Origin of the sequence: Thermoanaerobacterium xylanolyticum LX-11 (genome assembly GCF_000189775.2) — a bacterium.
Classification (GTDB): Bacteria; Bacillota; Thermoanaerobacteria; order Thermoanaerobacterales; family Thermoanaerobacteraceae; genus Thermoanaerobacterium; species Thermoanaerobacterium thermosulfurigenes.
The window spans coordinates 906373-1021715 of sequence record NC_015555.1 but is presented as its reverse complement, the minus strand read 5'-3'; the positions used below and the strand labels follow the sequence as shown (position 1 = coordinate 1021715).

The window sequence follows — 115343 nt, the reverse complement described above, 5'->3', positions numbered from 1 at the left end:
AACATAAAATGCTTCTTTATTGCGTTCTTCATAATAGTTTACCCCTAAATCACTGAAGATAACGACATTTTCCCTGAATTCCAAAGGAAAGCTTGCTTACCTACATCATTGTTTTCGATTCGCCAATTATGCAGTTTTCTCCAGATGCTGAAGTACAAAAATGAGTTGTCCTTCCTCTACCATCTGATTTACTTTTATACAAATTTCCACAATCTGAGCATCAAAAGGTGCAATGATAAGATTTTCCATCTTCATGGCTTCAATATTGGCAATCTCCTCTCCTTTATGTACTATATCTCCTACCTCTAAAGTTCCTCTCTGAGGATTGCCAATTCTCCAAACTGTTCCATTAATTAGGAGAAGCTATTTCATTGGGTTTAGTACCTTTTTTAATTTCGATTTTCTTAATTCTTGGGGGTTCTACCTTAAAAACATAGGTCTTATTGTTTACCTTCAAAACTACATGGATTACACCGTCTATCTCATTGCCAATAGACGCAAGCTCAATGGTATAGGGTTTTGTCATCAAGTCAAAATTCACCTTATCACTTGGTTTTTCTTAACCTTATCTCCACACCTTAGTTGGAAGAACTAAAGGTACATCTCCGTATTCTTCACGAAATTTAATAAAATCTATGGCATCTTTGGGATGCATAAGATAAAGAATTCCCCTTCTTTTGCAGGTCTTCCCAGTTCTCCTCCTAATTGTTTTCTAAAAGCAGATAAATCCTCATCAGGAACTCTCTCTAGAAGTGAAATTACTTTTCTTCCCTTTATTTTCTCCTTCCATTCATCTCCAAAAGTACTCCGATAGACCCAGTCTGCTGGACAATTCACAGGAAGCTTTCCATAATGCCCTAAAATGAAATTTTTAAAATCACCATGTACACCTGTAAAAATTGTAAGAAGTTCTGACTGCTGTTCAGACTCCATGTGATTCTTTTCTTTCACAAATTTTCTTAAAAGCGTTATCACACGTTTAACCCCAGCTTCTCCCCTTTCTTTGGATGTTTATTAACAATTCCACTACAGATAGCCCAAGTAATCTGTGAATCAGGAGTCATATCAAAATATTTCACAATCTGATTGTAAAGGGACATAACTTCAAGGATATATAAGGCTTTAAATTAAGGAAAACTCCATTTTCTGCCTGTTAAAAAGAACTTGAAAAAGTTCCGTCCGGCATTTTATGCCTTGTTACCATGTGATCAAAACCTTTAAATGGAGGCTCCGCTCAGTCAAAATCCCTCCTCTATCCTCTTACTTTCTGAACAGCTTTCTCTGCAGCAGATCTATTTAAGTGAACAGGAGTACCTTTCTCTCTTAGCACAGATTCTAGGGTCAAAACAGATGGATATCCATAAAATCTGACAAGAATATCTTCTTCGACATCAAAGATTTTGCACCAACCCTGGCTGCAGATAGAAAAACCTGCATAGCAAGTCCATCTGTAATATCCCTGTGATAGTTTATGGCAAGTTCAGGATACTTCTGCTTTATTGTATCAATAAGTTCAGTGATATTTTTAAACAGTCTCTACTCCTGCCATGTATTTTATGCTGAAAAGATCTGATCAACACATCCACAAAAAGCCATAACTTCTTCTACCACTTTTAGGTGATATTGAGTATCAAACCAAGGAGCAACTGTGTGGGAGATAACAGGCTCAAAAATGCGCCCTATTTTCATCACTTCCTCAGCTACAGTCCGCATATTCTTTACATCATTTAAAAAGGAAAAGCACTATCAAACATCTATATCTATTTCACACTTACCACATAAGCCATGAAAGACTTGATGTCACTACTTTTCATGGAGCGGCATCCAGATTCGAAATGGAAATAAAGGTTTAAAGGTTCTATATTGTCATGCACTGAGTTTATTAGATCTTGAGACTTTTATTAAACTACAATTAAATATAACAATTATCGTGAAATAACTATTCTACTTTTGTTCTTAAGATTTTATCGTCCTATTTTATTCAAATATGCTATTTATCTTTATCTAAAAAAATTAATATCCGTATATTTTACTAACCCATTTTCATTAAAAGGATTAATCTCTCCTAGAATAAGTGGCTGTATATAATCTATCATTGCATCTTTCACACTATTTTTCTGTTCATTTATCCAATTTAAAGGAACGTTTTTTACCCTTTTGCATACATCTTGAAGTTTTACTAATTTTGTTACACAGTTATACTTATCATTACTTGATCTTTCTAAAGCTGTCATATATCCACTATACCCCGCAAGAACATACTTTACCGAATCTCTACCAACTATTTCAGACTCTTCTATATCAGTTTTAGATGCACAATGTATGGCACATCTTTGTGTTACTCCTAATTCAATTAATTTTACATTCTTTGTAATATTTTCTTTTATTAAATTCTGTAGATGTCTACCCGCTCCACCAAGTTGTTTATGCCCAAAAGAATCTATTTCGTTTTTATTTGCATTAATGTATTCACCATTTTCATCCTTTATGCCTTCCGAAACTACAATTAAAAGTTTGTTATTTTTTTTAATTGCTTTTTCTACATCAATTAAAAATTTATCTTTATCAAAACTTATTTCTGGTAAATAAATAAGTTGATTTATATCTGGTATTACGCTTTTTAAAATGCCTGTTGAGGCAGCTATCCATCCAGCATCTCTTCCCATTACTTCCATTATCATAATTGACTCTTTTTTATATGCATTTATATCAGACCATATTTCAATACCTATATTAGTAACATACTTTGCAGCACTACCAAAACCAGGACAGTGATCAGTTTCAACAAGATCATTGTCAATGGTTTTTGGCACTCCGATTATATTAGCATCGTAGCCTATTTTATTCATATAAATACTTAATTTATTAGCTGTATCCATAGAGTCATTTCCACCAATATAAAGAAAATATGTTATATTAAATTTCTTAAAAATATTTATTATTTTTTCATATTCTTCTTCATTTTCATCATAGTCTTTTAACTTATATCTACAAGAACCAAAAGCAGACGATGGCATATATTTAAGAGTTTCTATTGTATTTTTATTCAAAGTATCAATATCAATAATGCGTTTTTCTAATATACCTTGTATACCGTATACACCAGCATAAACTTTATGACCACTTCCCAATGATAAAAATTCTTTAATTGCTCCATATGCTGATGCATTTATAACGCTTGTTGGTCCTCCAGACTGTGCTATTAATAAATTGCCTTTAACTGACTTCATTAAATAACCCTCCTCGTGATGCGAAAATAATTGGTTTTCATAAGACCTAGAAATTATATAACATTTGATTTTTAATTTGTATTTATCTAGAATTTTTCCAATAGTTCGAATTAATATATTTAATAATGGTTTTAAGCTATAGCATATCAATAAATTCTATTGAATTATTGAAACCATGACCGTTTCTCTCAAAGCAAAGATATATTTTTCTTACATGTTGACTACCCCAGAGGCTAATTTTATCAATCTTAGTATTACTGTTTTTATTCTTCGTCTAAGTCCCTTGCCTTTGATTAACGATTTACACTACTATGCTTATACCGGACTTTCATTCCCTAGTTATCACTCATAACGTGCATACTCAAAAAATCAGCAAATAGTGACACACTTTTTGAAAGTCTACTTCGCCAAATTATAGATATTTATAATATCTTCTTTTATAACATTTTCTTTTCCTAACTCACAAAATTGCCAAGTTTTTTGTTATCATTGTCTGTACATTTGTTGGCCATCTCTTCAAATTTGTCATCAGAAATACCCGCTTCTTTTAATGTAACACGAAGACCAATTTCTTCGAAAAATTCTGTCATTCGCTTTATGCCCTATAATGCTATGTCTTCGAGATTTTCATAAGCTAAATCCATAAGGCACACCAATTGCAATAGCCTTTGCAGTGCCAATGACACTTCAACCTCCAACAGCGCTATCTGCTTTGCTTATTTATTTGTATCTTAAGAGTCAAGAAATCTAGATCATCAAGTTATCTTCACGAATTCCTGAATAATTTATAGTGAAAAACGTAAAAAATGTCTTAAATTGCCTAAATAGAACATAAAAACTCTCTACTAGAGAAATAGAGAGTTTTTATTAATATAGATTATTTATTTTTTACTTCTTTAAAAGCATTTACAAATGCTGCGGCTCTCCTTGTTATTTCATCAAACTTCCCCTCTTCAACAAGTTTTTTATTTACAAGCTCACCACCTATGCCTGCAGAACATGCTCCCGCTTTTATAAAATCACCAAAATTGTCAATGCTTACTGCTCCGACAGCCATCATATCAATCTGAGATAGAGGACCTTTTAACTGTTTTATATAGTTAGGACCAAAGACTCCGGCAGGGAACACTTTAACAATTTTTGCGCCATTTTCCCATGCGACAACCGCTTCTGTAGGTGTTGAAATACCTGGAACAGGTAGTACACTGTACCTCTGGCTCATCCTTATCATCTCCAAGTTTAAAGAAGGCGATAATATGAATGATGCTCCTGACAGTATTGCAATCCTTGCAGTTTCTGCGTCCAACACAGTACCAGCGCCAATTAACATCTGGTCGCTGTACTTCTTTACAAGTTCTTCTATCATTCCTGCAGCACCAGGTGTGTTAAATGTAACCTCAATTGCATTCACTCCTCCTTCAATCAGCGCATCTGTAATTCTACATAACGAATCAGCAGATGTACCCCTTACTATGGCACAAATACCTAATTCTTTAATCTTATTTAATACCTCGTAATCCTTCATTTCAATCCCTCCATATAAAATTATTTAGCATTAACTATATATGCACCTTGCTTGTTGTTTAACGTCAGTACTACATTGTTTGCGGCCACAATTCCCATATTGTTTACAGCCTCGGCTGTGTATCCTCCAATATGGGACGTTATTATAACATTGTCAAGCTTAAGAAGCGGGCTACCCACAGGTGGTTCTTTTTCTGTGGCATCCAATGCTGCCCCTGCTATTATCTTATTTGATAATGCGTTGTATAATGCACGCTCATCCACAATACCACCTCTTGCTGCATTTATTAGGAATGCAGTTGGTTTCATCATGTTAAGTTCCTTTTCTCCAATAAGGCCTTTTGTTGCAGGCATCAATGGGACATGGATGCTTACAATATCAGAATTCTTTAGAAGTTCTTCAAGAGAGCAATAAGTGATGTTATATTCTTCTGCAAATTCTTGGTCAGGATAAACATCATAACAAAGTATTTTCATGCTAAAGCCCTTTGCCCTCTTTGCAACGCCTTTACCTATTCTCCCCAGTCCTATAATGCCCAGAGTCTTGCCATAAATTTCTGTACCCATTATTCTCTTCCACTCGCCGCCTTTTACAATTCTATCAACAGCAAGTAAATTTCTTGCGAGTACAAGCATAAGTCCAATTGTTAAATCAGCTACAGAATTATCATTTGTATTTGGAGTGTTGGTCACAACAACGCCCTTTCTCTTCGCAGCATCCAAATCGACATTATCATACCCCACCCCGTATCTAGAAATAATTTTTAATTTTGTACCGGCATTAATTACATCTTCAGTTACTTTATCATTACCTACTATCAGTGCATCAACATCTTTCACTAAAGGTATAAGTTCATCTGCACTTAAAGGCCGATCAACAGGAATCTTAACCACTTCACAGTCATTTTCTTTTAATATATTGAATGGCTCATCGCTGCTCTGGCCAAACGACCTGGCAGTAATTACAACTTTATATTTAGACATTGAATCACCTCTTGATAATCAGATTTTATTTACTATTTGGATTGTTTTTTAATTATCCGCCATATGCCTCATTTACTGTTTAATAATATTACCACTCGGCTATCGTTCCGTCGTAATTTCTCCATCTTGGGTTAGTCCAATGTAATCCTTCTGTATCAACTTTTTTAACTAATTCTTCATCAATTTCAATACCAAGTCCTACTCCTTTTGGTATATCTACAAAACCATCCTTATATGTGAAGATTTCTTTATTTTTTACAAAATCAAGCAAATCAAAACCTTGGTTATAGTGTATTCCTAAGCTTTGTTCCTGAATAAACACATTAGGTGTGCAAACATCTAATTGCAAAGTAGCAGCAAGTGCAATTGGACCATATGGAGCATGTGGAGCTACAGCTACATCAAATGCTTCTGCCATGGCAGATATTTTTTTAGCTTCAAGAATACCCCCTGTTAATGCTAAATCAGGTTGAATTATATCTACAACACCACTTTTTAAGACATCTTTGAATCCCCATCTAGTGTATAATCTTTCACCTGTTGCAATAGGTATCGATGTGTGTGACGCAATTTCAATTAAAGCATCATTATTCTCCGGTAATACAGGTTCCTCAATAAACATAGGCCTATATTTTTCCAGTTCTTTAGCTAAAACTTTAGCCATTGCTTTATGAACACGACCATGAAAATCTATCCCAATTTCTAAATCATATCCTACAGCATTTCTTATTGAATCTACTCTTTCAAGTACCGCATCAATCTTTTTAAATGAATCTATATAATGGAGTTCTTCAGTCGCATTCATTTTAATTGCTTTAAAACCTTTATTTTTCCTATCTAAAGCAGCATTTGCAACATCTGATGGTCTATCCCCTCCTATCCAGGAATATACCATTATATTGTCCCTTGCTTTACCACCTATAAACTCGTAAATAGGCATGCTATAATATTTCCCCTTTATATCCCATAAAGCCATTTCTATGCCTGATAAAATTGTCATATTTATAGGCCCGCCTCTAAAAAAGGATCGATAAAGTACTTGCCATATATCTTCAATTTGCCTGGGATCTTTACCAATAAGGTATTCTCCAATTTCATACGCACCTGCTACGACTGTTTCTGTCTTAGTGCCAGAAATTAATTCGCCCCATCCACAAATTCCTTCATCTGTATTCACTTTTAAAAATATCCATCTTGGCTTTACCTTAAATAATTCAAGTGATGTAACTTTCATCTTGCTGCATCTACCTCCTTTAGTTTTGTAGTAATATAGACTTATCATTTACAATGTCTAATGAGCAATTACTTAATTATTGTCTTTAATTATCTTAAAAGTTTTTTAGTATATGAAAAAATTAGATTATTATAGGGTTTAAGTGTAAATATTTAACTAATTTATAGATAACACCAAATCTCTTGATTTCTATATATACATATATCTGAAAATCCATATATCTCTGCTTTTGTATATTTACCATTACATACATCTACTATCTCCTGCAAAATCATTTCTCCACATTGGCTAATGCTCTTTGTACCATTAATTATATCTGATACATCCAAATCTATATTATCCGACATGTTTTCATATGTTTGTTTATTACCTGTTATTTTAATTACAGGAGCAATAGGATTGCCAATAGGTGTACCTCTTCCAGTTGTAAATACACATATTTGTGCCCCTCCAGCTACCATCCCTGTTACTGATTCAATATCATAACCTGGTGTATCCATTATAATTAGCCCTTTGTTTTCAGGTATTTCACCATAGCGCACTACTTCATTAATACTACTGGTTCCACCCTTCCTAATTCCTCCTAAAGCTTTTTCCTCTAAAGTACTTAATCCACCTTTAATATTTCCAGTAGAAGGATTCGCTCCTCTAATATCAATTCCCAACCTAATAAACTCATTTTCTAAACTTTTAACTATTTTTAATATATCATTTTTTACCTTCTCATTTTTTGCTCTATTTATCAATATATGCTCGGCTCCAATAAGTTCGGTAGTTTCCCCTAAAAATACTGTACCGCCTTCTTTTACTAAAATATCACTACAATATCCTAAAGCGGGATTAGCCGAAATCCCAGACGTCGCATCAGAACCACCGCAATTAGTTGCTAAAACGATATTAGATATATCTGCTTCTTCTCTTTTTATACTTGACATATCCTCAACCATTTTTCTCGCTAATTTAATACCTTTTTCTATGGTATTTAATGTGCCACCCTCGTCTTGTATCGTTATAACTTCTGTTGGTTTACTACTTCTTTTCTTTATCTCTTCGTATAATTTATAAGGTTGAGTCGTCTCACATCCCAATCCCACAATTATAGTTCCATAAATATTCGGATTTAGAGATAATCCAATGAGTGTTCTACGCATAATTTCAACACTAATTCCAATTTGCCCGCAACCTTTTGGATTAGCTATATATATAGTACCATTTACCTGTTCAGAAATTAACCTGGCTGTTTCATTTGCACACCCTACAGTTGGTAAAATTAGAACTTTATTCCTTATTCCATATTTACCATCTGGCCTTTTGTATGCATTAATTTTCACTTGTTACCATCACACTTTCAATATTATTTATATGGACATGTTGACCGACTTTTATAAAATTTGTAGCCCTTCCTATGACTTCTCCATATTTATAAACTTTATCTCCATTCTGGATAGGCTTTATTGCAATTTTGTGGTATATTTCAATATCATCCAATGCTAATACTTTAGTAACAATTTCATTATTATAAATAATTACAACACTGTCATTCTTTTTAATTGGTAATAATGCTGTTGCAACATTATCCTTCTTATCTAAAATGATAGCTTTTTTTAATTCAGACATAAGAATTCTCCTTGTTTTTCTCTCGATTCAGCTTACTTTGATGTAACAATGTTAGGAGGGGTTTGTCCCTTTAAAACAGCTATTACATTATCAACAGCAGTATCACCCATACGCCTATTTGATTCAATGGTTGTTCCTCCAATGTGAGGTGTTAATATAACATTGGGTAAGTCGAAAAGTGGTAAATGCGCCGGTGGTTCAAAATCATATACATCTGTAGCATAACCTTTTAAAGTACCATCCACCAAAGACTTATAGAGAGCATCATAATCAATAAGTTGGCTTCTAGCAGTATTGACCAGAATAGCACCTTTCTTTATTATTTTAAGTCTATCTGCATTAAGAATATTTAAAGTATTGTTTGTTAACGGCAAATGTAAAGTTACAAAATCTGACTTTGATAAAAGTTCTTCTAATGCAACATACTTTACTCCAATTTCTAATGCTGATGGGTTTTCTTTAATATCATATCCTAAAATATTCATATCAAATCCTTTAGCTCTTTTTGCAGCTGCAGTACCTATAGCTCCAAGTCCAACAATTCCAATAATCTTTTTATATAAACTTATACCGGTCGGTTTTATCCATCTACCTGCTTTAGTATCATAATTTGCTTGATAAAGGCCGCGTGCTAACATAATTAAAAGCCCAAAAGCCAAATCAGCTACTTCTTGATTATTTGAAGCAGGAGCATTTGTAACAATTATACCCAACCTATTTGCTGTTTTAATATCTATTCCATCTACTCCTACCCCATGTTTTGCAATAACTTTAAGGTTCTTACAATTTTCTATTACATTGCTAGTAACCTTATCATTACCAACAATCAGTGCATCTGCATCAGAAGCATATTCTATCATTTCCTCATTTGTAAGTGGCCTCCCAAATGGATTAAGAATAACTTCGCATCCAAATTCCTCAAGACGTTTTAAGGGTTCTTTATTAATTTTCCCAAATGTAACCGCTGTAGCAACAACTTTCCATTTTTTCAATTTCAAACAACTCCTTTCCCGTATAATTCGCTAGTCTCCATTATTAAATTCAATAGGAAGCCACCTACGAAACAGGTGGCTTCGTTATATAAGAATATATTACAAGCATCACCAGTTTCTTGCTTTATTATCCCTTATATATTTTCCCATTTTCTTCTATAAAACTTGCTATATCTCATAATATTCTTTTTTCTTACGCGCTTAGCGCATGGTTTTTAAAGCATTAAAAGATAAATCACCAAACAAATTATAGTATTCGTTTAATTATTTTTGCTTAATTGTTTGGAATTATCATCAGTATAGCCAAATGCTTTATGCCATGCTTGAGGATTCCTTTTGAAGAAAAACAGCATTATAAAAATACCTGCAAACGCGATTATAAGTCCTATAGGTGATTTACCTAATAAATAGAACAAACCATGTACAGGCCTCATATCTGCGCCAACAACTGCTGAGCCTGTATTAGGTAATGCAATTCCTATCGTCTTTACTGTCTTTGCAAAAAGTGGTGCAACTGCACTGGAAGTATATAATGTTATAGTTACACCAATAACATCAGTAATATAAGAAGCAATAATATTCCCCCCCATAATTGCCGTCGCAGCTGAAGCCAGGAAGAAAGGTGTAACTCCTAAGTCTGCTAGCATGATAAACCTATTGCCGGGTAAGAAAAATATAAGCGGAACAGTGGTTAGCATAGTTAAAAGGCCTGTTGTAAGTACATCCGGATGTCCTATGGTAAGAGCTGAATCCATTCCAAAATTTAATTGTCTATTAACACCTCTCTTAGAAAGTATTTCTCTTACCTTGTCACTGAGAGTTGCAAATCCTTCCAAAAGAGCTGCAGTTGCTTTAGGATACAAGTATATAAAAGCACCTGTACCTATACCCAACGATAATATTTCAGCCCAAGTGTCCATACTGCCTAATTTATTCTTCCAAGCAATAATACCTATAACAAAAGAAATTATAAATCCTATAACAACGGCGTCTCCTAAAATTCCAAATCTCTTTCTTATAGTCTTTGAACTAACTTGTATCTTGGTTAATCCGATTTTGTCAAAGAACCATTTTAAAGGAACTGCTATCAATGTTATACCTTGACCGCTCGCATGTGGAAAAGCAAGTCCTGGTAAATTAAAGAATTTTTGCATTGTGGGTGCTGTTATATCTGCAATTATAAGGAGGAACATTTCAACTGCTATTGTGGTCAAAATCCCGTATAATAAACTATTCGTAGCATAATAAGCCAGGCTACCTATAAAAGCCCAATGCCAGAAATTCCATAAATCTAAATCTAAAGTATCCGTCCAGTGTAATAAAAGCATTATAATATTAATGAGTATGCCTATCGGAATAACTAATGCGCCAATCGTCGTCGAATAGCCTACTGCCGCTAAAAGAGCCCAACCAGTATCAACATATGGTAAATGAACCCCGGTGGAATTAATCATGTCAGAAACTGCTTTCCCAATTAATCCCATAAAATAGGGATTAAGAATTGATACCAGACCATTGAGACCTATTCCTATATAAAGCGCAGATCTTAAGGCTTTTGTAGGCTTTACACGAAGAATCAATTCAAAAATCAGTATTATAATGGGAAGTAGAACAGCAGCTCCAAAGGTTTTCATAATCGTAGTAAACATTTTTATTTACCTCCTTTATATTTATTGTCAACAATATTTTGAATTTGATTAAAAATTTGATCTTTTCCAATTCCAGTTAGTAACGGAACTCCACTAATAACAGGAATATCTACATCTAAATCTGTTCCAGCAGTGGAAATTATAAAATCAAAATTTCCATTTTTAACCATTCTCTCAGCATCTATTACTCTTCCTTGTATAAATTCTGCATGTATACCTTCCTCTTCTAACGCTTCTCTTAATGATACCAACACAATTGTAGAAGTAGCAACACCATCTGCGCATACAACAAGCGCACGGACATTTTTGTTATCTTTTCCTGTCTCCATATTTAAACCTCCTTAGATATGATTTGCGATCACTCAAAAACACCAATTTTTAACAATATCAACAAAGAACCTAGATATTTGAGCATTGCTTCACTAAATTATGCCAAGATTATGTAAACCAAGTATCTCTTGACATTTAACTTTACATCACATAACTGCTATCAATGTTTGGAAAGATAGGTTATTAAGATAGAACGCAGTGAATTAATTTTATATCTGGCTGTATATCAACCAAACATATAGCCCATCTCGCGATGTATTGTTCGATTGCTACATTTTGTATTGTAGTACACGTATCTAACTCTTTTTTTGGAAGGTTATTTCTATTAAACTATCTAATGTGGTTAAGTTTCAGGTCCGCTCTATCCACACCTGAAACCATTTTTACGGTTATTTACCACTGGAATTACTTAAGTTCTTGCTCACTTTCTGTACTATAAATACCGTCAATGTTATTGACCGAAGACTTTTTGCCAAGATTGGCAATATTAAGCAGTTGAAAAATTACGTGTTATGACTAAAATTATTAACCTAGTGTGTAATAAATATCAATCTACCAACTTTAATGCTGTGACATGCCTTTGTATAAACATGGTAATCAAATTTTTTATTTACAAAACTTATTAATTTCTACTTGATATTGCCACGTTTGTCTTAATAATACTGAGCTTAAATTTATAAAGTTTACTATTTTACCTCCCTCTATAATCTTTGATTTTCTTTTAATATCTCACTCATTCTCAGATTCTCACAATCTTCAAAGAAGCCCTCATGTATATCAATGCTATTTATTCATGAATTTTACATGTGGTAGGTAACCTAAATAAGCTTCTATTGTTTTTCCATATTTTGGCCTATGGTTTCCACTTAAGCTCATGTGGCATACCCTCCCATGTCTCACAGGATCTTTGTCCTTAATTCCTTCGTTCTGCCTTACATGAGGTGGATGTCAGTTATGCTCCATTGCTGGGTCTTATGCCCTTATGGTGAAATTACCAACCTGACAATTCCGGCTCTCTTTGTCAATCTTCGAATTTTTAAATTGAGTTTTTAACTTTATTTGTCTTATTTTTGGCACCGCTTAATTATTCAAACCATCGCAGGAGCGAGGCTGTCAAGGGTTAGCTTTGTGAAGTGAAACGCAGCAAAGCTGAGACGTGGTCCTTGCCCTTGACTGACGAGTGACTGCGGTGTATCATCACCACGGCGGTGCAATTTATGCAGCATTCCTAATCTCTGGTCTTTTTATGTCTCTTAACATCTTATTTCCGTCGTATTTTACTCCTTTTTTCAGTATGGCAAAAAATACTCTGATTAACTTGCAGCATAAAACTATTATGGACTGTTTCTTTTTTAGCGGGTTTTCTTTTCTTGTGGTGTAGTATTTGTGTAATTCCTGAAATTCTTTGTTGTTTGCAAGTATGGGCATCATCATTTTGTATAAAGCACTTCTTAGTCTCCTTCTTCCTCTTTTGCTTATGGTGGTTTGCCCTTTATGCTGCCCTGAACTATTCTCAACCAGATTGTAACCCGCAAACTTCTGGATTTGCTTTGGATGCTCATATCTTGTTATATCGCCAACTTCAGCAATAAATGTTGCTGCTGTTATTACTCCTACACCTCTTATACCTAGCATTTCACTAGAATCAGGTACTTGCATAAAAAGCTCTTCTATTTTGCTTTCTATTTCTTTAATCTGCTTTACTATCATTTCGTACTGTTCAAGTATAATTTTTATCTCTATCTCTGCCATTTCAATGCCATCTCTTTTACCAACACTTTGACTCGCAGCTTCTATAAGCTTTAAAGCCCTCTTTATACCTACAGCACGATTAACTTCTTTCTTCCAAGCTGCAAGTATTTCCTCAGCTCTAATACCTATTATCTTTGCAGGCGTTGGAAATTCTTTTAATGTTATCAGTGCCGCTTTCCCTTCCCAATCTGCAAAAACTTTATTAAACTCAGGGAAATATATATCAAGCCATCTTGCAACCCGGTTTTTTATCTTGTTTAAGTCCTTTGTAAGCATTTCTCTTATGTCTACTGCAATTCTAAGCTCGCTGTATATACCATCAGGTATATTAGGTTCAACATATCTTCCATCTTTAACTAGCATTGCAATTGTCTTAGGGTCTTTCCTGTCATTTTTAGTTGGCGAGTTGTCATCAAATTCTTTACTTCTTTTTACGTGGAATGGATTTACCAATACCACCTTATGGTTCTTATCTCTAAGAAACTGTGCAAAGCAAAGCCAATAATGTCCCGTTGGTTCCATACCAACCATCAAATGCTCTTTGTTGCTTTTATTCATAATTTCTACAGCCCATTTAAAGAATTTTTCCATTCCATCAATGTCATTGCTAAATTCAATACGCTTACCGTATTCTATTCCTCTAAAATCAAAAGCTCTAGCGTGGTGTGTCTCTTTAGCAATGTCTACACCTACAATTAATGTCTTTTCTGTTATTTGCAATATCTTTAAATTTTGGTTATACTTCATATTAGGTACCTCCTTGTTATTTTGAGAGTCGTGTTCATGAACAATCGACATCTTGTATTTTATCAGGAGGTACTTTTTATTTCAAATCTTATATTTTTTTATTACAGGAATGCTCATTTATTAAAATTTAATTTAATATAAATGAAGCATTTTTTACTATATCAATAATTTCACCACCACCCTTCGCATTAATTATTTTTTCAAGCACTGAATCATTCTGTATCAGTTGTACCATTTGCTGAAGCATCTCAACCTGACTGTGTGCTTCATTTAAAGCCATCATAAACACAATACTAACCTTTACATCTTCCACCGGATTTGCCATATTTTTAAATGTTACTGGGTTTAATAATGTTGCAACTGCAATAGCCGGTTTATTAACATGTTCTGGATCTGTATGCGGTATCGCAACATTATATTTATTTAATTGCAAACCTGTTGGAAAACTTTTTTCACGTTTAATAATTGCATCTAAAAAGCTCTCTTTTACAAAACCGTTATCATATAGTTTTTTAAATAATACTTTAAATATTTCTTCTTTACTTTCAACATCTAAATTTGTTACATTTAATTCATTTTGAAAAAACTCCGTTATTTTCATCAGTTCTACCTCCTCATAGTTTACACCCATATATAATGCAAATACCGTGCCAATTAATTGGACGGTATTGTATATTTCAAAATTATATCTTTTATTTGAGCTGAGTCTTTAGCTGTTTTCAATTCATTCACAATTTTTTCGTCTGTCATTACTTTATATAAATCAAGCATATAGTCTTTTGAATCTTCTTTTAATGCTATCATAAAAATTAAATCTGTTTCTAAATCTCCTTCCCAACAAATAGTTTTTTTTAACTTTGCAATGGCTATAGCAGGTTTTGTGACATATTTTGTGTCGCCGTGTGGTATTGCTATACCGCCCTTCATCCAGGTCGCTCCCATTGATTCTCTTTTGTATACACTTAACATAAATCTATCGTCAACATATCCTTTATCTTCAAGCAGCTCTACCATCTCATCGATTACATCACTTTTCACAGTTGCATCAAAGTTATACAAAATCAAATCCTCCTTAATAATGTCTTTTAACCTGCTATTTAATTTAATGTCCATACCCGTCATTTTCTTAAGCCTCTCTAATCCTATACCATTCATTATTTCTTCAACCGGTATAAATGGTATATCATCGATTTTGGGATCTATCGTTCCTACAAAAGCAACCACATTGTTTTTACTTCTAATCTTACTAATTTCCTCATCAATTTCACGTTTACTAAAAATTCCAACGGGAATAATCTTTATAATTTTTTCTACACCTGGTATTTCATCTTCAATGTATTTTTTTATTTTAAGGGCTGTTCCTTCACCGGTTATACATATTGTAACAATTGCTTTCGGTAGCTTATTTGAGTCTTTTACACCCTCTACATGGCCAACATATGTTTTATTTTCGTCAAGTGCGTCGGCTATTTCATCAATAGTCGCATCCGGAATAATAGCTCTTCTTACAGCTTCTAATACCATAACTGTATCTACTCTACCTATAACTCTCGTTTGAATCCCCGTTCTTTTTGTGATTATTTCACCAAATGTTATTAATGAACCCATATCCACAAGTATTAAACACCCTTTGCCTTCATCCACTTTTTTGACCACTTCAATTGTCCGCTCAAGGGCATTTTCCGGACTTTCATCAAGAGACATTTCAATTCCTACAGCTATATTAACACCAAGAAGTTTATTTGCAACATCAACCATGCCACCTGCCACATGTCCATGTGTCAATACAATAACACCCACTCTTCCTTTCTCTTTATCTACATTGGTTGAAAATGTTCTTAAATACATTGCAATAAATCCAATTTCATCTTCAGTCAGTTCTATACCAAGATCTTTATTAATTCTATCTACCATTTTTCTTGCAACTATAAATTCATTGGTGTATTCTCTTTTAACGTTTTCAAGTTGTGGGTTAATTATTGTCTTTCCGCTTTTTAGTCTTTCATAAGCGGCACCTAAGTGTATAGCAAGTGAATAAAAAAGATTGTCCTGAACGTTTTTATAATTTTGTTTTGCAATCTTTACCGCATTTTCGACAGCGTATAAGATTTTTTCACCAACTATTTCCTTTAATTCTCTTTTTGAAACAACAACATTCGATTTTATGTTGTTTGCAAATCGTTTTAGCTCCATTTCTACCTGGCGTCCAACTATCTTATATATATCGTCATTCGCCAATCCTTGGTTTTTTAATTCATTAAACCTTTCCTCGATAAATTGATATATTTCATCAGGCAATATATATCTATCTTCTTTTGGTAGCATTTTATTTCTTTCATCTGAATTTATTATCATGTCATTGTTAAGATATTTCTCTATTTCGGGTTCTCTTTTATTAACTTTAAGCAATCCCATTCTAACATGATTTGGCAAGTCAGATAAATTTAGCACAATCTCGTCGCTTTTGCTGTCAAGTGAATTTAAAAATCCTCTCGCACATGCAACCTGTATATCGCTTCTCAACTGTCCAATATTACCCGGGCAATCATACAGCATAAGTGCTCGTATAACATCCTTTTTTACTATTATAGGCCTGTTAACTCTAAAAGCTTCTTTTGAAAAAAAGTGGCGAACTATTTCATACCTCTCATAAAAAGGCCTGTCTTTAAGCGGTGGCAGTTCTATTACCATTGGAATTCGTCTTCTAAACGTGAGTAATAGCGATGATTCTGGATTTTCTGTCGTTGCTGCAATAAGCATTATATTAGCTTGACGCTCGCTGTCGGTCTCTCCAAGTCTTCTAAATTTTCCTTTGTCAAGTAAAAAAAACAAGATCTCTTGACCTTCACTGGGAAGTCTGTGAACCTCGTCAAGAAACAGTATTCCACCGTCGGCCTTTTCCACGAGACCAGCTTTTGACGACTCTGCACCTGTGTACGCTCCTTTTACATATCCAAAAAGCTGTGACATTAAAAGTTGTGGGTTATCTGCATAGTCTGCACAGTTAAAGACAACAAAAGGGCTACCATCCTTTAACATGCCTGATTCTATCGCAAATTCGTACATGGCTTCTGCCAGTTGGCTTTTTCCAACACCAGATGGGCCCAGTATTAATGTGTGAAGACCATGTGGCGGATATAGAATGGCGGCTTTGGCTTGGCTTATCTGCGTCTTTAAACTTCCATCGTGTCCTATTATCTCTTTAAAAGACATAAAATCACTTTCTCGACCTATCCCATCATCTTTACCATCATCATTGTATTTTACATTATCAGCCACTATAAGTTCTGAACTTAATATTTCTTTCTTTACCTGTGACGCCGCAAATCTTGATATGTCATAGCCTAAATCGTTTAATCTCTTTGTAAACTTCCTATCAGAGATCTCTTTATCTTCGCTTAGAATCTTTTTTGCATCTTCATAAAGGTATGGCTTTCTCCGCTCTCTAGAATCTGGTATTCCATTTTCAAGCCTATATTGTGTCACTTCTTCTCTATTTATCTTTAACATAGAAGCTATTTTTTCATCTGTCAGAGGATTTTTCTTGTCTTCATTCTTTATTATCTTTACGATTTCATCCACATTATCATCCTCCCACAACAAAATAATGCAAAAAATATGCCATAATGGATGGCATAAAATGTACGTGTTATATTATATCATATATTGCATATATAATATACGCATGATAAAATCAAGTTAATGAGGGAAAATTTTGATTAATCCATAAATAGTTTCTATCTTGATAAAGATATAATAAAGAGGTGTCAATTATGGGATTACCTAATAAAAAAGAAGTATACACTTATGATGATTACTTAAATTGGACAGATGATCAAAGAATTGAGTTAATAGATGGACAGATTTATTTGATGGCTCCTCCATCACGAATACATCAAGAAATTTCAGGTGCAATATATATACAATTTGCCAATTATTTAAAAGACAAGAAGTGCGATGTTTATTATGCACCTTTTGGAGTAAAATTTACTGAAAAAAACGAAAAAGATATTAAAACTGTTGTAGAACCTGATATCGTAGTAGTATGTGATAAATCGAAGCTTGATAATGAAGGATGCAAAGGTGCTCCTGATTTGATTGTTGAGATAACATCTCCTTCAACTGTTAGAAGAGATAGGGTAGAAAAGTTTAATTTGTATGAGAAATATGGAGTAAAAGAATACTGGATAATAGAACCCGATCTTAAAATAGTTAATGTATTTGTATTGCAGGAAAATAATAGATATGGCAGGCCTGAAATTTATACTGAAGAAGATAAGATTAGAGTTTCTATCTTTGATGATCTCTCTATAGATTTGAAAGATGTTTTTAGTTGATATTACAATAAAAGCCATGGTTTTAAACCATATAATTAAGGTTTAAGACCATGGCTAAAAAGTTTATTTTATCTTTCCAGATTTAAGTTCTTTGTACTTTTTTACTATCTTATCTATAAGGATTGTTTCATCAAGCCCTGTCACTTTCTTCACTGTTTCCTCAAGTCCTAAAGTGCTTATGCTTTCTTGTATTTCCATAGCTTTTGGATCGTCTTTGTAGTCAAATGCAAATCCTGCAGCTATGCCATAAAGTATGTTTTCAGGCATCAAACCTGTCTCAAAGCTTAACTTGGCAGGCGATACAAGCCTATCACCATTTGAAAGCTTTCTCACTGGGTCTCTGCCTACTCTTACAACCTCATCTTTCAAATGAGGATTTTTAAATCTCTCTATGACTTTATCTGAGTATTCTTTTAGCTTATCTATGCCTATCTTGTGCTTATTGTTAAGCCCGAAAGAAGCTTCTAACTGAAGGTTTTTCACTATTTTATCTATGGTTTCGTCCAATATTGCTTCGTGAATGTACTTATACCCTTTTAAGTAACCAAGATATGCTGTCGTGGCATGTGAACCGTTTAGAAGAAAAAGCTTCCTTTCTATATAAGGTTCTAAGTCATCAACAAGTTCACAGCCTTTTATATCAAAGTCGCCTTTTACAGCATCTTTCTCAATGTCCCACTCAAAAAATTCCTCGACTGCCACGTCTATAGGAGTTTCTTTCTCTATGTCTACATTTGGCACTATTCTATCTACAGCAGTATTTGGAAAACCGATTTTTTCATCTAAATATGCTTTTAAAGTTTCACTGGAATTTTTGTAAATGCTATCTCTTAAAATATTTGTCGCAAACAAGGCATTTTCACAGGCCATTATGTCTAGTGGCAAATCATTTTTCTCAAATCTTCTTTCTAGATAATACGCCAATTTTTCACCAATGCCGTAAAGATTGTTGACACCTACAGATGTTGTTATTACGTCTGCATCTTCAATGGCTTTTAAAAGATTTTTTTCATCGTCTATGTGAATTGCTTTGACGCCATCTACAACTTCTTTCTTAATGTCATTCCCTAATATGAAGATATTGTAGCTTTTAAATTTGTTGATGTTGTCCACCAATTCTTTAAATACATCCACAAAGTATATGTCATAGCCTGATTTATATAGTAAACTGCCTATAAATCCTCTGCCTATATTGCCTGCTCCAAAGTGTACAGCTTTCTTCATTATTCTCCACCTTCTTTAAGTATTTGGATTATTTCCTGTGGCGATTTTGCATCTCTCAATCTTTTTACATTTTCTTCATACTGGCATGTTAAGGCGATGCTTGACAGTATCTCTAAGTGCTCATCGTCTTTGCCTGCAATGCCTATAACCACGTATGCAATATTGCCATCGCCAAAATCCACTCCATCTGGATACTGTATCACAACTATTCCCGATTTCTTTATATATTTCACATATTCGGATACACCGTGTGGAATTGCTATGCCATTGCCAATGTATGTGGTGACGTCATTTTCTCTCTCTATCATGCCTTCAATATATTCTTTTTCAACATATCCTCTATCAACTAATAGTCTTCCAGCTCTTTTGATAGAATCAAATTTAGACTCTGAAGCTTCATTCAATACGATGTTATTTTCATTTAAGATTTCACTATTCATTGTAATAATCCTCCTAATACTTTTTTAATACGTTAATAATAATATTTTTTACATCATCAATATTACCATATTTTAAGGCATCTTTGAAATCATCGTTTTCTACAAGTGCAATGCTTATCTCACCCAGCATTTCCAGTACGGTGTTATCCTCTTTCTTCCTTGCCAACATCACAAGAATCGTATCAACTTCTTCATACGTAAACCCTATGCTTCTCATTTTGATAGGACTACTTAGTCTGTATATTCCGATGTACGGTATGATCATCTTGTCGCTTCTTGTGTGTAAAAGAGCGATCCTTGTGCCTGGTATGACCGTATTGCCCATCATCTCCCGCTTTTTTATAAGCTCTTTTATTTCATCTTTATCTGACATGACGTCTATATTTGATATTTCATCTACAATTACATCTATAAGCTCATTTAAGCCATTTGCGCTTATCTTGCTTATATTCAAATTTTTTAAAGTTTCACCAAAATACTTAGTTATGCTGCTTTCGCTTTCTGATCTGCTTATGTCATTTAACTTAAGTGGCAAAAGGTAATTGTCATCTTCATTAAAGCCTATCTTGTCGATTAAATTTCTTATTTTTCGTATATCGTCAGAAGTTAAAAAAGGTGATACCGTTATTACATTGTCTAAAGAATCTTCATCTTCATACAGCTTTACTGTAGAGATAATGATATCATAATCTTTACCATCGTCTTTATTGCGTATTGAACCAATTTCTATAGAATCTATCTCAGGAAAAGCGCTTTTTAATTTCTCTGACAATATCTTTGCCGTTCCTATGCCGTTAGGACATATTACTAAAGCCCTCAACCTTTTTTCTGACTTTTGCCTTTCAATAGCAGCACCTACGTGCATCGTTATATAACCTATTTCCTCTGCAGGCACTGTTATGTTGTACTTTGAAAATATAAGCCTGCAAGCTTTATTTACCGCTTCAAACAATTCCCCATAATACTTTTTTATTTGATCTATTAAAGTATTTCTGGACTGAAGGCCCATACTAAGCCTGTAAATAAGTGTCTCTATGTGCTGCGACAAGCCGTATATAAGTTTATCATCGCACTTTATCTCCGTCTTCAATATCTTTGCGACTTCTTCGATAAGCTCTTTCGAAAGGTCATCTAATGTGATTCCAAGCTCAATGAAACCTTCTTTCTTGTAAATATACTTTTTGCCATTTAAGTGTATTGCCAGGTATGCCAGCTCATCATCTGTTAGATTTATGCCGTGTTCTTTCATTATTTCATCTACTTTATAGATAAAGCTAAACTGTTCTGACGACAGTATGTCATCCACAATATCTTTATTTAACTTTATGCTTTCATCTTGCATGTACCTATATATAGCCGTTGCCAAATGCAAAAATAAAGCGAAATAATTGTTGTCGTCATTTATCTTTACGACTGTCTCATTAATAAGCTTCACCAATTTTTTAGCGGTATTTATAATTTCACTGCTAAATATATTATTAAAAAACTCCGTAATGAACTTATCCTGTTTGTCGCCGTACACGTACATAAGCATTTCATCCAATGGCAAATAACTATACATTAGCTCTATTACCGCTTTTCTCTTGTCTATCTCTGTCCCCTCAACTTTTATGCCTATGCCTCTTTTCCTTATAAGCTCTAAGTTTCTCACCTTAAGCCATATCTCTATCTTATCGAGGTACATGCTTATTGTGCCTTCTGATACATTGAAAAGATAGCTGAAATAAGTTGATTTTAATGGCTCTTTTGACAAAAGCATGCTTAAAGTCATATATATCTGCCTCTGCTCTTGGCTTAATATGCTGCCATACGATATAGGGCCAATTTCTTTGCTTATTTCTTCTAAGCTTTCATTTCCACCGTGTATTTCATACTTTGACTCATTTTCAGTTATAACACAACGGTAGCTTTTCAAAATCTTATTCGCTTCATGGACTTCTCTATCAATAGTCCTCTTGCTGATATTCATTAATTTGGAAAGGTCCTCTATACTTAAAGGACCTTTCTCTATTAAAGATTTAATTATGAATTTTTGACGATCGCTTAAATCCTTCATATCATCATTCACCGTTTTTATTATTTCTTCTTAATCGTCGAAATAAACTCGTCATATACTTTGCCATCAAGGAAATTATTCACTTTCACTATTTGTGCTGATGGTGCCACCTGTGACGCTCTTTCTGCCAAGCTTTCCTGCGTAAATACTATGTCAGCCTCTTTTGGTATCTGGTTTACTGCAGAATGTTTGACGGTTATATCAAGTCCAGCATCTTTAAGTTTCTTTTTGAGTATTGATTCACCCATCGCAGATGAGCCCATGCCTGCATCACAAGCAAATACTATTAATTTAGGTTCTGCTTTTGCAATATTTGATACAGGAGCTTGTCCTTTGCTTTGCGCTTTTAGATTGCTTACCATTGACTTAGCAAATGCCATGTTTTCTTCGCTCATTGTATCCTCGCTGGCTCTTCTTACAAATACAGAAGCTATTAAGAATGATACAACAGCACCTACTGTTATACCTGTCAATACTGGTAAAAGTCCGCCTTTTGGTGTCATGGCAATTTCAGCTATGATGCTTCCTGGTGATGGTGTTGCAACAAGGCCTGCGTGTGTTAGAACGAATGTAGCATCTGCAGCCATTCCACCACCTATTACAGCTAATATCAGTATAGGATTCATTAAAACATATGGAAAGTATATTTCATGTATACCACCAAAGAAGTGGATGATCACAGCGCCTGGTGCTGATTGCTTTGCTGTGCCTTTGCCAAAAATCCAGTATGCCATGAGTATACCAAGTCCTGGGCCAGGATCTGTCTCTAACAAGAAGAATATGGACTTGCCAACTTCTTTAGCCTGCTGTATTCCAAGTGGTGACAATATACCGTGGTTTATTGCATTGTTTAAGAATAATACTTTACCTGGTTCAATGAATATTGCTATCAAAGGAAGTATTCCCTTTGCAGTTACCCATTGTGCTGCTGCACCTAAACCTGTCGATATACCTGTAACGACCGGATCGATGAAAAGAAATGCTAAGATTGCTAATATTGCGCCTAATATACCTGCCGAGAAATTGTTTACCAACATTTCGAAGCCTGTCGGTATCTTTCCATCTACTGCTTCATCAAACTTTTTGATAAGATACCCTCCAAGTGGTCCCATTATCATCGCACCTAAAAACATCGGTATGGATGAACCTATTACAATACCTGCTGTAGCAATAGCACCTACGACGCCACCTCTTACATCGTATATAAGTTTACCGCCTGTATAACCGATAAGGATAGGCAGCAAGTATGTTATCATAGGTCCTACCAATTTAGCTAAGTTGGCATTTGGTGTCCAACCAGTAGGAATGAAAAATGCTGTTATAAGACCCCATGCTATAAATGCGCCGATGTTAGGAAGAACCATTCCAGCTAAAAATCCGCCAAGCTTTTGAAGTTTTGCTTTTGCAGTTCCACCTTTATTTGTCAAAGCCATGTTTCTGTCCATGATTTTTACCCTCCTTAAATTTATTATTTTTTCTAATTCTATTGTATGACACCATTTACACCTTTTCAATTTAAACAATTTCATTTCTGTCATCTGTTTTCCGTGACAAATTTTAAGAAGGGTAAAATTATGGCATTGTGAAGGCATATACGCTACATGATCATGACAAAAGTACCTGCCGTTATCAAAATTCCTGCTATTATGGTCTTTAAATCAAAATGCTCACCTAAAATTATGTATGACAAGACAAGTGTTATGACTATACTGGACTTATCAATAGGAGCAACTTTTGAAACATCTCCTAAAACTATGGCTTTGTAATAAAAAAGCCATGAAAGACCTGTAGCAAGACCTGATAGAATCAAAAAAAGCCAGTTTTGCCGCGTCAATACTTTCATGCCGCTCTGTACACCTGTAGCAAAAACAATGCCCCATGATAAAAATATGATGACGCTTGTGCGTATGGCTGTTGCAAGGTTTGAATCTACACCTTTTATACCGATTTTTGCTAAGATAGATGTCAGTGCCGCAAATAAAGCAGACAATATTGCATAAAGCTTCCACACGATTAATGCCTCCTAATTAATTAACTATTTTTAAGCAGATTCTCTTTCAACCAATGTAATGGGCAGAACATTTTCTATGCTTACTTCCTTGCCATCAATTTGATCCAAAATTATCTCAATAGTTTTTTTCGCCATTTCTTCTATAGGCTGTCTTATGGTAGTCAACGGTGGGACAATCGTCTTTGCAATGCTGATATCATCATAACCCACAATCTTTAAGTCCTTTGGGACTTCTTTGCCTATTTCTCTAGCTGCATTTATAATCGTAGCTGCAATCAAGTCACTGCTGGCAAATACACCGTCAATATCAGGATGGTCTGTAAAAAGCTTAATAATCAATTTTTTATACTCGTCGGTATCAAATACGTTTAACTTTGTCTCCACTACGACATTTTCAATGTTATGCTCTTTTACCACATCCATAAAAGCTTTATAACGATTATTCGCAGGTGTATTTAAAACTAACGGACCACTAATATGGGCAATTTTTCTGCACCCCTTTTGTATCAATAGCCTTGTTGCTAATACACCTCCATTGTAATTGTCTGACGCAACATATGGTATTTTTTCAGAGAAGTACCTATCAATAGCAACTATAGGCAAATTTACATTAAGGTATTGTTCAGTTTTCAAAGTATGACTTCCGATTATTATACCATCAACTTGATGTCTTTTAAGCATATCAATGTAGCCTTTCTCTTTCTCTACATCTTGCAGGGAATTGCACAACAATATCTTATAATCATTTTGATATGCATAATATTCAATATAGTTTGTAAGTTCTGCAAAAAAAGGGTGTGAAACGCTAGGAATCAAAAGCCCTATTAAATAAGATTTCCTTCTATAAAGTGAACGAGCTAATTCATTTGGCTGATAATTTAGCTCTTTCATTGCCTCATATACTTTTTTTCTCGTCTTTTCGCTTATATATCCTCTATTATTTAAAACTCTCGAAACTGTCGTGACAGTCACACCAGCTTTTTCTGCAACATCTTTTATTGTAGCCATCGCATCCACCTTCTACTTATAAAACCATCTTTTGTTTAATATAAACCTACTATATTATATTACTTTTAAAAAAGCTTGTCTATAAAAGGGCATAGAAGTACAATCTAAAATGCAATAGCAATCAAAAAGCAAGTCTACAATATCGCTTGTAAACTTGCTTTAACAACAAAAATATTTACACTATATATTCCACATCTTTTCCATTTTCATCTACATAATTAACGATTGTCCTGTATGACCCCAAATCTATGAATAAACTACAATGTTTATCATCTTTTTCCCAAGTAAGCCTAATTTCATCATCTTTACAGTCTTCTACTAAAAATTCTCCATTAAAAGCTTCATATCTATTTCTAAATCTGATCAACTTTAGTAATCTCTGAACGACGTCTTTCTGAACTGATTCCTCTATTTCATTTAAACCATAATTGTGTCTATTTATCTCTCGCCCTTCTTTTGTCCTTTTTACTGCTTCAAAGTCATTTACTCCAGCTAAAAGACCTACGTAATAGACTTGTGGTATACCTGGTGTAAAAAATTGAATAGCTCTGGCTGCTAAATATGCATCATCATCACAATTTAATGCTGAATAATATGTGCACCCAATTTGATGTACATCAAAACCATCTTCTGATTTATATTTATCTCCGTATATAAGGCTTAGATTCGCACCTCTTTGCACACATATATCGACCACTTCTTTAGCTTTCTTCGTATCAATAAGTCCATCCAAATCAGGTTTTACAGGAATTCCATCATGGCAATCCAACATTGTAAATTGATTCATAGGACGGTTTTTTAGATAATCATACAACATTTCATTTGATCTGTTTATTAAAGTATAAAGAACAGTAAACGGCAAAATAAAATCATAAATCCAAAATCCACGCTCTGCCAATTTGTATTGTACTTCAAATTGCGAATGTACCTCCAAAAGCAGTTCTATTCCATAAGATGCTGCTTGTCCTTTTATCCAGTTTAAAAATTCGTATATATCCGGTTCCACAAAGAAACAGCTAGTTCCCATTTTTTTTATTACATATCCTACTGCATCAAGTCGGACTATATTAACACCAAAATTGCTAAATGTTTTAAAGACTTCTAATAAAAATTCTCTTACTAAATGTGAGTTGACATCCAAATCGATTTGTTCTGATGGATCTGTCTTTCCAAAAGTCGTCCAAACTCTTTCTTCTTCTCCTGTTTCTTCTATTTTAAATGTTGAATATGGCAAAGTCCTTCGCAAAAACATTTTTTCTATATCGGTTTTGACAGGTTTGCCATCCTTCCAAAGTTTATCCAATGTAATAAACATATCAGCGTATTCTGACATTCTTCCTTTTTTTAAGAAATCCTGAAAATAAATAGATCTTCTTGATACATGATTAACCATTAAGTCTAAAAGAATATCAAAATTATCAGCCATTTTCTTAATGTCGTACCATGATCCAAATTTAGGGTCTATCTCGCTGTATGTTATTGGTGCAAACCCTCTATCACCAGATGATGGAAAAGGCGGCAAAATGTGAATACCGCCAAATACATCAGAAAAATATTTTTCTAATACATCATTTAAAGTTTTTAGATCACCGCCCAATGAATCTGGATAAGTTATTAGCTGTACTTTATTATTAAGCGCCATTTAATACCACCTCAGTTTTTTTTAAATCATAAATAGACTTTATTGTATCAATGTCTGGCAAATCAACTATTGCTCCTACATACCTTAGTTTATATGCGCTGACTGCAAATCCTAATTCCAATGATTCTTTTAAAGTATATCCTTTTATCAAACCACTATAGAACCCTGACCAAAATGCATCACCTGCACCAGTAGTATCAACAACTTCATCTGCTAACGTATTAAATCTAATTGTTTCTTTTCCGTTTGAAACTATTGCCCCATCCTTCCCCAATGTAAGAATCACTAATTTAGCACCAAGGTCCAAAAATTTTTTAAGCTGATCTTCTGGTGCATCTTTGCCAAAAATCCTTTCTGCATCATCTTCAGATGGCTTTATAATATCAACTTTTGCTATTAAAGATTTTATATATTCTATTCCATCGTGACCTCTTTCCCAGATCATGGAATGATAATTAGGATCATAACATACTAAAACATCGTGTTTTTTACATTCATCAATCAAAATCTCCACTGTACTCCTTGACGGATTTCTCGATATAGGCCAGCTAGAAAAATGAACTATTTTTGTGTTCTCAATTAAGTATTTTAGCTCATCTGAATATTCAATATGATAATCTGCATCTCTGTAAAATATTGGTGTGGGACTGCTTTTGCTTTTTGTAACCAGAACCATGCTTGTGGAATAGTCGACTTGTCTTACATATTTAATTTCAATATGGTGTTCTTGCAATTTTTTTAATAAAAACTTTCCAAGTCCGTCATTGCCAACCGATGAAACAATAATTGAATTTATACCTAACATTTTAGAATTTATAGCAATATTTGCAGGTGAGCCTCCAAAATATTTTTTATAAGTATCACACTCAAAATCATCATCATAATCTGTAGAAATCATATCTACCAACATTTCTCCAACTGTCAATACATCATACTTTTTATCGTCAAACACAATCTTGTCATTAAAATTAAACATGATTATCCTCCATCATTTAGATTTATAAATTAAGATAACAATTTTTTTACTTCGTCCATAGAAGGCATAGCGGGAATAGCTCCTTTTTTTGTAGTGCATAGCCCGCCAACTGCATTAGAAAACCTGATTATTTCTTCCATATCGCTACGGCTAATTTTTTCTATTGGACATCCGATTTTCGATATGTTATAAAGAATTCCTCCCAAAAATCCATCACCTGCTCCTGTAGTGTCAACTACATCTACAAAAAATGCAGGTATTTGTCCTGAACCTGATGAATATATATAATAGCAACCATCCTTTCCCAATGTCACCAATACAAGCTTTATTCCCATGTCGTACAGCTTGCTGCTGGCCACTTGAATATCTGATTCATCAGTCAAAAAATACAATTCTTCCAATGACAGCTTTGCTATATCTACATATTTAAGTGGAGAAAATATCACTTCTTTTGCTGATATTTCGTCTTTCCACAACGTCGGTCTCCAATTCGGATCATAAGATATTATTTTTCCAGTTTGTTTTGCATACATTAAAGCATTTAAAGTTGCAGTCTTTGAAGGTTCATCTGTTAATGATAATGAGCCAAAATGAAATATTTTACTTTCGTCTATTAGTGTTCTATCGATATCTTCACTGCTAAGCATCACATCAGCACCTGGATTTCTGTAAAATGTAAAACTCCTATCACCTAATTCATCCAGATGAACAAATGCCAATGTTGTATTTGCATGAACAGTATTTTTTAAACCTCTTGTTTCAATCATATTTTTATCAAGGACCTGCTTTAAAAAATGCCCAAATTGATCATCGCCAACCATCCCAATAAAAGCACATTTGCCGCCTAATTTCGTTACTGCAGTCAAAACATTAGCAGGTGCTCCACCAGGATTCATTTCGAACAGTGTATTCCCATTTTCTGATTTTCCAGCAGGCGTAAAATCAATCAGCAACTCTCCTAACGCCACTACATCATACACATAAACCACCTCGAATAGTTTATAACTTACTCTATATCCCATTTTTTAAAATTCACAACTTTGCAAAGTCCATTAGAAAACAATGAAATATTTACAGACTGACTGTCAGGGTAAACTCTCCCAGTCATTACTTTTTTCCCACCGTTTATAAAAACTTCAACAGACGATACATCCACAAAAATACTAAGCCTTAATCTACCATCTATTAGATCAACTTCTGCCTTTCTCTCTCCTTTAGGACCAATGCCGGATCTTTCTCGATTAAATGTAAATAATCTTTCACGGCAATTATATGACAAAACAGTCTCTTCGCACTTTCCCTTAAATACCTTAACTCCAAATTCATATGCATCTTGTGGTTCAAATTCAGCATCAATCTCATAACATATTCCATTCGTTTCAAGATCAACTTCACCATTTAATTCTATGTCTTGCAAACTGTATTCATTTTTCCTGTACTTAACTATCTCTGATATTGGCTTAAAGTATATCTCCTCACCTATTTTTATAACTTCTCTAGGAAGCGTCATAGCACCAGCCCAATTATGGCCCAGACGATTCGTGACCAAATCTGTCTCCCACATGTTCATCCAAGCTATCATTATAACTCTACCATGCTTATCCACAGTCGTCTGTGGTGCATAAAAGTCAAATCCATAATCAACCAAGTAGTAATCTGTATATGCGAATTTCCCTTCATCTACATTTAACTTGCCAATAAAATAGATAGAAGAATGAGTATTTTTGAAATAAATACCATTAGGTCTCATGTACTGTGCTGATACAAATAAAATGTCTCTATCATCAAATCTGACTATGTCAGGACATTCCCAATTAATGCCTGTACTTTCATTGCCATTTAAAAGAATGTTTACAAATTCCCATTTTACTAAATCAGTTGACTTATACATTAGAGCCTGCCCAATTCCATGTTCATCATTAGAGCCAATTAAAAGATAATAGGTATTATCTATTTTAAAGACTCTTGGATCTCTAAAATCTTTCTTGCTGGCTTTATCTGGAATCTGTGCTACATCTATTATCGGATTTCTTTCATACTTTTCAAAGGTAATGCCATCTACTGATATGGCCATATTTTGAACTTGTTTGTAATCATCATTTTTTTCTTTCTTAGTATATATATGTCCTGTGTAAATAAGATATAAATTCCCATCTTTTTCGATAGCGCTTCCAGAAAAGCATCCATCTTTGTCATAGTCTTTATCAGGTGCTAAAGCTACAGGTAAATAAGTCCATTTAATCAAATCTTTGCTTACAGCATGACCCCAATGCATTGGTCCCCAAGCAGCATCATATGGGTAGTGTTGATAAAATAAATGGTAATTATCTTTAAAATGAACAAATCCGTTTGGATCATTTATCCACCCATATTCACCCATTAAATGATATTTCAATCTGTACATTTGCTTTAACTTTTCTTTACTACGTCTTATAAACTCATTCGCATTGTTAATTTTGCTCATTCAATTCATCCTTTATTATTTAATTGAACCCTGTAAAACACCTTTTATAATCTGTTTTTGCATTATCAGATATACAACTATTACAGGAATAGTCGCAATCATTAATGCTGCCATTGCAGGACCATATTCAATTGTGTATGTCCCGTAAAAGTAGAAAACAGATAATGGCAATGTTCTCTGGTCAGGTGATATTAAAACTAAATACGGTAGTAAAAAATCATTCCAAATCCATAAAATATCCAATATAGCGATAGTTACTGTCGTCGGTTTTAGAAGTGGAAAGACAATTTTAAAAAATGTCTGAAGTTGGCTACACCCATCGATCGTCGCTGCTTCTTCTAACTCTACAGGTATGCTTTTTATAAAGCCATGGTACATGAAAACAGCTAATGATGCACCAAAACCAATATACATATAGATTAAAGACCATTTATTGTCCATCATCCCTATCGAACCATATATTTTTACAAGTGGTATCATTATGCCTTGAAACGGAATAATCATAGATGCAACCATAAAGAAAAACATAAATTGGTTGAACTTCCACTTCCTCCTCACGAATATATAAGCTGTCATTGATGACAACAATGTTATCAGCGCAACGCTAAACACTGTAATGATTAGCGAGTTTGCGAATGCATGCAGATAATCCATCTTTGTATATGCATCAACATAGTTGCTTAAATTTAGCTTATTTGGTATCATCATAGGATTTAATAATATGTCTTTTCTTTCTTTAAATGAATTAATTAATACAATAAAAAATGGAAAAATATATAGTACAAATACTATGCTTAAAAATATCAGTTTTATGCCATTTAATATATATTCTTTTCTTTTCATCAGCTTTCCACCTCCATCTTCTTGCTAAAATACACTTGCAATAAAGTGACAATTGCAACTACAGCAAATAGGAAAAACGCTTCTGCTTGGCCAATACCATACTGCTGACTCAAAAAGGCAGTATTATAAACATGCATTGAAATCAACTCTGTACTCTTATACGGCCCACCGTTTGTTAATGACAAGTTTATATCATATACCATAAAACCTCTCTGTAATGTTAGAAAAACACTTATCGTAAATGACGGTACCATTAATGGAAGAATTATATTTTTAAGCCTGTGATATGAATTTGCACCATCGATACTTGCGGCTTCTAATAGATCTCTGGGAATATTCATAAAACCCGAAATATATATTACCATCATGTATCCAGAGTATTGCCATACAGTTACAATAACCAACGCCCAAAAAGCTTTATTGGGATCAGTAAGCCAAGATGCACTAAATATAGGCAAATTAAAATGTTGACCAATGTAGACAAGGATATTTGAAAATACAAACTGCCAAATAAAGCCAAGCAATATACCTCCAATTAAGTTAGGAGTAAAAAATCCCGCTCTAAAAAAGTTTTGTCCTTTTATACCACTTGTCAACAAATACGCTAAAAAGAAAGCAATAGCGTTAATTAGTATTACAGAAAAAAATACGTACTTTAAAGTAAGCAAAAAAGATGTCCAAAATACTTTGTCTTTAAACACTTGTAAATAGTTTTGAAATCCAACAAATGAATGTGTGGCCGAAATACCGTTCCAGTCAGTAAAAGTAAGATATATTCCATATATAAACGGCAATATTACTACTGTAAAAAAAGCAATAGTCACAGGCCCAGCAAATATCAAGTATGTCTTTAGTCTACTCAAGAAATTTTTCTCCATATTCATATTAAATCCTCCATAACATTGAATAATGCTGAATAACGGATAGAACATTCCATCCGTTATTCAGTAAAATTATTTATTGTACACTTTTCCAGTAGCTTTCAATATCATTGATTAAGCCTTTTCTATCTGTAACTCCAGATAAATATTTCTGCATTGAAGCACCTAATTTTGACCAATGATCAGATGGTAATGTTGTCATAAATTCTAATGTGTTTCCTTCAGTTATATATTGCTCAATTGACTTTGCTAATGGATCATTTGGCACAAGCTTGATATTTTTGAATGCTGGAATTACACTACATTGATTCACAAGCGCATCTTGTCCTGACTGACTGTATACTAACCAATTCAAGAACTTTTTCGCTGCATCCTGCTGTGCTTGGTTGTTTTGTGTTTTGTCTATTCCTATAAATTTAGTAACACCAACTGGTATTCCAGAATTGCCATAGTCATTTGGATCATTACTTATTGGCACAGGTACAAATCCATATTGACCATTTGCTGTATCAAATGTCTTTATCTGAGGCCATGCCCAGTTGCCCATAAACCAAAAGCCAACTTGTCCTTGTCCAATAACTTGAGGACCTTTATCGTATGTTGGTGCCATAGGATTATTTTTATCTAAATTATACTTTTTCATCATGTCAAACGTATCCATTAAACCGTTAAATACTTTATTATTTGCTAGATCAGCTTTACCAGCTTTTAAATCAGATATAAATTTATCTACTTGAGCAGGATCTTTTGATTGATCAGCGTAAGCAATAGGTAAAAAATGTCCTGCTAATGACCAATCCATTGGAGAAATTTCCAGTGCTTTCACACCACTCGCTTCAACTTTCTTAAAGGCATTTTCCAAGTCATTCCTTGTTTTTATTGATTTCGGATCAAAATTACCTCCAAAAGCTTTATCTAAAACTGCTTTATTGTATATAAAACCATATCCTTCTATTGCAAAAGGAAAAGCCATAACTTTACCATCTATAGTCGCAACATTTAATGCACCTGATACTGCATCAGATACCCACTTTTCATTGCTTAAATCTAAAAATTTGTCTTTAAATTTCGCAACATCACCAGGATCAAGCATAGCCAAAGTAGGAGCATTACCAGAAGCGTACATGGAAGTGACTTTTTCAAAAGGAGATTGTCCTGCAGGCACTGGAATTACATCTACTGTAATATTTGAATTTTCTTTTGTAAATTGCTTAGCAGCAGCTTCTAACTGTGATTCTATTTCGCCTTTTGAATTTAAAAAAGTAATTTTAACGGTTTCAGAGCTCTTAGATGATGTATTACTTTTAGCTGATGTGTTGTTGTTCGTCGTGCCACAACCTGCAACAAGTGAAAGTATCAAAGCCGACGATACAATCATTGATAATAATTTTTTTCTCTTCATGATGATCTCCTCTCCATAATTATTTTAAAGCTTTTTGTAAAGCTTTTTATTATGGTTTTATTATATCATGCATTTCTAAATATGTCAACCGTTTGATATATTCAAGATAATTCTGTATTTTCTTAATTGAATTAATCACTGTAATAAAACTAACCCCCTCACATCACATATACTCTTGATGTGAGGGGGTTAGTTTTAATCAAATTTTATATCATTCATATTTATATACGCTACACCTATTACAGTGTCTGCGCCACCATAATAGACAAATATATCATCGCCTCTTACCGCATTGCCACAGCTAAAGACCACATTTGATATAAAGCCGTTCTTTTCCCATTCAAGTTCAGGTTCCAAAATTGGCTCTTTTTGCCTCGCTAAAACTATCGATGGATCATTTATGTCGAGAAGTGCTGCACCTAATCTATAGACATTGTCGTCATCTGCAGCATGGTAAATGAGAAACCATCCATCTTTAGTCCTTATAGGTGGTCCAGCCACACCTACCCTTGAGCTTTCCCAAGTTCCTTTGATAGGTTTTATTATTGATTTATGGCCAAACCATGTTTTTAAATCGCTGGAGTATGCTATCCATATATCCGGATACCTTCTGTGAAACATTACATAATTGCCATTTATCTTTTCTGGAAAAAGCGCAGCATCTTTGTTTGGCTCATCTAAAACAACACCTTTTCTCTCCCAATTTATTAAATTTTTTGAAGTCGCAAGGCATATTCTGTAGTCATCATCTGTCCTATCTCCAAAGCCTGTATACATCATGTAGTACGTATCGTCAATCTTAACTATCCTTGGGTCTTCGCACCCTCTTAGCTCTTGTTCTACGTCATTACTTAAAACAGGTTTATCAAGCCTCATAAAGTTAATTCCATCTTTGCTTACAGCGTAGCCTAACCTTGATATATATTTTCCGTATTTTTTGTGTGGTCCTAAGTCCGTCGCTCTGTAGATAAGGTGAAACAATCCATTGTCGTATATTGCAGAACAGTTAAATACAGCTTTTCTCTCCCATTCATGCTCTGTCACTGGTTCTAAAATTGGTTTGTCGCTTAGCCTTTTTAGCTTTATCAATTTATCCACTCCTTAAAATGATATTTTATTTTTTTCTACTACTGCGACACCTATATGTGTATCTGCACCACCGTAATAAACGTAGTACATTCCATTTGCTTCAACTGCACCACAGCTAAAAACTACATTTGGCACAAGACCTTCTCTTTCCCAATCAAGTTCAGGCTCTAAAATAGGCTCTTTCTGCCTTGCTACCACTTTTGAAGGATCTTTTAAATCTAAAAGTGCTGCACCTAACCTGTATACATTGTTTTTGTCGACTCCGTGGTAGATAAGAAGCCATCCATCATCTCTTTTTATAGGAGGCCCTGCTATGCCAATCTTCTTAGACTTCCATGTGTCTTCAATAGGCTTCATTATTATCTTATGATTAGTCCAGTTTATCAAATCATCTGAATATGCTATCCAAATATCGTGTTCTCTTCTGTGAAACATGACATACTTCCCGTTTATTTTTTCAGGCAAAAGTGCTGCATCTTTGTTTGGTTCGTCAAGAACTACTCTATGTCCTTCCCAATTTTTCAAGTGATAAGATGCAGCCATACATATCCTGAAATCATCCCAACTTTTTCCGCCAAAACCTGTATAAAGCATGTAATATTTATTATCAATTTTTGTCACTCTGGGATCTTCAACACCCCATGCTTCCTGCTCTGTCTCACCTACTATAATAGGCTTGTCAAATCTTTCAAAATTGATGCCATCATTGCTTATCGCATAGCCTATTGATGACACAAATTTATGCTTTTCTTCTGGCTTCTCTGTGTTTAATACGAATCCATTGTTAGAAGCTCTGTAAAAAAGGTGAAACTTATGATCTTCATATATAACTGCGGCATTGAATACAGCTTTTCTTTCCCATTCATGTTCTTTTATAGGCGACAATATTGGTTTGTCTGTAAGCCTCCTTAGCCTAAACATTATAATACCCCCTTCTACATCAAAAATGCAACTGCTTCATCGGCTTTTATCACGAAATTTTCCAAATCAAATTCTTTATTGCTTATTATATCTTTCACTCTTCCAGAAATGTTCGCATCAATCTTCACATCAACATCTTCATGATTAATAAATATAATTATATAATTCCTTTTGCAACTCATCAATATCTAAGAATCTAAGATTTACACTGCCAAGATTGTTTATGGCTCTATGTAGAGAACTTGCCCCATATCAAAAAAAGCAAGCTTTGCACGAGCATCAGATGGTTTCCCACTAAATTCTGCGTGTGACTTCTCGTAACCATCTGTCCAATTCCACTTAGGCTTTAAAACTCCAAAAAAGTCTGCAAAAGTCTTTGATGCTTCATCAATGTCCTTTACTATTATGCCTATCTGTGTGACGATGTTGGTACCTAACAAATTCTTGTCCATAAAAATCCCCCTAATAAATTTTTAATTGAACTTCCTGTAACTCATCTAATAAAATTATACATCTTCCATAATTTTTCCCAAAAAAAAGAGGAGAAAATCTCCTCTTTTTTACCTTATCAATATCTCATCTACCTTGTCTTTTAATATCTCTTTTATCCCATTCAAAAATTCAATATCACATGGTTGTTTACCGCACAAGTCTTTATCTAAGACACCGTCAGAATATTTGTAGGCTTGAAGCACATATCTTCTGCTGCCAGAAATCAAATCACCAATTGACGAAAAATCTTCTAAACTAATTATTTTGTCATTTACAGTCGTCCTGAATTCATAATCTATCCCAGAGTTTTTAATTAAATCAATGCTTTTTACAATTCTCTCTATATCTTCATTGTTTTTTACAAATAACCCATATTTATTTTTAGGTGCCTTTACATCCATGGCAATGTAGTCTACCAAATCATCGTTTAAAAGCCTTTCTATTACATCCGGGCGGGATCCGTTGGTATCAAGCTTAGCGCTAAACCCTAAATCCTTTATATCCTTAATAAAGTCATATAAGCCATCCCACAGCGTAGGTTCACCACCTGTTATACAAACGCCATCTATTAGATTTTTTCTTTTATCCAGATATTCTAAAAACTCAGCTTCACTCTTAACAGGTTTTTTAGATTTAATAAGCTGGCTATTGTGACAGTATGGGCAAACAAAGTTACATCCACTTACAAATACCGTCGCAGCTACTTTGCCTGGATAATCCACCATAGACACAGGCAAATAATCATACATCATATTACGAATTCCTTCCTGTCAGAAAACTCCTCTCTTTTGCCTTCATTCCAGTTTTGAAGCGGCCTGTAGTATCCCACAACTCTACTGTATACTTCGCATTCATTGCCACAATATGGACAGTTAAAATGCTCTCCTGATATGTAGCCGTGGTTGTCACATATTGAAAATGTCGGCGTTATTGTGTAATAAGGAAGCCTATAATTGTAGGCTATCTTTTTTACCAATGCTTTGCATGTATCAGGATCGCTTATGTTTTCACCTAAAAAACCGTGAAATACTGTCCCGCCTGTGTATTTTGTCTGAAGTTCGTCCTGCAAATCAAGGGCTGTAAATATGTCATCTGTAAAGTCGACAGGAAGCTGCGTAGAATTAGTGTAATACGGCACATCTCCTCCTGCAGTGATGATGTCTTTGTATAACTCTTTGTCTTTTTTTGCCAATCTGTACGACGCACCTTCAGCAGGCGATGCTTCAAGGTTGTAAAGGTAATTTGATTCTATCTGATAGTCTTCCAATCTATTTCTCATGAAGTCCAAAACTTCCAATGCGAAATTTCTGCCTTTTTCACTCGTAATGTCGCATCCCATGAAATTCAAAAGCGCCTCATTCATTCCTATTAAACCAATGGTATTAAAGTGATTCTGCCAATATGAGCCAAATCTCATCTTTATATCTCTTAGGTAAAATTTAGAATATGGATAAAGACCCATTTCAGTCATATTCTCCAGCACTTTTCTCTTTATCTCAAGGCTCTTTCTTGCTACATCCATTTGCTTTCCTAATCTCTCAAAAAACTCTTCTTTTGAATCGGATAAATACCCAATCCTTGGCATATTTATCGTTACAACGCCAATCGATCCTGTCAGTGGATTTGCTCCAAAAAGACCGCCTCCACGCTTTCTAAGCTCTCTATTATCAAGCCTTAACCTACAACACATTGACCTTGCATCCTCTGGGTTTAGATCGCTATTTACAAAGTTGCTGAAATACGGCAATCCGTATTTTGCAGTCATCTCCATTATTTTATCGATGACGGGGCTTTCCCAATCAAAATCCTTCGTTATATTGTAAGTTGGTATTGGAAATGTGAATATCCTTCCATTTGCGTCCCCTTCCATCATAACCTCAGCAAAAGCCATATTAAGCATGTCCATTTCCTTCTGAAATTCTTTATACGATCTATTCATGGCTTTACCGCCTATTATGACAGGTTCGTCAGCCAGTATATCTGGCACCACCAGATCCATCGTTATATTTGTAAATGGAGTCTGAAAACCTACTCTTGTTGGGACATTTATGTTAAATATAAATTCTTGCAAAGATTGTTTTACTTCTTTATACGAAAGCTTGTCATAATATATAAACGGTGCCAAATAAGTATCAAAATTAGAAAATGCCTGTGCACCTGCGGCTTCTCCTTGAAGTGTATAGAAGAAGTTCACTATCTGTCCTAAAGCAGATCTAAAATGCTTTGGAGGTCTACTTTGCACCTTTCCCTCTACACCGGTAAATCCAGATACGAGGAGGTCTTTCAAATCCCATCCACAGCAATACACAGATAAAAGGCTTAAGTCATGAATGTGCAAATCGCCATTCACATGGGCATCTCTTACTTCTTTTGGGTATATTTTATTCAGCCAGTAATTGGCCGTTATCGTACTTGCTATGTGATTGTTTAAGCCTTGGAGAGAATAGCTCATATTGCTGTTTTCATTTACTCTCCAGTCTAACTTGCCTATATACTCGTCCACCATTTTTTCAATGTCCATAAACATATTTTTAAATTCTCTTATGTCTTGGTGTTGTTTTCTGTACAATATGTAAGCTTTCGCTGCCTTTGCAAATCCATGTTTTATCAAAAATTGTTCTACAATGTCTTGAATCTCCTCTACACTTGCGCACCCTTCAAAATTATTTCCTATGTACTCTGTAACTTCTTCAGCTACCTTTAAAGCATCATTGTATTCCCCTTCGCCGACAGCTTCAAACGCCTTATTAACAGCATTTGCAATCTTCGCTCTGTCAAATTCTTCTTCTTTGCCATTTCTTTTAATTACTTTCATATTTTTATCCAATTTCAAACCCTCCATTAATTATCATCTGTAAAAATGATCCACTAAAATCCCACTTAAAAGTTAACCAAATAAGCAAACATATCTGAAATTTTCTAATATTAGCTCTATATATTGTGTTTGATTGTATTGATATATCAATATATAGTATATCATTAATACACCCTTCGGTCAATAAAATTTTTCAGAGCTCAAGACAATTAAAAAAGGTGGAGCATTAAACTCCACCTTAGCATAGATCTTTTTATCTAAACAAGGATGCAAACACAAGCGTGATAGTGCTTATAAGCTTTATCAAAACGTGTAATGATGGACCTGCAGTGTCTTTAAATGGATCACCGACTGTATCGCCTACAACACCTGCTTTATGGGCTTCAGACTTTTTGCCACCGTAATTACCTAATTCAATATATTTTTTAGCGTTATCCCAAGCACCACCACCGTTATTCAAGAACAAAGCCATTATTACACCAGATATAGTGCCAACCATCAAAAACGCTGCTGCAGATTCTTTGCCAAGCAAAATACCAACTAAGATAGGCGCCACAACGACTATAAGACCGGGGATAACCATCTCTTTCAATGCACCTTTTGTAACTATATCAACTGTTTTCGCGTAGTCTGGCTTTGATGTGCCTTCCATAATACCTGGGTTTTCTTTAAATTGCCTTCTGACTTCCAGTATGACGTATTGTGCCGCTTTACCAACAGCTCTTATAGCTGTTGAGCTAAAGAGAAATACTATCATAGCACCTATAAATGCTCCTATGAAAACCTCTGGTTTGCCTATGTCTACAGCAAACCAAGAATCGATAGGTTTGCCAAGTATTTTCTTAACTTCATCAAGATATGCAGAGAAAAGGAGGAATGTAGCCAGCGCTGCAGATCCTACTGCATAGCCTTTTGTCAACGCCTTTGTCGTATTTCCACATGCATCAAGCCTATCTGTTACAAGCCTTACTGACTCAGGTGCTTCGGACATTTCAGTGATTCCACCTGCGTTGTCAGTAATAGGGCCAAAAGTATCCATTGCTAATATATAAGCAGTTGTAGACAGCATTCCCATTGTAGCTATAGCAGTACCGTAGAAGCCTGCTGTTGCTATATTAGGAAGTGCAAGCTGACCAAGCCTATATGCAATAACTATTGCTGCTGAAATAAACAGTACAGGAAGTGCCGGAGACTCCATACCTACAGAAATACCTGTAATTATATTTGTCGCAGCACCGGTTGTTGAAGCCTTTGCGATCTCTTGAACTGGTCTTTTACTCATAGATGTGTAGTAATTTGTCAAAAATACAAATACGTAGCTTAAAAGTATACCTGCAACTGCTGCACCATATAGAAGCAGATAATTTACGCTATTTCCATTTGAAAGATGACCTGATAACATAATTTTAACAGCGAAGAAAAGCACAATTATATTTATTATCGTTGTCACAAAATATCCTTTGTTTAAAGCAATCATAGGATCTTTTGATTCGTCTTTTGTGTTTACGAATACAATGCCGATAATTGAAGCGATTATTCCTATTGCACGTGCTACAAGTGGGAACAATATTCCCTTTAATCCAAAGACAGGATACAAGCCTACACCCAAAATCATAGCGCCTATATTTTCAGCGGCTGTTGATTCAAACAGGTCGGCTCCCCTACCAGCACAATCTCCGACGTTATCGCCAACCAAATCAGCGATTACTGCAGGATTTCTTGGATCATCCTCTGGAATGCCTGCTTCTACCTTGCCGACAAGGTCAGCCCCTACGTCAGCAGCTTTTGTGTATATACCACCACCTAACTGTGCGAAAAGCGCAACAAAAGAAGCGCCAAAGCCAAAGCCTACTATCAATGATGGAGCATTTTTAACTAATTCCTGCTGACCAGATGCCCCACCGTAAGCGAAAAACAAAGTTGCCACGCCAAAAAGTGATAATGCTGTAACTGCAAGGCCTGTAACAGCCCCACCTCTTAAAGCGATCTGTAAAGCCTTATTAAGACCTTTTCTTGCGCCACTGGCTGCTCTTACATTTGAATTTACTGCCATGTACATGCCTATGTAGCCGGATATAGCAGAGCACAAAGCTCCAGATATAAATGCCAATCCAACATGCCATGCATAGCTTATGGCAGAGCCAACACCTTCTGCCTGATGTCCATAGTAATTGGCAATTATAATTAAGACAGCAACTATCAGTGCAAGGACTGTTATCGTTTTATACTGCCTGTTTAGAAAAGCCATTGCACCTTCTTTTATGGAGTCTGAGATCTGCTGCATCTTCTCGTCACCTTTGTCTTGACTGAAAATAAACCTAATAAAACCAATGATGGCAAGAGCTGCAATAATAACAACTCCATAGATGATAAGTAGATAGGAATTCAATTAGACCATCTCCTTTAATAATTTATTTAATTAATATGTTTACTAAAGTATTATTTCTACACTGAATAAAAAATTCCTTCATGTTTTTAAAAAATATTTTATATTTTTTATTGACCAGTTAGTATTAATCATAGCTGATCGTAAAAAGCAGTTAAAGCCTCAAATTGTTTTTTGTATAAAAAAAAGACTTTGCACTATGACATATTCAGTCATTTGTGCAAAAGTCTTTCTTACTCTGCATCAAAAATATTTTTTAATGCTTCCTTGCTCTCATCGCTTACGACGCTTAAGACCTCATCACCCGGTAAGATGTATGTGCTACCGTTTGGAAGCAAAACTTTGTTGTTTCTTACTACCGACATGATAACGCAGTTATTCGGCAACATTAAGTCTTTTATCATTTTATTGGCAGCATTGGAGCCTCTTTCAATGATGCTCCTTACGATAGAGATTTTCCCTTCTGAAAGATTGATTATGGTTGTAAGCCCGCTTATTTCAGCTTCTTCTTCTATTAACCTTGCAATTATCCTGGCACTGCTTACAGCCGCATCTACTCCCATATCTTTAGTAAAAAGCCAGTCATTTTTTGGATTGTTTATCCTGGATACTACTCTCGATACGCCAAACTCGTATTTTGCCAGTTGACAAATTATAAGATTGTCCTCATCATGCCCTGTGGCAGCGACAACAATATCCGTTCCTATTATTCCAGCTTTTTTTAAAACATCCGAATTACAGCCATCTCCAATCACTATGTCACACTTTAATTCTTTCCTTAGTTTATCAATCTTTGATTCATCTTTTTCAATCACGACAACTTTTTCTTGCCTTTCATTCATCAATTGAGCAAGATATAAGCCCAATCTACCAGCACCAACGATCATTATTGACATGATTATAACCTGCAATTTGGAAACATATTTATTGTTTCCGTCAGGTTTTTTCACCTCCTTACCAATATTTACATAAACATCTGTTTCATCTTTGTCTTTCCAAAAGCTGTAACGGCTATAAATATCTTATCTCCTTTTTTCACAACTGTGCTTTGTGTTGGAATTATAGCGATGCCATCTCTTACTATGCTGACTACATTCACTTCTGACGGAATTACTAAATCTTTTACGTAACGCCCATCCAAATAAGCTGAAGCTTCTGTCTCTACTATTTCCACTTCGCCACTGCCAAATGACGAAATCCTAAAAAGATCAGGATGACAAATCAAATCCTTCATCTTATTTGCACCCCATAATGTAGGAGATACAGTATTTATGCCCATTTTTCTGTATATTTCAGCTCTTATGGGGTCATATATCCTTGCCACAATAGTAGGAACATTAAATTTCTTTTTTGCAATCAAAGCCGTAACGATATTAGTGTTATCACCGTTTGTAGTTGATGCAACAGCATCTGCATGTTCAATACCTGCTTTTATTAAAGTAGCCTTGTCAAAAGCAACGCCTTCAATGAACTTTCCTTTAAAAGAAGGCTTCAATCTTTTAAAGGCATTTACGTCTTTGTCTATGACTACGACACTATAGCCATCTGAATCTAACATCTGTGCCAACTCAGCTCCAAGCCTGCCGCATCCAGCAACAATTATATTCATAAATCAGGCTCATATAGAGCCTTTCACCTCCTTTTGATTTGATGCAATTTTCCTGCGAAGTATATACTTCCTTATCTCTTCAGCACCTATGAGTAATGGCATAAACGCCACGTAAAACAGCCAATTCTTAAATGGCACAGGATACGTATCAAATATCTTCTGCAAAAACGGAACATATATAAGCAGCGCAGTTAAAACCAGCTCAAAGACCACACCAATGTTTAGCAATCTATTTTTGAAGAAACTTACACTGAACATTGAAGCAACCTCTGTACGGCATGCAAATACATTTGCCACCTGCATAATGACTATCCCCAAAAAGCTCATTGTAGCAGCCTTTCTTGCCAATGGGTCAGACAGAGGAAGCGTCATTCCCCAATGCCATCCACCGCTGTACAGAACCCAGAAATATCCAGATAGAACAGCTATTGAGCTTATTATGCCCAATAACACGTAGCCTCTTAAAAACAACGACAAATTCAGAAGCTTTTCTTTTGGCGATCTAGGTGGTCTATCCATGACACCGGGCTCAGGCGGCTCCACGCCAAGAGCAAGAGCTGGCAACGTCTCAGTACCTAAATCTATAGCCAATATCTGCATTACCGTTATAGGTACAGGAATATTAAACAGTGAAAACAAGATATATGGTATTGCCTCTGGTGTCAAGTGTGCAAAGATGTACGTTATAAACTTCCTGACGTTGTCGTAAACTGCTCTGCCTTCTTCTATGGCATTTACAATGCTGGCAAAATTATCATCTGTCAGGACCATCGTAGCCACTTCTCTTGCCACATCTGTTCCTGATTTTCCCATTGCAATGCCTATATCGGCTTTCTTTAATGCAGGCGAATCGTTGACACCATCACCTGTAACAGCCACCACTTCACCCATATCTTTCAAAGCAGCCACAACTTTCATCTTGTGTTCTGGAGCAACTCTGGCAAATATTATCTCCTTATTCTTCAATTCTTTCTTCAGATCTTCGTCAGACATCTTGTCCAATTCATTGCCTGTTATTATCCTTGGCCTTGGTCCTTTCACTATGCCTATCCTTCTTGCGATTGACTCAGCCGTCAATCCATAGTCACCTGTTATCATGATGATCTTTATGCCAGCTTTGTGTGCCTGTTTGACAGCCAATTCGACTTCAGGCCTTGGCGGATCCATCATTGCAACTAAGCCTACAAAAATCAAGTCGTTTTCCACATTTTCGATGCTATATTCTTTAATCTCATTATCTATTTTTTTGTATGCCATTGCAAGCACTCTAAGGCCCGATTCAGCAAATTTATCATTTTGTTTAACTATATCATCTATATCCGACTGCTCCAATTTTTTGATGCCGTCATCGCTTAAAATGTAATTGCAAACTGATAGGGTTTCTTTTGGTGCACCTTTAGTAAATACGTAAATTTCTTTTCCATACTTATGTATGGAAGTCATCCTTTTCCGCCTTGAATCAAATGGCAGTTGAGATATTCTCGGATATTCCCTCAACATCTCTTCTAATGTAAATCCAGCTTTCTCTGCCAGCACCACCAGCGAGCCTTCTGTAGGGTCGCCTATTATTCCCCAGGAGGGGTTCTCATCTGTAGGCCTAACTAATCGGCTGTTGTTGCACAATAAACCTATTTTTAACAGCAATGAAAGTTCATTAGGAAGATTTTTGACATCTACCTTTTGGTCATCAACATAAAAGTCGCCTTTTGGTTCATATCCCACACCACTTACATTGTAATATGCCACTTTAGTCCAGATTTCCCTTACAGTCATCTCATTTTGCGTCAGTGTCCCCGTCTTGTCTGTGCAAATAACCGTTGCACCGCCTAATGTCTCAACGCTGGAAAGTTTCTTCACTAAAGCATGTCTTTTTGCCATTCGCTGTACACCCATTGCAAGCGCTAATGTCACAGTCGGCAATAATCCCTCAGGTACATTGGCTGTGATTATACCTATTGCAAACATAAACGTATCAACCAAAGATCTTCCCATCAAAAGGCCTAAAAGGAAGAAAAATACTCCCATCACAAGAGACAAATACGCTATCACCTTTGCAACTCTCGTAAGCTGCTTTTGCAGCGGGCTTTGCTCTGCGCTTATAGTCTGTGTCAATGAAGCTATCTTGCCAAATTGGGTATTCATGCCTGTAGCGTAGACAACTGCAGTTCCAGAACCAGACGCAACATTTGTCCCCATAAAAACCAGATTTGGCGCTTGTATAAGCGATACATCATCGTCTAAGACAACGTCAGATGTCCTTCTTACAGGCTCTGATTCCCCTGTCAATGCAGCATTAATAGTCCTCATCTCAAAAGCTTCGATGAGCCTTGCATCTGCAGGCACATGATCGCCTTCTTCAAGGTATATAACATCTCCTGGAACTAATTCACGTGCTAATATTTGTTCTTGTTGACCGTCTCTTATGACTTTCACATACGATGGCAACATCTTCTTAAGGCTTTCTGTCGCTTGTTCTGCCTTAAACTCCTGCCAGAAGCTAAACAAAGCATTTACAATTATTACAAGTATTATTGCCCATCCAAGTTGTGGCATGCCACCTACAAAAGAAAGTATGCTGGCTATCCAAAGAAGAATTGCCAATAGATGTGTAAAATTTGCTATGAATCTTGAAAACATGGATGTCTTTTTGACTTCTTTTATTTCGTTGTATCCATATTTTTCTAACCTTTTTTTGGCCTCTTCTTTTGAAATGCCTTTTATAGATGTGTCTAATTCTTTAAACAATTGATCTTCTGTCATTCTAAATATATCATCTGTTTTCAAAGCAGCAAACCTGTATCAAACAGGTTTCACACCTCCTTCTTAATCATAGTCTATATAGTAATACTTTATAGAAGTGAAAACACTTCATAAAGGCATAACTATCACCTCATACATTTTTCTCCAGTATAGCATTATTCTGCTGCATAGTTAAGCGCGAATTTAGCCTTATTATCCTCAATTAAAGCTATACAATCTTCTTCTTATCAATCTTATAGCTTATTTTGTCTTGCAATCTTCATTTATTGCATAAAATCATGGTTTTACAAAATAAAAAACCATAGCAAAATCAAGCAATACAAAATTTGCTACAGTAATTTTTATATTATTTATTGATTTTGCAAAATCTCATGCAATTCTTTTTCACATCTTGTATCATCAGCAATCTCTGCGGTTTGTTCTTTATATGATTTAATTACAACAATAGGCGTCTGCTGTTCTGAATTTCCCGACGGATTGTCTAAAAAAAGCTTCTCAACGTACGATTTTGAGACACCTTTAGACGCGCCAATGCAATCAGCACAATGCAAGTCATTTGCATCGATTATAGCAGTATCGATACCTGTTTTCTGTTTTATCATATCGCATACCAAATCAGGTTCAGCAGGTCCTAATACTATGTACTCGTGATAAGGTGCCATGGTTCCTGCCACGTCATCTATAAGCGCAACTTTTCTCCCCGCTATCTTGAAAAAAAGTCCTCTTTTCTTAAATATTTTACCTATAGCACTTACAAGCGCAGCCACAAAAATCCTAAGCCAACCTACCTCGTTTATAGCACACTGCATGGCTTGTGGCGAAGTTAGGCTTCCATTTCTCCCCGTAAACCTGCATAAGACTTTAGCCAAAAATCCCACTTTTATCTCATCAGGCATATAAGCCCTTCCCTGGGTAATAGCCACAACGCTTTCCGCAATGGCTATGAGATCCCCTTCTTCTGCAATGTCTTTTGTGTATTTTGATACCACATCAACTATATCGTCATCTTTTGTTATAACATGGGTCCTTATAGGAATTTTCCCGTATGTCAATTAATATAACCCCCAATAAAACTTATTTCCATTTTCTTGATGTTGTGATATATTAAGGTTGTACATAAATAATTATATCACAAATGTATCAAATTTATGTCAACAATATAAGAAAGAAGGAGGTCTTTTATTTGAAAAGTATATTGACAAACATCAGGCTTGATACAAAAGCCGCAAATAACTGTATAAAGGAAAATAAAAGTCTGATAGGCTTTGACTTTTACACAGATATTCCGGAATACAGCGTAGAAAAATCGGATGGTGATTATATAATTGTATTTAAAGATGCTTCCATGAATATGCCAGTCGGAACATATACAGTCGATGATGGTATCATCGATAAGATCATATTGAAGCAGGATGAAAAAAAAGTAGAGGCGACGATCAAACTGTCCATGGAATCAGATAGCGACATTAAAGTGTCAAATGGAGTACCCGCTAAGATAGATTTCTACGTTGACAGAACACCACTTAAAAAGATTTTATCAGGCAAAAAAATCGCACTAAATCCTGTACATAAAAAAACTACTAAAAGCCCTACAAATCTTTTACCTCAAGTGCCAATGAACGATATCGCAAAAAAGGTAAGTGAATTGTTGAATTCGCTAAATGCAAAGCCACATATAATAGAAAGCAATTACAGCGACTCAATTGCCATAAATGATGATGTAAAATACGATATTGCAATAAGTTTTGCAACCGAAGCATCTTTAAAAGATGAAAGCGGATTTAAGATATACTACGACGAACAAAATAACAAATCCAAAAGGCTTGCTGAAATCCTCAATAAAGCTGTAGAGCGAAAATCTCCATTGAACAATTTAGGAATACATGCAAAAAAATACAGCGATGAACCTTTTGAAATACCTATTGTGACAATTGTACCTGCCATAGAAAACAGCAGATTAGACGATGCACATTTAAGAGACATAGACTACAGAAGCAAAATTGCATTAGCAGTATTTAATGGAATACTGGAGTATTTTAAATCTAATTCTTCTTCTCCTATATTGAATTAATAAATTTGCTGCACTATAATTATAGTAGCATTATGAGTTTAATAAAATCCAGATGAGAATAGCGAGAGACACCTTTTAAGGTGGCCGAAGGAGCAATATGAAGTGGGTCACGGCTTCATAAAATCTCTCAGGCAAATTAATCGCTATTTGATGGGACTCTGGAAAGCCATATGGCACCGATGGGGCAATACCTTTTGGTAGAAACTCTCAGGTCATGATACAGAGGAATATGATGACATTTGTCTTCATATTCCTTTTTTATTGACAAATTTAGTTAGGAAGGGATGATCCGATTGGACAGCTTAAAAAGAACCCCACTTTACGACATCCACAAAAAGTATGGTGCAAAGATGATAGATTTTGCAGGATTTGAAATGCCTGTACAGTACGAAAGTATACTTAAAGAACACGAAGCAGTAAGAAAAAATGCAGGTCTTTTTGACGTGTCACACATGGGTGAAATAATTGTGGAAGGCAAGGACTCTGAAAAATTCATAAACTACATGGTTACAAACGACATCACAAAAATTACTGAAAATCAAGCAATGTATTCTCCTATGTGCTATCATAATGGCACAACAGTAGACGATTTATTAGTGTACAAATTTTCTTATGAAAAATACATGTTAGTAGTTAATGCCAGCAATATAGATAAGGATTACAAATGGCTATGGGAAAACAAAAATGGCTTTGATGTAGAAATAAAAGATGAATCAGGGGAGATCTCAGAACTTGCTTTGCAAGGGCCAAAATCTCAAGAAATACTTGAGAAAATTACAAATTACGATTTAGACAGTTTAAAATACTACCATTTTGATTATATGGATTTAGACGGAATAAATTGCCTTGTTTCAAGGTCTGGTTATACTGGTGAAGACGGCTTCGAAATATTTTTAAAAAACGAATATGTAGCAAATATGTGGGAAAAAATCTTATCTGTCGGAGAAAATCTTGGCATAAAGCCTGCAGGCTTAGGCGCCAGAGATACGCTGAGATTCGAAGCAGGACTTCCACTATACGGCAATGAACTTTCTGATGACATAACACCATTAGAAGCTGGATTAGGTTCATTTGTTAAACTTGATAAATCATTCATAGGGAAAGAAGCTCTTTTAAATCAAAAAGAAGAAGGACTTAAGAGGAAAATAGTAGGATTTGAAATGGCGGATAATGCTATACCGCGCCATGGTTATGATGTTTATGCAGAAGGCGAAAAGATCGGATATGTGACAACAGGATATTTATCGCCTACGCTAAAGAAAAACATAGGTATGGCGTTAATAAAAAGTCAATTTGCCACCATTGGCAATGAAATAAACATAATAATACGCAACAAGCCATATAAGGCTTTTGTGACAAGCAAAAATTTTTACAAGAAAAATTACAAAAAATAGGAGGTTGTTTTTATGAAAATTTTAGAAGGTCTTTATTACTCAAAAAATCACGAATGGGTAAAAGTTGAAGGCGACAAGGCATACGTTGGAATAACTGATTTTGCTCAGCATTCATTAGGCGACATAGTCTACGCAGAACTTCCTGAAATTGATACAGCATTAAATGCAGGTGATACATTAGGCACTGTTGAATCAGTAAAAGCAGCATCCGATGTCTACTGCCCTATAAGCGGCAAAGTAGTTGAAGTAAACCAAGCCGTCGCAGACGATCCATCACTTTTAAACAGCGATCCATACGAAAACTGGATGATTTGCGTCGAAATGAATGACAAGGGTGAATTAGATCAACTTATGTCACCAGAAGAATATAGAGATTTTTGCAATTAATCAAAATTTTTCTAAAAGGAGTGGGTATAGTGCACAAATACATCCCAGCATCCAAAGCCCAACAAAGCGAAATGCTTAAATCTGTGAATGTAAAATCAATCGAAGATTTATTTGTGGACATTCCAGAGAACATAAGGTTAAATCAGAAACTTAATATATCAGAACCGTTGTCAGAGGCAGAGCTTATAAAAAGCATGAAAGAATTGGCTAAAGATATTAAGACGACAGATGATCTTATTTGTTTCTTAGGTGCAGGCGTATACGATCATTTTATACCATCTGTTGTAAAGCACATAGTATCAAAGCCTGAATTTTATACAGCTTATACGCCGTACCAACCTGAGATAAGTCAAGGTACATTGCAAGCCATATATGAGTATCAGACGATGATATGCAACTTGACTGATATGGATGTTTCAAACGCATCTATGTACGATGGTGCTACAGCTTTAAGCGAAGCTGCAAAAATGGCCTCCGTTGTTACAAACAGAAAAAAAGTGCTTGTATCATCGTCAGTTAATCCTGAAGCAAAGAAAGTACTTCGTACTTACATGAGATTTAGCGATATAGAAATTGTTGAGATAGATGATAAAGAAGGCACGATAGATGTAGATCTTTTAAAATCTTCTATTGATAGCAATACTGCAGCATTCATAGCACAAAATCCGAATTTTTTCGGCATAATAGAAGACCTCGATGATGTAGAAAGACTTGTTCATAAAAATGGTTCACTTCTCATCATGTACGTTGAACCAATATCATTGTCTATATTAAAAACACCTGGAGAAATAGGTGCAGACATAGCAGTAGGTGATGGCCAGCCTCTTGGAAATAACCTTAACTTTGGAGGCCCTCACCTGGGATTCTTTGCAACTACACAAAAATTAATGAGAAAATTGCCAGGTAGGATCATAGGAGAAACAAACGATGTAGATGGAAAAAGAGGGTTTGTATTGACGCTGCAAGCAAGAGAACAGCACATAAGGAGAGAAAAAGCCACATCAAATATTTGCACAAATCACTCACTGAACGCATTGACTGCCGCCGTATATATGGCAACACTTGGAAAAAGCGGCATTAAAGATGTTGCTTCACAGTGCTACAAAAAGGCTCATTATGCATACAATAAGCTACTAAAAACAGGAAAATTTAAGCCTATATTTGAAAAGCCATTTTTTATGGAGTTTGCAATTAATTGTGAAAATAACGTAGATGACTTAAATGATCTTCTTTTGTCAAATGGCATAATTGGTGGTTACAACCTTGAAAAAGAGTACAAAAAGTACAAGAATTCAATGCTTGTCTGCGTCACTGAAAAAAGGACTAAGGAAGAAATTGATAAGCTTGTAAGTGTCATGGGAGGTGCAATTGATGAGCTACGATAAACTTATATTTGAAGTATCAAAACCAGGCCATACAGCGTACAGCCTTCCACCATTAGATGTAGATGATTTTGAATTAGAAAAATCCATTCCAGACGAGCTTTTAAGACATACAGACTTAATCCTTCCTGAAGTCAGCGAAGTAGATCTTGTAAGGCATTATACAAATTTGTCATATAAAAACTACAGTGTCGACAAGGGATTTTATCCATTAGGGTCTTGTACTATGAAGTACAATCCAAAAGTAAATGAAGATATTGCCAGCTTTGAAGCATTTACTGATATACATCCACTGCAAAATGAAAATACTGTACAAGGTGCATTAAAGCTTATGTACAATTTACAAGAAATGCTAAAAGAAATAACAGGCATGGATGGGATAACGCTTCAGCCTGCTGCAGGAGCTCATGGAGAGCTTACTGGAATGGTGATAATTAAATCATACTTTGAAAGCATCGGTGAATACAAAAGGAAAAAGATCTTAGTACCTGATTCTGCCCACGGCACAAATCCAGCCAGCGCCGCAACAGCTGGTTTTGAAGTTGTAGAGATAAAATCCGGAAATGATGGCCTTATAGACATAGATTCATTGAAATTGATGCTTAACGATGATGTGGCAGGGTTGATGCTTACAAATCCAAATACTCTCGGCCTTTTTGAAAAAAACATCATAGAAATAGCTAAGCTAGTTCATGATGCTGGAGGCCTTCTCTACTACGATGGAGCAAACATGAATGCCAACATGGGTATAACAAGACCAGGCGACATGGGATTTGACGTGGTCCACATAAATCTCCATAAGACTTTTGCAACACCACACGGTGGAGGCGGACCTGGAAGCGGACCAGTTGGCGTAAAAGGCGATCTTGTAGATTTTCTGCCTGTACCTGTTGTTGAAAAAAACAATGATAAATATTATTTTAAGTATGATTTACCGCATACAATAGGCAAAATAAGAAGTTTTTACGGAAATTTCAACGTGCTTGTCAAAGCGTACGCATATATATTGACTATGGGTGCTGAAGGACTTAAGTTTGCCAGTGAAATGGCTGTTTTAAATGCAAACTATCTTAAAGAAAAGCTTAAAAGCCACTATGATCTTCCATATGATACAATATGCAAACATGAATTTGTCTTAAGTGGCCTCAAGAATAAAGAAACTGGCATAACAACGCTCGATGTAGCAAAAAGATTGATAGATTATGGGTTCCATCCTCCTACTATCTACTTCCCTCTCATAGTAGATAGTGCACTGATGATTGAACCAACTGAGACTGAAAGCAAAGAAACTTTGGATGAATTCATAGAAGCAATGAAATCAATTGCTAAAGAAGCAGAAGAAAATCCAGAAATATTAAAGACAGCACCTCACAATACGCCTGTAAGAAGGCTTGATGAAGTAAAAGCAGCAAGAAACCCAATAGTAAAAGCCAGTGTCTAATGACACCGGCTTTTCTAATATCATTCTACAACAACGTCTGACAAAACTAATTTTACAGGATTCGCTATAGAATCGCCTACTGGGCATGTTTTTTCTATAAATTTTGCAAACTCCTCTGCTTTTTCTTTTGGAGCATCTGTCTTCATGTGCATCTTAAATCTTATCTCTTGGAAACCTGGTCTTACGTCGGATTTACCCATAAAGCCATCCAAATCAATATCGCCTTCTAGTTCTACCCAGAACTCTTGAAGATTTATGCCTTTAGCCTTTGCAAAAGCTGATGCTACAATGGTTTGGCAAGAGCCCAAAGCACAAAGCAATGCCTCTACAGGATTCATTCCTTTATTTGTACCGCCCATTTCTTTCGGCTCGTCTAAAACCATCTTAAAGCCTCTTACTTCGCTTTCCACTGCCAATCCTTCCGGCAACTTTTTAGAAACCGCCTTAAAAGTTTCCACTGCCATTTTAATTACCTCCTTTTAGCTATATTTTTATTTACCTGCATCTTCTAATACCTGGACAGCTTCTGTAGCATAAGCTGCAGCAGGACCTCCACCCATAAGTATTGCAACACCTAATACTTCCATTATCTCATCTCGAGTTGCTCCAGCTTTTAAACATGAATTTACATGATCGGCTATACAGTATGAGCAGTGAACAGCAACGCCTATGCCTAATGCAATTAGTTCCTTTTCTTTAGCTGAAAGTGCTCCGTTGCCAACAGCTGAAACATGAAGCTCCTCAAATGCCTTCATAACTGATGGAATGCTTTGACCTATCTTGCTTAAATTTGCATACATTTGATTTAAATCAACCTTTGCCATAATACCTTTCCTTTCTAAATTTAATTTATTTTAAAGCATTATCGCTTTAAAATCTTTATTATACTTTATGTATCGATTCTTTAAAAATATCTTTTACTGCCTCCATTATAGTCTCACTTCTGGTAGGATGAGTGTATATGGCTTTTTTAAGATCATCTGCCTTTGCACCACTTTGACATGAAGTAGATATTATCTGAGCAATTTCAGATGCATCGCTCCCCACAACCCATGCTCCTAAGACATCTCCATCTTCGGAGGATATGATCTTAGCAAAACCTTTTGTTTCACCGTACGTTTTTGCTCGGCCATTACCTGCAAAGTAAAATTTACCTACTTTTACATTTCCAAATTTGCTCTTAGCCTCTTCTTCTGTATAGCCGAAATAACCTATCTCCGGCTCTGTAAATACAGCAGCAGGTATTTTCATATAATCGAGAGCAACATTGCCTCCAAAAATATTGTCAACTGCTGCTTCTCCTTGCGCTGATGCCACATGTGCCAGCATCATTTTATTTGTAACATCGCCAATGGCGTATACATTGTCAATATTCGTCCTTAAGTATTCGTCGACTTTTATAGCTTTTCCATCGAATTCTAAAAGCTCTGAAATTGGCCCTACGTCCGTATTTAGTTTTCTGCCAATGGAAATAAACACTTTGTCAGCATATATACATTTTGTCTCACCATCTTTTTCTATCGTTACAATGCTTCCACCATTTTCTTCTTCTAAAATCTTTTCAACCTTAGAAGATGTGTAAATCTTCATGCCACGCTTCTGCGCCTCAGACTTTATTAAATTGCTTACTTCTTTATCAAGTTGAGGAAGAAGTCTTGGCATCATCTCAACGATAGATACTTTTACTCCAAATTGGTTCATTATAAAGGCAAACTCCATGCCAATTACTCCACCGCCTATTATGCACAAACTTTCAGGCAATGATGTAATCTCCAAAATATCGTTGCTATTTATGACATTCTTTGATTTTATGCCTTCAATAGGCAATTCTTGAGGCTCAGAACCAGTTGCTATTATTATGTTTTTTGCCTTTATCTTATTTTCTCCAAATAGTATATTTTTATCTTTGTCTATTTTTGCTTCTTCAGAATACAAATCAACACCATTAGCTTTAAGCAATGTATTTATACCGTATACAAGCTCGTTTACTATGCTATCCTTTCTTTCAACCACTTTTTTGTAATCAAATGATTTTACATCTACACTTAGGCCAAATTCATCTGCCCTTTTTATAATGTCATAAACTTCTGCAACTCTTGCATAAGCTTTTGTGGGTATGCAGCCTCTATTAAGACAAGTACCGCCCACTTTATCTTTTTCGAAAAGTGCCACTTTTGCACCTTTTTTTGCAGCTTTTATAGCAGCCACATAACCTCCAGGGCCGCCACCTATGACAGCCAAATCGTAATCCTTCACTTCATCATAAATTGTATCTGCATTGTTTAAAATTGACTTTTGAGGAACTTCTTCAGATTCTGATATCAACGAAATGACATCTCCTGATTTTACTGTACTACCGGCAGGAAAAATAATCTTAGAAATTATGCCATCATATTCTGAATACACTTCAAAATTCATTTTACCAACCGATATATCGCATAAACAAGTTCCTTTTTTAACAAATTGCCCTTCACTAATATACCATTTAGTTATTTTGCCCTCATTAATAGTATCAGACAAAACAGGTACCTTAACTTCTAATTCCACAAGGTACACCTCCAATTTTAATTGCTATTCACTAAATTATTATTGCTTAAATCAGAATTCTTAATCAGGTTAATTATTTGACAACTCACTCTAACCATATTTTAGCACCATCTAAGCGATAGTTCAATATTTTAAAGATAATTTTCTATTAAAACATAACATCAAGTAAATTTTCTAATGTTATGTTTGAAAAATATTCTCCAATGTCTATTGATGAAAGCGCATTTTTAACATCATTTTCAGAATGCTTTACACCTTTTAGAATTTCCTCTATATCTTTTACATCTTTCTTTCCAAAGAAATCTCCGTAGATCTTTATGTCTCTTATTATCCCATCAGACACGTTTAAATCCACTTCTACCGTGCCGCCTGAAAATTTCTTTTCATTTTTTAAATTATAGTCTGGAGACATGCCAAAATTCCATTCCCAAGTATTGTACTTCTCATCTCTCAGCTTTTCTATATTTCGTATATTTTCGTCTGTAAATTCGTAAAGGCCACTTCCGCCTGTAGTTAGCCTTATATCGTCCATTATAAGGTTAATAAATTCCTCTATATCTATAGGCTTTTCCAAATGTTCATTTATGTTGGTCACTCTCTTAGATACAGACTTCACGCCTTTGTCTTCAAATTTTATAGGTCTCACCTTTAATGCCGCTGATAAATCCGCCATATTTGACGACACCAACAGTGTTCCATGGTGGAGTATCCTGTTTTTATAATAGTACTGCGCATTGCCTGATATTTTCTTGCCATCGATCGTTATGTCATTTCTACCAGAAAACTCCGCATTTAAAGATAGCTTTCTTAGAACATCAATAATAGGCTGTGTAAATCTTCTAAAGTCGCTAAACCCATTCAAATCATCGTTTACAATAAAGGTAAAATTCACATTGCCTAAATCGTGAAATACCGCTCCACCTCCAGACAACCTTCTCACAACTGGTATATTGTGCTCTTTAACGTAGTCAAGGTTGATCTCAGCCAAAGCATTTTGATTTTTCCCTATTATTATGCTTGGCCTATTTCTCCAAAGCATGAAACATTCATCGTTAAATTGCTTTAGCACATATTCCTCTGCCGCTAAATTGAAATAAGGATCTGTGCTCTTGTTGTAGATATAAATCATAGTGTACACCCTTTCTCAAAACAAACTACTTCATACATTAAGTATAACACAAATCTGAAAACTATAAAAAAAATAAAAAAGTGGCTTGAAAGCCACATCAAACTCATTATTGTCCATTTGAACCTGATAGTTTCACATTGACTGTAAGTGTTTGACCGTTTCTCCAAATTGTCACGCTTATCACATCGCCAACATTGTGTTTATTTAAAATATTTTCAAGTTGATTAAATGTGGTTACATTAGTTCTATCTACAGCGGTTATTATATCACCTGCTTGAAGACCTGCAGCATCAGCACCGCTTCCTTGCTGCACTTGTGCAATATAAAGTCCTACCGGTATATTGTATTGATTTGCTTGCTGCCTCGTTATTTGTTGCACGCTTATACCTATAACAGGCCTTTCAACATATCCCTTTTGAATAAGCTCTTCAATTATAGGTTTTGCCTCGTTTATAGGTATCGCAAAACCCATTCCTTCAAGCGGCACACTTTGACTTTGAAATAGACCAAAAGGATCCCCAGAACTTGAATCGCCAGTTGATGTAAGCTTTATGCTTGTTATTCCTATCACTTCACCGATGCTATTTACAAGAGGTCCTCCACTGTTTCCCGGATTTATTGCAGCATCTGTCTGGATAAGATTTACCGGGCCATAATCACTTTGCAAATTTCGATTTAAACCACTTATGATGCCTGCTGTCGCCGTTCCAGCAAAACTGTCACCCAATGAATTTCCTATAGCTACTGCTAATTCTCCTACTTCAAGCTTTGATGAATCTCCTAATTTTGCAGGTGTCAAATTTGTAGCATTTATCTTTAAAACCGCAAGATCAGTTCTTGAATCTTTACCTATCAATTGTGCAGGAAATTTCCTTCCGTCAGATAAGTTTACGGTTATCTTTGATGCACCTTCTACAACATGATCATTTGTGACAATGTGGCCTTCCGAATCTATGATTATTCCAGAGCCGCTTCCTTCCTCAACATAAGAATTGCCACCGTATCCATAAGCCCCATAACCATTAATATATGTATCTATGCCGACAACAGATGGGCTTACAGCCTTCACAATGTTTGTAATCAAATTAAAATTGTTGTTGTCAGATGAAAGCGGTAAATATCTATTCACAACTTGAGTATTGCCTGTATCAACGTATTTGACAATTCCTGCTCCTAAAGCACCACCAGCCAATGCCGCAACAAGTGCTATAGCTACAAATGACATAAACATTTTTCTTCTATATCTTTTAACCATCTTGCCTAAACTTTTCTTATCATTTTTTGGATTGACATCAGAAAGCCTGTAATTTTCAAAACCATTGTTGAACTCCATTTACACCAACCTCCTTACAATTTTTTTCTTTTCATGATTATATTATAAATAACATTTTTTAAGAATTTGTGAATACTTTGTAAATATTTTTTTACGTTTAAAAAAATAATACCATCCTTATATAGGATAGCTTAATTTTATGTACTACGAGCACGTTAAAAGTTAAATATAGATATCTGTCATCATGCCTGACAACTGCACAATTCCAAGCGTTTTCATGCTGTCTATGGTAGGCATCATTCCTGTTTTAATAGCTATTTTTAATATTTTTTGTGATGCTTGTCTTGAATTGGCTCCCAAAGCAAGATATGTCTCAATTTCGTGTCTTCTATTCTTTACCTCATCTTTAAGCCTTGACACTGTCAAGCCTGATGAAACCATTGCATTGCCTATTATCATACCAGATACAGGAATCACCTCCTGCGGTCTAAAATGAATGCTACCAAATAATATAAGTGCTGTAAGTGTGATAGCAGCACCAAATGCAATAGATATCGTGTTGGATCGATAAGCCTATTTATTAATTTTATAAAGGTAGACTTGCCAGCGCCAGACGGCCCTATTATTGTATATATATAACCTAAAGAAATTTCCATTTTTAAAAAATACTCTCTCTTACATTACTGATTCTTTATTTTCCTGAAATCGACTTAAACTTAATATAGCTGCAATTAAAGCTGCAGATGTAAGCCCAAGAACACCACCAAACCAAAATGGCGCATCTGGACTTATATGTACCCACATAGCTCCTGCTATAATAGATGCCAGCAATAATCCTATGCCTTGCATCATACCATAAATACCCAATACTGTACCTTTATACTCATCAGGGGATACTTCAGCTACAAATGCCCGCTCAGCACCGCTTATAAATGCTGTATAAGCTCCATAAAATATAAATAAAAGAAAAATTACGATTTTTGAATTAGACAACGCAAATCCCAAATAGACAAGTCCATAAATGGCATAACCAGAAACCAAAATCAACCTTCTGCCAAATTTATCTGACAACTTTCCAGAGGGAATGGCAATTAATGATGTGGAAACATTAAATACGAGATAAAGAAGCATGACGTATGATAAAGAAAAGCCCAAGTTCTGTGCTTTCAAAAGAAGAAAAGTATTTGATGAATTTCCAAGGTTGAAAATGAACATAACAGCCAAATAGAGCTTTAATTTTAAGCTCAAATTTAAATTTTTGAATGTCAATTTTTCATTTTTTTGTTTCTTATTTTTATCCTCTTTTATAAAAGGAATAATCATAATACCAAGAATAGCAGGTATAATCGACCATATAAATGCAAATCTATAGTTTAGCCCAATTGTTACTATGATAAAAGCAATAAAAGCTCCTAAAGATGATCCAGCCATATCAAGCATTTTGTGAAGTCCATAAGATCCGCCAAGTTTATCCTTTTCGCTGGATTGCGCAATAAGAGCATCTCGCGGCGCAGTGCGTATGCCTTTCCCTGTGCGATCTAGAATTCGAGCTATCAAGACGCCTATCCATGATCCTGCTAAAAGGAGAAGTATTTTATAGATAGCGGAAGCTGAATATCCTATAAAAGTCAGGACTTTTTTATTTTTATATTTGTCACCTATGTAACCGCTAAAAACCTTTAAAATCGATGCTATACTTTCAGCAATACCTTCAATAATTCCTACAATTGCGGGCGAAGCCCCAAGTGTTGCAGTTAGGAAAAGCGGAACTATCGGATATACCATTTCTGTACTCATATCAATTAACATGCTTACCATGCCTATCAGTACAATATTTGATATAACAACTTCCTTTTTTGAATTTGTCATAATCAATTGACTCCTCCTAAAAAATTTTTATCTGTTCCGTATTAACTGATAACAAATACATGTGAACTTGTTAATATAATTTTAATTTAACTTAAAGTATTTTTGCAAATAATTTGTAGAAAAAATAAAAATTTTAATAAAAAAGCTATCCTTATATCATGGATAGCTTCTTTTTTTATTCCTCAAGTGCTTTTACAGGGCAATGACTGTACTTCCTGTCCTTAGCGACTAAAGTTGTTACATATGCTTTAGAATTTTTATTAAACAATATATCGTGTCCAACGCAAAGCCCAACAACCACATTTAATTCTGTATTTTCTTTGTTCATAATTTCGGCTTGTGTAATAGGATTGCATGTTGCAATGAATTTATCCCTCTTTTTCTCTATCCCAATTTCTTTTACATCGACTGATCCTACTTTACAACACACAGGTACTACAGTTACATCGTATTTATTAAGCATCTTGACAAATTTCTTTGCCTCTTTTTCCAGTGAATAGCAAAAAGCAACACCTATTTTCTTCATACCCATTTTCATAATTAAATTGATTATTTCTTCTGCTCTGCTCCTTAATTCGCCATTTTCGTCAACAGGAAGTGTATTTGCTATTTTCATAATCTTATTTACATTTTCGTCATTATTGTATTTTTCAATTGAATCATTGATAATATCTTTTTCCATAACTGTAGGACAATTCTTAGGAAAATTATCATCACCTTTTGCGCAAGGCTTATTAGGACATACTGCACAAGAAAATATCGAATCCATAAAATCACTCCTTGTATACTGTATTCAATATTATTATATCACATACCTCTCCCATTGTATAGGGGATACTACAATTATATAGCTACTTTATCTAAAGTAAAATAAAACGAAGTACCTTTATCTATCTCGCTCTCTATATAATATTCACTGCCATGCAAATCCAATATTTCTTTTACTATTGCAAGCCCTAAACCTGTACCTTTATTATCAACTTTATAAAACTTCTCAAAAACATTTTGCAGCTTTTCTTTCTCTATTCCTTTACCCGTATCTGATACAATAACTTTCACATGATTATTTTCTAATATCGAAGAAATAGTAATTAAACCCCCTTTATTAATACTTTTTATCGAATTGCTCAAAAGATTCATTATAACCCTTCTAATTAGTTCAGCATCTCCATTTACAATTACATCAAGATTCTCCGTGACAATATTTATATTTTTACCTTGCAGCAATGGTTCAAAGCTTAAAACCACATCATCAACTAAATTTTTTAAATTAAAAGACGATATCTTTAGTTTCACTAAACCTGATTGAAGCTTTGATAATGATAAAACATCATCTATCATTTTTGACATTCGATCGACTTCATTTAATGCAGCATTTAAATATCTGTTTCTTTTTTCTTTATCATCACCATAAAAGTCCAATAGCATCTCACAGTATCCTTTTATAAGCCCTAAAGGCGTCTTAAGGTCATGAGTTATATTGGCAATTAAATCTCTTTTAAATTTCTCTGCTTTACTGAGATTTTCTGCCATGCTATTCATAGACATAGCGAGATCTTCTAATTCATCATTTGTCTTTACATCTAATTTCACGTCAAGATTCCCAGATGCTATATTTTGCGCTGCATATTTTAAATCATCAATTGGCTTTGTCAGCCTTTTTGACATGATAATTGACATAATGATTATTACAATAATACATATTAGTAGCATCAAAAAAAATTCACTTTTAAATATCATGGCAGTATCATCAATAGTCGATAGAGGAATAGTCAATACCAGTTTTGCGTTTTGCTTATTGTATGAAAATGATCTTATAACCGCAAGAGACTCTACACCAATTGATGGATGCGTAAATTCTACCACACTTAATTTTTCATCAGTATTAAGAAAAGTTTTTGGCAACCCTATTCCATAGCCTTGTCCGTTTCCACGAGTTCCAAAAATCAATATACCTGTATCAGTTACTGCAATTACTTTTGAATTGGATTCTTCAATAAGCTCATTAGCAGTCTTATCATCATTTTTAGATAACGCATTGGCAATTTCTAAGCTGTAGTTTTTTAGCTGGTTAATCTTATAATAAGTGTATATCTTACCTATAAAGACGACTTGAGATAAATAAAACAATAAAAAGATTATTCCTGTTATAATCAGATACGTAATAAAAAGCTTTTTTCTTATGCCTCTCACTTTAATCACCACCTAATTTATATCCATAACCCCATACTGTTTTTATAATGTCCCTTTTATCGCCAAGTTTTTCTCTCAATTGCTTTATATGTGTATCGACTGTCCTTAAATCGCCAAAAAATTCATATCCCCAAACAATATTAAGGCATTTCTCACGGCTTAATGCCTTACCCATGTTTTGTGCAAGCAAACTTAAAAGATCAAATTCTTTTGGAGTAAGGTCTATTTTCTTTCCATCAACTTTAACAACTCTTGAATCAGTATCAATAGTAATGCCTGAAAAAGATATTGAATTATCCGATTCAGCCCATTTAGATCTCGATAAAATAGCTTTTATCCTTGCTATGACTTCTCTAGGACTAAATGGTTTAACTACGTAATCATCAGCGCCAAGCTCAAATCCTAAAAGTCTGTCGTATTCTTCACTTCGGGCGGTTATCATCATCACAGGTATTTTAGATGATTCTCTTATTGTCTTTAAAACATTCCAACCACTCATATCTGGCAACATTACATCCAACAAAACTATATCAAAAGAGTTATTTTTAAACATATTTATTCCTGTACTGCCATCTTCAGCAAATAAAGCATCAAAATTATTTTTCTCTAAGTAAGTTTTTAAAATGTCCCTCATTCCTTCCTCGTCTTCAATGACTAAAACCTTTGCCATCAATGAAACACCTCCAATTTTAGTTTACATATTTTAAAAACCATTTACAACACAATCAAAAAATCTTCACAAAAACATCACAATTTCATTAAAGATGTATCAAATATAATGGGTAAAATAAAAGTGTAAGATAAATAAATTTTGAAAGGAGATGTTTTTATGAACATCAAAAAATTAGTAGCATCAATCATGGTAGGAGGTTTACTTTTAACAGGCATTGCTGCATATGCAGAAACAGCAAATAACAATTCGCCTCAAACAAACACATCGTATACTGCACCAAGGTATGGCAGAGCTCAAATGGTAGATTTTATGGCAAATCTTTTAGGAAAGTCTACAGACGAAACATTGAAACTTTTAAATTCCGGTAAGACACTGGAACAAATAGCGGTTGAAAATGGCGTAAAATTAGAAGACTTCAAAAATGCTTTGTTAAAACAAAAAACCGACTATATAGACCAAATGGTTAAAAATGGTGTAATTACAGAAGAAAGAGCAACAGAGCTAAAATCACTACTTAAAGAAAGAATAAATGCATGTGATGGTACTGGCAATGGTGGTACAGGACTTGGAATAGGCTTTGGAAGAAATGGAATGTCAGGTAATGGATATGGCAAAGGACATGGAGCAGGTTTCGGTAAAAATATACATTTTCAATCAGAAAATAACTGATTCCTAATGATTGGCACTAAACAATTTATCGATTCAATATAATATGGTCGTAGGAATTTATCCCACGACCATATTTTTTATATTTTTACAAAATTATAGATGAACTGGTAGTCAAATAAGATACCCTGTCTCCTAAAATTTGCTTCATGATTCCGTACTCATCTATACCTGTACAATGACCTGTATAAATATATTGTATATCATAATCTTTCATTGTTTCTGAAATGTTCACAATGTCTTCTTCAGTCATCCCCTTTAAATGAAATCCACCAATAAGTGATTTTATTTTATAGCCCTTAAATTTACTTTCTGCTGTATACAGTATATTTAAAATACCTAAATGCGAGCATCCTGTAATTATGTTTATACAGTCATTCTCTTTAACAACAACAAATATTTCATCCAAAAAACTATCTTTTATTTTTGTATTATCTTTTTCAACTAAAAAATTTTTAGTCGTAAAATCGTTGTTGTATTTCTCATCAATATTGTTAACTACGAAAAAATCTTTTTCCACTTCTGCATCTTCATGAATTAGCACAAAATTTCCTTTGTTTTTTTCGTATAATGACAAATCAAAACCTATTTCATCAATTGTGCCATTTTTACGTACAGCATATTTTCTATTAAGTATCTTATGATTTGCATAAATGCGCACGTCTTTATTTTCCTCCAAAAGATTTTTAAGTCCACCAACATGATCATAATGACCATGTGTCAGTATTACCTTGTTTACATCCTTTAGGTTTATACCCATCAATCCAGAATTTATAATAAAATTGCCACTCTGCCCCGTATCTACCAAAACTGATTTGTCTTCTTTTTTTAAAAGCATTGATAAACCGTGTTCAGCTAAGAAACCTTTTTTATAAACTACATTTTCAATTAACACTTGTAATTCCATCAAAACACCTCTTTTCCATAAAAATGAGGACTATCTACAAGAGAGTAGACAGTCCTCATTTTTTAGTCTTCACAGTGTCCTTCATGCTCATGTTTTTCACATGCACTACCTGTAGATATCAACGTTCCATCTATATATCTCTTTACAACATCTTCAGCATCGCCAGATGCTCCTGTAATAACATCAATGCCGTAAGAATTGAACAAATCTATTGCACTGGAACCCATTCCACCTGAAATGATGCATTCAACACCTTTGTCTTTCAAAAATGCCGGCAAATATCCTGGCCTATGTCCAGGATTTTCAATAAAATTGGCATTTACTATTTTATCTCCTTCAACATTAAAAATCGTAAATCCTTCACAATGTCCAAAATGCATTGAAACATTTCTTCCATCAGTAGCAACAGCTATCTTCATTTAAACATCAATCCTTTCATCTAAATATTTTTTTATTTTTCTCCACATATCTAAAATCTGTCTGTATGCAATGCTGTCAGGATATTTATTAATGCTTTGAAATCTTTTCAAAGCTTTAATTACTGTTTCATCAAAATTTATTTTTCCTACAATATCTATATTGTTTTCATTGCAATATGTCTCTATATTATTAGAAATATCCTTATTAATATCCCACTTATTTATGCAAACAAGAGATTTTATTTTAAAGCTTTCAATTGCTTTAAGCACTCTTTTCATATCTTCAAAACCTGAAACAGTCGGCTCAGTAACAATAAGAGCAACATCTGCACCTGTTGCAGAAGATAAAACGGGACATCCTATTCCAGGCGTACCATCAATTATAATATAGTCACAGTCACCTTTATTCTCAGTAGCTTTTTTTCTCACCTCTGTTACTAACTTTCCAGAACCATCAGCACCTGGAAACAACTCGGCATATATTATTTTTTCACCTTTCTTATTCTCTCCTACTATAATTTCACCTGTGTTTTCTTCAATCATCTTAATTGCGCCGTTGGGGCACTTATAAGAGCAAAGTCCACAGCCTTCACAATAATATGGATTCACCTTATAATCAGAAATCGCGTCAAATCTGCACAATGTCTCACACAAACCACATTTTATGCACTTCTCTTCATCTATTAATGCTACTTCTTTACCATAGAAATTATCAACTTTTTGTATTTCTCCGTTGAAAAGTATATTTAGGTTAGGAGCTTCAACATCGCAATCCGCCATTACTTTATTTTCTATAATTTCACTTAACGTCGTTGCAACTGTTGTCTTTCCAGTCCCGCCTTTACCACTTAATATAACCAACTGTTTCATCTTTCAATCAGCTCCATTAATCTCTGTGATAAATTTTCAAATATATGTCTTATTTCATCATCTTCTTCAATTAGCAGATTCCCTTTAGAATATAGTTCAGCATATTCTTTTTTAAATGGAATTTTTGCAAGCACATTTATACTTTCTTCTTTGCAATAATTCTCTATAATGCTATCTTCTTCTCCTGATTTATTGATGATGACTGCAAATGGCAAATTCATCTCTTTTACAAGTTCAACAGCCAGTTTCAGATCATGTAGTCCATAAGGAGTAGGTTCAGTAACTAAAAGGCAATAGTCACTTCCTTCAATAGAATGGATGACAGAACAAGATGTCCCAGGTGGACTATCAATGATCACGTTTTTATCTGTATCTTTTATCAAATCTTTAATTTCTTTTATTATAGGAACCCCTGAAGCTTCACCTATATTTAACTTGCCATCTATAAAGTCTATATCATCTGAATGTCCAACCCTTATAGTACCAATTTTCTTTGGTATTTCTTTTATAGCATTATATGGGCATATTTCATAACACGCTCCACATGAATGGCATAAATGGTCAAAAATAAGTATTTTCTTTATCAACTTTGTTAGTGCACCAAATCTGCACGCTCTTGTACATTCACCGCAAAGGGTACATTTATCATAATCTATGTCAGGAATCATTACATTTACATCTTTTACTTTCTCTATTTCAGGTTTTAAAAACAAATATCCATTAGGTTCTTCTATATCGCAATCTACATAAATGCTTTTTTGAATCTTAGCCAAATTGGAAGAAACTGTAGTTTTTCCAGTTCCACCCTTGCCACTCAAAACAGCTATCTTGTAACCTCTCATTTTTAATGCTCTCCATGATGACCATTATTAGTAGGCAATTCAATTTTCTCTAACGTACCCTTTTTTAACTCTTCTACATTTTTCTCAATAGTATCATTGATCGATTTATAAATATTTATCCCAGCCGCCTGAAATACTTCTAATGCATTTGGTCCAACATTACTTGATATAATTGAGTCAACTCCCTCATCTAATAGAAGTTGTGCTGCCTTTGTGCCAGCACCACCTGCAGATGATGCTGCAGTATTATCAATAGCTTTGTAATTCATTGATTCAGTATCAATAACGATAAAATACCTTGCTCTGCCGAATCTTGAATCCACAATTGAATTTAAATTATCACCTTCTGAAGAAATCGCAACTTTCATAAACAACCCTCCAACATTTTAAACATACGTTATATACAATTATAAATATATAATTATTTTAGGCATATGTCAACAAAAATATTAAAATTTTTATTTTTTGTATGATATAATGTTAATTATAAAAAATGAGAGGCTGATTTTTGAAATGAGTAGAATTGATTATCAAATTAATCATGATCACATAAAATATTTAATTTCATATGTTGAAAATGAGCACACATTAAGCAAGGAAGATCTTATTACTCTACTAAATTCTGAATACACTGATGAAATCTGCAAAGCCGCAGATAGAGTAAGGAAAAAATTTGTTGGTGATGTGGTTCATTTACGAGGCTTGATTGAAATAAGCAATTATTGCTGCAGAACATGCTATTATTGTGGCCTTAGAGTCTACAATAAGTCAATAAAAAGGTATAGGATGAACGAAAATGAAATTTTGCAATGCGCAAAAGCTACAAAAGATGCTGGATTAAAAACTGTAGTACTACAAGGTGGTGAAGATAAATATTTTAAAATTAAAGATTTATGCAACATCGTAGAGAAGATAAAGGATCTTGATTTGTCTATTACACTAAGCATTGGTGAATTGACAACAAAGGAATATGCAGATCTAAAAAAAGCTGGCGCAGATAGATACTTGCTTCGAATAGAAACAACAAATAGAGATCTTTACAAAAAATTTCATCCAAATATGAGTTTTGATAATCGCGTTAGATGTTTAATGGATTTGAAAGAACTGGGTTATGAAGTAGGTACTGGATGCCTTATAGGATTACCTGGACAAACTTTAGATATGCTGGCTGAAGATATTCTTTTCTTTAAAGAAATTGATGCTGACATGATAGGAATGGGTCCATTTATACCAACTCCAAATACTCCATTAGAAAACAAAAAAGGTGGTAATGTAGATCTTGTATTAAAAATGATAGCCTTGACTCGACTTTTGCTTCCAGACATTAATATGCCAGCTACCACCGCTTTAGGTGTCAAAGCTGAAAATGGATATTTGCAAGGATTACGAGCAGGTGCAAATGTCATAATGCCAAATATGGGGCTTAATGAATATAAAAAATTGTATGCTCTGTATCCAGGAAAAACTTCTGATGATGGTTCTAAAGTAGTTAATGATATAGAAAATATCAAGAAATTGATTATTTCAGAAAATAGAATAATTGGGCACGACAAAGGTGACCGCAAAAAGATATGGAAAAATCCGGGATAACCCGGATTTTCTTAAAAATACAGATCTCTTTCACCATTTTCTAACCGTTTGAGTCTATTTTTCGTTTCTTCTCTTACCTTCTCAGAAGGAATATTTTCTATGTTTGCAGCAATCGTTTCTTCACCTATAGCCTTTGTAGCTTCATCGCCATAATCTAAGAGGAACTCCTTAAATGTAAGTATCGCATTTGGCAAGCAGAAGTTGTGAATCTGCCCTGTTTTAGCAAAGCTCATAAATCTGTCACCAGTGCGCCCCATCCTATAACATGCCGTACAATAGCTTGGCAGATAATGCTGCTCACATAGTGTCCTCAATATCTCATTTGGCGTCCTATGATCTCCTACTTCAAATTGTGGCTTCGTTTCAGCCTTTTTCGATATTTCTTCGTAATAGCCACCCACACCTGTGCAAGAACCTGCACTTATCTGAGATATACCTACGCTTATAACTTCTTCTCTAAATTCAGGAAGCTCTCTCGTAGATAAAATCATACCTGTGTATGGCACAGCCAGACGTATTACTGCTACAAGTTTTTTAAAATCCTTATCAGACACCAGATATGGATACTCATCAAGAGTAATATTTAAAGCAGGTCTAAGCCTTGGAACAGATATAGTATGTGGCCCAACACCGAATTTTTCGTCAAGATGATTTGCGTGGTACAAAAGTGCTATTGTCTCGTACTTGTAGTCATAAAGTCCATACAAGACTCCCATGCCTACATCATCAATACCAGCTTCCATGGCTCTATCCATAGCAGTTGTGTGATAATCGTAGTCATGTTTTGGCCCTGTCGGATGCATGTATTCGTATGTGGGCCTGTGGTAAGTCTCTTGAAATAATATATATGTCCCTATTCCTACATCTTTTAACTTTTTATAATCTTCAACAGTCGTAGCAGCTATATTTACATTGACTCTTCTTATGCTGCCATTTTTCAACTTTGTATCGTAAATAGTCTTGATAACATCCAATACATAATCAATAGGACAATTTACAGGATCCTCACCTGCCTCGACTGCAAGCCTTTTGTGCCCCATTTCCTCTAATATTTCTATCTCACGCCTTACCTCATCCATAGTAAGTCTTTTTCGTTCTTGCTCGTTAGAATGTTTATAGCCACAATATCTACAATTATTGACACAGTAATTGCTTATATAAAGCGGTGCAAATATAACTATTCTGTTGCCATAAATCTGCTCTTTAATGTATCTCGCAACTTTGTACATTTCTTCAAGAATCTCATCATCTTCCAAGTTTAGAAGAACTGCTGCTTCTTCAGGCGTAATGCCCTTTAAATTTTTAGCTTTTTCAATGATTTTTAAAGCTTCATCCTTTGATGCACTTTCACCATATCTTAAAGCCGCTTTTATCTTCTCGTCGTCAATAAAATCTGCAATCTGCCTATCCATATATTAATTTCTCCTTCCCTTGCCCTCAGTAATTCCCTTGGGCTTAGTATTTTTATAATAAAATTATATACCTATTTTGTTAAATATTCAACAATAAAATTTTGCTAAAATAAATCGTCCATAAATCCTTTCCCTCTTACCTCAGAAACGTCCAATATTGATATAAATGCATTGCTGTCAATGCTGTAAACTAAGTGTTTAATATATGGAATTTGTGAAAGTGATACAACACAATACAGTATTCTGCGATTAGTCTTTGTATATGCGCCTTCAGCTTGAATAAACGTAACACCTCTTTTTAAATCATTCATGATTGCATTGCTAATCTTTTCCTCATCATTTGTAATTATAAAAAGCATCTTTCGCCTGTTAAATCCATTTATCGTTTTGTCTAATACAAACGAATTTATAGACATTGAAACAAGTGTGTATAAAGCACTTTTAAGTCCTATAAATATTGCTCCAGCCAAGACTATGAAAAAATTAATATATAGGTTTGTCTTACCCAATTCAAAATTCTCATATTTTTTCTTTACCAGTACAGATATGATATCAAGTCCACCAGTTGAACCATGATTAGCAAAGACTATTCCCATGCCTGCACCTGTAAGTACACCACCGTAAAGGCATAACAATATGGGATCGTCAAAATTGATTAATTTATCTAAAAACTGAGTTAATATCAAAAAAACAGATAGAGAAGCTGTACCTAATATCGTATAGAAAGTAAATCGAGAACCTATTTTTTTGTAGCTTAAAATAAGCAATGGTATATTCAGCATGAAAATCGTGTATCCGGCAGGAAGTCCTGTCAAATACTGTACAATTAGAGAAATCCCAGATACACCACCACTTAAAAGTCTTGCATGTACGATAAATGTATTAATTCCAATTGAATAAATAAAAGTGCCAAAGAGGATTCCCAGTATATTTTTTACGCTTAATCTGCTTCTTAATTTATTATTGCCAACAAACATTATTATAATTGCCTCCCACAGTCTTATATAAAGCACCAAATATATCAAATGGAGTTTCTTCCAAAATTAAGTTTAAACTATATCAGCTAATTATGCAATAAATTATTCAAAATAATTTTTTAAAAAACAAAAATTTCATTTATGCTATTCTGATACATTTATATTCATAAAAATTAAAATAATTATGCATAAATTTTTATATGTACTTTCAAAAAAAATAAAGCCAGTAGCAATAATTGCCACCAGCTTTTCATAATATTTACTTGTTATTTTTGTCTTCGTCGTTATCGTCTAAATCCTTCAATCTGTCTTCTATATATTTAAGTTGATCCTTGAGGTATTGGGCTTGTGCATTAAGGTAAGATTTCTCGTCCACAGCACTGCCATATCTTGCCCAAAACGGTGCTTTAGTTGCGTAATACATGTTTCTATATCCTCTGTGTATACCATGTCCACTCATATATCCTGGAGCACCATGACCACAACAAAATCCCATACCTCTTCCAGACATTGGACCATATCCCATTGGGCCTGTGCCATCTCCTCTTGGCATGTAAACCACTCCTTTAAAATATTTTGGTCTTATGACCGTTTCACAATTATATAGTATCACTATTTTTGTCATATGTCAATAATAAAATAAAAAATTTTGACATTTTTTATCTCTATCGTCGTAAGACTCTAACTTGACATTGTATATAAATAGTTATAAAATCCTAAATAGTAATTTTTACTTATTTAATATTACGATTTATAACTATTGTCTAGGAGGAATTTTGTATGACCATTGTAAAAACAAACAAAACAAAATTATTTATTCTTTCTCTTTCTCACATGGTAAATGATTATTACATGAATTTCATTCAAACACTTATGCCGTTTTTAATTGCTGCAGGACTTAGTGCAGGCAAAGCAGGATTTTTAGTATCTGTCTTTACAATAACATCATCATTAATACAACCAATCATTGGATATATTGTTGATGTTAAAAATCAAAAATGGTTTGTCTATATTGGGACATTGTTTATGGCTGTTTTGCTTAGCCTATTAGGGATAATGAAAAGTTACCCACTGCTTTTAATAATCTCTGGAATTGCTGGTATTGGTACTGCTGCTTTTCATCCACAAGCATCTGCTATGACAACTGAATTTAGCTCCGTTGAAAAAAGAAACACAAATCAAGCTTTTTTCGTGACATTAGGCAACATAGGATGGGCTCTCACTCCATTAACGGTTGTTCCGTTTGTGGAAAAGTACGGTTTATCAATAACGCCTATTTTTGTAATCCCAGGCTTGATTGCTTTTATTTTATTGTTTTTATCTCTTAGTAAAAATAATGCATCATCTTCAAATGTAAAAAAAGAATATTCACCCTTGCTTATAACTCTACGCACATCATGGAAAGAACTTACTAAAATCATGATTGTCGTTGCATTGCGTTCATTAACATATTATGGTATGTTGTCGTATTTAGCCCTTTATTTAAAACATAAAAATGTATCTGTCCTTTTATCAAGCAAATTGCTTTTCTTTATGCTATTTGCAGGTGCTCTTGGTGGCCTTATTGGAGGAATGTTAGCTGATAAGTACGGTAAAAAGTTGATTTTAACTACTTCATTAATACTCTCCAGCTTTTTCTTTCTTATTTTTATTTTAACAACCGGTATGTTAAGTTATATAATGCTTATTATTGCAGGTACAATGCTTTTAGCATCATTCTCAATTACTACCGTGCTTGCTCAAAGTTTGCTGAGCAAAAATGCTGCAATGGCTTCTGGCTTGGCACTTGGATTTGGGACAGGAATAGGTGGTCTTGGCGTAGGATTATTTGGAATACTCATTGATTTTAATGGTATTACATCAGCAATTTTATTAATGGCAATCATACCAATTTTAGCAGGTTTAATAAGCTTAAGTATAAAAGCCCAAAACTAAATCAATTTTATTAATAGTAGCTCTTATATTTTATAAAGATGCTACTATTAATTTTCTATTCTTTGAGTTTTTCTCTACATTTTTTACATATACCATATACATTAATGCTGCCATAATTTATATCAAATCCATACTTATCTTTAATTAAATTTAAAAATTGTATGACTTCATATCCTGAATACTCTTCCACATTGTTACAATATTTACAAATCAAATGTGTATGAATATTGCCTTTTTGAGGTGTAATAATCTCATAATATTTTACATTATTGATTGTATTGACAGAAATGATATTTTTTTTAATCAACATGTCCAAATTTCTATAAAGAGTAGCTACACCATAATTAGGATCTTCTTTTTTGACAATTTTCAGCAAACTATTGAAATCAAAATGAACATCAGGATTGTCTGTAAATGTCTTTAGAAGTATCAATCTGGTTAATGTGATTTTTACACCTATCTTTTCTAAAAAATCTATTAAATTTTGTAAATATACATTTTCCAATTCTATCACCGCTTAGATCGTAATTAACATATGTTCATTATATATGATATAATTAATTTCTTCATATGTCAATAATCATAAAAAAATTACCCCTATTTACTTAAACAGAGGTAATTTCTATGATTAATTTTACTTTGTAATCATAAAAGTTAATTACATTTTTATTATTACATTTTAGATAAAGCGTCAAGAGCTGCTGAGTTAATAGGATATGACACTGGAGATGCTGTCAACAATGGATGTGTTGCCGTTTGGAATGTATTTAACTCTGAAGCTGTAAGCCCTTTTTGTATAGCAAGACTCAAAATATTTATCATTTCGCCAACGCTTTCACCACCAGATATCTGAGCACCTATTATGACACCAGAATACCTTGAAAATATTAGCTTCATCTTTATACTTTTAGCATTTGGTAACGATCCTGGATGTTTATCCATTGTTGAAAATTCACCAATAACTATATCAAAACCTTCCTTTTTAGCTTGGACTTCTGTTAAACCTGCAGCAGCAAAAGCAGTATCATATATTTTTGTAGAAAAAGCACTTATCGTTCCTTTATTTTCTTTAACCAATCTTAGATTAAACACATTTACTCCTGCAATTTTCGCTTCATTTGCAGCTGTTGAAGCCAATAAAATAGGAACATTTTTTCTGGTAAAGAAACATTTTTTCTCTGCACAATCTCCAACAGCAAATATATTAGCAGCACTTGTCCTCATATATTCATCAACTACAATAGCTCCTTTTTCATTAAGCTTTATTCCAGTTTCTTTTGCTAATTTTGTATTTGGTACAACGCCCATTCCTAATATTACAATATCTGCTTTTACTATTTCTCCATTTTCAAGTTCTACACCTTCTACTTTTGTTTCACCTAAAATCTTCGTAACTTTAGTATTTGTTTTTATCACTACACCTTTTTGCTTAATTATTGCTTCAACCATATCGCTATACTCAGCGTCAAATGCTTGCCACAAAAGTTTATCAGCAATTTCAATCAATGTCACATTCTTATCTAATGCTTTTATTTGTTCTGCCATCTCAACGCCAATAAAACCTCCACCAATAACAACAATATCATTAGCATTGTTAATGCTCTCTTGAACGATCTTTAAGTAATCTTCATCTTTTTTTATTGGATACACATTTTCTATATCATATCCAGGAATAAAAGTTGGCATAAGTGGCAATGAACCAGTGGCCATGATCATCTTGTCATACTTTATTTCACCATTTTCTCTTGTAACTGCTAAATTGTTGTCTTTATCTATTTTTAAAACTTCATCTATTATTATATCTATACCTGCATTTGTAAGCATTGAATCAGGTATAACATTTTTTGCTGTGTCTTTCAGCGTACCAAATATATATGGTATACCGCAAGGCACCATCACTTTTTTAGTCATACGAACAACTGTTACTTTCTTGTCTTTATAAGTTTTTTTTGCCGACAATGCTGCAAGAATTCCTCCTGCGCTTCCTCCTACAACCAAAACATCTGTTTCTATCAATCTAATTACCTCCTATTTTTTAAATGTTTATTTCATATCATTAACTCAATTATAAAATTATAATAAACTTATGTCAATAAAATATCAAAATTTGTTAAGAAAATAGTTTAACAATTTGCAATTGTACTTTTATCTATAAAAAAAACAATATTAAAAAAGCATTTTTATGTTATAATAAACATAAGTAAAATAATTTTTAAAAACGAAAGAAGGTAAACTATGGAGCCTATGAGGAAATTTAAATGTTATGACTGTGGATATCTTTGGGAAGTACCATATGGTACAGGAAGACAAATAGTATGCCCTAAATGTTTTTCTCGTAATATTAAAAGGATAAATCCTATGTGTCAAAATAATTTTTGGAGATGTAGGTATGGAAAATAAAAATTTAAGCAACAAAATCATATACTTAGTAACTACATATTCCATAATTCTTAATACAGCATTAGCTATAACAAAATATTTCTTAGGAAAATATTCTGGTAGTACTGCTCTCACAGCAGATGCTGTACATTCAGGCTTAGACGTATTTTCATCTTTTATAGTGTTATCAGGAATATATTTATCTTCAAGAAAAGTAAAAAACTACCCATACGGGCTTTATAAAATAGAAAATTTTACATCTGCATTTGTATCAATTTTAATTATACTAACTGCTTTTGAAATAGGTAAAGGTATTTTTGAAAATTCAAAATCTTTAAATTCCTCATTTGAAAGCAAAATTATAACTATAGCTATACTTTGTTTAATAACATTTGTCATATTTTTATACAGCAGATTTGAAAGAAAAATTGGAATCAAGTATAGTGCGCCTGGAATTATTGCTGATTCTGAACATATAAAATCAGATATGCTTTCAATGTTAGTTTTGGCAGTAAATATTTTATTGAATATATTCAAAATAAATATTGATAAGTACATAACAATGGCGATTGTTGTTCTTATTGCTTATTCAGGATGGAAATTGCTTAAAGAATCCATAATGGTATTGCTAGATGTAAGCATAGATTATAATACTATTGAAGAAATAAGAAGTATAATTATGTCATTCCCACAAGTAAGCGAAATAACAAAAATTAAAGGTAGAAAAGCTGGAAGATACATATTTATAGAAATTGATGTGAAATTCGATATAGTAACTTTAGAGGAAGCTCATAAATTATCAAATATGATAGAAGAAGAAATATATGATAATTTGCCTAATATTGATAGCATAACATTGCACTATGAACCTTACGAAAAGCAGCAAATTAAAATAGCTATTCCTCTGCAAAAGCCTGAGATTAAAGAAATTTCTAAAAAATTTGGTGAATCTCCATATTTCGCTTTTATAACATACGATTTAAAAGACAAAAAAATATTAAATCAAGAAATATGTAGCAATGAAAAAATAAATCTTTCGGAAAAAAGAGGAATTAATGTAGCATTATGGATATTAGAAAACAAAAAAGCAGATATAATTGTAGCATCACCAGATATATTTAATTCAGCACCATACTTTGTATTTAAAGCTAATAACAAAAAAATATATACAAGCGATGCTACAAATATAATAAATATTAAAGATTTTATAGACTGTGCCGTAGAAAGTATGTGAACCATCTCCATCCTATAGAGGATGGAGCTTTCTATTTCATTGACAGTTGTCTGCTGTTATTCACAACAGGTCTTACACAATCTGCAACCATAGGAGTGGAACAAATGAAAGCAAGTTTGAAGACATCAACTTCTTGCCACGATGCTATTATGTAGTAAAGTAGTATTGCCTTACTACGTTGAACACCATGAAAAAGGTGGTAAAAGCAAAATCAACAGAGGATACCATCTCATAAAAGCATCAAAAACCAATTTTATTATTTTCCCAATAATTTCTTATATTCCTCGGCTGTCATCAAATTCTCAAGTTGCAATTTGTTTTTAAGTTCCACTAGTACAAGCCAGCTATCATAAGGATCACTGCTTATTAAAGAGGGATCATCAATAATTTTATTGTTTATTTCAACCACTTTTCCGTCTACTGGTATATAAACTTCAGAAGCTGTTTTTGCTGATTCTAAAACTCCAAGTACATCGCCAACAGTGAATTCCGTACCCACTTCTGGTAATTCAATGTATTCTATATCACCTATAGAATCCTGTGCATAATCAGTTATTCCTATATATACATTATTCCCTTCCAATTTAAGCCATACATGATTCTTAGAATAGTATAGTCCTTCCAAAACTATCACTTAAAAAACCTCCTCGTATAATTATTATTAAAGACAATAAATTTGTCTCACATCTTAAAACTTAATAAAACACATTGATAATTGGAAATTACCTCTTCTTTAAAACCTTATTTAGAAATTACATCTATTGCCATGTATCTAAAATATCAAATGATTAAGTACATGGCACAGGCCGCCACATCTTTTATTTTACGGCCTTTATGTTTACTTTTGAGATAACTTGTAGCATTATTATACTGTAAAGTTAATATGGGACAGGCTTTTGTCCTCCTTGCGGTTTTTCCACTCTTTTAAGTATAGTCCCTACACCAGATTTGCCTTTTCTAACGCGAAATCTGCTTTGTCGTATATAAACCCCTGGCAGCAGAGGATTAAGGTTTATATACTAATAGCTAATTGCGAGGTTGCTACATAATCTGGCCTACAGTTATCTCAAATTAACTTTCATCTACACCATTACCTTTGAAAGGAGGTGCTATAGCTTTGAATAAACTTTTTGTAGGCATGGATATAAGCTTGGATGATGTCAAGGTTCATATTCTCGACCAAGACGGCATTGATGCTTGCTCTCGTTTTTCTATAGATAATAATCCTTCTGGTTGCAATATTTTAGTGTCTCATATATTGGATTGTTGTAATAAATACAACATTCAGAAGGTTTTTATTGGCCTAGAATCTACTTCAGTCTATGGTTGGCATATTCAGTATTATTTAGCTGACCATGCTTCTTTGAAGCCTTTTAATCCTTCTGTAACTACTTTTAATGCTAATACTGTCAAGGCTTTTAAAAAGTCTCTTGGCAATTTGCCTAAGAATGACTGGGTTGATGCTTTTGTCATTGCTGAAAAATTAAGGTTTGGAAGGCTTCCTAAATCTTGTCCTGTAGATTTTAGATACCTTGCTCTCCAAAGGCTTACCCGCCATCGCTTTCACATTGTTGATAGTATTGTCAGGGAGAAAAATTATTTCCTAAGCAATCTGTTTCTTAAATTCAGTGGCTTATGTCAAACTAAAGTTTTTAGCAATAATTTTGGTACGACTGCTACTGAAATATTTAATGAGTTTTTAACTCTTGATGATATTGCGGCTCGACCGCTTGAAGATCTTGTTGCCTTTTTAGTTGATAAAGGTAGAGACCACTTTAATGACCCTAATGCTACAGCTAAATTACTCCAAGAGGCTGTACGCAAATCTTATAGAATCAACGCTAATGTAAATGATTCTTTGAATTTTGTTATCAAGTCTTGTCTTGATAATATACAGTATCTTGAAAAGCAGAAGAAAGCTTCTGAAAAGACCATTGTCAATGAAGTCAAAGGATTTAAGAATCAATTTCTTTGTCTTACTTCAGTAAATGGCATTGGTCCAACTATAGCAGCTGTCCTAATATCTGAGATAGGCGGAATATCAAGGTTTGATAATGATAATGCTCTTGCAAAGTTTTCCGGCATATATTGGTCAGAATACCAGTCTGCGGATTTTAAAGCGGAGGACACTTATTTAAAACGCACTGGTAATGAGTATCTCAGATATTACTTTATTCAAGCAGTCGACCAACTTAGGAAATATTGTCCTGAGTTTTCACAATACTATGCTCGCAAATTTAATGAAAGTAAAACTCATAAACACAAACGTGCTTTAGTTTTAACAGCACGCAAAGCTGTAAGGTTAGTCTTTGCTCTATATTTCCATTGCTGTTTTTGGTAATGGTTAGCTTTGCTATACTCTTTTTTAGCTATTTTTTAAAAAAATTTTTTTGATTTTTTTAATCACCCCTTGACATATTACCGAAATACTTTTTTAGAAAATATTTTCTTCACTCAAAAAGCTATCAAACTTTGCTTTTGACAACTATTGTATTAAAAAATTACACTTTTCTTGCAATGAATTTAATAGATAAGCTTATCCTTTTAAGCATATCTACAAAATAATAGCCAATCATATTTCTAAGAAATTATTTTTTCATTCATTTCTATAAAATCAGCCCATCTTTCGTAATCTATCAAAGGAATTTGGCTTTCACTCTCTTCAAATCCTCTTGCAATAAAATCTTCCTTAAGCGCGAAAAGTTCAATCCCTTCTTTTATAAAGTTTTTTAGATTTTTTTCAATTGCAAAAATGACACCATCCTGTATAAAAATAACTTTATCCTGAGGCAATGCAAGCTTCAACAAAAATTCTGAAATTTTAGCATCTGGACTTTTCTTGACAATTATTAATGCCATATTTTTCCCCTCCTAAAAGAATACTACCTTATCGAAAGAATGTACGAACTCTGGAAGTTCTTCTTTTATCATGGTCTTTAAATTCCAATGAGGTTCAATTTCATTTTCTTCTATGCTATATTTTTCAAGTTCTTCTTTTACTGCATATACTTGGGTATTGTATTTCTCCAAATATTTAAATGTAATAGAGAGTGGCAAACATTCAATTATTTCTGGTTTACATTGTTTACGAACTGCCAAAACTGCCTCATTTAAAAAAAGTATAACAGGTTCAAGATCTTCTCCATACATTCCAAAAGCACTTCTCAATGCTTCATTAATCCATATACTTCCTGCAGGTGCATTGTATACTGCAAACAACACTTTTTTCATTCTATACCCCCCTATGGCAATAAATTAATATATCTATCTGATTTGTAAATAAGTGCGGCCATCTCTGGTACACCTGAAAAATCCGCGCCTTCAATTTTCATATCTTCTGTAACTCCTCTATACTGTGCACAAAGGCCGCAAATGTGAATCTCTACTTCCTTATCTGAAAGTTCTTGAAGTTTTGATGGAATCTTCCTATCAATTTTCATAGGTTTTATTAGTTTATTTGTAGCAATAACAGAATCAGCAAACAAAAATATTGAAATTTTATGCCCCCTATTCATTAGTACTTGTGCTAAATGAATCGCTGTATCAATATCCTCATTTGTATAAGGTGATACATTTACTTGTATTGTTATATGCATACTTGTTCACTCCTTTTAAGATTTCGTAGGAAGGGCAAAGCCCTTCCCCCATTTATCTTCTTTCAAAAAGAAACCATGCCATAAGCCAGTTGCCCAATACAACAAATATAGTGAACACTATTGAACTTATAGCCAGATGTGGAAGTCCAGAAAGAATATGCCCTATATTACATCCTCCTGCACTTCCGGCACCAAGCCCCATCAAAATACCTCCTAATGCCACCTGCACAAATGTTTTAGGATCTTTTGGAATCCTTAATTTAAATTCTTTAGAATAAAGTGCTGCTAAATATGCTCCGATTATAATTCCGACTATTTCCATACCGATCCAATTATACGGAATAGGCTGAGTTGGATCCAAATTAGCAGTAGTTGTTCTAAAAAGGTTTACCCAACCTCCTGTTATACCTAGAGGATAGCTTTTTTGTGATAGATATGCTATAATTCCAACAAGTCCCAATGCTATACCCGCTGTAATCCAATTAAAACCAGAAACATCTCTTTTTGTAGTTTTCCAAAATATTAGTATAATAAAAAGTAAAATTGTGAAAATTATTGCTACAATCCAAGGATTTATATTTAAAAGATTCGCCAAAGTTAAATTAACAATTCCGTCTTTCGCTGCATAAAATCCGCCTGGATTATTTGTAGTAGTTATGGCTTTACCCATCCAATTATTAACAAATGTTAAAGGTCCACCTCTTACTGCTGAAGCCGTAACTCCAAAAAACACCGCAGCAACAAAAGCAGTTATATATCCTTCGCCTATCCTGTAAGTAATACCACTAGCACATCCTCCTGCCAATACCATTCCCGCTCCAAACAAAAATCCTCCAACTATCTGAGCAAGTGGCACAAATGCTATTGGGCTTAATTTAATCCAGCCCATTTGTGCTGCAAATTGAAATCCTATTGTTTCTACCAATATTGCAAGCAAAGCTATTTTCATTAGATAATTGTCTTTTGTCATTTTGACATCCCTAATAGCAGAGTTAAAACAAATCCTACCTCTTTGCAAAACTATACCAAAAAGTATGCCTACAAAAAATCCTTGGAGCCTTGAATCCATAAGATCTCCCCCATTTTTTTATTTTTATAGCTTCTTAATTAAAATTCGCCATTCACTGGATCCAATTTCATCAATAGAGATAACCTCACCTCCTACTTCTTTAACCCCAGCCGGAATTCTCTCTTTTGAAAGTGCATAATCAATAAGTACTTCAAGAATTTCTCCTGATCTCATTTCCTTAAGTTTTCTTCTCGTGTCTACATCTGGAATTGGACATACTTCACCTCTCTCATCTAAAGTATATGTGGGTTTAACATCATTTCCCATTTTAATACCTCCTCATCATGTTATTATTTTAACATTTCAATTTTATTATACACTATATTTTTATTCTTTATGTTATTTAAAATTCTTATATAATATTAATTTTATTTATAACAAACTTTATAGTATAATAAAACTTAGCAAAATAAAACGTTGTACTGTGATAACTTTTTGTTAAAAAAGGTGGGATTACTGTGAATATTGAAAATTTGAGAGCATTTTATAAAACCGTATATCATAAGAACATTTCATTAGCAGCAAAAGAATTATATCTCTCCCAGCCGGCTATAAGTCAACAAATAAAAGCATTAGAGAAAGACTTAAAGGTTATTCTTTTAATGCGTAGCAACAAAGGAGTCATAACTACCCCACCTGGAGAATTAGTATATCAATATGCAGAAAGAATATTAAATTTATACGATAATATGATTAAAGATTTGGAATGCTTCGAAAATGACTGTACAAATAGACTCACAATTTCTTCCTGCCTGAATGTTGGTCAATATGCTTTACCTTGCTTAATTCACGAATTTAATCGAAGACATGAAAATGTTATAGTTAATGTAGATTACAATTTAACAGCAGAAGTAATCTATAACATTAAAGAAAAAGGTATAGATATTGGCTTTATAGAAGGTTGTTACACAGATGATGATATTTCATGCATTCCACTGGGAGAATTTAAAATGTACTTTGTTGCCAATGGTAATTGGAAAGAAAAAAGTTTGTCAAAAAACAAGTTATTTCGTTATAATTTTTTTATGCTGGACAAGAAGTGTACTCTAAGAAAAATAATTGAAAAAACACTTATAGACAATGGAATAGAAATTAAAAAACTAAAATTTGAATTGGAAACTCCGTCTATTGAATCGTTAAAATCAGCTGTAGCAGCAGGATACGGTCTATCTATTTTGCCATACATAGCAATAAAAAAAGAATTATATACTAAGATCTTATCTATAGTCCAGGTTGAAGACATAGAATTTAAATATATTTATTCAATCATATACAATAAAAAGATTTACAAAAAATCCAAATCTGATTTCATCGACTTTATAAAAACCAGCGGTAAAAACTTTTTCTGCTAAAAATGATTATATTTATAAAATGATTCAATTACAATAAATTCATTTTTAAAATTGCTAACTCAAACTTCGCACTTATAAAAGTAGCTCTGTACCTTGATAATTCAATATTATTTGGCTATAAAATAGCATGAGACCTCCATTTTTGGTATAATTGAATTATCAAAAAATAAACCAATTGGAGGCTCATGCTATGAATAGTATAACACAAAATTACCAAATTGATAATAAGGTTTCTACTTCGATTAAAAGTTTCTTCAAAAAATATAGAATTTCGGCTGCTTTAAGGTTATCGAATGCTTACAAAAGCAAGGGTATTCCCGTTATTTCTATTTTCGAGTACTTATTCTGTATGATCTTTACCAATAGATCTATGTATATGAATATGCTAATGGGTACAAATCAGGTTGGTTTTAAGAAAGACACGGTTTACAGATTCTTAAACTCTATTCATATTAATTGGATTCGGTTTACCACTTGGCTTAGTGCACAGATTATAAATGAGACAATTACTGGGTTAACAAGTGACAAACGCGTAAATGTTCTTATTGTTGATGACTCTTTATTCGAACGCTCTAGCTCTAAAAAAGTAGAACTACTAGCAAAAGTATATGACCATGCTAAGAAAACATACAAATATGGCTTTCGCCTACTTACACTCGGATGGTCAGATGGAAATACTTTTATCCCAGTCAATGGATGTCTTTTATCTACTGAGAATCAAAAGAATCGTATCAATGAAGCTATACCTGTGGACAAGCGTTCCGCCGGGTATTTAAGAAGGAATCTATCCCAAACTAAAGCAACAGCCGTAGCTCTGGAATTAATAAAGACCGCTAAAAAAGCAATGATTCCAGCATCTTATGTATTGTTTGACACTTGGTTCTGTTCTCCCTCTTCTTTGATTGCTATTAAAGAAATAGGCTATGATGTTATTGCAATGGCAAAGAAAACATCAAAGATGCATTACCTATATAATGGAATAATGCAGCCGTTAACAGAAATATACAAGCAGAACAGAAAAAGAAGAGGCAGGTCTAGATACCTGTTATCCGTGGAAGTTTCCATTGAAAAAGACGGAAAATCTATTCCTGCTCGAATTGTATTTGTCAGAAACAGGAATAATCGAAAAGACTATCTGGCACTTATTACCACGGATATGAACCTTAACGAGGACGAAATCATTCGTATATACGGGAAGCGCTGGGATATAGAAGTCTTTTTCAAAGTGTGTAAATCATACTTGAAGCTCAGCAAGGAATGCAATTCATTATCTTACGATGCGATGACAGCACATACAGCAATCGTATTTACCAGATACATGATGCTTGCACTAGAGAACCGTCGATCATCAGATTTACGAACAATGGGAGAGATATTTTACTACATACAGGATGAAATGTCCGATATTACGCTGATTCAGGCTTTTCATCTACTTATGCAAGTATTCATAGATACAATAACAGATAAACTATCGTTATCTTCAGAACAGCTGGACCAATTACTTGATGCTTTTATGGCTGCGATTCCCAAAGAACTTAAGGAAAGACTTCCGAAGTGTGCATAATTGTGTAAATTACTATTACTTTTTTCTGGCAAAGCATTAAGTTTTCAAGGAACAGAGTAATTATTTATGTGCGAAGTTTTAGATTGCTAATAATAAACTTACCTAATATTTGCTTGCTGGTGCAAGTAAATATTAGGTAAAACAAGCTGAGAACAATAAGAAGCCATATTTAAAACTAATTATCTAAAACACATAATACAATATAAGGTATAATCCGGTACCACATAAAATAACCCATTTAGCATCCAATTTTGTAAAACGTAGAGCAAGAAAAGACAATATAAACAATGCAACGGTATAAAAATCTATAAGAGAATGTCTGCCGGAATTTATTACTACTAATGTCATAAGACCTACAAATGATGATAATAAGCCTTCTAATGCTGAATTAACATATTTATTTGTTTTAATTTTCGTATATATACCAAAAGTTACTACTACTAATAGAAAAGATGGAGCAAAAATAGCTAAAGTAGCAACTAACGCACCTAATAAACCCATCACTTTATATCCAATGAAAGTTGCTGTAATAACTATTGGGCCAGGAGTCATTTGTCCTAAAGCAACACCAACCATAAATTGATCAATATTTAACCAATGATGTATATTAACAACTTCTTGTTGAATCAAAGGTAGCATTGTAAAGCCATTTCCAAATACTAAAGCACCAATCTTAAAAAAAACTTCAAACATACTTGATAATTCTTTAGAAAAAACAGTTGACAGAAAAAATAATAAAATTAATCCAGAAATAATTATAAAATCAACCCAATTTACTTCAGTTTTTGACTTCACAAAATTATTCGCTTTTTCAAGATCACTATTATTTCTTAACAATATTATTCCTAATAATGCAGAAATAAATAAAATTAAAAATATATTATTATAAAATATAGAAATTATAAAGGATATTAAAGCTATAGTAATTGTTCGAATATTGTTTGTAGCAGTTTTAGCTAAATCAAATACAGCATTTAATATTAGCGCAACAACTATAGCACCAAGGCCTTTAAATATAATACTTACAAATGTTAAGGTTTGATATTTAAAATAGACCCAAGATAATATTACCATAATAAAAAACGGAGGCAATATAAAGCCGATAAAACTTGCTATTGCACCTAGTAATCCTTTTAATTTATATCCAATATATATAGTGAGTGAAACAAATGTAGCTCCTGGTATCAATTGTGCTAATGCAAGACCTTCAAGAAATTCTCTTTCACTAAGCCAATTAGATTTTTTTACAATGTTCTTTTTCGCTTCCACCATCATAGCTGGTCCAAAAGCTGTAAAACCCATTTTAAAAAAAGATATGAATATTTGCCATAATGTTATGCTTTTACTATTTTTTATGAGATTTTCATTATTCATATTTATCATTCCCTTTCTTTTATTCTCGTTTTTGGTATGGTATTATCCATCTTTATTGGTTAATAGTTATATACTCAAACTTCGCACTTGTAAAAGTAGCTCTGTACCTTGATAATTCAATATTATTTAGCTATAAAAAGCATGAGACCTTCACTTTGGTATAATTAAATTATACCAAAAATAAACCAATTGGAGGCTCATGCTATAAATAGTTAGTGTGCATAATTGTATGAATTTCTATATTTTTTCTGGCAAGGTATTAAGCTCTAAGGGAACAGAATAATTATTTATGCACAAAATTTTAGCCATTCAATAATTCCAAAATCCTGTATCCTAATCTTTCTGCTGCTCCCACTGCTTCTACATCCAATTCTATATCGCCTTTTTCATAGCCAATTCCTGAAACTCCTCTATTTGCTACAATCATTTCATGTTTCAAAAAGAAAGCATTAATTGCTGTTATTGCACTTTCTGCTCCATATTTGCGTCCAACAACAATAGTCCCGCCTATTTTATTTCTTAGGTCACCCTTTATACACCATGTACGATCTATAAATGTCTTAAGCTGGGCCGATACATTATTGAAGTAAACTGGAGTACCTAAAACTATCCCATCACTTTCTAACATTTTTGGAATCAATTTTTCATTCATGTCATCTTTAACTGGACATATGCCCGTCTTTTGGCAAACCCAACATGAATTACAATATTTTATATTATAATCTGAAAGCCTAATAAGTTCTCCTCCTGTTATTTCTAACGAAATGTTTAAAAGATATTCTGTATTTCCATCCTTTCTCGGACTTCCTGAAATATATAAAATGTTCATTGGCAATCTCCTTTCAAACAACTATACTTTAGTTTAGATGTTATATTTTATCACTGCATCCATTACTTCTACGTTGAGATCTTTTGATATAACAGGGCACTTTGATATTAGCATAAAAAATATATTTTTATTTTCACTTAATCCTTCATAATTAGCTTGACCTTTTGAAATTACAATGTCATAATTTTTAATCCAACCTTTTACTTCTTTATCTTTTCTATTCGGTCCTGTATCTTTCATGCCATTTCCAATTTTATAAAAAGTTATATTTGGAAATTTATCTATCCCTACTTCATATACATCATCTATCATTGCATCATTAATTATTGGTCCACCTTTTATTACAAATGCAATTTCTTTAAAAGGTTTGTTCCTTATATTTATCATCTCTTCAATAAATATTTTGTCAAAAACTATTTCACCAGAATTGTCAGCAAAAAAAAGAAGATTGTCATATATTAATATTTTGTTAAGTAGTATATCAAAATCATCAATTGCTAATTTTTTATTTAACACATCATTTATAGTTTTATCTAAATCGAATTCAGATGATGGTCCAAAATCAATAATATTCCCTGCTATTGAAAGTTTTGCAGCAGTATAAAGTCGCTTTTCCATATTGTCAATTTTATTTAACTGACTCTTTAACGAAGGATATAATTTTAGCGCCATGTTATTACTTTCTTTTTTTATATCTTTGTACGGATCTAATATTCTGGTTTCTTCCCTAATTAAATTATAAATTTGATTTACTATCTCATCATGTGAAGTATCCCAGTTTTTATCATATAAAAACTTTATAACCTTTTTTAATATGATAATGCGTTTTTCTTCTTCCTGATCTTTTGTTGCAAATAATGTCTGCTTCAGAAAACACGGTATACATTCTAAATAAAGCTTCATTTTGATACCCTCTTTACTTGCATTCCATTAAAGTGATTCTAACGCTTTTATGCCAATTTCCAAATAGCTTCCACTAACTTTTTCAATCTCTCCTCTATCGCACAACTCCGCAATATGTTGATCAATAGGTATTCTTCCTAAAAACGGTATGTTCATTTCTTTTGCAATTTCTTCCGTTTTGCTTTCACCAAAAACATTTATTCGCTCACCGCATTTGGAACATACAATATAGCTCATATTTTCCACAATACCTAAAATTGGTATATTCATTGTTTTTGCCATATTAAATGATTTTTTAACTTAACTCTAACTTTTGCAGGTCTTATTACTTCTCCTGTTACATTAGGTACACTTAGACATCCTTCTACACCTATTTGTTCACCTTCTTCTAAAATGATTTCTGGATTTATTAGCTCAATAAGACCTTCCCCAACATCTACAACAACCAACCTTCTTAAAATCCCAATTTGGTTTGCAGCTAAGCCAACTCCATCTGCATTGTACATTGTTTCAGCCATGTCCTCTAAAATCATTAATATGTGTTCATCTATTTTTTCAACCTGTTTTGCTTTTTTATACAATATTGGATCTCCAATTTCCCTTATATATCTTAATGCCATAAAAAACCCCCATTATAATTGTATATTATTAAGAGCAGCTTGTACCATTATAGCACACTCTATTCTTTTCTTTTGCAATATGCAAGCAATCTCATTTGGTTTTGAAATATCTTTATTTGTAAAGTATGCGTTAGCGTGACATCCACCCGAGCAAAACAACTTAGCCCAACAATTTTTGCACTCTTCTTTAGCAAAAATATTGTTGTTCTTAAATTTATCTTTTAATTCTATATTTGTAATACCATCATCTATATTACCAATAACAAATTCTTCTTGCCCCACAAATTGATGGCATGGATAAATATTTCCTTCTGGCGATACAGCTAAATATTCATATCCAGCTCCACATGCAGTAATTCTTTTTAAAAGACACGGCCCATTGTACAAATTTAGATTGAAATGATAAAAGCGAAACGACTTTCCACTTTTTAATCTTTTTATATATAATTTTGCAAGATTTTCATATTCATCTAATATTTCTGGCAAATCACTTTCATCAAAATAAATTTCATCCCCTGTTCCAACAACAGGTTCAACAGATATTTCTTTAAATCCTAAATCAGCTAAATGAAATACGTCCTTTGAAAAATCTTTATTCTTTTTTGTAAATGTACCACGTATAAAATAACTTTTACCATTTCTTTCTTCAACAAGCTTTTTAGCTAAAGGAACTATTTTATCATAGCTTCCATTTCCAGATGCATAATGTCGAATTTCGTCATGTATTTCTTTTCTCCCATCAATACTTATTACTACATTATCCATATTTTTATTTAAAAATTTTATTTTTTCATCATCCAGCAATGTTCCATTAGTAGTAATTGTAAAATAAAATTTCTTGTTAAATTTATCTTCCAGAGAGCGACCATAATCTACAGTTGCTTTTACAACATCAAAATTCAAAAGCGGTTCTCCACCGAAAAAGTCGATCTCGATATTGCGCCTTCCTGAAGAATTTTTCACCAAGTAGTCAACCGCTTTAAACGCAACTTCTTTGCTCATTAATTTTCGGCCAGTATTGTAATCTCCTTTTTGAGCAAAGCAATACTCACATCTTAAGTTACAATCATGAGAAACATGTAAGCACAACGCTTTAACACTATCCTTAGCAGTAAAATGTGAAGCAGCTTCTTCAAGATTTATTAATGGAGCAAAAAGCAAACCTTCATTTTCTAATTCTTTTAATTCATTATACGCTTCTTTGATTTCATCTATTGAATACTTGCTTTTCAAATCATCAACTATTTCTTCGTATGAAGGAAGTTTACTTCTTCCTTTCAAGATACCATAGCCTATATCATCAAGCATATGTATAGCTCCACTGTTTTCATCAACAGCAAAATTATATCCATTTAATGAAAAAGTATGTACCAATTTAAGACCTTCTTCCTGTTTTTATTAACATATGTCTATATCTACATTTAATATATTATTTTTTTAATCATATGTCAATATAAAAAGGGTATGCATGTTCATACCCTTTTTATATTACGTACTGTACTTTTTTAATGCGTCCTTCTTGATCATACAATTTTATTATGAATTTATCGCCCTTTACTTTTATTTCACAAAAACACTCTCTGCAGAAAAATAAATTACCTCCAATTTTACCGACATTTTTACTTTTACAATTAGGACACCTCATTTTGATTACCTCTTTTTACAATGATTCTCTATTTTAAAAATGCAGCCTAACCTAATGTTAGGCTGCTTTATAGGGAGGTTATATTAATTATGTTATGTCCTTTGTAATCATTATTAATATCATAATGTGTTAGAAGCATCTGAATTTACTGTCGTGGTGCTTGTAGGAGTATTTTTTTTGCTTCCTTTTAAGTCATTAAGTATTTGTTGCTCTTGCGTCGATGTTATTTGATTCTTCTTAACTGCTTCATCAAGCACTTTTTTAAATCTTCCCATAAAACTAAATTTTTCGTGTACCACACCCATGTACTTCTTCAAATAACGTGTGACAAATTGTGGATAGCCATTTCCATCCCATTTATTGACTTTATCGGTAAAATTCTTAATAAGAGTATTAGCTTTGTCTTGTGTAATCTTGCCATTCTTTACTTTATTATTAACGATATTTGTAAAATCATCAATAAGCGTTTGCTTTTTTTGATCTAAAGTCATATTGTTAAAATCTTCTATCTTCTGCTCATCAGTATTTATTTTAGCCAAAATTTTGTTTTCCTCATCTTGACTAATCTTGCCTTGACTATACTTCTCTTCAATTTTTGTCTTAAGATTTTCTAAAGTTTGTATTGGGTCAAACTTTTTGTTAATCTTAACTGTTTGACTTGTTGAAGAACTTGAATTAACCTGTGAAGATGATGTCGATGTATCCGCAAAGGCTATTGATGTCAAAAGAACCGTGCCTATAACAGCAGTCGCTATGATTTTTTTGCTTTTCCCTGTCATAAAAAATCCTCCTTATTTTTTATTTTAAACTCATTATAGCCCAAAATTTTTAACAAACTGTTAAATAAATGTATATTTTTTGTTAATGTTTATTTCCATTGCCATTCTTTACTCGTATCGCAAAGCCTCAATCGGTTTAAGCCCTGCTGCTTTATTAGCAGGATATATCCCAAAGAATAAGCCTATTAAGAGGGAAAACGAGAATGATATTAATATCGTATTTACAGATGGTCTTACTGTCATGTTCATAAAGTGTCCCATCAGATATGATGCTATAAATCCAAAGACTACTCCTACTATCCCTCCTACTCCGCTTATGGTCAGGGATTCTATCATAAACTGCAGCAGTATGTCCCTTTTCTTAGCTCCTAATGCTTTTCTTATACCTATTTCTCTCGTCCTTTCTGTGACTGATACTAACATTATGTTCATTATGCCTATACCACCTACTATTAATGCTATACCTGCTATTCCACCTAACATCATGGACAGCGTGTTGCTGACGCTGTTTACTGTTGATAATAGGTCTGATTGGTTTAATATTCTATATGCGTTTGTGTCACCTTTGAATATGGTGTTTAGCATGTTTTCTACGTGGTACTGTGCTATGTTTACGTATTGTTCTGATGATGCGCTTAGGTATATCTGAGTTATTCCTCTGTTTCGCTGAAATACGAACATCGTCTTTATCGGGATGAATATTGAGTCATCATAGGAGTTTGATATTGATGATCCTCCTGATGCTAATACTCCTACTACTGTGAAGTTGTTTCCATCCAATTGTATTGTTTTGCCTAATGGGTCTGTGAATCCAAATAGGTCACTGGCTACGTTGCTGCCTATTACTGCTACTTTTTGCCTCATGTCATTGTCTATTGATAGTATGAACCTGCCTTCAGCAAGTTTTAAATTTCTCAGTGTCGCATAGTTTTCATTTACTCCGCTTATGTTTTCTTCGTATGATTGGTCACCGTACTTGGCATATGCATTGGCACTCATTATTGGGGATATTTGCGATATGTACGGTGAGTCTCCTATTGACATGGCTTGGCTGTAGGACAACGATGTGTCCATACCCCTGCCCATTATTGATACCATTATCAGGTTTGAACCCATGCTTTTTATTTGTGATGTTACTCCTTCTGTGGCTCCTTGTCCTAAACTTACCAGTCCTATTACTGACATTACGCCTATTACTATTCCAAGCATGGTTAGAAATGATCTAAGTTTGTTGTCTATTATGCTTTTTAAGGACATTTTTATTGCCTGCATCAATGCCATTCTACGCACTTCCTTTTATTCATATATTTTGCCGTCCATTATTTTTACAGTCCTTTTTGCTTGGTTTGCTACGTTTATGTCGTGGGTTATGAGTATTATGGTGTTGCCTCTTTCGTTTAATTCTTTTATTATCTTCATGACTTCTTTTCCACTTTGGGAGTCTAAATTTCCTGTCGGTTCGTCTGCCAGTATAAGATGCGGATTGTTAGCTAAAGCTCTTGCTATTGCTACTCTCTGCTGCTGTCCTCCTGATAGCTCTGTAGGTTTATGGTGTATTCTTTTTTCCAGACCTACCATGGTAAGGAGCTCTACTGCTCTATTGTACCTTTCTTTTGCAGGTATGCCTTTGTATATCATTGGAAGTTCTACATTTTCTAATGCTGTAAGTTTTTGAAGTAGATTGAAACTTTGGAATATAAATCCTATTTCACTGGATCTTAGTTCAGCCAGTTTGTTTTCATTTAACTTGCTTGTGTCGTTTCCGTTTAGGTAGTATTCTCCTTCTGTCATTACGTCTAAACACCCTATTATATTCATCAATGTGGATTTTCCTGAGCCTGATGGTCCTACTATTGACACAAATTCTCCTTCGTCTACGGTTAAGTTTATATTGTCCAAAGCTTTTACTTCGTTGTCTCCCATCTTGTATATCTTGGATAGGTTTCTCATGGTTATGACATTTTTGCTTAATTTGCCGTTATTCTCCATAGCTAATTTCTACCCCTATTCCCACCAGATTGTTGTCTCACTGTAAAACCGGCTCCTCCTGCTCCACCGCCAAAGCTTCTACTGCCAAAATTGCCGCCACCACCAAATCCGCCAAAACCACTGTAATTGCTACTGCCATTTGATGAAGTTGCTGCAGCACCAAATATCAATACTTTATCGCCTTCGTTTAATCCACTTACTATCTCTATATATTTATCGTTGTAAAGACCTGTTTGAACTTGTCTTATATTTCTTCTTCTGCTACTATTATTCGAATTATTTTCATTATATAATATCACGTATTTGTTATTTCCATTAGTCTGAACTGCTTCAATTGGCAATAGAAGCGCATTGTCCTTCTCTGCCACGATTATCGAAGCATTCATTGTTTGTCCTAACTTCAACTTATCTGTATACGGCAATGATACAGTCACATCATAAGAAGCCACATTATTTTGTATAGTTGGAATAGACGATATTTCCGTAACCGTTCCATCAAAAGTTTCTCCAGGTAAATCGTCTGTTGTCAAAGTAACTTTTTGCCCAACTTTAATCTTGCTAATATCGGTTTCGTCTATAGGTACATCTACAGAATAATTACTGTCATTGATTATCACGGCCGTTTCCGCTTGGCTTGTCAGCGATGATAAACTGCTTACAGCAACATTGCCACTGCTGTTGGAGCTACTACTGTTGTTATTGCTTGAACTTGTGCTGCTACTTGCAGATGCACTGTAAGAATTTGAACCAAGCTCATCTCCTTCATTTATATTTTGTGAAATGATGACACCATCAATAGGTGCATATATGCTTAAATTATTTAGCTGACTCTGCAGATTACTGTAATTGTTTTGAGCCTGCTGCAGATTCAACTGATCTCTTTTTATTGCCGTATCATCTACATTAGTTGTCAATGTTGCTAATATCGTACCAGCATTTATTTTTTGTCCTTGCTTTACATTGACGCTTGCTACAGTTCCTTGTATTTGTGATGAAACTATATTAGTTGTTTTGACGCTAAGTGTGCCATCTTGAATCGCTCTTTCATCACCAGCACTTGTATGTACTGTAACTTGCACTTTACTTCCATCTGTCAATGCACCTGGGTTTGGCAATGTTACTGTTACATAGTAATACGGTGCACCATTGACAGGTATGGCTTGCGTTGAAACATCTGTCACAGTACCAGTTACTGTTGCAAAAGAGTCATATAAATATATATCTGCGCTTTGTCCAACCTTTATGTCGTTTATCTGGGAACCATTAAAGGGCACTCTCACAGTCGCATTGGAATAATCAGCAATTGTAGCTATAGTTGTTCCGGGATTGACGTTTTGCCCTGTTGAAACATTTACACTATCAACAATTCCTGAATATGGCGATACAATATTCTGATTTGACACAGTATTATTATATGTTTTAGTATCATTATCAAGCTGCTGTTGAGCAAGCTGTACACTTATAAGAGCATTTTGTACCTGCTGATTTAAATTGTCGTCTTCTATTTGATAAAGTAACTCACCAGCTTTTACCTTATCGCCAACTTTGTGATAAACTTTTGCCACTGTACCATTGCCTTTTAACGTTATCACCCTTTTATCAACATCAAGATTTCCTGAACCGTCTATATGCATAACTATATTTCCTCTTGTTACTGTGGCGTATGGAGCTCCTGATGTTTTCTGAGTGTTTTTTACCTTTGCAAAATAATAAGCTGTGCTGCCAACAATAAGGACTAAAGCAACAATGATGGCAATGTATTTCTTTTTCATCCTATCCTTCCTTTCCGGTAAAAAATATTAATCAGTACTTAACTATTAATTATACACGTTAGTTTTAAAAAATTGTTGAATAATTTGTTAACTTTTTGTAAGAAAATAATATTAAAAAGCAAAATGCAGCCCACAAAAATTTGGGCTGCTATTATTAATAAGGGAGGTCAAGGAGAGGCTTTAACTTTCGAATATAATTATATAGTCTATTTGTGAAAAAATTATGAACAATGTGTAAAAATTTATTTAAAATAATTTATTCAAAAGTTAATTTTATTTTTTCTCATGCCAATATTTATCAACAATCCTATTGACATCATGTTAACAATCAGCGAAGTTCCTCCATAGCTAACAAATGGTAAAGGTATCCCTGCTATCGGCATTATGCCTAATGCCATCCCAATATTTTCAAAGACATGAAACGCAAACATTGATAGTATTCCAATCGAAATTAGTCTTCCAAACTTATCCTTAGCATTGTATGCGATCTTCCAAGCTCTATATAGCAACAAGCTATATAGTAAAATCAAAGTTGCTGAACCAATAAATCCTAATTCTTCGCTTAACGCTGAAAAAATAAAATCTGTTTGTGACTCTGGTAAAAAAAACAATTGTGTCTCTGTTCCATGAAATAATCCCTCACCCCAAAACATACCTGATCCAACAGATATAATCGACTGTATAACATGATATCCAGCACCTAAAGGATCAAGGTTTGGATTTATAAATGATAAAAGCCTTTTCCGCTGATATGGTTTTAATAGCTTATACACTATTGGCATAACTGCTATACTAGAGCCAATTAATTCTGAAAACACTCTTAACCTTATTCCTGATATAAAAATCATACCTATAAAAATCACAATAAATACCAGCGCCGATCCAAGGCTATGTTGCAATATAACAATGATTGAAGGTATAATTACCAAAATAAGCGGATAAATCAATTCTTTAAAATTTGTAATTTCATCTTTATCTTTTAAATAACTGGCCAACGTAATTATTAAAAAAACTTTTGATATTTCGACAGGTTCTAAAGATATTGGACCAATTACAATCCACGTCTTAGCACCATTGATCTCTTTGCCTATCAAAAAAACAGAAACTAATAATAAAATGTTTAATATATAAAGCTGTAAAGAATAATTCGATAATAAGTTGTAGTCAAAAAGTGTGATTACCAAAAGAGCAATAACACCTATTACTATTGAAACTGACTGGGTTATGGTCTGTTTTAAAGAGCCTGTTGCCGCAACATGAGATGCGCTTGTAATTACAATTACTCCTATAATCGATATTAGAATAGCTAATGTAAATAAAACAAAATCAAAATTTTTTATAAGTTTTCTATCAAGCATGATAAATCTCCTCAGTTACCTAAAACATTTGTTTTTTTACAATCAGTATTTCATTTCAAGTATAACAACGGATTAACTGGAATACCATTAACGTAAACACCAAAATGACAATGAGGACCCGTAGCCCATCCTGTATGCCCGGAATACGCAATAATCTCTCCTTTTGACACTCGTTGACCAACGACAACAAGCAATTTTTCATTATGGGCATAAAGTGTAGATATTCCATTTCCATTATTAATTATTACTACATTGCCATAACCTTCCATTAAACCTGAATAACTGACAATTCCGTCTGCAGCAGCACGAATTGGTGTTCCATCAGGAACTCCAATATCTATTCCTGGATGAAAATCATTTGGCTTCCCAGTATATGGATTTATACCTCTATAGCCAAATGGAGAAGTTATTGGACCGATACAAGGCCAAGCTAACTTACCATTTGAATTTGCATTTATTTTTCCATCTAAAGATTTTTCCTGCTCACTTCTTATTATATTCTCTATTTGTTGTGATTCTCTCTCAAGTTCTTTTTCCCGCTCTTGTATATATTGGCTTTGCTTATCCAAACTTCTCATTATTCCCTCTCGAGATACTAATGCATACTGTAAATCTCTATTTCTATCTTGCAAAAAATTTTCCTGTTTTTTTATTGTTTGCTGTAAAGAAACCATCTGATTTTCTTTCTGTTTAATTACTAAAGTTTGTTTATGATAGTCAATAAGCAAATTATTATCAAAACTTAGAAGGCTTTTTATCAATTCTAATCTGTTCAAAAAATCATCTATATTTTTCGAATTAAACAATATATCTAAATAACCTACTTGTCCACATGTATAAATTGCATGTACTTGTTCTTTCAATAACTCTTTTTGCTTATTTTCGGTATCTTTTGCATTATTAAGTTCTGCTTGTATAGAATTTAATTTTAAATTCAAATCATAAAGACTTAATTCTGTGCTGTTTAATTGTTTTTGAGTATCACTAATTTTTTTATCTAAATCTTGTAATTCATTTGAAACTTCCTTTTTTTGACCGTTTATTTGAGATTGTTCTGTTTTATACTCATTCAAAGATTTTTGAATATTGTTTAATTGACTTTGCTGATCAGCCATAGGAAATGTAACAATCTGCATCACTTCTACTATAATTAATAAAAATACAATCTTCCTAAGCGACAAATTACTTCTCCTCCATAAAAACTTTAATTTAATCATAACCATAAAAGTATCATTTCTTAGTGTAATGTTTTAATATTTAATTCTGTATATTTTGACATTATTTATATTTATTCTACATTTTCGCTTAAATTCCTTCTTTTCTGACAAAAAGAAAAGTACATAATCTGCTTTTCAAAGTTTTTATGTATAACTATGGCTTAATAAGTATTAGATCACTTATTAAGCCATAGTTTAATGGTATATGCTTTTGCTAAAATTTGTACAAATTCCAAGGAATCTTATCGATAAATCTTCCTTTGTATATTGAGTCAGAGCCCATGAATATATAGCGCAAGTCCTGTTTTTGTGGGATATTCAATTTTATCCACAATATATTTTTGTCTATTATTGGTCTTGATGCTATAGACTTAAGAAGTGAATTATTGGCTTTTCTGTACTGATAAAGCTTGTCATTTACTAATCCTAAATCGATCCTCTTTATGCTGTTATTGTAAAACAACCTCATTTCGATGTTGTATTTTACATCTTTTGATATAGGTGATAGTGTTTGAACACCTATATACAAGTGGTTGTCGTAGTAGAAGGAAGCAAGCTTTGTAAGATCAGCGCTTTTATAGATTTCTTGTTCGAGAATTCCACCTGCTGGTATGCTTAAAAGCGAGAAAGGCATGTTTTTGTCGTATAAGTTTGGCTTCGTTTCAACTTCTGGAATCGTAATGACAGGCTTTGTTCCGAAAAGCTCATTTTTCCTTACAAATGCCATTAAAAATGGCTCCATCACTTTTATCTGGGATGTATACTGCTTAATGGCTTCTTCCTTTTTAGCTTCTTCTTGCTTCGAAAGAGGAATACTTTGCCATACAGTGTTGCTGTCTTTCATGTCTGTTGGTGGTAAAAGAGAGTCATTTGGCATCAATAACCATGGAACAGGCCATTGTGGATGGTGAACTAAAAACATGTGCTCTCTTACGTTTAGATTAAGTGCGATTATTGCGTATCTTGTGAAGTTGCTTACAGCCCAGTGATCGGGATGTACGTCATCTGCTAAAGGATAGTAAATATCTGTAGGCTTAAATGACTTTATAATGTCTTGCAGCTCATTTTCTAAATTTTCACCTGTATATGCAACACCAGGTTTGTACACATCTTTATATGGAGAATATGCTACATTTGTTCCACCGCTAATCCTGGGCTTTCCGTTATCCCAAAAATCGCTCCACAAAAATCTTGTACTGCCATCAGCAAAACCTAAAAATATTACATCATCTTTTGGAAGGCCAAGTACAGACATTGCAGCTAAACTTTCACTGTGCCTTTGAAGTCCAAGTTTATAATAGTCTGCTGGTGTTGGATTGATGTCACCTGTAAAGACTTGAGCAGCTTTTTTGTAACTTTCACCATCTGTTACAATTACTACTTTTATAGGTCTTTTCAATTCGATAGCTTTTTGTATGACACCTGCCATTCCCAACGATTCATCATCAGGGTGTGGTACGACAACAAGTATTCTTTGTCCCGGATCGTCGTTATTGGGAACAGGCTTTTTTTCTGTGAGATTGGCAAAAGTAGTTTTTAAATTCATGACGGATGCGATAATAATGGCACTGATTAGCGTAAAAGTTATAAATATATACTTCCATTTGAATAGTTTCTTGTTCAATTTTAATTCCCCCTCGTATTTGTGTCATAATTGTGGCAAATTTATAATAAAATATTATCATGAATATATGTACAAATTGTTAATAAGATGTAAACAAATTATAAAAATTCATGATTTCAATACAATAAATTGTTTTTGATTTAGAAGGTGAATAAATTGCTTAATATAATGAGAAATTTTGCAAATTTAATAATGACTGTAATTTTCTACATAATCATTATAACTACTATATTATTTATTGCATTTGTAATATTAAAAGTTTCTTCAAATAATAGAAATAATTCCAACACTACGAATGCTGGAGAAATATATGGAAAAATTATAAAAATAAGTTCTAAAGTTGAAAATAATAATTCTCAATATTGTAATGTGGATATAGAACTTTTATCAGGAAAATACAAAGGTAAAATAATAACAGTTCCTAACCTTGTTGCGGGATTTACAAGCACTTCACAATACAATAATCAGGAGTATGCAAAAATTGGAGATGAAGTTATTGTATATTTAAATCTTGATTCTAATGGAAACATAAAAAGTGCATATATTTATGAAATTGTGAGAGATAAATATTTATTCAAGTTGTCTTTGGTTTTTATAATTTTGTTAATTCTTTTAGGTGGCATAAAAGGTTTAAAGTCAATCATTACATTATTTTTAACTGGATATACAATAATTAAAATTCTCATACCTTTAATACTATATGGTTACAATTCAATTATAGTAACTTCTATAATTTGTATTATACTGGTAATAATAAATTTACTTGTAATAAGTGGATATAACAGAAAAACATTATCTGCTATTATTGGTACTTCAAGTGGAGTGTTAGTAGCCGGTGCAATAGTTATTTTTCTAAATTCCATGATAAGAGTTAATGGCTTTACAGATGAAGAGATACAATCAATGATTAATATAACTCAAAACAACAACATTAATCTAACAGGAATTTATTTTGCAAGTGTTATTATGGGTGCTTTGGGTGCAGTAATGGATGTAAGTATGTCAATAGCTTCAGCTATATTTGAAATAAAAGAGGCAAGACATAAAATAACTGCAATAGAATTAATAAAATCTGGTTTAAATGTAGGAAAAGACATAATGGGAACTATGGCTAACACTTTAATCCTTGCTTATGTTGGTGGCTCAATGTATATAATAATTATGATTATGCCATACATAAATTCAATTTCAACTGTTCTTAACCAAGATATTATTGCAGCAGAAATATTAAAAACATTAGCTGGAAGCATAGGATTAATGATTGCTATTCCTATTACAATTCTTGCATCAACATTCTTAATTTTATAATAGTAGCTATTGAAGAGTATTCAAGTAACTGCTATCATAAAAAGTTACTTGCAAAAAACAGGTTTAAAAAAAACTAAAAGCTATCCTAAAAAGGATAGCTCTTTACCCTCATTCGGATCGATTTAGCAGCATTAACCATATTGATAAGGCTCAATTTTGCTTCTTCATCTTCTCTTGTTTTTAAACCACAATCCGGGTTTATCCATAATTTGTTTATATCCAATTTTCTAATCATAATTTCAATCAATTCTTCCAGCTCTCTTTGCGATGGAACTCGTGGTGAATGAATATCATATATCCCTGGTCCTACCTCTGGTTTAAAATTATTTTCCTTAAATAAGTCTAATATTGAAAAATCTGAACGTGCCGCCTCAATAGAAATCACATCTACATCCATAGATTCAATTTCTTTTATAATATCTGAAAACTCACTATAACACATGTGTGTGTGAATTTGAGTTTCAGTTTTTACTTTTGCATGAGTTAAACGAAATGCACGAATAGCCCAAAATAAATAGTCGTTCCACTCCTTTTTTCTCAAAGGTAATTTCTCTCTTAAAGCTGCTTCATCAATTTGTATAATTCTAATTCCTGCCGCTTCTAAGTCTAACACCTCATCTCTAATAGCTAAAGCAATTTGATATGCTATTTCTCTTAATTCTAAATCTTCTCTCGGAAATGACCAATTTAAAATAGTAATTGGCCCAGTTAAAATTCCTTTTACAATTTTATCAGTTTGTTTTTGAGCAAACTTAATCCATTTGACTGTCATCGGTTCCTTTCGTTTTACATCTCCAAATATTATTGGAGGTTTTACACATCTTGTTCCATATGATTGTACCCACCCATTTTGTGTAAACAAAAATCCTTCTAATAATTGTCCGAAATACTCAACCATGTCGTTTCGTTCATATTCTCCATGAACAAGCACGTCAAGCCCTATTTTTTCTTGAAAATCAATTATTTCTTTTATTTTTTTCTGCAATTGTTGCTCATATTCAGTCTCCGTTATTTCTCCTTTCCTCCATAGCTGACGAATTCTTCTCACCTCAGATGTTTGAGGAAAAGAACCTATAGTAGTCGTTGGCAAAATAGGAAGCTTAAATTTTTCCTTTTGGACTAAAATGCGATTTTCAAATTTATCTTTTCGAATAAAATCTTCTTCATTTAAATTTTTAACATTTGAACGAATCTCAGCATCAAAACTTAATGAATCTGTTATTTTCCTCTTCAAAACCTGTTGATTAAATATATAAAGGTCATTCTTCTCAAAGTCATAATCAATACATAAACTCTTTAAATCCTTAAGTTCTTCCAGTTTTTCTTCTGCAAATGCCAAAAATTCTTTTATATTTTCTTCAATACTTTCTTCATTAAGAAGCGTATACGGAACATGCAGAAGTGAACAAGATGTACTGAGCCATATATTTTCCGGCATAACAAATTGTTCTAATATTCTTATCAATTCCATGCTTTTTTTATAATCATTTCGCCATATATTTTTCCCATTTACAATACCTGCTGATAAAATTTTATTGGAGGGGAAACCAGATCTTTTTATTAAATCAACATTTTTTATTCCTTCTACTAAATCTAAACCTAATCCATCAAAATCCAATTCTATCAACGTTTCATAAATATCTCTTACATCTCCAAAATACGTCTGAATTAATATTTTTGTATTTCTTTTTTTGGCCAATAACTTCTTGTAAGCTATTTTAAATAAATTAATGTCTTCTTGCGTTAAATCTGTTACCAATATAGGTTCATCTATTTGAATCCATTCAGTTCCTAATTCCTCAAATTTTTTTAAAATTTCTATATATGTATTTGTTAATTCAAATAAAATTTCTTCAAAAGTTCTCTTAGTGTTAAATCTTGCTAACTTTAAAAATGTAAACATACCTATTATAATAGGTCTTGTATTTATTCCCAATTCCTTTGCTTCTCTATATAAATCAAAAGGTTTTGTATCATTTAAAAAAAATTCAGTATCATCGTCTATTTCAGGAACTATATAATGATAATTTGTATTAAACCATTTTTTCATAGGTAAAGCTTTTACATCTTCTTCAATATCTTGATATCCTCTAGCCATAGCAAAATATGTATCAATAGGTAAAAGATCTAACTGCTTATACCTTTTAGGAATAACATTTAAAAGAAATGCCATATCCAACATGTTATCATAAAATGAAAAATCATTAGATGGAATATAGTCTATACCTTTTTCTTTTTGTACCAACCAATATTTTTTTCTCAATTGCTTAGATTCTGCAAAAAGTTTACTTAAACCAATTTCGCCTTTAAAATACTTTTCTACCACTTTCTTCAATTCGCGGTTTACTCCAATGCGTGGATAACCTACTATTGTTGTTTTCATTATTTTTCCTCCTTATCTTCATTCCCAAAGATTTGGTTTTATTTACACATAAGGCAGGTCTCCTGACTTATCTTCATCCTACTTGTTTCCCTTCCTATCATTTAGATAGTGGTATACGAAACGTTCGTCCAAAATACAGTAGTGGGTGCTGTTCAAGATTCTCACTTGATTCCCTATTATCTTCTTTTTTAAAGAAGCACCTTATATGCGAATTATCTCTTTCCATATCCTTATTGAAGATATGAATGACAACTATTTTAAAAACATTTATGTTTATTTTACTATTATGAAAATAATATGTCAAGAACGAATTTTCAAAATACAAAAACAGAAGATAAGTTATTTAATTGAACTAACTTATTTCTCTTTTTCTAACTCATTCTTTCAAAAAAATAGTGAAGTTTTATTTCTACATTTCATTGCTATTTCACACGATTTTTGACCTAAAAAAATTTTATTTAAGTCACAAATAGCAAAACTTTTTGATAAGCTTCACGTAACATAATTCTCAAATGAAGAATATAATATAAAGACATATTAAAATAGGGGGTTTTACTATGCATGTTATATCAAGTTTATTATTCTCAATATCAGCAAATATCGATAACTTTACTGTAGCCATAGCATATGGGATTAAAAAAATAAGAATTGGGATATTAAGTAATATTCTAATCGCTTTAGTATCTGGTATTGGTACATTTCTATCAATGTCTATAGGATTACTTATAAATAGATTTTTACCCACAAACATATCAAATATTGTTGGCAGTCTTATACTTATTATGTTAGGACTATGGTTTATTTTAGACTATTACAAGAAACGAAAAACAGATACTTTTAACTTTAAAAATAATTACGAAATCCTGATTAATTCAAAAATCACAGACATGGATAATTCAAAATATATAGATATGAAAGAATCTATTATCCTTGCTTTTGGTTTAACAATAAACAATTTAGGTTTGGGAATTGGAGCAAGCATTACAGGACTTAACATATATTTTACTACATTATTAACAATTATTTTCAGTTTATTATCCATTCTTTTAGGTTTTATGCTTGGCAATACTTACTTAGCCAAAATATTTGGCAATTATGCACCATTGGTCTCTGGAATTTTAATTGTCTTTTTAGGTATATACGAAATTTTTATTTAAATCGTTAAATTTTTATGATATGTAAAAAATCTCCCACCTATAAAAGATGGGCTATTTATTAAACATCTATCGAATATTTCTAAAAATTGATTTTTAGAGTAATTTGGTTTATGCTATAAGAGTAATCTTTTGTTTAGTATATCGGAGTGATAAATGATGACATTAATTAAGTCAAAAAAATCAGCTATCTTACTTTTTCTTATATTAGTAATAATAGGATTTACTTTTTTTTATGGCAAAAGCCTATTTTTCAAACATAATTCTGCAAACAATGTCAAATCTGTTAAAATTGTATCTAAGATAAAAGCTAAAAAAGCAAGCAAAAGTTATAATGAGCCTATAACAACTGCTGTTACTTCTACAGAGTATCCGATTAAAAGTAGTACAAGTAAAATTACATCTATAATATCATCAAACGCAATATCTGATAATGAAATATTATCGCTGGTAGACAGAAGCAACAGAAATGAACTATTTGAAAGCCCAATGCCTCTTAATACCCCTATATTCAGCAGTAACAAAAAAGCCAACAAATTACTGGCACTTACATTTGATGATGGACCTTCAAAAGAGTTTACTAAAAAATATGTAGATGTTTTAAAAAGCTTAAATGTTAAATCCACTTTTTTTATTGTAGGGAAAATGGCCGAAAAAAATCCTAATTTGCTTACGTATATTGCAGAAAATGGCAATGAAATAGGTATTCATTCATACAGTCACAAATATATGCCTTTAATGACACCTGAGCAGATGATTGACGAGCTTTATAAGACGCAGGCAATTGTCGTCAACACAACGGGAGTAAAACCCGATTTATTTAGGCCTCCATATGGAGCATTCAATAATACTCTCGTGAAAATATCAAATGCATTGGGACTTCATGTTGTGCTTTGGACTGTTGATCCAGATGATTGGAAAAGGCCCGGAATACCAAATATAATTAATACAATTGTATCAAAATCATCTTCTGGCTCAGTCATTCTTATGCATGAGGGTAATTCAGAAACATTAGCAGCATTGCCACAGATAATTGTAAAACTCAGATCTAAAGGATATTCTTTTGTGACAGTATCTGAACTTATGAAAGCTTATCAATAGTCAATAGTATTAGCTACTTCATGTTCCGCCTCATTCTGGACACCACATAGTGGTTCACACTGTCAAGCCCACAGCGGACTTTCACCGCCAAGTTATCGCACATGCCGGTCGCACATTAAAAAGAGAAAGCAGGTTAACCAATTAAACCAACTTTCTCTTCTGTTTCTATCTTACCCAACACACACGCAGTTTCGTCCATTATTTTTCGCTTCATAAAGCATATTATCTAATCTTAATAGAACTGTATCAATATTATCATTTTCTTTAAAGTCAGTCGCTCCAAAGCTTGCTGTAACATTACCAACACCATCAAATTTTGCAGTGCTGATCTTAAACCTCAGTTCTTCTGCTATATCTGAAGCATTATTTAAAGAAGTCTCAGGTAAAAAGATAATAAATTCTTCCCCACCCCATCTGGCAAAACAATCAGTTTTGCGTATTCTTTCTTTTACAATTTCAACAACTCTTTTTAGTACCATATCACCTGCTGCATGCCCAAAATAATCATTGACATTTTTAAAATGATCCAAGTCAAACATGATAAGCGAAAAAGGCTTTTTATTCCTTTTCGTCATTTCTACTTCTTTTTCAAGTATATCCATAAAGAAACGTCTATTGTATATACCTGTAAGGGGATCAGTGACTGATCTTAAATAAAGCAATTCTTCAAATTTTTTTCGCTCGCTAATATCGCGTATTATTCCTATTGCATGCCATGATCCATTAATTTTAACAACAGAAAGCGAAAGCTCAACATCTATCTCATGACCTTTTTTATGTACAGTTTTCATTTCAACTGTTTTCCCAACGATGCTTCCTTCACCGCTATGGCGAAATTTTTCAATCGCCTTTTTGTAGGAACTATACAACTGTTCATCTAATATCATAAATGTATGCAACTCTTTACCTAATATTTCATCTTTTGAATAGCCGAGTATTCTTTCTGCCGCCGGATTCCAAAAAGTAACCTTGCCATACCCATCAATCATTATAATAGCATCACCGGCATAAGCAGTTATAGTATTTAAAATTTCATTTTTCTCCATAAGATCATTTTCAATTTTCCTTTGCTCCGTCAAGTCAGCTACAAATGCCACAAAGACTTTTTCGCCATCATACTCCATAAGCTCTATATGAATTCCCACTGGGTATAATGAACCATCTTTTCTTCGATGCATTGTTTCAATATTTAATTGCATCTGCTTACCATTTAAAAGTGGCTTTAAAAACTCTTTAAAGCTTTGCAGCGTAAATTCTATCTTGATATCAAGAGGAGTCATTTTTTTAAGTTCTTCCTCTGAATAACCCAAATTCTTCCTTGCTCCACGATTTACGAAAATAAATTTTAAAGTCTCAGCATCAAATATATAAATTTCATTTAGAGAATCTTCAAAAAGCTTTCTGTAAAATTCAAGTTTTCTTTTGATTTCCCATTCTTCAGTGATATCAAATACTATTAAATGAATTAATTTCTTATCTTGATAATCTATAATTGTTGAATACACATTTACTATTTTTTCACTTCCATTAACTCCATTTTGTATGCATACACATGGGTTGCACCCTCTTTTAAGCATCTCCCAGCAGCTTTCATATCCATCTACACCAAAAAAATCTGCAACTTCCCTAATATCCATGTTTTGCACAATATCTTTAGGATATCTGCAAAATTCACAAGCAGCTTTATTCGCATAAACTATATGTCCTGATTCAGCATCAACCAATATCATAGCTACATCATGGTTTTCAAACATACTATGAAACATTTCTTCTCTGCTTTTTATCTCATGCCTGGCCTCATACAAGTTAAAAGCCATCTCAATTTGAGAAATAATGACACTTTCATCGACACCTTTTAAAATGTAACCATACGCCGAAACAGATTTTATTTTTTCCATTATTTCTCTATTGGCATTAGCAGTCAAAAATATAATTGGAATGTCTTTATGCTTACCAATTATTTTTGCAGCGTCTATGCCATCAAGCTTTCCGCTAAGCTCAATATCCATCAAAATCAAATCTGGACTTTTTTCATTGCTTATTATTTTTTCAATAGCCTTTTCCCCAGAAAATACTATTTCAGTCTTGTATCCATATCTTTCTAAAATATCTGCCGCTATTTGTGCGTTAAGTTTACTGTCCTCTACAATTAGGATCTCCTTTTGGAAAATAGTATCCATCATCAAGTACCCCCAACCATCTAGTCTATAAATATATCATTTAATGAAAATTTTCCTTAATGATATTATACACTATTTAACCAAAAGCACAATAATTTGACATAAGACGACTTTATAATTTCACACTTTAGCCTTCATTAAAAATTTTATATGCTTTCAAAAATTTGTGAGACATCTCTTTATCACCTAAGCCATCATATATCTTATAGTACAAAAGGTAAAATCTCGGATCGTCTGGATTAACCTTAGATTTTTTAAGCATATCCAGTGCTTCAATGAAATTATCATCATCAATTAATTTTTCTATTTCGTTTATTAAATTATTTGTATCATTTTCTTTTGTTTTTTCATGTTCAGCAATCATTTTTTCTAAAACAGATTTAACTCTTTTTACAGTAAATGGTTTTTGTATATATTCTACAGCACCTAATTTTGTACACTCGATCGCATTTTTTATCGTAGCAAATGCCGTTATTATTATTACAGGCGTTGTTATCCCACAAGACCTTATCTTTCTTAAAACTTCGGTGCCACTTAAAAGCGGCATTTTAATATCTATAAACGCAAGCTCTACATCTCCATTTTTCAATATTTCAAGCGCTTCTTCACCATCTTTAGCCGTTATAACATTATATCCTTCGGATTCAAGGCAAGTAGTAAGAAGCATTCTAATATTCTTAGTATCATCTGCAACTAAAACTTTCTTCATAAAATTTACCCTCTTTCATCGCATATAGGAAGTGTAAACATGAAATTGCTTCCTATGTCTATATCGCTTTCACACCATACTTTTCCACCGTGAGCCTCTACAATCTCTTTTACGACAGCAAGTCCCAATCCTGTACCTTTAATCTCAAATTCATCGTCATTTTGTACGTGAAAAAACTTGTCAAAAATTTTATCTTTGTATTCTTTCGGTATACCTGCACCAGTATCTTTAACAGAAATCTGCATGAAGTCGCCATCAACCGACGCACTAATTGTAATATCATCACCTGCATCAGTGTACTTCAAGGCATTAGTTATAAGATTGTTTAAGACCCACGTTATTTTCTCTGGATCGGCATATACACCTGGCATATCTTCGTCAATTGTATTAGTAAGATTTACGCCTTTTTCATTTGCAATATTATATAATGGCTTTACAGTATTTTGAGCTATTCCAAATATAGAACAACATTTAAAGTTGTACATCTCTTTTCCAGATTCAATCTTAGTAAGTTCGATTAGTTCATTAACCAATTCAGTAAGCTTTTCACTTTCTTCTTCGATTGCCACAAGTGTGCTTCTTTGTTTATCATTAATAACACCTATTTTTTCTTCTAAAATCATACTTGTACCCATCATTATGGATGTCAATGGTGTTTTAAACTCATGTGAAATTATCGATATGAAATCGTCTTTTGCTTGGTCCAACTCCTTAAACTCAGTAATGTTGTGAAAAACCAACAGTATATCTGATATTTCAGATTTATAATTTTTTATTGGGGTGATTGTAACATCATAATATTTATCACCGTATTTAACCTGCTCAACCTTGTTAATATTAAATTTTGAATCAACAATTGCATTTATTTGCTCAAAAAGCTTCTCATCTTTAACAGACAGAAGAAAATGCTTATCAATCGCATTTTTTTCTTCGATTCCAAATAACTCTTCCGCCGCACCATTTAATAATATTATTTTATAATCTGAATTAAGCACTAACAAAGGGTCATTTATACTTTTTACTATAGACAATGTCTTGTTGCGCTCATCAATTATCTTGCCTAATTGACTTTCTTCATATTGCTTAAGTCTTCTTATCATGTTATTAAATTCTACTGCTAATTTACCCAATTCATCATCCGTCTTAATTGATATAACTTGATCAAGTTCCCCTTCTTTTACTTCCCTTATAGATTTTATCAAATATTCCATTGGCTTTAAAAATCTATTGGTAAATATTAAAGAGATTATGAATCCGAAAATAGCTGCTAAAAGTGTAACTAACAAAATTGTGTACATTGAATTTTTTGCATCCAACGTCGCATTAGTCTTTTTCTTAAACATAGCATCTTCGTTTAATTTGGCAAGGGAATTTAAGAGATCTTTTATATGTTCATAGTTAGGCTTTATCTTCATATTATAATAGTTCAACATGCCAACTTTATCATCTGGTGGCATCCCTTGCAAATATGAAACGCTTGTCGTAAAATTCACATACGCACTTTTTATCTCATCAACATAATTGCCTTCATTTTTTTCTGTTATATTGTTTGCTTCTACATTATACCAATTGTAAAACACCGAATTGTCTTGATTAAATTGCTTTATGGCGGTTTGCTTGTCCTCATATATAAATGTCAGTATCGCATTGTTTTGATTTTCTAATTCCTCATTCATCAAATTAACAGCTTTTATGCTTTTATAGTTATCAATCATTAAACCATCTATAGTTTTGCTCAAATAATACATATTGATGCCAGATATCATTCCGACTACCAATACCAGTACGACAAGCACCAAATACACAATTGATATCTTGCCTTTTAACGTCTTAATCATTAAATACACCTACCTAAATATATTTCACCATTTAATAGTAAAGTATAATTTTCAGAAAATATAAAGTCAATAAAGGATTCTTAAGAAAAAACGTGAAAAAATGTGATAATTATGCGTATTAGTGAGATAATTTAATATAAAGGGATTTGATAATATGGATAATTTTTTAATGAAAATTTAATGAAACTTTTGTTTTATTTTCCCGTGTATTATAATTTACTCATGCCTAAAAGCATTGATTATTTTATTTTTTAAGGAGGAGTTTGCAGTGAATATTGAATTTACTTTAGGTGGCATAATATCACTTGTAATACTTTTTTATTTGGTTTACATGCTATTAAAAGCTGATGAATTATGATAAGTGTCAGGGAGGATTAGTATGATATATGATATTTTACAAATGGTAATATTTATATGTCTTTTAGTGATAATTACAATTCCACTTGGTTCGTATATAGCAAAGGTGTTTACGAATCAGCATACATTTTTTGATTTTGTAGCAAAACCAATCGAAAAATTTGTCTACAAAATTACAGGTATAGATGAAAGCCACGAAATGAATTGGAAAGAGTATGCTTTGTCATTACTTACATTTAATCTCTTAGGCATAATCTTTCTCTTTATTATACTTGTATCACAAGGCAAATTGCCATTAAATCCACAAAAATTACCTGGAGTTTCATCATGGCATCTTGCTTTAAATACAGCAGTAAGCTTTGTGACAAACACAAACTGGCAAGCATATAGTGGTGAAACAACCGTAAGTTACTTAACTCAAATGTTAGGGTTTACAGTTCAGAACTTTTTATCTGCTGCTACTGGACTTTCTGTCGCGATTGCTTTAATTAGAGGCATAATGCGACATTCCACGAAAGATATAGGCAATTTTTGGGTGGATATCACAAAATCAATAATATGGATTTTTTTGCCTCTTTCATTAATTCTTTCTTTAATCCTTACACAACAGGGAGTAATACAAAACTTTAGTAGCTATATTAAAGTACATACATTAGAAGGTCTAAAGCAAGTCATAGCAATGGGTCCTGTGGCTTCTCAGGAAGCAATTAAAATGTTGGGAACAAACGGCGGAGGCTTTTTTGGAGCAAATTCTGCACATCCTTTTGAAAACCCAACGCCACTTACAAACATGTTAGAAATGCTTGCAATACTTGCTATACCAGCTTCATTGCCATATACATTTGGCAAAATGGTAAAAAACACAAGACAAGGATGGGCTATCTTTAGTGCCATGCTTATTTTATTTGTCATCATGTTGGGTACAACATATTATTCAGAAAAAACCGGCAATCCAATCATAAACCACATAAATATAACTGGTCCATCTGCTATGGAAGGAAAAGAAGTCAGATTTGGAATAGCTGGTTCTTCACTATTCTCAACAGTCACAACAGCCGCATCTTGTGGCGCCGTAAATTCTTCTTTAGACAGTATGACTCCTTTAGGTGGACTAATACCAATGCTTCAAATAATGCTTGGAGAAGTCATATTTGGAGGTGTTGGCTCCGGGCTTTATTCAATGCTAATAGATGCTTTTTTAGCAGTTTTTATCGTAGGTCTTATGGTGGGGCGAACCCCTGAATACATCGGCAAAAAAATAGAATCATACGAGATGAAGATGTCAATATTGGCCATCATAATACCAGCTTCCACAATACTTATAGGAAGTGCTATTGCATCGGTTACAAAAGCTGGCACAAGTGTCCTACTAAATCATGGTCCACATGGTTTAAGTGAGATATTGTACGCTTTTGCTTCGACAGCAGGAAATAATGGAAGTGCTTTTGCCGGACTTAACTCTAACACACTTTTTTACAATTTAATCACCTCAATCGCAATGATTATTGGTAGGTTTGGCGTCATCATACCAGCACTGGCCATTGCAGGAAGCTTGGCAAATAAAAAGATTGTTCCTGCCAGTGTAGGAACATTTCCTACTGATAACGCATTATTTTCAGTGCTTTTAGTGGGAATAGTGCTGATAATTGGTGCTTTAACATTTTTCCCAGCTCTTTCTTTAGGCCCAATAATCGAACAATTGCTGATGAATGCTGGAAGATTGTTCTAACCATGGAGGTATTAATATGAGCAAAAAAGAATCTACGCGAATGAATATAAATAGTAAAGAACTCATTAAAAATGCTTTTAAAAAATTAAATCCTGCAACACTTTTCAGAAATCCTGTAATGTTCATTGTTGAGATAGGTTCAATATTAACGACTATAATAACGATCATGGACTTTATAGGTAAAAGTGCTGAAAGAAATTTCGACTTGCAAATCTCAATTTGGCTGTGGTTTACCATCTTGTTTGCAAATTTTGCAGAGTCTTTAGCTGAAGGCAGAGGTAAGGCTCAAGCTGATGCACTTCGGAAAACAAGAAAAGATATAAAAGCAAAAAAATTAGTAGGTGATAAAACTGAGGTAGTGTTGGGTTCCACTCTTAAAAAAGGTGACATTGTCTTAGTTGAAGCTGGTGATATAATACCAGGCGATGGAGAAGTAATTGAAGGTGTAGCATCTGTAGACGAAAGTGCAATTACTGGTGAATCTGCACCTGTCATAAGAGAATCTGGCGGTGACAGAAGCTCTGTAACTGCTGGTACAAAAGTTCTATCAGACTGGATAAAAGTAAAAATTTCTTCAGATCCAGGTGAATCATTTCTTGATAAAATGATAAGCCTTGTAGAAGGTGCAAAAAGACAAAAGACGCCAAATGAGATTGCATTGACAATCATGCTTATAGGACTCACTATAATACTGCTTTTAGCCACAGTTACAATTGAGCCTTATGCGATTTATTCAGGAACAAAAATATCAATTCCAACACTTATTGCATTGCTGGTTTGCCTCATACCAACTACAATAGGAGGACTACTAAGTGCAATTGGCATAGCAGGCATGGACAGGCTCATAAAAAAGAATATATTGGCCATGTCTGGTCGCGCCGTTGAAGCCGCAGGTGACGTAGATGTGCTTTTACTGGATAAAACTGGTACAATCACATTTGGCAATAGAATGGCTACAGAATTTATTCCTGCTCCAGGTGTGACAGAAAATGAATTGGCAATGGCTGCTCAAATGTCCTCTTTATCTGATGAGACACCGGAAGGCAGAAGCATTGTAGTTTTAGCAAAAGACAAATACGGTATAAGAGAGCACAATTTAAAAGAATTAAATGTGGAATTCATACCTTTTACAGCCAAGACTCGTATGAGCGGAATAAATATAAACAACAATAAAGAGATACGAAAAGGTGCTATCGATGCAATAGAAAATTATGTGAAAGAAAAAGGCGGTAATATGCCTGAAGAAGTTTTAAACGCAGTTAAAATGATTGCACAAAATGGCGGTACTCCTTTGGTAGTAGCAGAAAATGAAAGGGTGTTAGGTGTAATACACCTAAAAGACATAGTTAAAGGTGGCATTAAAGAACGCTTTGCTGATTTACGTAGAATGGGAATAAAAACCGTAATGATAACAGGCGATAATCCAATGACGGCAAAGGCTATCGCAGATGAAGCAGGAGTGGATGAATTTGTTGCAGAGGCAAAACCTGAAACAAAGCTTAGCCTTATAAAGGAATATCAAGCAAATGGGCATTTAGTTGCAATGACAGGTGACGGCACAAATGACGCTCCTGCACTTGCCCAAGCAGACGTTGGTGTCGCTATGAATTCAGGAACACAGGCCGCCAAAGAAGCAGGAAACATGGTAGACTTAGATTCAAGCCCTACAAAATTAATAGCAGTCGTTGAAATCGGCAAACAGTTGCTTATGACACGTGGTGCATTGACTACGTTCAGCATCGCAAATGATGTAGCAAAGTATTTTGCCATAATACCTGCTATGTTTTCGGCTACATATCCTCAATTAGGTGTATTAAACATTATGCATTTAAAAACACCTGAAAGCGCTGTTTTATCGGCTATAATCTTTAATGCACTTATTATAATTGCACTTATTCCATTGGCATTAAAAGGTGTAAAATATAGACCGCTGGGCGCTGCTGCAATCTTTAAGCGAAACATGCTTATATATGGCTTAGGTGGGCTTATAGTACCGTTTGTAGGTATAAAAATAATAGACATGATCATCACTTTCTTAGGATTGGTTCACTAATCAAGTGTATTATACCGAAAGGAGATTAGACATGATTAAAAATGCCATTTTAAAAAGCTTAATACTTCTTATAGTACTCTCTGTCTTTACAGGTCTACTATATCCACTGACTATTACTGGAATAGCACAGCTAATTTTCCCACATCAAGCAAATGGAAGTCTGATTTACAAAGATGGCCAAGCCGTTGGTTCATCTTTAATAGGTCAACAATTTAGCGATCCAAAATATTTTCATGGACGTCCATCTTCTGCCGGTGAATCCGGATATGATGCAACGTCCTCATCAGCTTCAAACCTTGGTCCTACAAATAAGCTGCTAATTGAAAAAGTTGAAAAACTGGCACAGCAAGTCAGAGAAGAAAATGGTCTTAAATCAAACACTGCCGTCCCATCTGACATTATTACATCATCGGCAAGCGGTCTTGACCCCGATATAAGCATTGAGGCTGCCCTTATGCAAATACCACGGATAGCTAAAGCCCGTGGCATATCTGAAGAAAAATTAAAAAATCTTGTTAACGAGCATATTACAGGGAGACAATTAGGCATATTGGGAGAACCAAGAGTAAATGTATTAGAACTAAATATCGCTCTTGATAACCTCAAATAGCAGAACAATTTTTGTCTTTTGATTAATTATATGGGATAACATGTATTTCAATGCTTTTTGCTGAGTTTATTAGTTTCAGTACCGTAGATCCTCTTAAAAGCGTCTCCCACTTTCTTCTGTTTGAATGTCCCATTATTATCTGTGTAATATGTCTTTCTTTGGCAAATTTAAGCAGTTCTTCTGATACGCTTTTTCCTCTTAAGACAACTACTTCAGCCCCGAGCTGCTTAGCAAGCTTAAAATGGCTTTCTAACACCTCCATATCTTTTTTAGTTGGCTTTTTGGCGAAAATATTTGTGCATTCTACATACACGACTATCCATTCGCATTTAAAGCGGTGTGCTCTTCTTGCACCCCGTCTTATTAATTTTTTTACAAGCGGATTAAAACTTATGCATACCATTATTTTTTCATTTGTCTCCCAATTTTCTTGTATGCCATGTTCTTTCATATATTGCTCTAAGTCTTCATCAACTTCATCTGCAGACTGTCGGAGTGCCAATTCTCTTAAGGCATTTAAATTTCCCTTTCGGAAAAAGTTTTTTAACGCTTGATCAACTTTATCGAGATTGTACACCTCACCTCTTTTTAATCGATTTTGAAGAGCATCAGGCGTTACATCTATGACTTCTATTTCATCGGCATTATTAACTATTGTATCGGGAACCGTCTCCCTCACCGTTATACCAGTAATCTGTTTTACAGTGTCATTTAAACTTTCTAAATGCTGTATATTCAAAGTCGACAAAACGTTTATTCCATTTTGCAGTATTTCCTCTACATCTTCATATCTTTTATTATTCTTGCTGCCAGGTACATTCGTATGTGCCAACTCATCTACCAAAACGACTTGCGGTTTTCTCTTTAATATAGCCTCAAGATCCATCTCGTACTGTACAGTACCTTTATATATGATTTCTTTTTTAGGTATTATTTCCAAATCACCAATCATCGCCTCAGTTTCTTTTCTTCCATACGTTTCTACAACACCGATGACGACATCTTGACCTCTTTTTAATCTTCTGTTTGCCTCATCAAGCATGGCATACGTCTTTCCTACACCAGGCGCATATCCTAAAAATATCTTCAACTTGCCTCTTTGACTTTTATTGGCTATTTCCAATGCCTCTTCTGGCGTAAGTCTCTTAAAATTATCGCTCATTGTATCACTCCTGAAAATTTCTTTATTTTTATTAAATGTCGATTTATCTTACAATTTATTTATGATACAGCATAAATATAAGCTGTCTGCTCTAATGAATCATCGCTTAATTGTCCAATAAGCCATCCAGGACTCGTTGTCTCTGCAAAATAATATTTTGTTCCACCAAAGTTGTAATATGTAAAATCGTAATCTCGGTAGAGCGGAAGTTCATTATCATTAAATGCTATTCCAACTGCCATGTGCCCAACTTGCTGGTTCTGAGGCGGAGGAAATACTAATAGCGCCACATTATAACCCAAATTTTTAAGCAGTGATGCCAATAATATTGATTTATCTTTACAATCGCCACCATCTACAAGAGTTTGGACAGGAAGCTCAGGCGTATCAGTTATTTTGTACGGAATAGATTCAACAAAACTTTGAACAAACTCCGCCGTGTGAAAATTGTCAAGACCATTACTCTGTGCCATTTGCAATAAACTTTTTGCAATATCTTTTACATAATCGTAATTTGATTCTTCTGTGACCCAAGGTGTGTAATTATTATTTGCATACTCCGAACATGATAGAACTAATGTCTTAATTTCATCAGACATATATGAAAGCTGAGATGATTGTTGTTCACCACTGCTATTATAAAAAGTATCTATTATACTGGGTATTTTTCTGTCCCAATTTAGAACATCAGTAGGGATCTGAAGTTTTAAACTGTACGTAGCATTTCCATACTGCCAACTAAATTGCTTACTTACATCATTTGACGGATTGACATTTGCTGATGTGCCCAACGAGGAATTGTTATTAGCCAAAGTAGAATTATTGATATTTAAACTGCTTCCCGACTTTTCAACGTAATCAAATGTGACAGAATATGTAGATTGATTCCAACTAATGTTTATGCCAAAAGCCTTAGATATCCAGTAAACAGGCACCATTACCCTATTATTCACAATCTCGGGCTTCGTGTCCATCAGGATTATATTCCCGTTTACATTTAAAATATCGCTGTTTACGCTAAGCTTTACGATATTATTATAGCTATTTATAGTTATGACTCCATTTTCATAAACAATGTTTTGAGGTTCAACACCTATAGCATATGCTACATATCGCAATGGCAAAAACGTACGATTATCTTTTATATAAGGTGCTACATCCATTGCATAATATTGACCATTAATGGTATATTGACTTTTGCCAACAGTAAATTCTACTTTCACATCATTTGTCGCAGCAAAAGCCGAAAACATGATACTTGCACCAATCAATACAATGCAAATAAATACAAGCAGTTTCTTCATCTCTTTCATCTCCTTTGTGTGCTGGATTAGTATTAAAATATAAACAATCTTTAATCACCATTGCTTTTACAATATTTTATCATATTTTGCTCGGCAACACCATTTTATCTTTTTTTAATCTTCTGTTAACAATTTATTCATAAAGTTTTGATATTATTTTCTTACAATTATGACACAAATATGAGGGGGAATTAAAATTGAATAAGAAACTATTTAAATGGAAGTATATATTTATAACTTTTGGGCTAATCAGTGCCATTATTATCGCATTTGTCATGAATTTAAAAACTACTTTTGCCAATCTCACAGAAAAAAAGCCTGTTCCCAATAACGACGATCCGGGACAAAGAATACTTGTTGTCGTACCACACCCTGATGATGAATCGTTGGGAATGGCAGGTGTCATACAAAAAGCTATCGAATTGAAAAGACCTATAAAAGTAGTAATTGTAACAGATGGTGAAAGTTACAAAAAAGCTGCTCAAGTCTTTACAGGTGACATCAATCCAACACCAGCAGACTATTATAAACTTGGACTTCAAAGGCACAGTGAAAGTTTAGCTGCAATGTCTGTACTTGGTCTTCCAAAAGATGACGTGATATTTTTAGGCTTTGCTGATGGCAGTACAAGATTTTTGTGGAGCGATTTTTGGGACAATGGAAAACCCAGGATTAGCGGTGGAACAAATGTGGCATATTCTCCATATAAAGATGTGTACAAACCTGGTGTTGCATATACAGGTGAAAATTTAGAAAATG

103 protein-coding genes, 4 pseudogenes and 3 riboswitches (1 of these 110 running past the window's edge) are annotated in these 115343 nt (G+C 33.7%); of the genes and pseudogenes, 21 read left to right on the top strand and 86 right to left on the bottom strand.

From position 1 onward, the window contains the following. Nucleotides 1–126: 126 nt before the first annotated feature. The 16 genes and pseudogenes from THEXY_RS13030 to THEXY_RS04910 all read right to left on the bottom strand — a co-directional run bounded on the left by THEXY_RS13030 (nucleotide 127) and on the right by THEXY_RS04910 (nucleotide 17641). A complete protein-coding gene (locus THEXY_RS13030; RefSeq protein WP_432416174.1) occupies nucleotides 127–333 on the bottom strand; it encodes an acyl-CoA carboxylase biotin carboxyl carrier protein subunit in 207 nt (68 codons plus the stop codon). 300 nt (nucleotides 334–633) lie between these two features. After that, complete coding sequence (locus THEXY_RS12760; RefSeq protein WP_049781442.1) at nucleotides 634–975, bottom strand: hypothetical protein; 342 nt, start codon at nucleotides 973–975, stop codon at nucleotides 634–636. Nucleotides 976–1554: 579 nt separating this feature from the next. After that, nucleotides 1555–1713: a hypothetical protein gene (locus THEXY_RS12755; protein ID WP_230197643.1), complete on the bottom strand. Its 159-nt coding sequence runs from the start codon at nucleotides 1711–1713 to the stop codon at nucleotides 1555–1557. Between the two features lie 287 nt (nucleotides 1714–2000). Then, the gene (locus THEXY_RS04965; RefSeq protein WP_013787741.1) at nucleotides 2001–3230 is read right to left on the bottom strand and encodes a 6-phosphofructokinase; all 1230 of its coding nucleotides are present in this window, start codon (nucleotides 3228–3230) and stop codon (nucleotides 2001–2003) included. A gap of 399 nt (nucleotides 3231–3629) precedes the next feature. Beyond that, nucleotides 3630–3874, bottom strand: a pseudogene (locus THEXY_RS12355) (iron-containing alcohol dehydrogenase); the annotation flags it as partial. A 233-nt stretch (nucleotides 3875–4107) separates the two neighbouring features. Further along, on the bottom strand, nucleotides 4108–4755 hold the full coding sequence (locus tag THEXY_RS04960) for a bifunctional 4-hydroxy-2-oxoglutarate aldolase/2-dehydro-3-deoxy-phosphogluconate aldolase (RefSeq protein WP_013787740.1): 648 nt from the start codon (nucleotides 4753–4755) through the stop codon (nucleotides 4108–4110). A gap of 20 nt (nucleotides 4756–4775) precedes the next feature. Continuing rightward, on the bottom strand, nucleotides 4776–5738 hold the full coding sequence (locus THEXY_RS04955) for a phosphoglycerate dehydrogenase (protein WP_013787739.1): 963 nt from the start codon (nucleotides 5736–5738) through the stop codon (nucleotides 4776–4778). An 88-nt stretch (nucleotides 5739–5826) separates the two neighbouring features. Beyond that, nucleotides 5827–6972 carry a galactonate dehydratase gene (dgoD, locus tag THEXY_RS04950; protein WP_013787738.1) on the bottom strand — a complete coding sequence of 382 codons (1146 nt, stop codon included), beginning with the start codon at nucleotides 6970–6972 and terminating at the stop codon, nucleotides 5827–5829. Between the two features lie 161 nt (nucleotides 6973–7133). After that, nucleotides 7134–8303 carry a UxaA family hydrolase gene (locus THEXY_RS04945; RefSeq protein WP_013787737.1) on the bottom strand — a complete coding sequence of 390 codons (1170 nt, stop codon included), beginning with the start codon at nucleotides 8301–8303 and terminating at the stop codon, nucleotides 7134–7136. Further along, nucleotides 8293–8589: a UxaA family hydrolase gene (locus THEXY_RS04940; RefSeq protein ID WP_013787736.1), complete on the bottom strand. Its 297-nt coding sequence runs from the start codon at nucleotides 8587–8589 to the stop codon at nucleotides 8293–8295. The genes THEXY_RS04945 and THEXY_RS04940 overlap by 11 nt, the downstream gene beginning before the upstream one ends. A gap of 32 nt (nucleotides 8590–8621) precedes the next feature. Beyond that, the gene (locus tag THEXY_RS04935; protein WP_013787735.1) at nucleotides 8622–9581 is read right to left on the bottom strand and encodes a phosphoglycerate dehydrogenase; all 960 of its coding nucleotides are present in this window, start codon (nucleotides 9579–9581) and stop codon (nucleotides 8622–8624) included. 260 nt (nucleotides 9582–9841) lie between these two features. Next, nucleotides 9842–11230, bottom strand: a complete 1389-nt coding sequence (locus tag THEXY_RS04930) for a PTS transporter subunit IIC (RefSeq protein WP_013787734.1) — start codon at nucleotides 11228–11230, stop codon at nucleotides 9842–9844. Nucleotides 11231–11232: 2 nt separating this feature from the next. Continuing rightward, complete coding sequence (locus THEXY_RS04925; protein ID WP_013787733.1) at nucleotides 11233–11559, bottom strand: PTS sugar transporter subunit IIB; 327 nt, start codon at nucleotides 11557–11559, stop codon at nucleotides 11233–11235. 1216 nt (nucleotides 11560–12775) lie between these two features. Next, a complete protein-coding gene (locus THEXY_RS04920) occupies nucleotides 12776–14059 on the bottom strand; it encodes an IS110 family RNA-guided transposase (protein WP_013787732.1) in 1284 nt (427 codons plus the stop codon). 127 nt (nucleotides 14060–14186) lie between these two features. Beyond that, the gene (locus tag THEXY_RS04915) at nucleotides 14187–14660 is read right to left on the bottom strand and encodes a PTS sugar transporter subunit IIA (protein ID WP_013787731.1); all 474 of its coding nucleotides are present in this window, start codon (nucleotides 14658–14660) and stop codon (nucleotides 14187–14189) included. 53 nt (nucleotides 14661–14713) lie between these two features. Continuing rightward, nucleotides 14714–17641 carry a sigma 54-interacting transcriptional regulator gene (locus tag THEXY_RS04910; protein WP_013787730.1) on the bottom strand — a complete coding sequence of 976 codons (2928 nt, stop codon included), beginning with the start codon at nucleotides 17639–17641 and terminating at the stop codon, nucleotides 14714–14716. A 191-nt stretch (nucleotides 17642–17832) separates the two neighbouring features. Here THEXY_RS04910 and THEXY_RS04905 point away from each other — a divergent pair, with 191 nt between their 5' ends. Further along, nucleotides 17833–18396, top strand: coding sequence for a Uma2 family endonuclease (locus tag THEXY_RS04905; RefSeq protein WP_013787729.1), 564 nt, complete (start codon nucleotides 17833–17835; stop codon nucleotides 18394–18396). Between the two features lie 63 nt (nucleotides 18397–18459). Here the strand turns inward: THEXY_RS04905 and THEXY_RS04900 are convergent, their stop codons facing one another. From THEXY_RS04900 to THEXY_RS04790, 23 genes are all read right to left on the bottom strand, one after another. Beyond that, a complete protein-coding gene (locus THEXY_RS04900; RefSeq protein WP_013787728.1) occupies nucleotides 18460–19620 on the bottom strand; it encodes a mannitol-1-phosphate 5-dehydrogenase in 1161 nt (386 codons plus the stop codon). Then, on the bottom strand, nucleotides 19620–20060 hold the full coding sequence (locus tag THEXY_RS04895) for a PTS mannitol transporter subunit IIA (protein ID WP_013787727.1): 441 nt from the start codon (nucleotides 20058–20060) through the stop codon (nucleotides 19620–19622). The genes THEXY_RS04900 and THEXY_RS04895 overlap by 1 nt, the downstream gene beginning before the upstream one ends. A 13-nt stretch (nucleotides 20061–20073) precedes the next feature. After that, complete coding sequence (locus THEXY_RS04890; RefSeq protein WP_013787726.1) at nucleotides 20074–22116, bottom strand: BglG family transcription antiterminator; 2043 nt, start codon at nucleotides 22114–22116, stop codon at nucleotides 20074–20076. A gap of 20 nt (nucleotides 22117–22136) precedes the next feature. Further along, nucleotides 22137–23561, bottom strand: coding sequence for a PTS mannitol transporter subunit IIBC (locus THEXY_RS04885; protein WP_013787725.1), 1425 nt, complete (start codon nucleotides 23559–23561; stop codon nucleotides 22137–22139). A gap of 152 nt (nucleotides 23562–23713) precedes the next feature. Further along, entirely contained in the window at nucleotides 23714–24127 is a 414-nt protein-coding gene (locus THEXY_RS04880) for an EamA family transporter (protein ID WP_013787724.1), read from the bottom strand. A 30-nt stretch (nucleotides 24128–24157) separates the two neighbouring features. Then, a complete protein-coding gene (locus THEXY_RS04875) occupies nucleotides 24158–25135 on the bottom strand; it encodes a LacI family DNA-binding transcriptional regulator (protein ID WP_013787723.1) in 978 nt (325 codons plus the stop codon). A gap of 175 nt (nucleotides 25136–25310) precedes the next feature. Continuing rightward, nucleotides 25311–26777 carry a sucrose phosphorylase gene (gene gtfA, locus THEXY_RS04870; protein ID WP_013787722.1) on the bottom strand — a complete coding sequence of 489 codons (1467 nt, stop codon included), beginning with the start codon at nucleotides 26775–26777 and terminating at the stop codon, nucleotides 25311–25313. Further along, nucleotides 26767–27753 carry a carbohydrate kinase family protein gene (locus THEXY_RS04865; protein ID WP_013787721.1) on the bottom strand — a complete coding sequence of 329 codons (987 nt, stop codon included), beginning with the start codon at nucleotides 27751–27753 and terminating at the stop codon, nucleotides 26767–26769. The genes gtfA and THEXY_RS04865 overlap by 11 nt, the downstream gene beginning before the upstream one ends. 29 nt (nucleotides 27754–27782) lie before the next feature. Continuing rightward, entirely contained in the window at nucleotides 27783–28733 is a 951-nt protein-coding gene (locus THEXY_RS04860) for a carbohydrate kinase family protein (RefSeq protein ID WP_013787720.1), read from the bottom strand. A 26-nt stretch (nucleotides 28734–28759) separates the two neighbouring features. Continuing rightward, the gene (locus tag THEXY_RS04855) at nucleotides 28760–30217 is read right to left on the bottom strand and encodes a glycoside hydrolase family 32 protein (RefSeq protein WP_013787719.1); all 1458 of its coding nucleotides are present in this window, start codon (nucleotides 30215–30217) and stop codon (nucleotides 28760–28762) included. Nucleotides 30218–30232: 15 nt separating this feature from the next. Further along, nucleotides 30233–31060 carry a carbohydrate ABC transporter permease gene (locus THEXY_RS04850; protein WP_013787718.1) on the bottom strand — a complete coding sequence of 276 codons (828 nt, stop codon included), beginning with the start codon at nucleotides 31058–31060 and terminating at the stop codon, nucleotides 30233–30235. Continuing rightward, nucleotides 31060–31944, bottom strand: coding sequence for a carbohydrate ABC transporter permease (locus THEXY_RS04845; RefSeq protein ID WP_013787717.1), 885 nt, complete (start codon nucleotides 31942–31944; stop codon nucleotides 31060–31062). The genes THEXY_RS04850 and THEXY_RS04845 overlap by 1 nt, the downstream gene beginning before the upstream one ends. 73 nt (nucleotides 31945–32017) lie before the next feature. Further along, the gene (locus tag THEXY_RS04840) at nucleotides 32018–33343 is read right to left on the bottom strand and encodes an ABC transporter substrate-binding protein (protein ID WP_013787716.1); all 1326 of its coding nucleotides are present in this window, start codon (nucleotides 33341–33343) and stop codon (nucleotides 32018–32020) included. Between the two features lie 195 nt (nucleotides 33344–33538). After that, nucleotides 33539–34432, bottom strand: coding sequence for a 1,2-beta-oligomannan phosphorylase (locus THEXY_RS04835; protein ID WP_013787715.1), 894 nt, complete (start codon nucleotides 34430–34432; stop codon nucleotides 33539–33541). 12 nt (nucleotides 34433–34444) lie between these two features. Further along, a complete protein-coding gene (locus THEXY_RS04830; RefSeq protein WP_013787714.1) occupies nucleotides 34445–35353 on the bottom strand; it encodes a beta-1,2-mannobiose phosphorylase in 909 nt (302 codons plus the stop codon). Nucleotides 35354–35574: 221 nt separating this feature from the next. Then, a complete protein-coding gene (locus tag THEXY_RS04825; protein WP_013787713.1) occupies nucleotides 35575–35805 on the bottom strand; it encodes a VOC family protein in 231 nt (76 codons plus the stop codon). A 108-nt stretch (nucleotides 35806–35913) separates the two neighbouring features. Beyond that, on the bottom strand, nucleotides 35914–36597 hold the full coding sequence (locus THEXY_RS04820; protein ID WP_013787712.1) for an anaerobic ribonucleoside-triphosphate reductase activating protein: 684 nt from the start codon (nucleotides 36595–36597) through the stop codon (nucleotides 35914–35916). After that, nucleotides 36594–38687, bottom strand: coding sequence for a ribonucleoside triphosphate reductase (locus THEXY_RS04815; RefSeq protein WP_432416173.1), 2094 nt, complete (start codon nucleotides 38685–38687; stop codon nucleotides 36594–36596). Before THEXY_RS04815 ends, THEXY_RS04820 begins: the two co-directional genes overlap by 4 nt. A 226-nt stretch (nucleotides 38688–38913) precedes the next feature. After that, a complete protein-coding gene (locus THEXY_RS04810; RefSeq protein WP_013787710.1) occupies nucleotides 38914–41049 on the bottom strand; it encodes a sodium-translocating pyrophosphatase in 2136 nt (711 codons plus the stop codon). Nucleotides 41050–41279: 230 nt separating this feature from the next. Further along, nucleotides 41280–41942: a potassium channel family protein gene (locus tag THEXY_RS04805; RefSeq protein WP_013787709.1), complete on the bottom strand. Its 663-nt coding sequence runs from the start codon at nucleotides 41940–41942 to the stop codon at nucleotides 41280–41282. A 68-nt stretch (nucleotides 41943–42010) separates the two neighbouring features. Next, a complete protein-coding gene (locus THEXY_RS04800) occupies nucleotides 42011–42655 on the bottom strand; it encodes a potassium channel family protein (RefSeq protein WP_013787708.1) in 645 nt (214 codons plus the stop codon). A gap of 9 nt (nucleotides 42656–42664) precedes the next feature. After that, a complete protein-coding gene (locus tag THEXY_RS04795) occupies nucleotides 42665–45439 on the bottom strand; it encodes a cation-translocating P-type ATPase (protein ID WP_013787707.1) in 2775 nt (924 codons plus the stop codon). A 326-nt stretch (nucleotides 45440–45765) separates the two neighbouring features. Further along, on the bottom strand, nucleotides 45766–46467 hold the full coding sequence (locus THEXY_RS04790; protein ID WP_013787706.1) for a coenzyme F420-0:L-glutamate ligase: 702 nt from the start codon (nucleotides 46465–46467) through the stop codon (nucleotides 45766–45768). Between the two features lie 131 nt (nucleotides 46468–46598). Here THEXY_RS04790 and THEXY_RS04785 point away from each other — a divergent pair, with 131 nt between their 5' ends. The 5 genes from THEXY_RS04785 to gcvPB all read left to right on the top strand — a co-directional run bounded on the left by THEXY_RS04785 (nucleotide 46599) and on the right by gcvPB (nucleotide 52090). Further along, nucleotides 46599–47486, top strand: coding sequence for an N-acetylmuramoyl-L-alanine amidase family protein (locus tag THEXY_RS04785; protein ID WP_013787705.1), 888 nt, complete (start codon nucleotides 46599–46601; stop codon nucleotides 47484–47486). 52 nt (nucleotides 47487–47538) lie between these two features. Further along, nucleotides 47539–47639: riboswitch (glycine riboswitch) on the top strand. 3 nt (nucleotides 47640–47642) lie between these two features. Then, nucleotides 47643–47711, top strand: a riboswitch (glycine riboswitch). A 68-nt stretch (nucleotides 47712–47779) separates the two neighbouring features. Further along, a complete protein-coding gene (gene gcvT, locus THEXY_RS04780; protein WP_041592076.1) occupies nucleotides 47780–48880 on the top strand; it encodes a glycine cleavage system aminomethyltransferase GcvT in 1101 nt (366 codons plus the stop codon). A gap of 12 nt (nucleotides 48881–48892) precedes the next feature. After that, entirely contained in the window at nucleotides 48893–49267 is a 375-nt protein-coding gene (gcvH, locus tag THEXY_RS04775; protein ID WP_013787703.1) for a glycine cleavage system protein GcvH, read from the top strand. A 29-nt stretch (nucleotides 49268–49296) separates the two neighbouring features. Beyond that, nucleotides 49297–50652 (top strand): aminomethyl-transferring glycine dehydrogenase subunit GcvPA, encoded by a 1356-nt coding sequence (gene gcvPA / locus THEXY_RS04770; protein WP_013787702.1) that lies wholly within the window; start codon nucleotides 49297–49299, stop codon nucleotides 50650–50652. Further along, nucleotides 50639–52090: an aminomethyl-transferring glycine dehydrogenase subunit GcvPB gene (gcvPB, locus tag THEXY_RS04765; protein WP_013787701.1), complete on the top strand. Its 1452-nt coding sequence runs from the start codon at nucleotides 50639–50641 to the stop codon at nucleotides 52088–52090. Before gcvPA ends, gcvPB begins: the two co-directional genes overlap by 14 nt. Before the next feature lie 20 nt (nucleotides 52091–52110). Here gcvPB and THEXY_RS04760 read toward each other — a convergent pair whose 3' ends face one another. The 11 genes and pseudogenes from THEXY_RS04760 to THEXY_RS04715 form a co-directional block, all read right to left on the bottom strand. Beyond that, complete coding sequence (locus tag THEXY_RS04760) at nucleotides 52111–52554, bottom strand: OsmC family protein (protein ID WP_013787700.1); 444 nt, start codon at nucleotides 52552–52554, stop codon at nucleotides 52111–52113. Nucleotides 52555–52581: 27 nt separating this feature from the next. After that, nucleotides 52582–52914, bottom strand: coding sequence for a carboxymuconolactone decarboxylase family protein (locus tag THEXY_RS04755; RefSeq protein WP_013787699.1), 333 nt, complete (start codon nucleotides 52912–52914; stop codon nucleotides 52582–52584). A gap of 58 nt (nucleotides 52915–52972) precedes the next feature. After that, the gene (gene lpdA / locus THEXY_RS04750) at nucleotides 52973–54637 is read right to left on the bottom strand and encodes a dihydrolipoyl dehydrogenase (RefSeq protein ID WP_013787698.1); all 1665 of its coding nucleotides are present in this window, start codon (nucleotides 54635–54637) and stop codon (nucleotides 52973–52975) included. 148 nt (nucleotides 54638–54785) lie between these two features. Further along, nucleotides 54786–55766 carry a lipoate--protein ligase gene (lplA, locus tag THEXY_RS04745; RefSeq protein WP_013787697.1) on the bottom strand — a complete coding sequence of 327 codons (981 nt, stop codon included), beginning with the start codon at nucleotides 55764–55766 and terminating at the stop codon, nucleotides 54786–54788. A gap of 106 nt (nucleotides 55767–55872) precedes the next feature. Then, nucleotides 55873–57099 (bottom strand): S1C family serine protease, encoded by a 1227-nt coding sequence (locus THEXY_RS04740; RefSeq protein WP_013787696.1) that lies wholly within the window; start codon nucleotides 57097–57099, stop codon nucleotides 55873–55875. Nucleotides 57100–57264: 165 nt separating this feature from the next. Beyond that, nucleotides 57265–57597, bottom strand: a pseudogene (locus tag THEXY_RS04735) (ABC transporter permease); the annotation flags it as partial. Beyond that, nucleotides 57597–57680: pseudogene (locus THEXY_RS12350) on the bottom strand (ATP-binding cassette domain-containing protein); the annotation flags it as partial. The pseudogenes THEXY_RS12350 and THEXY_RS04735, both read right to left, overlap by 1 nt. A gap of 34 nt (nucleotides 57681–57714) precedes the next feature. Next, nucleotides 57715–58908, bottom strand: coding sequence for an MFS transporter (locus THEXY_RS04730; RefSeq protein ID WP_013787695.1), 1194 nt, complete (start codon nucleotides 58906–58908; stop codon nucleotides 57715–57717). A gap of 175 nt (nucleotides 58909–59083) precedes the next feature. Continuing rightward, on the bottom strand, nucleotides 59084–59677 hold the full coding sequence (locus THEXY_RS04725; RefSeq protein ID WP_013787694.1) for a DUF1847 domain-containing protein: 594 nt from the start codon (nucleotides 59675–59677) through the stop codon (nucleotides 59084–59086). A 74-nt stretch (nucleotides 59678–59751) separates the two neighbouring features. Then, on the bottom strand, nucleotides 59752–61101 hold the full coding sequence (locus tag THEXY_RS04720) for a sensor histidine kinase (RefSeq protein WP_013787693.1): 1350 nt from the start codon (nucleotides 61099–61101) through the stop codon (nucleotides 59752–59754). A gap of 1 nt (nucleotide 61102) precedes the next feature. Continuing rightward, a complete protein-coding gene (locus THEXY_RS04715; RefSeq protein WP_013787692.1) occupies nucleotides 61103–61771 on the bottom strand; it encodes a response regulator transcription factor in 669 nt (222 codons plus the stop codon). 159 nt (nucleotides 61772–61930) lie between these two features. Here THEXY_RS04715 and THEXY_RS04710 point away from each other — a divergent pair, with 159 nt between their 5' ends. Beyond that, a complete protein-coding gene (locus THEXY_RS04710) occupies nucleotides 61931–62443 on the top strand; it encodes a hypothetical protein (protein ID WP_013787691.1) in 513 nt (170 codons plus the stop codon). A gap of 85 nt (nucleotides 62444–62528) precedes the next feature. On the opposite strand, the gene THEXY_RS04705 is transcribed toward THEXY_RS04710, so the two are convergent. The 5 genes from THEXY_RS04705 to THEXY_RS04685 form a co-directional block, all read right to left on the bottom strand. Further along, nucleotides 62529–63347 (bottom strand): MBL fold metallo-hydrolase, encoded by an 819-nt coding sequence (locus tag THEXY_RS04705; RefSeq protein ID WP_013787690.1) that lies wholly within the window; start codon nucleotides 63345–63347, stop codon nucleotides 62529–62531. A 62-nt stretch (nucleotides 63348–63409) separates the two neighbouring features. Further along, complete coding sequence (locus THEXY_RS04700; protein WP_013787689.1) at nucleotides 63410–63766, bottom strand: NifB/NifX family molybdenum-iron cluster-binding protein; 357 nt, start codon at nucleotides 63764–63766, stop codon at nucleotides 63410–63412. Then, entirely contained in the window at nucleotides 63767–64636 is an 870-nt protein-coding gene (locus THEXY_RS04695; RefSeq protein WP_013787688.1) for an ATP-binding protein, read from the bottom strand. It lies immediately after the preceding gene. Then, a complete protein-coding gene (locus THEXY_RS04690) occupies nucleotides 64633–65478 on the bottom strand; it encodes an ATP-binding protein (protein ID WP_013787687.1) in 846 nt (281 codons plus the stop codon). The genes THEXY_RS04695 and THEXY_RS04690 overlap by 4 nt, the downstream gene beginning before the upstream one ends. A gap of 2 nt (nucleotides 65479–65480) precedes the next feature. Then, the gene (locus THEXY_RS04685) at nucleotides 65481–65846 is read right to left on the bottom strand and encodes a NifB/NifX family molybdenum-iron cluster-binding protein (RefSeq protein WP_013787686.1); all 366 of its coding nucleotides are present in this window, start codon (nucleotides 65844–65846) and stop codon (nucleotides 65481–65483) included. Nucleotides 65847–65991: 145 nt separating this feature from the next. On the opposite strand from THEXY_RS04685, the gene hydE reads away from it, so the two are divergent. Continuing rightward, nucleotides 65992–67068, top strand: a complete 1077-nt coding sequence (gene hydE / locus THEXY_RS04680; protein ID WP_013787685.1) for a [FeFe] hydrogenase H-cluster radical SAM maturase HydE — start codon at nucleotides 65992–65994, stop codon at nucleotides 67066–67068. 11 nt (nucleotides 67069–67079) lie between these two features. Here the strand turns inward: hydE and hydG are convergent, their stop codons facing one another. The 3 genes from hydG to THEXY_RS04665 form a co-directional block, all read right to left on the bottom strand. After that, nucleotides 67080–68480: a [FeFe] hydrogenase H-cluster radical SAM maturase HydG gene (gene hydG / locus THEXY_RS04675; protein WP_013787684.1), complete on the bottom strand. Its 1401-nt coding sequence runs from the start codon at nucleotides 68478–68480 to the stop codon at nucleotides 67080–67082. A gap of 104 nt (nucleotides 68481–68584) precedes the next feature. After that, complete coding sequence (locus tag THEXY_RS04670) at nucleotides 68585–69457, bottom strand: YitT family protein (protein WP_013787683.1); 873 nt, start codon at nucleotides 69455–69457, stop codon at nucleotides 68585–68587. A 259-nt stretch (nucleotides 69458–69716) separates the two neighbouring features. Beyond that, complete coding sequence (locus THEXY_RS04665; protein ID WP_013787682.1) at nucleotides 69717–70010, bottom strand: DUF5320 domain-containing protein; 294 nt, start codon at nucleotides 70008–70010, stop codon at nucleotides 69717–69719. 227 nt (nucleotides 70011–70237) lie between these two features. On the opposite strand from THEXY_RS04665, the gene THEXY_RS04660 reads away from it, so the two are divergent. Next, the gene (locus THEXY_RS04660) at nucleotides 70238–71392 is read left to right on the top strand and encodes an MFS transporter (protein ID WP_013787681.1); all 1155 of its coding nucleotides are present in this window, start codon (nucleotides 70238–70240) and stop codon (nucleotides 71390–71392) included. 55 nt (nucleotides 71393–71447) lie between these two features. Here THEXY_RS04660 and THEXY_RS04655 read toward each other — a convergent pair whose 3' ends face one another. Both THEXY_RS04655 and THEXY_RS04650 read right to left on the bottom strand, forming a co-directional pair. After that, nucleotides 71448–71906 carry a Fur family transcriptional regulator gene (locus THEXY_RS04655; protein ID WP_013787680.1) on the bottom strand — a complete coding sequence of 153 codons (459 nt, stop codon included), beginning with the start codon at nucleotides 71904–71906 and terminating at the stop codon, nucleotides 71448–71450. Between the two features lie 158 nt (nucleotides 71907–72064). Continuing rightward, on the bottom strand, nucleotides 72065–73405 hold the full coding sequence (locus THEXY_RS04650) for an FAD-dependent oxidoreductase (RefSeq protein ID WP_041592211.1): 1341 nt from the start codon (nucleotides 73403–73405) through the stop codon (nucleotides 72065–72067). A 222-nt stretch (nucleotides 73406–73627) separates the two neighbouring features. On the opposite strand from THEXY_RS04650, the gene THEXY_RS13095 reads away from it, so the two are divergent. Together THEXY_RS13095 and THEXY_RS04645 are read left to right on the top strand one after the other, a co-directional pair. Next, nucleotides 73628–73792, top strand: a complete 165-nt coding sequence (locus THEXY_RS13095) for a hypothetical protein (RefSeq protein WP_489884369.1) — start codon at nucleotides 73628–73630, stop codon at nucleotides 73790–73792. After that, nucleotides 73782–75005 (top strand): cation diffusion facilitator family transporter, encoded by a 1224-nt coding sequence (locus THEXY_RS04645; RefSeq protein WP_013787678.1) that lies wholly within the window; start codon nucleotides 73782–73784, stop codon nucleotides 75003–75005. Before THEXY_RS13095 ends, THEXY_RS04645 begins: the two co-directional genes overlap by 11 nt. A 256-nt stretch (nucleotides 75006–75261) precedes the next feature. Here the strand turns inward: THEXY_RS04645 and gcvH (THEXY_RS04640) are convergent, their stop codons facing one another. After that, on the bottom strand, nucleotides 75262–75639 hold the full coding sequence (gene gcvH, locus THEXY_RS04640; RefSeq protein ID WP_013787677.1) for a glycine cleavage system protein GcvH: 378 nt from the start codon (nucleotides 75637–75639) through the stop codon (nucleotides 75262–75264). Nucleotides 75640–76143: 504 nt separating this feature from the next. Here gcvH (THEXY_RS04640) and THEXY_RS04635 point away from each other — a divergent pair. Next, nucleotides 76144–77346 carry an IS110 family RNA-guided transposase gene (locus tag THEXY_RS04635; RefSeq protein ID WP_195890947.1) on the top strand — a complete coding sequence of 401 codons (1203 nt, stop codon included), beginning with the start codon at nucleotides 76144–76146 and terminating at the stop codon, nucleotides 77344–77346. Between the two features lie 239 nt (nucleotides 77347–77585). Here the strand turns inward: THEXY_RS04635 and tusB are convergent, their stop codons facing one another. Genes tusB through THEXY_RS04610 form a run of 5 tightly spaced genes read right to left on the bottom strand, consistent with a single transcriptional unit; the run spans nucleotide 77586 to nucleotide 79937 of the window. Then, nucleotides 77586–77864, bottom strand: coding sequence for a sulfurtransferase complex subunit TusB (tusB, locus tag THEXY_RS04630; RefSeq protein ID WP_013787675.1), 279 nt, complete (start codon nucleotides 77862–77864; stop codon nucleotides 77586–77588). A 12-nt stretch (nucleotides 77865–77876) separates the two neighbouring features. Next, nucleotides 77877–78236 carry a DsrE family protein gene (locus THEXY_RS04625; RefSeq protein ID WP_013787674.1) on the bottom strand — a complete coding sequence of 120 codons (360 nt, stop codon included), beginning with the start codon at nucleotides 78234–78236 and terminating at the stop codon, nucleotides 77877–77879. 11 nt (nucleotides 78237–78247) lie between these two features. Continuing rightward, nucleotides 78248–78601 carry a DsrE/DsrF/TusD sulfur relay family protein gene (locus THEXY_RS04620; protein WP_013787673.1) on the bottom strand — a complete coding sequence of 118 codons (354 nt, stop codon included), beginning with the start codon at nucleotides 78599–78601 and terminating at the stop codon, nucleotides 78248–78250. Nucleotides 78602–78653: 52 nt separating this feature from the next. Continuing rightward, on the bottom strand, nucleotides 78654–79670 hold the full coding sequence (tsuA, locus tag THEXY_RS04615; RefSeq protein WP_013787672.1) for a thiosulfate transporter TsuA: 1017 nt from the start codon (nucleotides 79668–79670) through the stop codon (nucleotides 78654–78656). A 24-nt stretch (nucleotides 79671–79694) separates the two neighbouring features. Next, a complete protein-coding gene (locus THEXY_RS04610) occupies nucleotides 79695–79937 on the bottom strand; it encodes a sulfurtransferase TusA family protein (RefSeq protein WP_013787671.1) in 243 nt (80 codons plus the stop codon). Nucleotides 79938–80128: 191 nt separating this feature from the next. Here THEXY_RS04610 and THEXY_RS04605 point away from each other — a divergent pair, with 191 nt between their 5' ends. Both THEXY_RS04605 and THEXY_RS04600 read left to right on the top strand, forming a co-directional pair. Continuing rightward, entirely contained in the window at nucleotides 80129–81022 is an 894-nt protein-coding gene (locus THEXY_RS04605) for a LysR substrate-binding domain-containing protein (protein WP_013787670.1), read from the top strand. Nucleotides 81023–81212: 190 nt separating this feature from the next. Then, nucleotides 81213–82586: an IS4 family transposase gene (locus THEXY_RS04600; RefSeq protein WP_013787204.1), complete on the top strand. Its 1374-nt coding sequence runs from the start codon at nucleotides 81213–81215 to the stop codon at nucleotides 82584–82586. A gap of 183 nt (nucleotides 82587–82769) precedes the next feature. Here the strand turns inward: THEXY_RS04600 and chrA are convergent, their stop codons facing one another. The 14 genes and pseudogenes from chrA to THEXY_RS04535 all read right to left on the bottom strand — a co-directional run bounded on the left by chrA (nucleotide 82770) and on the right by THEXY_RS04535 (nucleotide 96696). Next, a complete protein-coding gene (chrA, locus tag THEXY_RS04595) occupies nucleotides 82770–83960 on the bottom strand; it encodes a chromate efflux transporter (protein ID WP_013787669.1) in 1191 nt (396 codons plus the stop codon). 301 nt (nucleotides 83961–84261) lie between these two features. Beyond that, nucleotides 84262–84789: a flavodoxin family protein gene (locus THEXY_RS04590; RefSeq protein WP_013787668.1), complete on the bottom strand. Its 528-nt coding sequence runs from the start codon at nucleotides 84787–84789 to the stop codon at nucleotides 84262–84264. Between the two features lie 33 nt (nucleotides 84790–84822). Further along, nucleotides 84823–85692, bottom strand: coding sequence for a damage-control phosphatase ARMT1 family protein (locus tag THEXY_RS04585; RefSeq protein WP_013787667.1), 870 nt, complete (start codon nucleotides 85690–85692; stop codon nucleotides 84823–84825). Between the two features lie 27 nt (nucleotides 85693–85719). Further along, nucleotides 85720–85962 carry a P-loop NTPase gene (locus tag THEXY_RS04580; protein ID WP_049781441.1) on the bottom strand — a complete coding sequence of 81 codons (243 nt, stop codon included), beginning with the start codon at nucleotides 85960–85962 and terminating at the stop codon, nucleotides 85720–85722. Between the two features lie 29 nt (nucleotides 85963–85991). Continuing rightward, a pseudogene (locus tag THEXY_RS04575) lies at nucleotides 85992–86312 on the bottom strand (peptide deformylase); the annotation flags it as partial. A 12-nt stretch (nucleotides 86313–86324) separates the two neighbouring features. Then, nucleotides 86325–87686 (bottom strand): thioether cross-link-forming SCIFF peptide maturase, encoded by a 1362-nt coding sequence (gene scfB, locus THEXY_RS04570; protein WP_013787665.1) that lies wholly within the window; start codon nucleotides 87684–87686, stop codon nucleotides 86325–86327. 109 nt (nucleotides 87687–87795) lie between these two features. Continuing rightward, on the bottom strand, nucleotides 87796–87957 hold the full coding sequence (locus tag THEXY_RS13090; protein WP_013787664.1) for a hypothetical protein: 162 nt from the start codon (nucleotides 87955–87957) through the stop codon (nucleotides 87796–87798). Nucleotides 87958–88076: 119 nt separating this feature from the next. Further along, the gene (locus tag THEXY_RS04565; RefSeq protein ID WP_013787663.1) at nucleotides 88077–88736 is read right to left on the bottom strand and encodes a hypothetical protein; all 660 of its coding nucleotides are present in this window, start codon (nucleotides 88734–88736) and stop codon (nucleotides 88077–88079) included. Between the two features lie 108 nt (nucleotides 88737–88844). Beyond that, nucleotides 88845–90017: an ABC transporter permease gene (locus THEXY_RS04560; protein ID WP_013787662.1), complete on the bottom strand. Its 1173-nt coding sequence runs from the start codon at nucleotides 90015–90017 to the stop codon at nucleotides 88845–88847. 15 nt (nucleotides 90018–90032) lie between these two features. Then, nucleotides 90033–90725 carry an ABC transporter ATP-binding protein gene (locus tag THEXY_RS04555; protein WP_013787661.1) on the bottom strand — a complete coding sequence of 231 codons (693 nt, stop codon included), beginning with the start codon at nucleotides 90723–90725 and terminating at the stop codon, nucleotides 90033–90035. Between the two features lie 2 nt (nucleotides 90726–90727). Beyond that, nucleotides 90728–92497, bottom strand: a complete 1770-nt coding sequence (locus THEXY_RS04550; RefSeq protein ID WP_013787660.1) for an efflux RND transporter periplasmic adaptor subunit — start codon at nucleotides 92495–92497, stop codon at nucleotides 90728–90730. 260 nt (nucleotides 92498–92757) lie between these two features. Continuing rightward, nucleotides 92758–93855 (bottom strand): rod shape-determining protein RodA, encoded by a 1098-nt coding sequence (gene rodA / locus THEXY_RS04545; RefSeq protein WP_013787659.1) that lies wholly within the window; start codon nucleotides 93853–93855, stop codon nucleotides 92758–92760. A gap of 50 nt (nucleotides 93856–93905) precedes the next feature. Then, a complete protein-coding gene (locus THEXY_RS04540; RefSeq protein ID WP_013787658.1) occupies nucleotides 93906–95036 on the bottom strand; it encodes a murein hydrolase activator EnvC family protein in 1131 nt (376 codons plus the stop codon). 250 nt (nucleotides 95037–95286) lie between these two features. Beyond that, the gene (locus THEXY_RS04535) at nucleotides 95287–96696 is read right to left on the bottom strand and encodes a PIG-L deacetylase family protein (RefSeq protein ID WP_013787657.1); all 1410 of its coding nucleotides are present in this window, start codon (nucleotides 96694–96696) and stop codon (nucleotides 95287–95289) included. Between the two features lie 156 nt (nucleotides 96697–96852). Here THEXY_RS04535 and THEXY_RS04530 point away from each other — a divergent pair, with 156 nt between their 5' ends. Continuing rightward, entirely contained in the window at nucleotides 96853–98004 is a 1152-nt protein-coding gene (locus THEXY_RS04530) for a YibE/F family protein (protein ID WP_013787656.1), read from the top strand. 85 nt (nucleotides 98005–98089) lie between these two features. Here THEXY_RS04530 and metE read toward each other — a convergent pair whose 3' ends face one another. Beyond that, nucleotides 98090–100387, bottom strand: a complete 2298-nt coding sequence (gene metE / locus THEXY_RS04525) for a 5-methyltetrahydropteroyltriglutamate--homocysteine S-methyltransferase (RefSeq protein ID WP_013787655.1) — start codon at nucleotides 100385–100387, stop codon at nucleotides 98090–98092. A gap of 35 nt (nucleotides 100388–100422) precedes the next feature. Continuing rightward, nucleotides 100423–100606, bottom strand: a riboswitch (cobalamin riboswitch). A 338-nt stretch (nucleotides 100607–100944) separates the two neighbouring features. Between metE and ytaF the strand changes: the two genes are divergently transcribed. Both ytaF and THEXY_RS04515 read left to right on the top strand, forming a co-directional pair. Next, entirely contained in the window at nucleotides 100945–101544 is a 600-nt protein-coding gene (gene ytaF, locus THEXY_RS04520; RefSeq protein ID WP_013787654.1) for a sporulation membrane protein YtaF, read from the top strand. 156 nt (nucleotides 101545–101700) lie between these two features. Beyond that, nucleotides 101701–102642, top strand: coding sequence for a polysaccharide deacetylase family protein (locus tag THEXY_RS04515; RefSeq protein ID WP_230197641.1), 942 nt, complete (start codon nucleotides 101701–101703; stop codon nucleotides 102640–102642). Between the two features lie 170 nt (nucleotides 102643–102812). Here THEXY_RS04515 and THEXY_RS04510 read toward each other — a convergent pair whose 3' ends face one another. From THEXY_RS04510 to THEXY_RS04500, 3 genes are all read right to left on the bottom strand, one after another. After that, nucleotides 102813–104822 (bottom strand): GGDEF domain-containing response regulator, encoded by a 2010-nt coding sequence (locus THEXY_RS04510; protein ID WP_041592207.1) that lies wholly within the window; start codon nucleotides 104820–104822, stop codon nucleotides 102813–102815. Between the two features lie 127 nt (nucleotides 104823–104949). Further along, entirely contained in the window at nucleotides 104950–105531 is a 582-nt protein-coding gene (locus THEXY_RS04505; protein ID WP_013787651.1) for a response regulator, read from the bottom strand. 5 nt (nucleotides 105532–105536) lie between these two features. Then, on the bottom strand, nucleotides 105537–107369 hold the full coding sequence (locus THEXY_RS04500) for an ATP-binding protein (RefSeq protein ID WP_013787650.1): 1833 nt from the start codon (nucleotides 107367–107369) through the stop codon (nucleotides 105537–105539). Nucleotides 107370–107748: 379 nt separating this feature from the next. Here THEXY_RS04500 and kdpA point away from each other — a divergent pair, with 379 nt between their 5' ends. The 3 genes from kdpA to kdpC are packed head-to-tail and all read left to right on the top strand — an operon-like array spanning nucleotide 107749 to nucleotide 112118. Further along, entirely contained in the window at nucleotides 107749–109455 is a 1707-nt protein-coding gene (gene kdpA / locus THEXY_RS04495; protein WP_013787649.1) for a potassium-transporting ATPase subunit KdpA, read from the top strand. 16 nt (nucleotides 109456–109471) lie between these two features. Next, nucleotides 109472–111508 (top strand): potassium-transporting ATPase subunit KdpB, encoded by a 2037-nt coding sequence (gene kdpB, locus THEXY_RS04490; RefSeq protein WP_013787648.1) that lies wholly within the window; start codon nucleotides 109472–109474, stop codon nucleotides 111506–111508. Nucleotides 111509–111539: 31 nt separating this feature from the next. Beyond that, entirely contained in the window at nucleotides 111540–112118 is a 579-nt protein-coding gene (gene kdpC / locus THEXY_RS04485) for a potassium-transporting ATPase subunit KdpC (protein ID WP_013787647.1), read from the top strand. Between the two features lie 22 nt (nucleotides 112119–112140). Here kdpC and THEXY_RS04480 read toward each other — a convergent pair whose 3' ends face one another. Then, on the bottom strand, nucleotides 112141–113280 hold the full coding sequence (locus THEXY_RS04480; RefSeq protein ID WP_013787646.1) for a universal stress protein: 1140 nt from the start codon (nucleotides 113278–113280) through the stop codon (nucleotides 112141–112143). Nucleotides 113281–113339: 59 nt separating this feature from the next. Continuing rightward, entirely contained in the window at nucleotides 113340–114584 is a 1245-nt protein-coding gene (locus THEXY_RS04475) for a stalk domain-containing protein (protein ID WP_013787645.1), read from the bottom strand. A 197-nt stretch (nucleotides 114585–114781) separates the two neighbouring features. Between THEXY_RS04475 and THEXY_RS04470 the strand changes: the two genes are divergently transcribed. Beyond that, nucleotides 114782–115343 carry the start of a PIG-L deacetylase family protein gene (locus THEXY_RS04470; protein WP_013787644.1) on the top strand. The gene runs 860 nt beyond the window's last position, so the window shows 562 of its 1422 coding nt (coding positions 1–562); the start codon lies at nucleotides 114782–114784; its stop codon lies off the right edge, out of view.

What these genes read in the sequence shown, in the direction of transcription:
- THEXY_RS04585 (WP_013787667.1), bottom strand. Translation starts at nt 85,692, where the DNA reads ATGAAGCTTTATTTAGAATGTATACCGTGTTTTCTGAAGCAGACATTA.
- THEXY_RS04620 (WP_013787673.1), bottom strand. Translation starts at nt 78,601, where the DNA reads ATGCATATAACAATACAAGTAAATGTATCACCTTATACAAATGAGGAT.
- THEXY_RS13090 (WP_013787664.1), bottom strand. Translation starts at nt 87,957, where the DNA reads ATGAGGTGTCCTAATTGTAAAAGTAAAAATGTCGGTAAAATTGGAGGT.
- THEXY_RS04625 (WP_013787674.1), bottom strand. Translation starts at nt 78,236, where the DNA reads ATGAAAAAAGTGTTGTTTGCAGTATACAATGCACCTGCAGGAAGTATA.
- THEXY_RS04915 (WP_013787731.1), bottom strand. Translation starts at nt 14,660, where the DNA reads ATGAAAATAACGGAGTTTTTTCAAAATGAATTAAATGTAACAAATTTA.
- hydG (WP_013787684.1), bottom strand. Translation starts at nt 68,480, where the DNA reads ATGGATAGGCAGATTGCAGATTTTATTGACGACGAGAAGATAAAAGCG.
- THEXY_RS04805 (WP_013787709.1), bottom strand. Translation starts at nt 41,942, where the DNA reads ATGTCAATAATGATCGTTGGTGCTGGTAGATTGGGCTTATATCTTGCT.
- tsuA (WP_013787672.1), bottom strand. Translation starts at nt 79,670, where the DNA reads ATGGATTCAAGGCTCCAAGGATTTTTTGTAGGCATACTTTTTGGTATA.
- THEXY_RS04965 (WP_013787741.1), bottom strand. Translation starts at nt 3,230, where the DNA reads ATGAAGTCAGTTAAAGGCAATTTATTAATAGCACAGTCTGGAGGACCA.
- THEXY_RS04515 (WP_230197641.1), top strand. Translation starts at nt 101,701, where the DNA reads ATGACATTAATTAAGTCAAAAAAATCAGCTATCTTACTTTTTCTTATA.
- THEXY_RS04475 (WP_013787645.1), bottom strand. Translation starts at nt 114,584, where the DNA reads ATGAAGAAACTGCTTGTATTTATTTGCATTGTATTGATTGGTGCAAGT.
- THEXY_RS04920 (WP_013787732.1), bottom strand. Translation starts at nt 14,059, where the DNA reads ATGAAGTATAACCAAAATTTAAAGATATTGCAAATAACAGAAAAGACA.
- gcvH (WP_013787703.1), top strand. Translation starts at nt 48,893, where the DNA reads ATGAAAATTTTAGAAGGTCTTTATTACTCAAAAAATCACGAATGGGTA.
- THEXY_RS04855 (WP_013787719.1), bottom strand. Translation starts at nt 30,217, where the DNA reads ATGAGCAAAATTAACAATGCGAATGAGTTTATAAGACGTAGTAAAGAA.
- THEXY_RS04875 (WP_013787723.1), bottom strand. Translation starts at nt 25,135, where the DNA reads ATGGCTACAATAAAAGATGTTGCAGAAAAAGCTGGTGTGACTGTCACG.
- THEXY_RS04715 (WP_013787692.1), bottom strand. Translation starts at nt 61,771, where the DNA reads ATGGCAAAGGTTTTAGTCATTGAAGACGAGGAAGGAATGAGGGACATT.
- THEXY_RS04730 (WP_013787695.1), bottom strand. Translation starts at nt 58,908, where the DNA reads ATGACAAATTCAAAAAAGGAAGTTGTTATATCAAATATTGTACTGATA.
- THEXY_RS04550 (WP_013787660.1), bottom strand. Translation starts at nt 92,497, where the DNA reads ATGAAAAAGAAATACATTGCCATCATTGTTGCTTTAGTCCTTATTGTT.
- THEXY_RS04925 (WP_013787733.1), bottom strand. Translation starts at nt 11,559, where the DNA reads ATGGAGACAGGAAAAGATAACAAAAATGTCCGTGCGCTTGTTGTATGC.
- THEXY_RS04760 (WP_013787700.1), bottom strand. Translation starts at nt 52,554, where the DNA reads ATGGCAGTGGAAACTTTTAAGGCGGTTTCTAAAAAGTTGCCGGAAGGA.
- THEXY_RS04700 (WP_013787689.1), bottom strand. Translation starts at nt 63,766, where the DNA reads ATGAAGATAGCTGTTGCTACTGATGGAAGAAATGTTTCAATGCATTTT.
- THEXY_RS04670 (WP_013787683.1), bottom strand. Translation starts at nt 69,457, where the DNA reads ATGTTTGTTGGCAATAATAAATTAAGAAGCAGATTAAGCGTAAAAAAT.
- THEXY_RS04940 (WP_013787736.1), bottom strand. Translation starts at nt 8,589, where the DNA reads ATGTCTGAATTAAAAAAAGCTATCATTTTAGATAAGAAGGATAATGTT.
- THEXY_RS04705 (WP_013787690.1), bottom strand. Translation starts at nt 63,347, where the DNA reads ATGGAATTACAAGTGTTAATTGAAAATGTAGTTTATAAAAAAGGTTTC.
- THEXY_RS04590 (WP_013787668.1), bottom strand. Translation starts at nt 84,789, where the DNA reads ATGAACATTTTATATATTTCAGGAAGTCCGAGAAAGGATGGAAATACA.
- THEXY_RS04830 (WP_013787714.1), bottom strand. Translation starts at nt 35,353, where the DNA reads ATGTTTAGGCTAAGGAGGCTTACAGACAAACCAATATTGTCGCCTATA.
- THEXY_RS04635 (WP_195890947.1), top strand. Translation starts at nt 76,144, where the DNA reads ATGGATATAAGCTTGGATGATGTCAAGGTTCATATTCTCGACCAAGAC.
- THEXY_RS13095 (WP_489884369.1), top strand. Translation starts at nt 73,628, where the DNA reads ATGGAGCCTATGAGGAAATTTAAATGTTATGACTGTGGATATCTTTGG.
- tusB (WP_013787675.1), bottom strand. Translation starts at nt 77,864, where the DNA reads ATGGCATTAATAATTGTCAAGAAAAGTCCAGATGCTAAAATTTCAGAA.
- dgoD (WP_013787738.1), bottom strand. Translation starts at nt 6,972, where the DNA reads ATGAAAGTTACATCACTTGAATTATTTAAGGTAAAGCCAAGATGGATA.
- THEXY_RS04845 (WP_013787717.1), bottom strand. Translation starts at nt 31,944, where the DNA reads ATGAATATGGAGAAAAATTTCTTGAGTAGACTAAAGACATACTTGATA.
- rodA (WP_013787659.1), bottom strand. Translation starts at nt 93,855, where the DNA reads ATGCTTGATAGAAAACTTATAAAAAATTTTGATTTTGTTTTATTTACA.
- ytaF (WP_013787654.1), top strand. Translation starts at nt 100,945, where the DNA reads ATGCATGTTATATCAAGTTTATTATTCTCAATATCAGCAAATATCGAT.
- THEXY_RS04510 (WP_041592207.1), bottom strand. Translation starts at nt 104,822, where the DNA reads ATGGATACTATTTTCCAAAAGGAGATCCTAATTGTAGAGGACAGTAAA.
- THEXY_RS04645 (WP_013787678.1), top strand. Translation starts at nt 73,782, where the DNA reads ATGGAAAATAAAAATTTAAGCAACAAAATCATATACTTAGTAACTACA.
- lplA (WP_013787697.1), bottom strand. Translation starts at nt 55,766, where the DNA reads ATGATTTATATCTACAACAAGAGCACAGATCCTTATTTCAATTTAGCG.
- THEXY_RS04815 (WP_432416173.1), bottom strand. Translation starts at nt 38,687, where the DNA reads ATGGAGGGTTTGAAATTGGATAAAAATATGAAAGTAATTAAAAGAAAT.
- THEXY_RS04900 (WP_013787728.1), bottom strand. Translation starts at nt 19,620, where the DNA reads ATGAAGAAAGCTGTACACTTTGGAGCAGGCAATATAGGCAGAGGATTT.
- THEXY_RS04505 (WP_013787651.1), bottom strand. Translation starts at nt 105,531, where the DNA reads ATGAAGAAAGTTTTAGTTGCAGATGATACTAAGAATATTAGAATGCTT.
- THEXY_RS04820 (WP_013787712.1), bottom strand. Translation starts at nt 36,597, where the DNA reads ATGATGTATGATTATTTGCCTGTGTCTATGGTGGATTATCCAGGCAAA.
- THEXY_RS04930 (WP_013787734.1), bottom strand. Translation starts at nt 11,230, where the DNA reads ATGTTTACTACGATTATGAAAACCTTTGGAGCTGCTGTTCTACTTCCC.
- gtfA (WP_013787722.1), bottom strand. Translation starts at nt 26,777, where the DNA reads ATGGCGCTTAATAATAAAGTACAGCTAATAACTTATCCAGATTCATTG.
- THEXY_RS04690 (WP_013787687.1), bottom strand. Translation starts at nt 65,478, where the DNA reads ATGAGAGGTTACAAGATAGCTGTTTTGAGTGGCAAGGGTGGAACTGGA.
- THEXY_RS04755 (WP_013787699.1), bottom strand. Translation starts at nt 52,914, where the DNA reads ATGGCAAAGGTTGATTTAAATCAAATGTATGCAAATTTAAGCAAGATA.
- THEXY_RS04725 (WP_013787694.1), bottom strand. Translation starts at nt 59,677, where the DNA reads ATGGATTCGATATTTTCTTGTGCAGTATGTCCTAATAAGCCTTGCGCA.
- THEXY_RS04840 (WP_013787716.1), bottom strand. Translation starts at nt 33,343, where the DNA reads ATGAAGAGAAAAAAATTATTATCAATGATTGTATCGTCGGCTTTGATA.
- metE (WP_013787655.1), bottom strand. Translation starts at nt 100,387, where the DNA reads ATGAAAACAACAATAGTAGGTTATCCACGCATTGGAGTAAACCGCGAA.
- THEXY_RS04885 (WP_013787725.1), bottom strand. Translation starts at nt 23,561, where the DNA reads ATGGACAGAAACATGGCTTTGACAAATAAAGGTGGAACTGCAAAAGCA.
- THEXY_RS04610 (WP_013787671.1), bottom strand. Translation starts at nt 79,937, where the DNA reads ATGGGAAATGATGTTAAACCCACATATACTTTAGATGAGAGAGGTGAA.
- THEXY_RS04560 (WP_013787662.1), bottom strand. Translation starts at nt 90,017, where the DNA reads ATGGCATTGATGCAGGCAATAAAAATGTCCTTAAAAAGCATAATAGAC.
- THEXY_RS04695 (WP_013787688.1), bottom strand. Translation starts at nt 64,636, where the DNA reads ATGAAACAGTTGGTTATATTAAGTGGTAAAGGCGGGACTGGAAAGACA.
- THEXY_RS04665 (WP_013787682.1), bottom strand. Translation starts at nt 70,010, where the DNA reads ATGCCAAGAGGAGATGGCACAGGCCCAATGGGATATGGTCCAATGTCT.
- THEXY_RS04660 (WP_013787681.1), top strand. Translation starts at nt 70,238, where the DNA reads ATGACCATTGTAAAAACAAACAAAACAAAATTATTTATTCTTTCTCTT.
- THEXY_RS04740 (WP_013787696.1), bottom strand. Translation starts at nt 57,099, where the DNA reads ATGGAGTTCAACAATGGTTTTGAAAATTACAGGCTTTCTGATGTCAAT.
- THEXY_RS04905 (WP_013787729.1), top strand. Translation starts at nt 17,833, where the DNA reads ATGGGATTACCTAATAAAAAAGAAGTATACACTTATGATGATTACTTA.
- THEXY_RS04500 (WP_013787650.1), bottom strand. Translation starts at nt 107,369, where the DNA reads ATGATTAAGACGTTAAAAGGCAAGATATCAATTGTGTATTTGGTGCTT.
- THEXY_RS04555 (WP_013787661.1), bottom strand. Translation starts at nt 90,725, where the DNA reads ATGGAGAATAACGGCAAATTAAGCAAAAATGTCATAACCATGAGAAAC.
- THEXY_RS04825 (WP_013787713.1), bottom strand. Translation starts at nt 35,805, where the DNA reads ATGGACAAGAATTTGTTAGGTACCAACATCGTCACACAGATAGGCATA.
- THEXY_RS04865 (WP_013787721.1), bottom strand. Translation starts at nt 27,753, where the DNA reads ATGTTTAATTTTAATGACAAGATTGTGTTTGACGATAAAAAGTATGAT.
- kdpB (WP_013787648.1), top strand. Translation starts at nt 109,472, where the DNA reads ATGAGCAAAAAAGAATCTACGCGAATGAATATAAATAGTAAAGAACTC.
- THEXY_RS04565 (WP_013787663.1), bottom strand. Translation starts at nt 88,736, where the DNA reads ATGACAGGGAAAAGCAAAAAAATCATAGCGACTGCTGTTATAGGCACG.
- THEXY_RS04710 (WP_013787691.1), top strand. Translation starts at nt 61,931, where the DNA reads ATGAACATCAAAAAATTAGTAGCATCAATCATGGTAGGAGGTTTACTT.
- gcvPB (WP_013787701.1), top strand. Translation starts at nt 50,639, where the DNA reads ATGAGCTACGATAAACTTATATTTGAAGTATCAAAACCAGGCCATACA.
- kdpA (WP_013787649.1), top strand. Translation starts at nt 107,749, where the DNA reads ATGATATATGATATTTTACAAATGGTAATATTTATATGTCTTTTAGTG.
- THEXY_RS04890 (WP_013787726.1), bottom strand. Translation starts at nt 22,116, where the DNA reads ATGAAGGATTTAAGCGATCGTCAAAAATTCATAATTAAATCTTTAATA.
- THEXY_RS04850 (WP_013787718.1), bottom strand. Translation starts at nt 31,060, where the DNA reads ATGAAAAGAAAAGAATATATATTAAATGGCATAAAACTGATATTTTTA.
- THEXY_RS04800 (WP_013787708.1), bottom strand. Translation starts at nt 42,655, where the DNA reads ATGAATATAATTGTTGCTGGATGCGGCAGGCTTGGAGCTGAGTTGGCA.
- THEXY_RS04480 (WP_013787646.1), bottom strand. Translation starts at nt 113,280, where the DNA reads ATGAGCGATAATTTTAAGAGACTTACGCCAGAAGAGGCATTGGAAATA.
- THEXY_RS04895 (WP_013787727.1), bottom strand. Translation starts at nt 20,060, where the DNA reads ATGAATAGTGAAATCTTAAATGAAAATAACATCGTATTGAATGAAGCT.
- THEXY_RS12755 (WP_230197643.1), bottom strand. Translation starts at nt 1,713, where the DNA reads ATGCGGACTGTAGCTGAGGAAGTGATGAAAATAGGGCGCATTTTTGAG.
- chrA (WP_013787669.1), bottom strand. Translation starts at nt 83,960, where the DNA reads ATGAATAATGAAAATCTCATAAAAAATAGTAAAAGCATAACATTATGG.
- THEXY_RS04960 (WP_013787740.1), bottom strand. Translation starts at nt 4,755, where the DNA reads ATGAAGGATTACGAGGTATTAAATAAGATTAAAGAATTAGGTATTTGT.
- THEXY_RS04580 (WP_049781441.1), bottom strand. Translation starts at nt 85,962, where the DNA reads ATGAATATACCAATTTTAGGTATTGTGGAAAATATGAGCTATATTGTA.
- THEXY_RS04685 (WP_013787686.1), bottom strand. Translation starts at nt 65,846, where the DNA reads ATGAAAGTTGCGATTTCTTCAGAAGGTGATAATTTAAATTCAATTGTG.
- THEXY_RS04955 (WP_013787739.1), bottom strand. Translation starts at nt 5,738, where the DNA reads ATGTCTAAATATAAAGTTGTAATTACTGCCAGGTCGTTTGGCCAGAGC.
- hydE (WP_013787685.1), top strand. Translation starts at nt 65,992, where the DNA reads ATGAGTAGAATTGATTATCAAATTAATCATGATCACATAAAATATTTA.
- kdpC (WP_013787647.1), top strand. Translation starts at nt 111,540, where the DNA reads ATGATTAAAAATGCCATTTTAAAAAGCTTAATACTTCTTATAGTACTC.
- THEXY_RS04600 (WP_013787204.1), top strand. Translation starts at nt 81,213, where the DNA reads ATGAATAGTATAACACAAAATTACCAAATTGATAATAAGGTTTCTACT.